General features: G+C 71.9%; 105 protein-coding genes and 5 pseudogenes (2 of these 110 only partly in view). 68 read left to right on the top strand and 42 right to left on the bottom strand.

The window, feature by feature from the left end; translation table 11 throughout:
• The 3 genes and pseudogenes from DC008_RS02135 to DC008_RS02125 form a co-directional block, all read right to left on the bottom strand.
• Window positions 1-95, bottom strand: partial view of a DUF1877 family protein gene (locus DC008_RS02135; protein ID WP_244221322.1) — the 5' end (the start) only. It extends 385 nt beyond the left edge of the window; the window shows 95 of its 480 coding nt (coding positions 1-95); its start codon is at window positions 93-95; its stop codon lies off the left edge, out of view.
• Between the two features lie 71 nt (window positions 96-166).
• Window positions 167-1,054, bottom strand: a complete 888-nt coding sequence (locus DC008_RS02130; protein ID WP_108710526.1) for a DMT family transporter — start codon at window positions 1,052-1,054, stop codon at window positions 167-169.
• Between the two features lie 96 nt (window positions 1,055-1,150).
• Window positions 1,151-1,699, bottom strand: a pseudogene (locus DC008_RS02125) (STAS domain-containing protein); the annotation flags it as partial.
• A 76-nt stretch (window positions 1,700-1,775) separates the two neighbouring features.
• Here DC008_RS02125 and DC008_RS02120 point away from each other — a divergent pair.
• Window positions 1,776-2,000 carry a hypothetical protein gene (locus tag DC008_RS02120; protein WP_108705431.1) on the top strand — a complete coding sequence of 75 codons (225 nt, stop codon included), beginning with the start codon at window positions 1,776-1,778 and terminating at the stop codon, window positions 1,998-2,000.
• 305 nt (window positions 2,001-2,305) lie between these two features.
• Here DC008_RS02120 and DC008_RS02115 read toward each other — a convergent pair whose 3' ends face one another.
• Both DC008_RS02115 and DC008_RS02110 read right to left on the bottom strand, forming a co-directional pair.
• Window positions 2,306-3,724 carry a cellulose binding domain-containing protein gene (locus tag DC008_RS02115; RefSeq protein ID WP_108705430.1) on the bottom strand — a complete coding sequence of 473 codons (1,419 nt, stop codon included), beginning with the start codon at window positions 3,722-3,724 and terminating at the stop codon, window positions 2,306-2,308.
• A 78-nt stretch (window positions 3,725-3,802) separates the two neighbouring features.
• Entirely contained in the window at window positions 3,803-5,335 is a 1,533-nt protein-coding gene (locus DC008_RS02110; protein ID WP_108705429.1) for a beta-N-acetylhexosaminidase, read from the bottom strand.
• 247 nt (window positions 5,336-5,582) lie between these two features.
• Here DC008_RS02110 and DC008_RS02105 point away from each other — a divergent pair, with 247 nt between their 5' ends.
• The 3 genes from DC008_RS02105 (at window position 5,583) to DC008_RS02095 (ending at window position 7,807) form a co-directional block, all read left to right on the top strand.
• Window positions 5,583-6,425, top strand: a complete 843-nt coding sequence (locus DC008_RS02105; RefSeq protein ID WP_108705428.1) for a GntR family transcriptional regulator — start codon at window positions 5,583-5,585, stop codon at window positions 6,423-6,425.
• A gap of 92 nt (window positions 6,426-6,517) precedes the next feature.
• Window positions 6,518-6,970, top strand: coding sequence for an SRPBCC family protein (locus DC008_RS02100; RefSeq protein WP_108705427.1), 453 nt, complete (start codon window positions 6,518-6,520; stop codon window positions 6,968-6,970).
• Between the two features lie 129 nt (window positions 6,971-7,099).
• Window positions 7,100-7,807, top strand: a complete 708-nt coding sequence (locus DC008_RS02095) for an FAD binding domain-containing protein (RefSeq protein ID WP_108710525.1) — start codon at window positions 7,100-7,102, stop codon at window positions 7,805-7,807.
• Window positions 7,808-7,887: 80 nt separating this feature from the next.
• Here the strand turns inward: DC008_RS02095 and DC008_RS02090 are convergent, their stop codons facing one another.
• Complete coding sequence (locus DC008_RS02090) at window positions 7,888-9,042, bottom strand: bifunctional class I SAM-dependent methyltransferase/NUDIX hydrolase (protein ID WP_108705426.1); 1,155 nt, start codon at window positions 9,040-9,042, stop codon at window positions 7,888-7,890.
• A gap of 116 nt (window positions 9,043-9,158) precedes the next feature.
• Between DC008_RS02090 and DC008_RS02085 the strand changes: the two genes are divergently transcribed.
• The 11 genes from DC008_RS02085 to DC008_RS02035 all read left to right on the top strand — a co-directional run bounded on the left by DC008_RS02085 (window position 9,159) and on the right by DC008_RS02035 (window position 21,232).
• The gene (locus DC008_RS02085; RefSeq protein ID WP_108705425.1) at window positions 9,159-9,962 is read left to right on the top strand and encodes an alpha/beta fold hydrolase; all 804 of its coding nucleotides are present in this window, start codon (window positions 9,159-9,161) and stop codon (window positions 9,960-9,962) included.
• A complete protein-coding gene (locus tag DC008_RS02080) occupies window positions 9,959-11,257 on the top strand; it encodes a PP2C family protein-serine/threonine phosphatase (protein WP_425276530.1) in 1,299 nt (432 codons plus the stop codon). The genes DC008_RS02085 and DC008_RS02080 overlap by 4 nt, the downstream gene beginning before the upstream one ends.
• Window positions 11,258-11,270: 13 nt before the next feature.
• Complete coding sequence (locus DC008_RS02075; RefSeq protein WP_108705423.1) at window positions 11,271-11,639, top strand: STAS domain-containing protein; 369 nt, start codon at window positions 11,271-11,273, stop codon at window positions 11,637-11,639.
• Between the two features lie 72 nt (window positions 11,640-11,711).
• Window positions 11,712-12,275 carry an MSMEG_1061 family FMN-dependent PPOX-type flavoprotein gene (locus DC008_RS02070; protein ID WP_108705422.1) on the top strand — a complete coding sequence of 188 codons (564 nt, stop codon included), beginning with the start codon at window positions 11,712-11,714 and terminating at the stop codon, window positions 12,273-12,275.
• 423 nt (window positions 12,276-12,698) lie between these two features.
• Window positions 12,699-14,822, top strand: a complete 2,124-nt coding sequence (locus DC008_RS02065) for a hypothetical protein (RefSeq protein ID WP_108705421.1) — start codon at window positions 12,699-12,701, stop codon at window positions 14,820-14,822.
• Between the two features lie 78 nt (window positions 14,823-14,900).
• Complete coding sequence (gene pelF, locus DC008_RS02060) at window positions 14,901-16,412, top strand: GT4 family glycosyltransferase PelF (RefSeq protein WP_108705420.1); 1,512 nt, start codon at window positions 14,901-14,903, stop codon at window positions 16,410-16,412.
• Entirely contained in the window at window positions 16,409-17,824 is a 1,416-nt protein-coding gene (locus DC008_RS02055) for a hypothetical protein (RefSeq protein WP_108705419.1), read from the top strand. Before pelF ends, DC008_RS02055 begins: the two co-directional genes overlap by 4 nt.
• Before the next feature lie 88 nt (window positions 17,825-17,912).
• Window positions 17,913-18,914, top strand: coding sequence for a GDP-mannose 4,6-dehydratase (locus DC008_RS02050; protein ID WP_108705418.1), 1,002 nt, complete (start codon window positions 17,913-17,915; stop codon window positions 18,912-18,914).
• A 30-nt stretch (window positions 18,915-18,944) separates the two neighbouring features.
• Window positions 18,945-19,658: a nucleotidyltransferase family protein gene (locus DC008_RS02045; protein ID WP_108705417.1), complete on the top strand. Its 714-nt coding sequence runs from the start codon at window positions 18,945-18,947 to the stop codon at window positions 19,656-19,658.
• 6 nt (window positions 19,659-19,664) lie between these two features.
• Window positions 19,665-20,579: an NAD-dependent epimerase/dehydratase family protein gene (locus DC008_RS02040; protein WP_108705416.1), complete on the top strand. Its 915-nt coding sequence runs from the start codon at window positions 19,665-19,667 to the stop codon at window positions 20,577-20,579.
• Window positions 20,576-21,232 carry a spherulation-specific family 4 protein gene (locus DC008_RS02035; protein ID WP_108705415.1) on the top strand — a complete coding sequence of 219 codons (657 nt, stop codon included), beginning with the start codon at window positions 20,576-20,578 and terminating at the stop codon, window positions 21,230-21,232. Before DC008_RS02040 ends, DC008_RS02035 begins: the two co-directional genes overlap by 4 nt.
• Window positions 21,233-21,248: 16 nt before the next feature.
• Here DC008_RS02035 and DC008_RS02030 read toward each other — a convergent pair whose 3' ends face one another.
• A complete protein-coding gene (locus DC008_RS02030) occupies window positions 21,249-21,989 on the bottom strand; it encodes a 3-oxoacyl-ACP reductase family protein (RefSeq protein WP_208645798.1) in 741 nt (246 codons plus the stop codon).
• A 58-nt stretch (window positions 21,990-22,047) separates the two neighbouring features.
• Entirely contained in the window at window positions 22,048-22,425 is a 378-nt protein-coding gene (locus DC008_RS02025; RefSeq protein ID WP_108705413.1) for a MerR family transcriptional regulator, read from the bottom strand.
• Window positions 22,426-22,495: 70 nt separating this feature from the next.
• On the opposite strand from DC008_RS02025, the gene DC008_RS02020 reads away from it, so the two are divergent.
• On the top strand, window positions 22,496-23,728 hold the full coding sequence (locus tag DC008_RS02020; RefSeq protein ID WP_108705412.1) for an MFS transporter: 1,233 nt from the start codon (window positions 22,496-22,498) through the stop codon (window positions 23,726-23,728).
• Between the two features lie 96 nt (window positions 23,729-23,824).
• Here DC008_RS02020 and DC008_RS02015 read toward each other — a convergent pair whose 3' ends face one another.
• Window positions 23,825-26,845 (bottom strand): 3-keto-alpha-glucoside-1,2-lyase-like domain-containing protein, encoded by a 3,021-nt coding sequence (locus tag DC008_RS02015; RefSeq protein WP_108705411.1) that lies wholly within the window; start codon window positions 26,843-26,845, stop codon window positions 23,825-23,827.
• A 305-nt stretch (window positions 26,846-27,150) separates the two neighbouring features.
• Between DC008_RS02015 and DC008_RS02010 the strand changes: the two genes are divergently transcribed.
• Window positions 27,151-29,217, top strand: coding sequence for a SpoIIE family protein phosphatase (locus DC008_RS02010; protein ID WP_244221321.1), 2,067 nt, complete (start codon window positions 27,151-27,153; stop codon window positions 29,215-29,217).
• 117 nt (window positions 29,218-29,334) lie between these two features.
• Here the strand turns inward: DC008_RS02010 and DC008_RS02005 are convergent, their stop codons facing one another.
• Window positions 29,335-29,511 (bottom strand): hypothetical protein, encoded by a 177-nt coding sequence (locus DC008_RS02005; protein WP_107096665.1) that lies wholly within the window; start codon window positions 29,509-29,511, stop codon window positions 29,335-29,337.
• Window positions 29,512-29,731: 220 nt separating this feature from the next.
• Between DC008_RS02005 and DC008_RS02000 the strand changes: the two genes are divergently transcribed.
• The 3 genes from DC008_RS02000 (at window position 29,732) to DC008_RS01990 (ending at window position 33,891) form a co-directional block, all read left to right on the top strand.
• Window positions 29,732-30,907: a spore photoproduct lyase family protein gene (locus DC008_RS02000; protein WP_108705410.1), complete on the top strand. Its 1,176-nt coding sequence runs from the start codon at window positions 29,732-29,734 to the stop codon at window positions 30,905-30,907.
• A gap of 122 nt (window positions 30,908-31,029) precedes the next feature.
• Window positions 31,030-31,548, top strand: coding sequence for an SRPBCC family protein (locus DC008_RS01995; RefSeq protein WP_108705409.1), 519 nt, complete (start codon window positions 31,030-31,032; stop codon window positions 31,546-31,548).
• A gap of 36 nt (window positions 31,549-31,584) precedes the next feature.
• The gene (locus DC008_RS01990) at window positions 31,585-33,891 is read left to right on the top strand and encodes an FdhF/YdeP family oxidoreductase (protein ID WP_108705408.1); all 2,307 of its coding nucleotides are present in this window, start codon (window positions 31,585-31,587) and stop codon (window positions 33,889-33,891) included.
• Window positions 33,892-33,945: 54 nt separating this feature from the next.
• Here the strand turns inward: DC008_RS01990 and DC008_RS01985 are convergent, their stop codons facing one another.
• Both DC008_RS01985 and DC008_RS01980 read right to left on the bottom strand, forming a co-directional pair.
• Complete coding sequence (locus DC008_RS01985; protein WP_108705407.1) at window positions 33,946-35,358, bottom strand: sugar porter family MFS transporter; 1,413 nt, start codon at window positions 35,356-35,358, stop codon at window positions 33,946-33,948.
• A complete protein-coding gene (locus tag DC008_RS01980; protein ID WP_108705406.1) occupies window positions 35,351-36,202 on the bottom strand; it encodes a phytanoyl-CoA dioxygenase family protein in 852 nt (283 codons plus the stop codon). Before DC008_RS01980 ends, DC008_RS01985 begins: the two co-directional genes overlap by 8 nt.
• 117 nt (window positions 36,203-36,319) lie before the next feature.
• Here DC008_RS01980 and DC008_RS01975 point away from each other — a divergent pair, with 117 nt between their 5' ends.
• The 14 genes from DC008_RS01975 (at window position 36,320) to DC008_RS01915 (ending at window position 52,896) form a co-directional block, all read left to right on the top strand.
• Window positions 36,320-37,339 (top strand): LacI family DNA-binding transcriptional regulator, encoded by a 1,020-nt coding sequence (locus tag DC008_RS01975; RefSeq protein WP_108710523.1) that lies wholly within the window; start codon window positions 36,320-36,322, stop codon window positions 37,337-37,339.
• Window positions 37,340-37,441: 102 nt separating this feature from the next.
• A complete protein-coding gene (locus DC008_RS01970; protein WP_108705405.1) occupies window positions 37,442-38,116 on the top strand; it encodes a hemerythrin domain-containing protein in 675 nt (224 codons plus the stop codon).
• Window positions 38,117-38,410: 294 nt separating this feature from the next.
• On the top strand, window positions 38,411-38,698 hold the full coding sequence (locus DC008_RS01965) for a hypothetical protein (RefSeq protein ID WP_108705404.1): 288 nt from the start codon (window positions 38,411-38,413) through the stop codon (window positions 38,696-38,698).
• A gap of 189 nt (window positions 38,699-38,887) precedes the next feature.
• The gene (locus DC008_RS01960; RefSeq protein WP_108705403.1) at window positions 38,888-42,163 is read left to right on the top strand and encodes a family 78 glycoside hydrolase catalytic domain; all 3,276 of its coding nucleotides are present in this window, start codon (window positions 38,888-38,890) and stop codon (window positions 42,161-42,163) included.
• 133 nt (window positions 42,164-42,296) lie between these two features.
• On the top strand, window positions 42,297-42,653 hold the full coding sequence (locus DC008_RS01955) for a PRC-barrel domain-containing protein (RefSeq protein WP_108705402.1): 357 nt from the start codon (window positions 42,297-42,299) through the stop codon (window positions 42,651-42,653).
• Between the two features lie 24 nt (window positions 42,654-42,677).
• Window positions 42,678-42,845, top strand: a complete 168-nt coding sequence (locus DC008_RS35345) for a hypothetical protein (protein ID WP_164492248.1) — start codon at window positions 42,678-42,680, stop codon at window positions 42,843-42,845.
• A gap of 244 nt (window positions 42,846-43,089) precedes the next feature.
• Complete coding sequence (locus tag DC008_RS01950) at window positions 43,090-44,121, top strand: LacI family DNA-binding transcriptional regulator (protein ID WP_055619844.1); 1,032 nt, start codon at window positions 43,090-43,092, stop codon at window positions 44,119-44,121.
• Between the two features lie 278 nt (window positions 44,122-44,399).
• Window positions 44,400-45,494: an ABC transporter substrate-binding protein gene (locus tag DC008_RS01945; protein WP_108705401.1), complete on the top strand. Its 1,095-nt coding sequence runs from the start codon at window positions 44,400-44,402 to the stop codon at window positions 45,492-45,494.
• Between the two features lie 80 nt (window positions 45,495-45,574).
• Complete coding sequence (locus DC008_RS01940; protein WP_108705400.1) at window positions 45,575-47,134, top strand: sugar ABC transporter ATP-binding protein; 1,560 nt, start codon at window positions 45,575-45,577, stop codon at window positions 47,132-47,134.
• Window positions 47,127-48,089 (top strand): ABC transporter permease, encoded by a 963-nt coding sequence (locus DC008_RS01935; RefSeq protein WP_108705399.1) that lies wholly within the window; start codon window positions 47,127-47,129, stop codon window positions 48,087-48,089. The genes DC008_RS01940 and DC008_RS01935 overlap by 8 nt, the downstream gene beginning before the upstream one ends.
• Window positions 48,086-49,120 (top strand): ABC transporter permease, encoded by a 1,035-nt coding sequence (locus tag DC008_RS01930; RefSeq protein ID WP_208645797.1) that lies wholly within the window; start codon window positions 48,086-48,088, stop codon window positions 49,118-49,120. The genes DC008_RS01935 and DC008_RS01930 overlap by 4 nt, the downstream gene beginning before the upstream one ends.
• A gap of 399 nt (window positions 49,121-49,519) precedes the next feature.
• The gene (locus DC008_RS01925) at window positions 49,520-51,880 is read left to right on the top strand and encodes an AbfB domain-containing protein (protein ID WP_108705398.1); all 2,361 of its coding nucleotides are present in this window, start codon (window positions 49,520-49,522) and stop codon (window positions 51,878-51,880) included.
• 90 nt (window positions 51,881-51,970) lie between these two features.
• Window positions 51,971-52,333 (top strand): DUF1304 domain-containing protein, encoded by a 363-nt coding sequence (locus DC008_RS01920; RefSeq protein WP_108705397.1) that lies wholly within the window; start codon window positions 51,971-51,973, stop codon window positions 52,331-52,333.
• Window positions 52,330-52,896, top strand: a complete 567-nt coding sequence (locus DC008_RS01915) for a TetR/AcrR family transcriptional regulator (RefSeq protein WP_108705396.1) — start codon at window positions 52,330-52,332, stop codon at window positions 52,894-52,896. Before DC008_RS01920 ends, DC008_RS01915 begins: the two co-directional genes overlap by 4 nt.
• Before the next feature lie 60 nt (window positions 52,897-52,956).
• Here DC008_RS01915 and DC008_RS01910 read toward each other — a convergent pair whose 3' ends face one another.
• The 3 genes from DC008_RS01910 to DC008_RS01900 all read right to left on the bottom strand — a co-directional run bounded on the left by DC008_RS01910 (window position 52,957) and on the right by DC008_RS01900 (window position 58,806).
• Window positions 52,957-56,226, bottom strand: a complete 3,270-nt coding sequence (locus tag DC008_RS01910; RefSeq protein ID WP_108705395.1) for a LamG-like jellyroll fold domain-containing protein — start codon at window positions 56,224-56,226, stop codon at window positions 52,957-52,959.
• 274 nt (window positions 56,227-56,500) lie between these two features.
• Window positions 56,501-57,166: a hypothetical protein gene (locus DC008_RS01905; protein ID WP_235071557.1), complete on the bottom strand. Its 666-nt coding sequence runs from the start codon at window positions 57,164-57,166 to the stop codon at window positions 56,501-56,503.
• On the bottom strand, window positions 57,163-58,806 hold the full coding sequence (locus DC008_RS01900) for a serine/threonine-protein kinase (protein ID WP_108705394.1): 1,644 nt from the start codon (window positions 58,804-58,806) through the stop codon (window positions 57,163-57,165). Before DC008_RS01900 ends, DC008_RS01905 begins: the two co-directional genes overlap by 4 nt.
• A 268-nt stretch (window positions 58,807-59,074) precedes the next feature.
• On the opposite strand from DC008_RS01900, the gene DC008_RS01895 reads away from it, so the two are divergent.
• On the top strand, window positions 59,075-59,521 hold the full coding sequence (locus DC008_RS01895; protein ID WP_108705393.1) for a hypothetical protein: 447 nt from the start codon (window positions 59,075-59,077) through the stop codon (window positions 59,519-59,521).
• Between the two features lie 157 nt (window positions 59,522-59,678).
• Window positions 59,679-60,572 carry a YihY/virulence factor BrkB family protein gene (locus DC008_RS01890; RefSeq protein ID WP_108705392.1) on the top strand — a complete coding sequence of 298 codons (894 nt, stop codon included), beginning with the start codon at window positions 59,679-59,681 and terminating at the stop codon, window positions 60,570-60,572.
• A gap of 16 nt (window positions 60,573-60,588) precedes the next feature.
• On the opposite strand, the gene DC008_RS01885 is transcribed toward DC008_RS01890, so the two are convergent.
• On the bottom strand, window positions 60,589-61,311 hold the full coding sequence (locus tag DC008_RS01885) for a hypothetical protein (protein WP_108710521.1): 723 nt from the start codon (window positions 61,309-61,311) through the stop codon (window positions 60,589-60,591).
• A 126-nt stretch (window positions 61,312-61,437) separates the two neighbouring features.
• On the opposite strand from DC008_RS01885, the gene DC008_RS01880 reads away from it, so the two are divergent.
• Window positions 61,438-62,244 carry a hypothetical protein gene (locus tag DC008_RS01880; RefSeq protein ID WP_108705391.1) on the top strand — a complete coding sequence of 269 codons (807 nt, stop codon included), beginning with the start codon at window positions 61,438-61,440 and terminating at the stop codon, window positions 62,242-62,244.
• 12 nt (window positions 62,245-62,256) lie between these two features.
• On the opposite strand, the gene DC008_RS01875 is transcribed toward DC008_RS01880, so the two are convergent.
• From DC008_RS01875 to DC008_RS35335, 4 genes are all read right to left on the bottom strand, one after another.
• Window positions 62,257-63,297: a PucR family transcriptional regulator gene (locus DC008_RS01875; protein WP_108710520.1), complete on the bottom strand. Its 1,041-nt coding sequence runs from the start codon at window positions 63,295-63,297 to the stop codon at window positions 62,257-62,259.
• A gap of 234 nt (window positions 63,298-63,531) precedes the next feature.
• Window positions 63,532-63,945 (bottom strand): PP2C family protein-serine/threonine phosphatase, encoded by a 414-nt coding sequence (locus tag DC008_RS35845; protein WP_235071652.1) that lies wholly within the window; start codon window positions 63,943-63,945, stop codon window positions 63,532-63,534.
• Between the two features lie 23 nt (window positions 63,946-63,968).
• Entirely contained in the window at window positions 63,969-64,304 is a 336-nt protein-coding gene (locus tag DC008_RS35840; RefSeq protein WP_244221525.1) for a hypothetical protein, read from the bottom strand.
• Window positions 64,305-64,412: 108 nt separating this feature from the next.
• Entirely contained in the window at window positions 64,413-64,739 is a 327-nt protein-coding gene (locus tag DC008_RS35335) for a hypothetical protein (RefSeq protein ID WP_164492246.1), read from the bottom strand.
• A gap of 338 nt (window positions 64,740-65,077) precedes the next feature.
• On the opposite strand from DC008_RS35335, the gene DC008_RS01865 reads away from it, so the two are divergent.
• The 4 genes from DC008_RS01865 to DC008_RS01850 all read left to right on the top strand — a co-directional run bounded on the left by DC008_RS01865 (window position 65,078) and on the right by DC008_RS01850 (window position 66,249).
• Entirely contained in the window at window positions 65,078-65,326 is a 249-nt protein-coding gene (locus tag DC008_RS01865; RefSeq protein WP_055619859.1) for a DUF5133 domain-containing protein, read from the top strand.
• 268 nt (window positions 65,327-65,594) lie between these two features.
• Window positions 65,595-65,759 (top strand): 50S ribosomal protein L33, encoded by a 165-nt coding sequence (gene rpmG / locus DC008_RS01860; RefSeq protein ID WP_055619860.1) that lies wholly within the window; start codon window positions 65,595-65,597, stop codon window positions 65,757-65,759.
• A 47-nt stretch (window positions 65,760-65,806) separates the two neighbouring features.
• Window positions 65,807-66,064 (top strand): type B 50S ribosomal protein L31, encoded by a 258-nt coding sequence (locus tag DC008_RS01855; protein WP_055619861.1) that lies wholly within the window; start codon window positions 65,807-65,809, stop codon window positions 66,062-66,064.
• A gap of 62 nt (window positions 66,065-66,126) precedes the next feature.
• The gene (locus tag DC008_RS01850; protein WP_108705390.1) at window positions 66,127-66,249 is read left to right on the top strand and encodes a ribosomal protein bL36; all 123 of its coding nucleotides are present in this window, start codon (window positions 66,127-66,129) and stop codon (window positions 66,247-66,249) included.
• A gap of 96 nt (window positions 66,250-66,345) precedes the next feature.
• Here the strand turns inward: DC008_RS01850 and proP are convergent, their stop codons facing one another.
• Window positions 66,346-67,854 carry a glycine betaine/L-proline transporter ProP gene (gene proP / locus DC008_RS01845; RefSeq protein ID WP_108705389.1) on the bottom strand — a complete coding sequence of 503 codons (1,509 nt, stop codon included), beginning with the start codon at window positions 67,852-67,854 and terminating at the stop codon, window positions 66,346-66,348.
• 219 nt (window positions 67,855-68,073) lie between these two features.
• Window positions 68,074-68,742, bottom strand: coding sequence for a type III effector protein (locus DC008_RS01840; RefSeq protein ID WP_108705388.1), 669 nt, complete (start codon window positions 68,740-68,742; stop codon window positions 68,074-68,076).
• A gap of 159 nt (window positions 68,743-68,901) precedes the next feature.
• Between DC008_RS01840 and DC008_RS01835 the strand changes: the two genes are divergently transcribed.
• The 8 genes and pseudogenes from DC008_RS01835 to DC008_RS01800 all read left to right on the top strand — a co-directional run bounded on the left by DC008_RS01835 (window position 68,902) and on the right by DC008_RS01800 (window position 75,568).
• A complete protein-coding gene (locus tag DC008_RS01835) occupies window positions 68,902-69,333 on the top strand; it encodes an Hsp20/alpha crystallin family protein (RefSeq protein ID WP_108705387.1) in 432 nt (143 codons plus the stop codon).
• 421 nt (window positions 69,334-69,754) lie between these two features.
• On the top strand, window positions 69,755-70,207 hold the full coding sequence (locus DC008_RS01830; protein ID WP_244221320.1) for a DUF2267 domain-containing protein: 453 nt from the start codon (window positions 69,755-69,757) through the stop codon (window positions 70,205-70,207).
• Between the two features lie 214 nt (window positions 70,208-70,421).
• Entirely contained in the window at window positions 70,422-71,093 is a 672-nt protein-coding gene (gene lexA, locus DC008_RS01825) for a transcriptional repressor LexA (protein ID WP_108705386.1), read from the top strand.
• A gap of 325 nt (window positions 71,094-71,418) precedes the next feature.
• A complete protein-coding gene (locus tag DC008_RS01820; RefSeq protein ID WP_108705385.1) occupies window positions 71,419-72,753 on the top strand; it encodes a PP2C family protein-serine/threonine phosphatase in 1,335 nt (444 codons plus the stop codon).
• A 32-nt stretch (window positions 72,754-72,785) separates the two neighbouring features.
• A pseudogene (locus DC008_RS36315) lies at window positions 72,786-73,153 on the top strand (VOC family protein).
• A gap of 113 nt (window positions 73,154-73,266) precedes the next feature.
• Entirely contained in the window at window positions 73,267-74,124 is an 858-nt protein-coding gene (locus DC008_RS01810; RefSeq protein ID WP_108705384.1) for an NAD-dependent epimerase/dehydratase family protein, read from the top strand.
• Window positions 74,125-74,215: 91 nt separating this feature from the next.
• Window positions 74,216-75,133: a LysR family transcriptional regulator gene (locus tag DC008_RS01805; RefSeq protein ID WP_108705383.1), complete on the top strand. Its 918-nt coding sequence runs from the start codon at window positions 74,216-74,218 to the stop codon at window positions 75,131-75,133.
• 219 nt (window positions 75,134-75,352) lie between these two features.
• Window positions 75,353-75,568: a hypothetical protein gene (locus DC008_RS01800; RefSeq protein WP_108705382.1), complete on the top strand. Its 216-nt coding sequence runs from the start codon at window positions 75,353-75,355 to the stop codon at window positions 75,566-75,568.
• 194 nt (window positions 75,569-75,762) lie between these two features.
• On the opposite strand, the gene DC008_RS01795 is transcribed toward DC008_RS01800, so the two are convergent.
• The gene (locus DC008_RS01795) at window positions 75,763-77,070 is read right to left on the bottom strand and encodes a lipase family protein (protein WP_244221477.1); all 1,308 of its coding nucleotides are present in this window, start codon (window positions 77,068-77,070) and stop codon (window positions 75,763-75,765) included.
• A gap of 336 nt (window positions 77,071-77,406) precedes the next feature.
• On the opposite strand from DC008_RS01795, the gene DC008_RS01790 reads away from it, so the two are divergent.
• The 3 genes from DC008_RS01790 (at window position 77,407) to DC008_RS01780 (ending at window position 80,290) form a co-directional block, all read left to right on the top strand.
• Window positions 77,407-78,021: a TetR/AcrR family transcriptional regulator gene (locus DC008_RS01790; protein WP_108705380.1), complete on the top strand. Its 615-nt coding sequence runs from the start codon at window positions 77,407-77,409 to the stop codon at window positions 78,019-78,021.
• A gap of 242 nt (window positions 78,022-78,263) precedes the next feature.
• Window positions 78,264-79,538 carry a ferredoxin reductase family protein gene (locus DC008_RS01785; protein ID WP_374207342.1) on the top strand — a complete coding sequence of 425 codons (1,275 nt, stop codon included), beginning with the start codon at window positions 78,264-78,266 and terminating at the stop codon, window positions 79,536-79,538.
• Window positions 79,539-79,738: 200 nt separating this feature from the next.
• Window positions 79,739-80,290, top strand: coding sequence for a DUF1062 domain-containing protein (locus tag DC008_RS01780; RefSeq protein ID WP_108705378.1), 552 nt, complete (start codon window positions 79,739-79,741; stop codon window positions 80,288-80,290).
• 90 nt (window positions 80,291-80,380) lie between these two features.
• On the opposite strand, the gene DC008_RS01775 is transcribed toward DC008_RS01780, so the two are convergent.
• The 6 genes from DC008_RS01775 to DC008_RS35170 form a co-directional block, all read right to left on the bottom strand.
• Window positions 80,381-80,896, bottom strand: coding sequence for a hypothetical protein (locus tag DC008_RS01775; protein ID WP_108705377.1), 516 nt, complete (start codon window positions 80,894-80,896; stop codon window positions 80,381-80,383).
• Between the two features lie 164 nt (window positions 80,897-81,060).
• Complete coding sequence (locus tag DC008_RS01770; RefSeq protein ID WP_123953984.1) at window positions 81,061-81,735, bottom strand: DUF2785 domain-containing protein; 675 nt, start codon at window positions 81,733-81,735, stop codon at window positions 81,061-81,063.
• 89 nt (window positions 81,736-81,824) lie between these two features.
• Window positions 81,825-82,664: a transposase family protein gene (locus DC008_RS01765; RefSeq protein WP_108705375.1), complete on the bottom strand. Its 840-nt coding sequence runs from the start codon at window positions 82,662-82,664 to the stop codon at window positions 81,825-81,827.
• A 134-nt stretch (window positions 82,665-82,798) separates the two neighbouring features.
• A complete protein-coding gene (locus DC008_RS01760) occupies window positions 82,799-85,882 on the bottom strand; it encodes a tetratricopeptide repeat protein (RefSeq protein ID WP_108705374.1) in 3,084 nt (1,027 codons plus the stop codon).
• A gap of 122 nt (window positions 85,883-86,004) precedes the next feature.
• Entirely contained in the window at window positions 86,005-86,481 is a 477-nt protein-coding gene (locus tag DC008_RS01755) for a hypothetical protein (RefSeq protein WP_108705373.1), read from the bottom strand.
• Between the two features lie 440 nt (window positions 86,482-86,921).
• Complete coding sequence (locus DC008_RS35170) at window positions 86,922-87,164, bottom strand: hypothetical protein (protein WP_123953983.1); 243 nt, start codon at window positions 87,162-87,164, stop codon at window positions 86,922-86,924.
• 16 nt (window positions 87,165-87,180) lie between these two features.
• On the opposite strand from DC008_RS35170, the gene DC008_RS01745 reads away from it, so the two are divergent.
• The 4 genes from DC008_RS01745 (at window position 87,181) to DC008_RS01730 (ending at window position 90,240) form a co-directional block, all read left to right on the top strand.
• Window positions 87,181-87,903, top strand: coding sequence for a 2-phosphosulfolactate phosphatase (locus tag DC008_RS01745; protein ID WP_108705371.1), 723 nt, complete (start codon window positions 87,181-87,183; stop codon window positions 87,901-87,903).
• A gap of 99 nt (window positions 87,904-88,002) precedes the next feature.
• Window positions 88,003-88,518: a winged helix-turn-helix transcriptional regulator gene (locus tag DC008_RS01740; protein ID WP_208645796.1), complete on the top strand. Its 516-nt coding sequence runs from the start codon at window positions 88,003-88,005 to the stop codon at window positions 88,516-88,518.
• 8 nt (window positions 88,519-88,526) lie between these two features.
• Window positions 88,527-89,372: an MBL fold metallo-hydrolase gene (locus DC008_RS01735; RefSeq protein WP_108705369.1), complete on the top strand. Its 846-nt coding sequence runs from the start codon at window positions 88,527-88,529 to the stop codon at window positions 89,370-89,372.
• Between the two features lie 76 nt (window positions 89,373-89,448).
• Window positions 89,449-90,240, top strand: a complete 792-nt coding sequence (locus tag DC008_RS01730) for a hypothetical protein (protein ID WP_208645795.1) — start codon at window positions 89,449-89,451, stop codon at window positions 90,238-90,240.
• A gap of 241 nt (window positions 90,241-90,481) precedes the next feature.
• Here the strand turns inward: DC008_RS01730 and DC008_RS01725 are convergent, their stop codons facing one another.
• Window positions 90,482-91,069, bottom strand: coding sequence for a lamin tail domain-containing protein (locus DC008_RS01725; protein WP_235071541.1), 588 nt, complete (start codon window positions 91,067-91,069; stop codon window positions 90,482-90,484).
• 422 nt (window positions 91,070-91,491) lie between these two features.
• Between DC008_RS01725 and DC008_RS01720 the strand changes: the two genes are divergently transcribed.
• Window positions 91,492-91,788, top strand: a complete 297-nt coding sequence (locus tag DC008_RS01720; RefSeq protein WP_108705367.1) for a hypothetical protein — start codon at window positions 91,492-91,494, stop codon at window positions 91,786-91,788.
• 24 nt (window positions 91,789-91,812) lie between these two features.
• Here DC008_RS01720 and arsM read toward each other — a convergent pair whose 3' ends face one another.
• A complete protein-coding gene (gene arsM / locus DC008_RS01715) occupies window positions 91,813-92,721 on the bottom strand; it encodes an arsenite methyltransferase (protein ID WP_108705366.1) in 909 nt (302 codons plus the stop codon).
• A 186-nt stretch (window positions 92,722-92,907) separates the two neighbouring features.
• On the opposite strand from arsM, the pseudogene DC008_RS01710 reads away from it, so the two are divergent.
• The 3 genes and pseudogenes from DC008_RS01710 to DC008_RS01700 form a co-directional block, all read left to right on the top strand.
• Window positions 92,908-93,207, top strand: a pseudogene (locus DC008_RS01710) (ArsR/SmtB family transcription factor); the annotation flags it as partial.
• Between the two features lie 91 nt (window positions 93,208-93,298).
• Window positions 93,299-93,664: an iron chaperone gene (locus DC008_RS01705; protein ID WP_108705365.1), complete on the top strand. Its 366-nt coding sequence runs from the start codon at window positions 93,299-93,301 to the stop codon at window positions 93,662-93,664.
• Window positions 93,665-93,757: 93 nt separating this feature from the next.
• The gene (locus DC008_RS01700) at window positions 93,758-94,480 is read left to right on the top strand and encodes a class I SAM-dependent methyltransferase (protein ID WP_108710516.1); all 723 of its coding nucleotides are present in this window, start codon (window positions 93,758-93,760) and stop codon (window positions 94,478-94,480) included.
• A 108-nt stretch (window positions 94,481-94,588) separates the two neighbouring features.
• Here the strand turns inward: DC008_RS01700 and DC008_RS01695 are convergent.
• Together DC008_RS01695 and DC008_RS01690 are read right to left on the bottom strand one after the other, a co-directional pair.
• Window positions 94,589-95,393: pseudogene (locus DC008_RS01695) on the bottom strand (IS5 family transposase); the annotation flags it as partial.
• 112 nt (window positions 95,394-95,505) lie between these two features.
• Complete coding sequence (locus DC008_RS01690; protein ID WP_108705364.1) at window positions 95,506-96,384, bottom strand: SDR family oxidoreductase; 879 nt, start codon at window positions 96,382-96,384, stop codon at window positions 95,506-95,508.
• 71 nt (window positions 96,385-96,455) lie between these two features.
• Between DC008_RS01690 and DC008_RS01685 the strand changes: the two genes are divergently transcribed.
• Window positions 96,456-97,034, top strand: coding sequence for a TetR/AcrR family transcriptional regulator (locus DC008_RS01685; RefSeq protein ID WP_108705363.1), 579 nt, complete (start codon window positions 96,456-96,458; stop codon window positions 97,032-97,034).
• A 165-nt stretch (window positions 97,035-97,199) separates the two neighbouring features.
• Here DC008_RS01685 and DC008_RS01680 read toward each other — a convergent pair whose 3' ends face one another.
• Entirely contained in the window at window positions 97,200-97,415 is a 216-nt protein-coding gene (locus DC008_RS01680; RefSeq protein ID WP_164492245.1) for a transposase, read from the bottom strand.
• Between the two features lie 133 nt (window positions 97,416-97,548).
• Between DC008_RS01680 and DC008_RS01675 the strand changes: the two genes are divergently transcribed.
• On the top strand, window positions 97,549-98,172 hold the full coding sequence (locus DC008_RS01675) for a hypothetical protein (RefSeq protein WP_108705361.1): 624 nt from the start codon (window positions 97,549-97,551) through the stop codon (window positions 98,170-98,172).
• A 143-nt stretch (window positions 98,173-98,315) separates the two neighbouring features.
• Here DC008_RS01675 and DC008_RS35830 read toward each other — a convergent pair whose 3' ends face one another.
• Both DC008_RS35830 and DC008_RS01660 read right to left on the bottom strand, forming a co-directional pair.
• A complete protein-coding gene (locus tag DC008_RS35830; protein WP_235071536.1) occupies window positions 98,316-100,604 on the bottom strand; it encodes an alpha/beta fold hydrolase in 2,289 nt (762 codons plus the stop codon).
• Window positions 100,605-100,802: 198 nt separating this feature from the next.
• A complete protein-coding gene (locus DC008_RS01660; protein WP_108705360.1) occupies window positions 100,803-101,393 on the bottom strand; it encodes a TetR/AcrR family transcriptional regulator in 591 nt (196 codons plus the stop codon).
• Between the two features lie 107 nt (window positions 101,394-101,500).
• Here DC008_RS01660 and DC008_RS01655 point away from each other — a divergent pair, with 107 nt between their 5' ends.
• On the top strand, window positions 101,501-102,367 hold the full coding sequence (locus tag DC008_RS01655; protein WP_108705359.1) for an MBL fold metallo-hydrolase: 867 nt from the start codon (window positions 101,501-101,503) through the stop codon (window positions 102,365-102,367).
• Window positions 102,368-102,464: 97 nt separating this feature from the next.
• Window positions 102,465-102,833 carry a VOC family protein gene (locus DC008_RS01650; RefSeq protein ID WP_108705358.1) on the top strand — a complete coding sequence of 123 codons (369 nt, stop codon included), beginning with the start codon at window positions 102,465-102,467 and terminating at the stop codon, window positions 102,831-102,833.
• A 33-nt stretch (window positions 102,834-102,866) separates the two neighbouring features.
• On the opposite strand, the gene DC008_RS01645 is transcribed toward DC008_RS01650, so the two are convergent.
• Window positions 102,867-103,580 carry an SDR family oxidoreductase gene (locus DC008_RS01645; protein WP_108705357.1) on the bottom strand — a complete coding sequence of 238 codons (714 nt, stop codon included), beginning with the start codon at window positions 103,578-103,580 and terminating at the stop codon, window positions 102,867-102,869.
• An 85-nt stretch (window positions 103,581-103,665) separates the two neighbouring features.
• Here DC008_RS01645 and DC008_RS01640 point away from each other — a divergent pair, with 85 nt between their 5' ends.
• The gene (locus DC008_RS01640) at window positions 103,666-104,475 is read left to right on the top strand and encodes a helix-turn-helix transcriptional regulator (protein ID WP_108705356.1); all 810 of its coding nucleotides are present in this window, start codon (window positions 103,666-103,668) and stop codon (window positions 104,473-104,475) included.
• Between the two features lie 26 nt (window positions 104,476-104,501).
• On the opposite strand, the gene DC008_RS01635 is transcribed toward DC008_RS01640, so the two are convergent.
• Window positions 104,502-104,840: a DUF6233 domain-containing protein gene (locus tag DC008_RS01635; protein WP_108705355.1), complete on the bottom strand. Its 339-nt coding sequence runs from the start codon at window positions 104,838-104,840 to the stop codon at window positions 104,502-104,504.
• 94 nt (window positions 104,841-104,934) lie between these two features.
• Here DC008_RS01635 and DC008_RS01630 point away from each other — a divergent pair, with 94 nt between their 5' ends.
• Window positions 104,935-105,942 (top strand): DNA polymerase Y family protein, encoded by a 1,008-nt coding sequence (locus DC008_RS01630; protein ID WP_108705354.1) that lies wholly within the window; start codon window positions 104,935-104,937, stop codon window positions 105,940-105,942.
• 54 nt (window positions 105,943-105,996) lie between these two features.
• Here DC008_RS01630 and DC008_RS01625 read toward each other — a convergent pair whose 3' ends face one another.
• The gene (locus DC008_RS01625; RefSeq protein ID WP_235071533.1) at window positions 105,997-106,353 is read right to left on the bottom strand and encodes a VOC family protein; all 357 of its coding nucleotides are present in this window, start codon (window positions 106,351-106,353) and stop codon (window positions 105,997-105,999) included.
• Window positions 106,354-106,727: 374 nt separating this feature from the next.
• On the bottom strand, window positions 106,728-110,015 hold the full coding sequence (locus DC008_RS01620; protein WP_108710513.1) for a GH92 family glycosyl hydrolase: 3,288 nt from the start codon (window positions 110,013-110,015) through the stop codon (window positions 106,728-106,730).
• Between the two features lie 213 nt (window positions 110,016-110,228).
• On the opposite strand from DC008_RS01620, the pseudogene DC008_RS35825 reads away from it, so the two are divergent.
• Window positions 110,229-110,381, top strand: a pseudogene (locus tag DC008_RS35825) (oxidoreductase); the annotation flags it as partial.
• A 34-nt stretch (window positions 110,382-110,415) separates the two neighbouring features.
• On the opposite strand, the gene DC008_RS01610 reads toward DC008_RS35825, so the two are convergent.
• Both DC008_RS01610 and DC008_RS01605 read right to left on the bottom strand, forming a co-directional pair.
• On the bottom strand, window positions 110,416-111,108 hold the full coding sequence (locus DC008_RS01610; RefSeq protein ID WP_108705353.1) for an SDR family NAD(P)-dependent oxidoreductase: 693 nt from the start codon (window positions 111,106-111,108) through the stop codon (window positions 110,416-110,418).
• Between the two features lie 129 nt (window positions 111,109-111,237).
• Window positions 111,238-111,912, bottom strand: coding sequence for a type 1 periplasmic-binding domain-containing protein (locus DC008_RS01605; protein ID WP_108705352.1), 675 nt, complete (start codon window positions 111,910-111,912; stop codon window positions 111,238-111,240).
• Between the two features lie 163 nt (window positions 111,913-112,075).
• On the opposite strand from DC008_RS01605, the gene DC008_RS01600 reads away from it, so the two are divergent.
• Window positions 112,076-112,766, top strand: partial view of a HupE/UreJ family protein gene (locus DC008_RS01600; protein WP_108705351.1) — the 5' portion only. It continues 515 nt past the right edge of the window; 691 of the gene's 1,206 nt are visible here — the first part of the coding sequence; the start codon lies at window positions 112,076-112,078; its stop codon lies beyond the right edge, outside the window.

The following is a 112,766-nucleotide window of genomic DNA, read 5'->3' as shown; positions in this document are numbered from 1 at the left end:
TCGTACAGCTCCCAGACGTACGGCTCGGCCCACTCCGGCTCCCGCCAGGCCCGGTCCAGCTCCTCGGCCGTCGTGCCGACGAACCCGACGCTCACACCCACAGCCGCTCCCCCCGATGTCAGGTCCGGCACCGCTTCGCGAGACGCGCAGACCCCACTGACACGACCTACGCGACCGGCGCCTTCTCGTCCGTCGCCACCAGCGACTCGTTGAGCGCCGTCCGGGACAGGGCGACGATCCCCACCGCGATGAGCGCGACCCCGAGCAGTTGCGGCAGCAGCCACCAGCCGGTGCGGACGGTCTCCTCGTACAGCGTGATACCGAGGGCGAGACTCACCGCGGCGTCCCCGAGGGTGAGGGCGGGCTGGGAGGCGACCAGGGGCCCGGCCTGCATCGCGTTCTCCAGCAGGAACAGCGCGCACACGCCGGTCAGCGCGAAGCCGTACGTCTGCCAGGCGGTCAGGAACCCGACGATCCCCTCCTCGTCGAGGATGTGCGTCGACGTCTTGAGCAGCGCCGCCGTGAGCGCGTAGCTGATCGCCGTGGCGGCCCCCAGACAGGCGGCCCGGGCGGGCCCGTGCGGGCGTCTGAGCGCCATCAGGGTGAGGACGGCGACCAGGCCCAGGCAGACGGCGAGTGCGGGGATCCAGCGGTCCAGGGCCACCCGGGTGCGGTCGCCGGAGGGCGCGGCGGCGGCGAGCGCGACCGCCAGGCCCACGACCACCACCGCCACCGACGCCCAGCCCGACGCCGGCAGCCGCCGGTGCAGCAGCACGGACGCCACGATCAGGGTGAGGGGGAGTTCCAGCACGAACAGGGGCTGGACGATCGTCAGCGGCCCCGTGACCAGCGCGATCGCCTGGCAGACGGCGGCCGTGATCACCGCGAGCATGCCGAGCAGCCAGACCGGCCGGCGCAGCAGATCGAGGATCAGCCCGGCCCGCAGCCCCTGCGAGCTGGGCACGGTGAGCGCCGCCATGCGCTGCAGCACCGTCGCCACGGCGTTGCTCAGGGCGGCGCAGACCGCGAAGACGACGGGGAGCACCGTGTCCAGCGTCGCCACCTCCCGACCGGCCCGCGCGGGCTGCTTCTCCGGCCATCCTCACCCGGTGCCCGGCACGGGCGCGATCGGAGGACGCCCGCGCGGCGGTCAGTGCCCGGCGACCAGCTCGCCGCTGAGGCGGTCGTGCAGATGCGCGCCGGGACCGTTCAGACCGGTGATCTCCACCGTCTTGCCGCGCCGCGCGTACTTCGTCGTGACGGCGTCCGGTGCGGCGACCGAGGAGGCGTCCCAGACCTGGGCCGCGGACAGGTCGACGATCACCTTCTCCGGGTCGCCGGCGTAGTCGAGCCGGCCGACGAGGTCGTTGGAGGAGGCGGAGAACAGCTCCCCGGTGACGCGGTGGACGACCGTGCCGCCGTCGGGGTCCACGACTGCGGTGACGTCGGCCAGACGGGCGACCCGGCGGGCGAAGACGACCATGGCGGAGACCGGGCCGACGACCACACCGAGGGCCAGGTCGTGGGTGGCCACGACGACCGCCACGGTGATGACCATGACGGCGATCTCGCCCGCCGGCATCCGCCGCAGCGTCTTCGGCGCGATGGAGTGCCAGTCGGACGTCGCGAACGACACCATCACCATCACGGCGACGAGCGCGGCCATCGGGATGTCGGAGACGAAGACACCCGTCAGGATCACGGCCGCCACCACGCGGCCCTGGAACCGGGGCCTCCCGCATGCGGGCACCGGGCCCTGGCCGCACCCTGGTCCCATGGTCAGCGCACAACCCATCGTCATCTACCCGGCCGCCCAGGACGGCGGCCGGCGCGTCCGCGTCGACGAGCAGTTCGTGGGGATGGCCTACGGCCTGCTGGACATCGTCGAGTTCCTGCGCCTCGCCGGCCTGGACGACGTCGACGACGACTGGGTACGGCGATCCGCGCTGATCGAGTGGCGGGGCGGCGGCCCGGAGGGGTGGCACCCCGTGCGCGACTGACCCGGGTGGCCCCGGCCCTCCGCACCGCCCCGGTGGGAAGCTCACCGCCGACAGCGGATCAAGTGTCGCAGCGCGAGTGAGAGTGGTCGGACGCCGGAGCGCAACCTCGAGTTCGGCAAGTACGGGGCTCAGGCGGCCCGCCGGGGCCCGAGCGGCGGCACCGGGTTTTCTCCGGCCACCGGCTCGGCAACCTCGCCCTGCCCGACCGGATGGTGATGGCCCACCGCAGGACCCTGCACCCGGTCCCGGCAGGCTGATCGCGTGACGGCAGGCCCCGCCGGAACGGGGCCTGCCCTGTGAGGCCGCTAGCCGGGCACCTTGTCCTCGAAGGTCGTGCCCGCCGCCCGGTAGGCGTCGACCTTGGCCCCGACCTGGGCCGGGGTCAGGACCTGGTCCTTGACGTGCAGGACGTAGTCGACCTGCTCGTCGTACGACCGGGGCGTGGTGCTGGTCTGCCCCGCGAGGTCGATCAGCCACTGGTTGAAGTTGATCGACATGGGCCGCTCGGGCAGATACGCGGCGTCATGGGTGCCGAACAGATGCCCGTCCACGTAGTACTTGATGGAGCTGTCGTCGATGGTCAGCACCAGGTCGTGCCAGCCGGCGAAGCTCTGCCGGGACTCGCTGTGCTGGTTGACGGCCTGCCACGGGTCGGGGTTGTACGTCTCCCAGGACGTCGTGTACAGGATGTTGGCGGGCTCGCCCCAGCCGCCGTTGGGCAGATACTCGAAGTCGTACTCGGCGTAGTCGTCGGCCATCGGCGCCTTGAGGTCGTTGATGGTGAAGAACGTCTGCACCAGGCGGTCCCCGTCCGGGCCGGACACGGGGGCGTCGGAGAACCTGACGCGCGCGGCGTAGGTGCCGTTGCGGAACTTCATGGCCTTGGTGAGGACTTCGGTCTGCCGGGTGCTCTCGGCGGTGCCGGCGGTGGAGGTCCGCAGGTTCATCACCGAGTTGCCGCCCGACGACGCGAAGGTGACGTTCTCCGGGGACCAGGTCGCGCCCGGCACGCCCGGGCCGCCCGCGTTGGAGCGGACGTTCCAGCCGTTCGCCGAGATCCTCGGGTCGCTCGACGTGCTGTAGTCGAAGTCGTCGAACAGGCTCTGTCCGCCCTCCGGCGGGTCGGTCGGCGGGTCCGTGGGGTCGTCGCCCCCGGGAGAGGTGCCCCACACGGTGCTGCCCGCCACCGAGGCGGTGACCTTGGCCCAGTCCGCGTACGACGTCTGCGCGGCGCCGAAGGAGTAGTCGTCGCTCTGCCGCATGGTCTGCCAGTCGGCGCGGTGGAAGCGCAGCTGCATGTCCCCGGTGTCGGCTCCGGGGGCGAGCGTGCCCGCCCCCGCGGTGAAGCCGATCTCCAGATAACGGTCGGCGGTGGGCGTCGGGTGGGCGGGCGTGCCGAACGTCCCGGTGATGTTGGCGCAGCCCTTCACCGCCCAGGAACAGGCGAAGCGGTACGCGGTACCGGCCGCGTCGGCCTTGAAGTAGTAGCGCACCTTGACGGAGCTGAGCGGCAGGCCGCCGCTGCCGGTGTTCCTGATCTTCAGCCAGGGCTCGGCCTGATCCGCGGTGGCGCCCGTGGCGCTGGTCCGGTACTGCACGGTCACGTCCGCGGCGGCGGCGCTCGCGGAGCCCGACAGGGCGGTGAGCCCTCCGGTGCCGAGGGCGGTGGCGACGGTCGCCGCGAGGGCGATCCGCAGTCTGCTGGGGGTGGTTCGGGACGTCATGCTGATTCCTTCCGGACGGGATGTGGGGTTCGTCGTGCTCGGGAAATCAGGGCCGTGCTGTGGGGGTGCGGACACGGCCTAGGGGTGGCGCGGCACCCCCAGCGCGTCGAGGCGCGGAAGGTGACCGTCGAGACGGGAGCGGAAGTCCCGCCAGGGCGTGGAACCGCTCCAGGCGCGGTCCGCCAGGGCGCACAGCCGGGGATATGTGAGGTACTCCAGGCGCGCGGGTGTCGTCGCGTACTCCGTCCACACCTGGGCCTGCGCCCCGAGGACATGGGCGGCCGCCGCCGGGGACGCCCCCTCGGGGACGGGGTCGTGGGCGTGCACGTCCGGGAGAGTGACGACGGCTCCGGGCTGGGCCGGCAACTCCTGCGCCCCGCGGCGCTGGGGGTGGTCCAGATAGGTGCGGCGGTGGTGGGCGTTGATGACGTCGAGACCGCGGTTCGCGGCGGCGAGGGCGTGCGCCGAGTCCCGCCAGGCCATCACCGTGAAGCCGTACGGGAGTTCGCCGCCGGTCTCGGCCCAGGCGACCGGCCGCCGTCCGCAGCGGAGGAGGTACGCGCCGACGCGGGCGAGGAACCAGCCGTGCAGCGCGGCGGGGCCGTCCAGGCCCTCCTCGCGCACCCGCGCCGCCGCCTCGGGGCTCTCCGTCCACTCCGTGACGGGCACCTCGTCGCCGCCGATGTGGAGGTACGGCGAGGGGAAGACGTCCATGACCTCGTCCAGCACGGTGCGGCAGAAGTCGAACACCTCGTCGTGGACGCCGAGGACGGTGTCGCAGACTCCCCATCCGGTCCAGACGTCCAGCGTCCGGCCGGGCCGGTTGCCCAGGTGCGGGTAGGCGGCCAGGGCGGCCCGGACGTGGCCCGGCATCTCGATCTCCGGCACCACCGTGACCCCGCGCGCCGCCGCGTACGCCACTAGCCCCTCGAGTTCGGCGCGGGTGTAGGCGCCGCCGTGCGGCACGTCGTCGTAGGCCGCGCCGTCCATGCCGACCGGGGAGCGGGACCGGTGGCCGCCGATCTCGGTGAGCTTGGGGTAGGCCGGCACCGGCATCCGCCAGCCCTGGTCGTCCGTCAGATGCAGATGGAAGACGTTGATCTTGTGCAGGGCGAGCAGATCGACGTAGCGGTGGAGGTAGGCCACCGGCTGGAAGTGCCGGGCCACGTCGAGCATCGCGCCCCGCCAGCGGTGGCACGGGACGTCGGTGATCTCCACACACGGCAGCGACCACCGCACCCCGGCCTGCGGCGACGCCGACAGCGCCTCGGCGGGAAGCAGTTGACGGAGCGTCTGCACACCGCGCAGCAGCCCGGTGGCCCGTGCCGCGCGCAGCAGCACCGAGCGGGGGCCCACCGTCAGCCCGTACCCCTCGTCGCCGAGCCCGGCGAGCGCGGGGTCCAGCGTCAGGACGACGGTCCCGTCCCCGGCGAGGGGGAGGGGCAGTCCGGTGGCAGGGGCGAGCAGGTCGCGCAGCAGGCGGGCGGCCGGTTCGGCCCCGGCGCCGACGCGTACGCCGGTGCCGGCGTCCAGGGTGAAGCGGCCGCCGCGGACATGGGCCCGGGTGGGGCGGGGCACCAGCGGCAGGGCCGGAGGCGTGGATGCGGGCACGGATGTCTCCCGTCTCGGTGGACCGGGGCCGAGCGACCTGACCAGTTGGGTCACTGGTCAGGTGACCTCTCGCTGGTCGAGAAGGTGGCATAGACCAATTGAAGCGTCAACCCCCTTTGCCCAGCCCTTTGTTGACAGGCCGAATCCTGTACGGCCGCACTGCGGGCGCCACTTGATGGCTACACTGCGTCTGACCAGTGGGTGGACTGGTCAGGTGCACGGAGCGAGTACGGGGCGGGGCGGCGGTATGAAGACGGGCGATCCGGGGGCGGTGCTCAAACGGGAGCGCGTACGCGACCACATCCTCGGGCTCATGGAGTCGCTGCGCCCCGGGGACGCCATCCCTTCCGAGCGGACGCTGTGCGCCGCGCTCCAGGTCTCCCGGCCGACGCTGCGCGCCGCCGTCGACGAACTCGTCGCCGCAAACCTGCTGGTGCGGGAACACGGGCGCGGCATGTTCGTGGCACCGGAGAAGATCACCCAGGAACTGGTCCCCGACCACCGCACCATGGCCGTGCCCCCCGCCTCCGGCGTCTGGACCAGCCGCCTGCTGGAGTTCACCACCCTCGCCGCCGGTGCCCGCGTCGGCCGCAGGCTGCGGCTGTCACCGGCCGCCGAGGTCGTCTACGTGGCCCGGCTCCGCCTGGTCGACGGCGCCCCCATGGCCATCGAGCACCTGCACATCCCCGCCCACCTCGTCCCCGCGCTCACCGAGCGCGAACTGGAGGCGGGCGACCTGTACGAGCATCTGCACGACCGGCACGGCGTCCGGGTGAGCGAGGCCGCGCAGACCATGGAGCCGACCGTCGTCAGCCAGGCCGAAGCCAAGATCCTCGGCGTCCCCCATCTGTCACCCGCGCTCCTCTTCGAACGCCTCACCTACGACGCGGACGGCCGGGCCGTCGAATACGTCCACTCCCTCTACCGGGGCGACCGCTACCGCATCGTCACCCGGCTCACGTTGGGCGTCCCGGCACACGACGAGCCCGCGGCCCCGACGGGCCCCATCCCCGGCATCCCGCCCGGTGTCTTCCCGCCGCGCGAGGCGGTCGTCGTCACCGCCCGGGGCGATGTGCACGACGAACGCTGAGGCCACCCCCACGACCGATGGGCGCCGATGACTTCTCGGGACGGCGGCCGTCTACCAAGGCGACATCGTCACCACCTACCGAGGAGACAGTGATGAGCGCCCAGCAGAACACCCCGGCCGACGGCTTCACCTACACCCTCACCCGCACCCTGGACGCGCCCGTCGGCGCGGTGTGGCGGGCGTGGACCGACGCCGGCCAGTACGCCCGGTGGGCCGGCGCCGAACCCGGCTCCGTCGAGATGGACGTCCGGCCCGGCGGGGCCTGGAAGGCCACGATGGTCACCCCGGACGGCACCTCGTTCCCCCTCACGGGCTCCTACCTCGACGTCGTCACCGACCGCCGGCTCGTCGTCGGCATGGACGTGCCCGGCCGGCCCGACCCCGCCGTCATGACGGTCGAGCTCGACGCGCGGGACGGCGGCCGCACCGAGATCGTCGTCCGCCAGACGAGCCCCACCGCCGAGGAGCGCGACATGTCCGAACAGGGCAGCACGATGCTCCTCGACAGCCTCACCGCCTTCCTGGCCTCCCCGGCGGCCGGCTGAGCGGGGACCCCGTGCGCGTGTGAGCCCTGTACGCGCCCCCCGGTCCGCGGATTGTCTTACCGGCGGGGCGGGTGGCCGGAACCAGCCCGCGGTCCCGATCCGGATCTCGAGAGAGGCAGGGTGGTCACGGTGCTGTTGCGTCTGCCCACATCTGTGGCCGAAGCGCGGGAGTGTCTGGCGGAGGGGGCGGTGCCGATCGGCGGGGCCACGCTGCTGTGGGCCACCTGGCAACGGGACGGCTTCCCCGAGACGGCCATGTCGCTGCGGGAGGTGCCCGAGGCCAACCTCCTCGAACGGGACGCCGTCGGCGCCGCCGTGGTCCTCGCGCGGATGGGCGACCGCGTCCCGGACGTCCTGCGGCTGGCCGCCGCCGGCGTGGGCACCGGGGCGGTCCGGCGCAGCGCTACCGTCGGCGGCAACGTCGTCGGCAGCACCCTGCGCTGTCTCCTCCCCGCGGCACTCGTCCTGGACGCCAGGGCGACGGTGCTGGAGAGCGACGGCGTCCGCGAGACGGACCTGTCCGAGCTGGTGGCCAAGCGCCCGCTGCTGCTCAGCCTCAACTGGCGCCCTCCGCTCGCCAGCACGTTCCGCAAGCTGGACGCCGCGCCGGGCGGGGAGCCGCCGCTGGTCGTCGCCTCGGCCGCGCACGCCGAGGACGACGGGCGGGTCGCGATACGGGTGGCCGTCCGCGACGGCTACGAGGTGGTCCACGCGGCCGCCACCGCGGCGGACGAGCCAGGGGAGACCCTGGACGAACTGCGGGCCACGGCCCTGGACGACGTCCCGGCCGCCGCCTGGGACGTGATCCGCGCCCAGGTCACCACCCTGGCGAGCTGACGACCGGCCGCCCCCTGACCCCGCCGAGCCGCCCGCCCACCACACCGGGCGCCTCGGCGGGTCCACCCTGTGTCGCCCGCTCAGGACGCGAACGGCGTGAAGTGGGCCGGGCGATGATCGATGGGCAGGCCGGGCCGCCAGGCGGTGAGGATCTGGGCGCTGCACTCGAAGAGGCCGGGCGGCAACGCGTCCAGCGGCCACCAGCGCCAGTCGCCGACGGACTCGTCGGGTTGGTCGGCGGGCGTCCCCCGCCACGCGGTGACGACGGCGCCCACGGTCATCCGTACGACGCCCCCGACCTCGTCGACGAGCGTGCCGAGCAGGCGTACGTCGGCCGGGTCGGCGAGCAGACCGGTCTCCTCGGCGAGTTCCCGTACGACCGTCTCCCGCAGTGACTCGCCCGGCTCCACGGTGCCGCCGGGCAGTTCCAGGGTGCCCCGCCGGTGCCGGCCCAGGAGCAGCCCGTCCGGCCCCAGGAGGACCGCCCCGACGCCGATCGCCGCGTGCGGCACGGGCGGGCGCCGCGTGCGGGGCCGGGAGGTGATCCGTACCGGACGGCGGACCTCGAAGAGGCGGTAGGAGGCGTGATTGCCCGCCTCGGGCGCGTCGAGGGCCGTGACGGACTCCACCAGCAGTCCATACGTCTCCAAGAGTTCCGTCCACACCTCGGTGGTCAGCACCCACATCCGCACGGTGGTCTCCCCGCCCCCGGCAAGGTGCAGGACCTCCGGCCGAGCGGCCACCTCGGTGCCCGGGCCGTGCCCGGCGGAGTTCGTGTGCAGGACGGTGAAGCAGACTCGGCCGCCCGGCCTGACCGACCGGGCCAGCTCGGGCAGCAGCCGGTGCGGATCGATGTACGGGACGGCGTGGACGGCGTACACGACGTCGTACGGGTCGGTCGTGCGCAGGTGCTCCACGGCGTCCGCGCACACCAGGGTCAGCCCGGGCAGGCCGTCGTAGCGGGACCGGGCGCGTTCGATCTGTGAGGGGGAGGAGTCCACGGCGTCCACGCGCGCGCCCCGGTCGCGCACGAGGTGGGCGGCGTGGCGGGCCGGTCCGCAGCCGAGGTCCAGCACGCGCAGGCCCCGCAGGTCGCCGAGGGGCTCGTCGCCGGGTCCGGACCCGCCTGGCCCCCAGTCGATCCGGTCGGCCTCCGGGAGGGGAGTGGCTCGCCGCAGGTGGTGGTGGCCGTACGCCGTCCACGCCTCGGTGTTCGTCTCTTCTTCGGGCGTCACCGTCTCATCTCTCCCCGCGCCGGCGCCGTCCACGCGTCCGGCCCCGGACCTGGAACGCGACCCCTGGCACGGACCCGTGTCATATGCCGACGCGTCGAGCTGCGACACTGGCCGGTATGGACGTAGTGCGCAGGAACAACGTCACCGTCACCGGCAACCCGCAGGGGCGCACGGTGGTGCTGGCCCACGGCTTCGGCTGCGACCAGAACATGTGGCGGCTGACCGTGCCCGCGCTCGCCGACGACTACCAGGTGGTCCTCTTCGACTACGTGGGCGCCGGACGCTCGGACGCGTCCGCGTTCTCCGAGGGCCGCTACTCGTTCCTGGACGGGTACGCCCAGGACGTCGTCGAGGTCTGCGAGGCGCTGGACCTGCAGGACGCGGTCTTCGTCGGGCACTCCGTGAGCGCGATGATCGGCGTCCTCGCCGCGGACCTCGCCCCGGAGCGCATCGGCGCCCTGGTCATGGTCGCGCCGTCGCCGCGCTACATCGACGAGGACGGCTACCGCGGTGGCTTCAGCGAGGACGACATCGACGAGCTGCTCGGCTCCCTGGAGTCGAACTATCTCGGCTGGTCGGCCGCGATGGCCCCGGTGATCATGGGCAACGTCGACCGTCCCGAGCTCGGCGACGAGCTGCGCAACAGCTTCTGCGCCACCGACCCCGACATGGCCCGGGTCTTCGCCCGCACCACCTTCCTGTCGGACTCGCGCGAGGACCTGAAGCGGGTACGGGTGCCCACCCTGGTGCTGGACTGCACCCAGGACGTGATCGCCCCCCGCGAGGTCGGCGCGTATGTGCACCGCTCGATCCCGGACTCCACGCTGGTGACCCTCGACGCCACCGGGCACTGCCCCCACCTGTCCGCCCCGGACGCCACCAACGAGGCCATCACCGCGTTCCTCGCCGGACTACGATGATGTCCTGGGCCGGGCAGCACTCCGACCCGCACGACGCCGGCGACGACAAGACGGCCCACGCCGCCTTCGCCGCCCTGCTGGAGGACAGCGCCGAGGACTTGTACGACAGCGCACCGTGCGGCTTCCTGTCGACGCTCATGGACGGGACGATCGCCAAGATCAACTCCACGTTGCTGAACTGGCTGGGCCGGTCCCGGCAGGACGTGGTGGGACGGCTGCGCTTCACCGACCTGCTGACCGTCGGCGGCAAGCTCTACCACGAGACGCACTTCGCGCCGCTGCTGCGTATGCAGGGCGACATCAGCGGCATCGCACTGGAGCTCAAGCAGGCCGACGGCGGCCGGATGCCCGTCCTGGTGTCCTCCGTCGTCAAGCACGGCACCACCGGTGAGCCCCTGCTGATCCGCACCACCGTCTTCGACGCCCGCGACCGGCGGGCCTACGAGGAGGAGCTGCTGCGCCGCCAGCGGGCCGCCGACGAGGCGCGCCGCCAGGCCGAGGCCGACCGGGCCCGGCTGCAGGACGCCATGACCGTGCTGCAGCAGTCCCTGCTCCCCGACATCCTGCCGGACGTACCCGGCGCGCAGACGGCCGCGCACTACCACACCGCCTCCCCGGACCGGCTGGGCGGCGACTTCTACGACGTCTTCCCGCTGGACACCAAGCGCGGCGAGCGCTTCGGGTTCTTCCTCGGCGACGTGTGCGGCAAGGGCCCCCAGGCGGCGGCGCTCACCTCGCTGACCCGCTACACCCTGCGGGCCGCCGCCCTGCACGACCCGGACCCGGTCTCCGCGCTGACCACCCTCAACAAGGTGCTGCACGAGCGCTACGCCGCGAGCGGCGACCCGCGCTACTGCACGGCCCTCTTCGGCACGATCGAGCCCGACCCCGCCTCCCGGCGTCTCACCGTCCACCTCGCCTCGGGCGGCCACCCGCCCGCCCTGGTGCTGCGCGCCGACGGCACCGCCACCTATCTGCCCACCCCCGGTGGGCTGCTGGTCGGCATCCTGCCCGCCGCACCCTTCACCGCGGCCGCGACCACCCTCGGCCCCGGCGACACCCTGCTGCTCTACACCGACGGGCTCACCGAGGCCCGTACCGGTGACGACCGCACCAGTCTCTACGGCGACGAGGCCCTGCTGGCCTTCGCCGCCACCCAGGCCGGCCGCCCCCCGCACGCCGTCATCGAAGCCCTCGGTGACCTGCTGGCCGGGTTCGGGGACGGTCTCGACGACGACACCGCACTCCTCGCGATCGGTGTCCCCTCCTCCGACGACCCGACGAGCGAAACCTGACGAGCGGCACACGATGAACACACTCACGATCAGCACCCGGGACGCCGTGACCGGGCCGGTCCTCGAGGTCTCAGGCGACCTGGACTACGTCAACGCCGGCGAGCTCCGCGAGCTGCTGCCCACGATCACGCTCCGGCCGGGCCAGCGCCTCGTCGTCGACCTGGGCGCCCTGGAGTTCTGCGACTCGAGCGGCATCACCGCCCTGATCGCCGCGCACCACCACGCCCAGTCCGCCGGAGGGCAGCTCGTGCTGGCCGCCGTACCGGCCAACACACTGCGCGTCCTGAGCATCGTCGGGCTGGACCAGATCCTCACCATCCACCCCGACGGCGAGGCCGCCACCCGCCTCCAGCCCGCCCCCGCCAACCGGCCACCCGTCTAGGTAAGGTCAACCTAACATCGGATAGCGTGGCGCCCGCCGTCATCCACGCGAACCGCACACCGGGAGCCGGGCTTGCCGTACACGTCCGAAAGCGCCGACAGCCGTCCGGACCCTCTCGGCGACGAGGGATGGGTGGAGCTCGGCTCGGGTGAGGAACTGCGCGAGCTGCTCGGGGAACCCTGGCCGGTGGTGATCGACAAGGTCCACGACCGGCTCACCGAGGAGGACCGGGACATCATCGCCCGGTCGCCCTTCTGCCTCCTCGCGACCGCCGACGCCGACGGGAACTGCGACGTGTCCCCGCGCGGCGAGGAACCCGGCTTCACCCATGTCCTCGGCCCGGGGAGGATCGCGCTGCCCGACCGGCCGGGCAACCGGCGCGCGGACAGCTTCCACAACATCCTCGCCAACCCGCACGCCGGGCTGCTCTATCTCGTCCCGGGCCGCGGGCAGGTGCTGCGCGTCAACGGGCGCGCCCGCGTCCTCACCGACGCCCCCTTCTTCGACGCCATGGCACGTGAGGGGCGGCGGCCCCGGCTGGCGCTCGTGCTCGACATCGACGAGGTCTACCTCCACTGCCCGCAGTCGCTGAACCGGTCGGGGCTGTGGAGGCCGACGTCATGGGCGCGTCCCTGATCGCGGAAGGCCGCGTTCCCCCTCCCGAGCGGTGTGACCGGTCATCAAAGATGACCGGAAACCGGCGCGTGTCCCCGCACCGGACCGGTCCATACCAGTGGCATTCGCACCGGCTCGCCCCACCCTGCCCATGATCCCGCCTCCGCTTCCCCGACCTGCGGCGAAGTGATCGCCGGGCCTCCGCCGGACAGCCACGGCGAACGGCCGAGCACACGGCCCGGACGGGCCGACGGTCCCCGGCGAACCTGCGTTTTTCCGTCAGCTTCCGCAGCAAGAGCACGAAAGCTCCACAGATACATCACTATTTGACGCGACGGATGCGTCGACGACCGGTCTCTGAGGGGGAAGCCGGCGTCGCGCGCGGGGGTGCGTCCGCTCTGCGGAGCCATGCTCACCCCTGCACGGGGAGGGGACAGCGACCGCATGAAGCGGACCTTGAGCACCACTGTGCTGACGACGGGCGCCCTGCTGGCGGCTCTCGGCATACCCGCCGCCCAGGCGGCGGAGCCGGCGCCCCGCATCGACCTGCGGGTCCTCGTCGTCAGCGACGGCGGACCGGCCACCGACGCCATCGCCGCCGAACTGCGGACCGCCGGAACGCCGTACACGGAGATCGACCTGACCCGGTCCGACCGCCCCGTGATCGACGCCGGCTACCTCGCGGACACCGTGGACGGCCGGGACCGCGCCAAGTTCCAGGCGGTCGTCCTGCCCAACGACAACCCGTTCCCGGCCGGCTCGGCGGAGATGGCCGCCCTCGTGGCGTACGAGCAGGAGTACGACGTCCCGCAGGTCGACGCCTACACCTACGCCCGCCCCGAGGCCGGACTCCAGTACCCCGTGAACGGCGGCTACTCCGGCAGCCTCGACGGCGCGCGGGCCGAGGTGACCGACGCCGGGCGGTCCGGGCCCTTCGGCTACCTCGACGGACCGGTGCCCTTCGAGGACAACGCCCCGGACGTCGGCGAGAGCTACGCCTTCCTGTCCGGCCCGGCCGAGGGCGCCGACTTCACGCCGTACGTGCAGGCCGACATCCCCGGCACCACCCGGAAGGGCTCCCTGGTGGGGGAGTACCGGCACGACGGGCGGCGAGAACTCGTCGTCACCTTCGTCTACAACCGCCACCAGCAGCAGTTCCGGCTGCTCGCCCGCGGCATCGTCGCCTGGATGACCGGAGGCGTCCACCTCGGCGCCTCGCGCAACTACTTCGCCGTCCACGTCGACGACGTCCTCGCGGGCGACGACCGCTGGAACCCCACCCTCAACTGCACCCCCGGCGACGTCGACTGCACCGACCCGAACGCCACCCCCGACCCGATCAGAATGACCCCCGACGACGTCGACCACGCCGTCACCTGGCAGCAGGAGCAGGGCTTCACCCTCGACCTCGCCTACAACGCCGCCGGCAGCGTCGACCACCGCGAGGACCACGACGGCGCCGACCCGCTCGCCGACCGGCTCGTGGCCCGGCGCGACGCCTTCCGCTGGATCAACCACACCTATACACACGCATTCCTCGGCTGCGAACAGGACACCTCCGTCGTGCCCTGGCGCTGCGCCACCGACGCCGACGGCAGCACCAAGTGGGTCGGCCGCGACGACATCGCCGACGAGATCGCCCACAACCGCGTCTGGGGGCAGGCCGCCGGACTCCCGCTGGACGACGACGAGTTGGTGACCGGCGAACACTCCGGGCTCCAGGTGCTGCCCCAGCAGCCCGAGGACAACCCCAACCTGGCGCTCGCCCTCGCCGACACCGGCGTCACCTGGCTCGCCTCCGACAACTCCCGCGAACCCGGCCAGCGCCGGGTCGGCCCCGCCACCACCGTCCCGCGCTACCCGATGAACGTCTTCTACAACGCGGGCCGCGCCGCCGAGCAGGTCGACGAGTACAACTGGATCTACACCAGCCGCGCCCAGGGCGGCAGCGGCATCTGCGAGGACAACCCGGCCACCACCACCTGCCTTCCGGCCCCGCTCGACCCGGCCACCGGCTACACCGAGCACATCGTGCCCCTGGAACGGCAGATCGCCCTCGGCCACGTCCTCGCCAACGACCCCAAGCCGCACTTCATCCACCAGTCCAACCTGGCCGAGGAGCGGATCGCCTACCCGGTCCTCGACGGCGTCCTCGACGGCTACGAGGAACTGTTCGCGGCCGACACCCCGCTGGTCAACCTGCGGATGAAGGCCATCGGCGCAGAACTGGCCCGCCGCGCCGCCTGGCGCACCGCCGTGGACGACGGACAGGTCACCGCCTACCGGATCGGCGACACCGTCACCGTCGACGTCCCCGCCGGCGTCGACGTCCCCGCCACCGTGCCCGACGGCACCACCCGCTCGGGCACCGCCTTCGGCCAGGCGTACGCGGGCCACCGCTCCGGCTGGACGGACCCGGCCACCGGGCCGCTCACCCTCACCCTGCCCACGTCCGCGGCACCCTCCACGACCGGCGGCACGGACGGCTCCACACCCGCCACCGACCCGGCCCCGGACGCCCGCGTGCCCGAGGGCGTGGCCGAGCACATCCCGCCCACGGGGAGCTGACCGACACCCGCAGCGAGGTCCCGGCCGCCCGCGCCGGGACCGGCACCCCTCACCACACCTCGGCCGTGGAGCACATCCATGCACGTTCACCACGCCGCGCGGCGGGCCGCCGCCGCGCGCGTCACCCTGCTCACCGAAGGCACCTACCCCCACAGCCACGGCGGCGTCAGCGTCTGGTGCGACCAGCTCGTCACCGGCATGCCCGACATCGAGTTCGACGTCATCGCCGTCACCGGCACCGGCCGGGAACCCCTCGTCTGGGACCTGCCCGGCCACGTCCGCGACGTCCTGTCCGTGCCCATGTGGGGCCCCACCCCCGACGGCCGGCCCCCACGCGGCCGCTCCCGCCGCCAACTCGCCACCGCCTACGAGAAGTTCCTGACCGCGCTCGTCGACCCCGGCGCCGAGGACGGCTTCGCACCCGCCCTGCACGCCCTCGCCCGGGCGGCCGCCGCCGGCGAACTCGGCCCGTTCCTGCGGGGCGACAGCGCCGTCCGCATCCTCACCACCGTATGGACGCGGCCCGGGCTGGCCGTACGGGAGGCGCGGCCGACCCTGCACGACGCGCTCACCGCGACCGCCCTGCTGGAACACGCGCTGCGCCCGCTCGCCGCGCCGCCCCCGCGCGACGGTGTCGCCCACGCCGTCAGCGGCGGCGTCGCCGTCCTGCCCGGACTCGCGGCCCGCGAACGGTACGGCGTCCCGCTGCTGCTCACCGAACACGGCGTCTACCTGCGCGAACGCTATCTGGGCTATCGCAGCGCCGCCTACCGCTGGCCCGTGAAGGCCGTCGTTCTCGGCTTCTTCCGGCTGCTCGCCCAGGAGAGCTACCGGCAGGCGGCCCTCATCACCCCCGGCAACCGCTACAACCGGCTCTGGGAGGAACAGGGCGGCGCCGACCCCACCGCCATCCGCACCGTCTACAACGGCGTCGACCCCGCCGCCTTCCCGCCCGCCGGTCCGGAGCCGGAGACGCCCACCCTCAGCTGGGCCGGGCGCGTCGACCCGATCAAGGACCTGGAGACCCTGATCCGCGCCTTCGCCCTCGTGCGGGAGCAACGCCCGGACGTCCGGCTCAGGTTGTTCGGCGGCACCCCGCGCGGCGGCGAGGCCTACCGGGAGCGCTGCGAGGCACTCGCCGCCGACCTCGGCCACGGCGACGCCGTCACCTTCGAGGGGCGCGTCGACGACATCAAGGACGCCTATGCCGCCGGCAGCGTGGTCATGCTGTCCAGCATCAGCGAAGGCTTCCCCTTCACCCTCATCGAGGCCATGTCGTGCGGCCGGGCCACCGTCTCCACCGACGTCGGCGGCGTCCGCGAGGCCGTCGGCGACACCGGACTCGTCGTACCGCCCCGCGACCCGGCCGCCATGGCCGCCGCCGCGCTCGAACTCCTCGGCGACCCCGCGCGCCGCCGCGCGATGGGGGAGGCGGCACGGCTACGGGTCATCGAGCAGTTCACCCTGCGGCAGACCATCGACACCTTCCGCGGCATCTACCACGAGCTGGCCACCGGGACGGCACCCGTGTCCACCAGGATCGTCCTGCCCACCCCGGCGGTCACCGGCACGGGGAGCCTCACCGGATGAGCGGTCCCCTGTCCCTCGAACCCGGCGGCGCCGAGCACGACACGCTCGCCCTGCGGCTCGCCACGCCCCGCCCGCCGCGCCGCCGCCCCCGCTGGGCGCTCGACGACGCCACGCTCGCCATCCGGCTGCCCGGCCAGGGCCCCGACGAGGAGGCGGTCAGCACCCTGGCCGCCGAACTCGCCGACGCCATAGGGCCGGCCGTCCACCCCTACGAGGTCGCCGCCCTGCTGGAGTCGGAGGGCCTGTCCGCGTCCGTCATCAAGGAGCGGTACGGACACCCCAACCTGTTCTCCCTGGCGACCGCCCTGTACGAGCGGGTGCCCCGGACGTTCCCCGAGCCGCCGCCCGCGCCCGACCCATGGCGCCCCGACACCGTCCGCTGCCTGCTGCGCGGCGTGCTGTTCGCCCTGCCCGCCCTCGCCCATCTGCTGACCGCCCCCCTCTGGCCGCTCACCCGGTACGCCCCCGTCCTGATCGTCGCGGGCATCGCCTCCTGGGCGTGGGGGCAGGCCCTCGGCCACCGAGCCCACCTGCGGCTCGTCACAGGCCGCCGGGAAGCGTCCGGCACTCTGCTGACCGGGTCGCTGCTGGGCGCCGCCGTGGCGACCGCCCTCGCGCTCGTCCCCGGACCGGACGGCGTGGCCCTCGCGGTCGCCGCCGGACAGTCGCTGTACCTCGCCGCCGCCGGCGTCCTGCTGGTGCTCGCCCGCGAGCGACTGCTGCTGGCCGCGCTCAGCCCGCTCGTCGCCGGCGCCGCCGCCCTGCCGTGGTGGGAACCGGGACCCCTGGTCCGGACCGGACTGCCCCTGCTGGCGCTGCTCGCCACCCTGGCCGCCGCCGGACACGTCCTGCGGCAGGGCCGCACCGGACCGCCCGCCCCGCACGCGCCGCGCACCCCCGTGCGCGTGTCCCTGCCGTACGGCCTGTTCGGGCTCGCCGCCGCCGTCCTCGTCGTCCTCACCGGCCGGCAACAGCCGTACGCAGTCATCGCGTTGACCCTCAGCATGGGGCCGGCCGAGTGGCTGCTGTACCGCTACCGCGGCTGGTCCGTGGCCGCGCTGCGCACCAGCGCCACACCCGGCGCCTTCCTGCTCCGCTCCGCCGGGGTCCTCACCGGCTGCATCGGCGCCTACCTGCTGCTGTTGCTGCCCGCCGCGCTCCTCACCGGCGCGGACCCGGCCACCCCCCTGCTGCTCGCGGCCACCCTGTGGACCGCCCTGCTACTGCAGGCGTTCGGCGTGGCCTGGCCGCCCGCCCTGATCTGCCTCGCCGCCGCCGGCACCGCGGGCGCGGTCACCGCCCTGGACCTGCCGCCCACGCCGGTCGTCCTGCCCGCCGTGTGCGCCGCGGCCGCGCTCTGTCTCGCGGTCTGCGCGCTGCGCCTGCTCGGCCGGCCCGCCCCGCACGCCTGACCCTCCGCACCACCCCATCGGACCACCGGAGCCCGCGTCCCGACCGCACCGGGCCCCCGTCCGACCACCACTACGAAGGGACCGAGAGTTGACCTCCGCACCGCTCGCCGCCGTCACCGGAGCCGAAGGCTTCATCGGCTCGCACCTCACCGAGGCGCTCGTCGCCTCCGGCCACCGCGTGCGCGCCATGGCCCAGTACAACTCGTTCTCCTCCTACGGCTGGCTGGAGACCCTGCCCGCCGACGTGCTGGACCAGGTCGAGATCGTCCTCGGCGACGTACGGGACCCCGGCTCGGTGCGCGGCCTGCTCGACGGCGCCGACTGCGCCTACCACCTCGCCGCGCTCATCGCGATCCCGTACTCCTACCAGGCCCCGCACAGCTACGTGGACACCAACGTCACCGGCACCCTCAACGTGCTGGAGGCCGCCCGCGCCCTCGGCACCCCGCGCCTGGTCCACACCTCCACCAGCGAGACGTACGGCACCGCGCAGACCGTACCGATCACCGAGGACCACCCCATCAACACCCAGTCCCCGTACGCCGCTTCGAAGGCCGGCGGCGACCGGCTCGCCGACAGCTACCACGCCAGCTTCGGCACCCCGGTGGTGACACTGCGCCCGTTCAACACGTTCGGCCCCCGCCAGTCCATGCGCGCCGTGATCCCCACCGTCATCGGGCAGGTGGCCGCCGGGGAACGCACCATCACCCTCGGCGATCTGCGCCCCACCCGCGACTTCACCTTCGTCGAGGACACCGCCCGGGCCTTCCTCGCCGTCGGCACCGCACCCGCCGAACAGGTCGTCGGCCGCACCTTCAACGCCGGGACCGGCGGGGAGATCTCCGTCGGCGACCTGGTCGCCCTGATCGGCAAGGTCATGGACGCCCCCCTCGACGTCCGCGAGGACCCCGCGCGGCTGCGGCCCGCCAACTCCGAGGTCATGCGGCTCGTCGCCGACGCGAGCCGGGTCACCGCGGCCACCGGATGGCAGCCGGAGAACACGCTCGAGGAGGGGCTGGCGCGCACCGCCCGGTGGTTCACCGACCCCGCCCACCTGGCCCGCTACAAGACCGGCATCTACAACATCTGACCCGCCCGCTCGTACCGCAGGAGGTATGCCATGCACGCAGTGATCCTCGCCGGTGGGAAGGGCGTCCGGTTGCGGCCGTACACCACGGCGCTGCCCAAGCCCCTCGTCCCCATCGGCGACCAGCACGCCATCCTGGAGATCGTGCTGCGCCAGCTGTCCACGGCCGGCTTCACCCGCTGCACCCTCGCCATCGGCCACCTCGGCGAGATCATCCGCGCCTACGTCGGCGACGGCTCCCAGTGGGGCATGAACGTCGACTACGCCCTCGAGGAGAGCCCGCTCGGCACCATGGGGCCGCTGCTCGCCCTGCGCGACCGCCTCCCCGAGCACTTCCTCGTCATGAACGGCGACGTCCTCACCGACCTCGACTACGCCGACGTCCTGCGCGCCCACGAGGCATCCGGCACCCCCCTGACGATCGCCACGTACGCCCGCAAGGTGCACATCGACTTCGGGGTGCTGACGACCGACGCCAGCCGGGTGGTCGCCTTCACGGAGAAGCCCAGCATCGACTACCGGGTGTCCATGGGCGTCTACGGTGTCTCCCGGGCCACCCTCGACGGCTACACCCCCGGACTGCCCCTCGGCTTCGACGAGCTCGTCACGGACCTGCTCGCCGCCGGACGCCCGCCGCACGCCTACGAGTTCGACGGCTACTGGCTCGACATCGGCCGTCCCGACGACTACGACCGCGCCAACGCGGAGTTCACCAGCCGCAAGTCGCTCCTGCTCAAGGGGGCCTGACCCACCATGCACCTCCTCGTACTCGGCGCCACCGGCTACCTGGGCGCCCATGTCGCCGAGCAGTTGCGCACACTGCCCGGCGCGCGGGTCCTCGTGGCCGGACGCTCCCTCGCCGCCGACGTCACCGTCGACCTCGCCGCCGCCCGCCCGCGGGACCTCGCGGCGGCGCTCGCCGAGATCGCGCCCGACGCCGTCGTCAACTGCGCGGGCGCGACCGGCGGCGACGCCGTCACCCTGGCCGAGGTGAACGCCCGCGGCCCCGCCGTGCTCTGCGCGGCGCTGCGGGAGGCGGCACCGGGGGCACGTCTGGTCCATCTGGGCTCGGCCGCCGAGTACGGCCCCACCGAACCAGGGGTGCGCGTCACGGAGTCGGCGGCCACCCGGCCCGCCGGCCCGTACGGCGCGACCAAGCTCGCCGGCACGGTGGCGGTCACCGCGTCGGGCCTGGACGCGGTCGTCCTGCGCGTCGGCAACCCGGTGGGCGCGGGAGCCCCGCCCACCGGGCTGCCCGGCCGGGTCGCGGCCCTCCTCGCCGACGCGGGCGACGACCCGGAGGCGGCCCTGCGGCTCGGGGACCTGTCCGCCCACCGCGACTTCGTGGACGTACGCGACGTGGCCCGGGCCGCCGTGCTCGCGGCCACCGCCCAGGGACCGCTGCCGCCGGTGCTGAACATCGGCGGCGGCGACGCCCGCCCCGTCCGCGACCTGGTACGGGCCCTCGCCGGCGCGGCCGGCTTCCGGGGCCGTATCGCCGAGGCCGGGACCGGCGGCTCCGCCCGCTCGGCGCAGGTGTCCTGGCAGTGCTCGGACATCACCGCCGCCCGCGACGCCCTCGGCTGGACCCCGGCCCACCGCCTCCCCGCCTCCGTCACGGCACTGTGGGAGGCCACCCACCGCACCGAGGAGGCACGGGCACGGTGAACCTGCTCATCCCGCTGTACGTCCACCCGGCCGAGGACCCCGGCGCCTGGCACCGGCTCATCACCGGTGCCTCCCGCACCTACGCCGTCGTGCTCAACCCGGCCAACGGCCCCGGCCGGGCCCCCGACCCGGCGTTCGCCAAGGCGGCCGAGGCGCTGCGCGCGGCGGGCGCCCGGCTCCTCGGCTACCTGGACACGGACTACGGCGCCCGCGAACCCGCCGAGATCACCGCCGACCTGCGCCGCCACCAGGAGTGGTACGGCGTCGACGGATGCTTCCTCGACCAGTCGCCGGCGGCACCCGAGGCCCTGCCCGAGTGCCGCCGGCTGGTCCGCGCGCTGCGCCGCCTCGGCGCCTCGACGGTCGTCCTCAACCCGGGGGTCCACCCGGCACCCGGTTTCGCCCGCCTCGCCGATCTGACGGTCACCTTCGAGGGCCCCTGGTCCCGCTACGTCGCCGACTTCACCCGCCCCTCCTGGACGGAACGATTCTCCGCCGACCGCCTGTGCCACCTCGTCTACGGCGTCCCCGAACCCCTGGTCCCCCTCGCCCGGCGCACCGCGGCGGAACGGGGCGCCGGGGTCTGCGGCCCGGTGACGGGCGATCTGCCCAACCCGTGGGCGGAGCTGACACCGGCGCTGGCGGACCACTGACCGGGGACCCGCGCCGTCAGACGGTGAACCCGCCGTCGACGGGCACGGTGGCACCGGTGACGTACGCGGCTTCCGGCCCGGCCAGGTGGGCGACGGTGGCCGCGATCTCGGCCGGCTCCGCATAACGGCCCACCGCCGTGAAACCGGCGATCGCCTCGGCGTCCGGACCGCCGGCGGGGTTGCTGTCCGTGTCGGTGGGGCCTGGGACCACCAGATTGACGGTGATGCCCCGCGGACCGAGTTCCCGGGCCAGCCCCTTCGTCATCCCCACCAGAGCCGTCTTGCTCATCGCATACAGCGCCAGCCCCGGGAAGACCGCGCGCTCGGCCACATTGCTGCCGATGCTGATGACGCGTCCGCCGGGCCCCATGTGCCGTACGGCCGCCCGGCTCGCCTCGAAGGGTGCCCGGACGTTCACCGCCAGGGTGCGCTCGACGTCGTCCGCGCCGAGGGCGTCGAGCGGGCCGACGAGGAAGACTCCGGCGTTGTTGACCAGGACGTCGAGCCTGCCGAACCTCGCCACCGCCTCGTCCACCGCCGCCGTGAGCGCCTCCGGCCGGGCGCTGTCGGCCCGGACGGCCAGCGCCCGGCGCCCCGCGGCCTCGATCCGCTTCACCACCCGCGCGGCGGCTCCCGCGTCGCTCTCATAGGTCAGGACGACATCGGCGCCCTCCTCCGCCAGCCGGAGCGCCACGGCCGCACCGATGCCCCGGCTGCCGCCCGTCACCAGGGCCACGTTTCCCTCAAGTCGGTTCATGCCGTCGAGCATGGCCGGACCCGGCGCGGAAGACTGGCGCTCGAGCGACAGGGACCTCTCAGGCCGCGTCCTCCCGGGCCCGGGCCCGGACCTCCTCCAGATAGGAGGCGATGGCGTCCCGGTTCTGGGTCAGGCAGGCGATGCGCCGGTCCATCCGGTCGAGTTCGCCCTCCAGGGTCGCGAGCATCTCCGGTGTGGCGTCCGAGAAGACGATGTGGCGCGGCTTGTCGAGACAGGGCAGGATCTGCTTGACGACGCGGGTCGGCAGCCCCGCGTCGAGGAGCCCGCGGATCTGCAGGACACGGTCGACGAACCGTTCGTCGTAGCGGCGGTAGCCGTTGGCGCAGCGCTCCGAGACGATGAGGGACTGCTCCTCGTAGTAGCGCAGCAGCCGACGGGAGACGCCGGTCCGCTCGGACAGCTCCCCGATACGCATGAACTCCCCCTCGCATGCAGCCGGTTCGGCTTGACCTTCACACCGATGTGAAGGTTCGAGCATACGTGCCATGTCCACCGAGAACATCCACAGTTCCGTAGGCCCGCGCGTACCGGCCGGCGACGAGAAGCTGCCGATGGCGGCCCTGCTGGCCCTGACCACCGCCGTGTTCATCACCAGCCTGACCGAGACGCTGCCCGCCGGTGTCCTCCCCGGGATGAGCGCCGGCCTCCATGTCGGCGAGTCCGCCGCCGGGCAGACCGTGACCGTCTACGCCCTCGGCACCGCGCTCACCGCCATCCCGCTGACAGCCGCCACCTCGACCTGGCGGCGCAAGCGCCTGCTGCTGACGGCGATGGCCGGGTTCGCCGTCGCCAACACCGTCACCGCCGTCTCGTCCCACTACCCGCTGACCCTGGTCGCCCGGTTCGCCGCCGGTGTGGCCGCGGGACTCGCCTGGGCCCTGCTGACCGGCTACGCCCGCCGGATGGCGCCCGCGCGGCTCCAGGGCAAGGCGGTCGCCGTGGCCATGGCCGGGATTCCCGTCGCGCTCTCCGTGGGCGTCCCTGCGGGTACGTTCGCCGGCCAGACGCTCGGCTGGCGGGCACCCTTCCTGATCATGACGGGGCTGAGCGTCGTCCTGCTCGCCTGGATCACGGCGCTCGTCCCGGACCAGCCGGGACAGCCCGCGCACGAACGGCCCCGCATGCTGCGGACGTTCTCCGTCCCCGGCGTGGCACCGGTCCTTCTCGTCACCCTCGTCTTCGTCCTCGCCCACACCGTGCTCTACGCCTACATCGCCACGTTCGTCGACCACGCCGGCGTGGGCGGTTCGACCGACCTGGTCCTGCTGACGTTCGGGATCGCGTCGCTGGTCAGCATCTGGTTCACCGGCGCCCACATCGACCGGCGACTGCGCGCCCTGACCCTCGCCAGCGTGCTCCTGGTCGGCGTGGGCGCCGCAATCCTCGGCGTCCTGGCCGACACCGAGGCCCTCGTGCACCTGGCGGCGCTGCTGTGGGGCCTCGGCTGGGGCGGCGTCCCCACGTTGCTGCAGACGGCGGCCGCCGACGCCGGGGGCACCGCCGCGGACGCCGCGCAGGCCATGCTCGTCACCCTGTGGAACGTCGCCATGGCCGCGGGCGGAGCCGTCGGCGGCGTCCTGCTCGGCACGCTGGGCACGGCGTCCCTGCCCTGGAGCGTGCTCGTACTGCTGCTCCCCACCCTGGCCGTCGTGGCAGGTGCCCGCACCCACGGCTTCCCTGCGACCGCCACGGCGGAAGCGCCCGTCAGCCTCGAGTGAACCCGTCGACGCCGGGGGCCGACCTCGGGGCGCCGTCCCCCGAGGCGCAAGGGCGCGCCCACCGCACGGTGGGCGCGCCCCTGTTCACCGCACCGCTCAGCTCAGCGGTTCGATCCAGATGTTGCGGTAGCGCACCTTGTTGCCGTGGTCCTGGAGGCGGATGGCGCCCGCCGAGGCGGCCTCCGGTCTGCCGCCTCCGGTGGGGCCGTCGATGACCACGTCGTCGTGGATCTTCTTGCCGTTCCAGACGACGGTGACGAGAGCGTCGGCGGTCTTGGTGCCGTCGGCGTCGTAGCGGGCCGCGCGGAAGGTGATGTCGTACGACTGCCAGGTCTCCGGCGCGGTGGACGCGTTGACGTCCGGCGCCTTCTTCAGATAGATCGCGCCCGCTTCGTTGGTGTCGAGTGTGGTGTCGCCGTACGAGTCGAGGATCTGGACCTCGTAGCGGTCCTGGAGGTAGACGCCGCTGTTGCCGCGGTCCTGGCCCGTCACGTCGTCGGGCAGGAGCGGCACCCGGAACTCCACGTGCAGCTTGAAGTCCTGGTAGGCGTCCTTCGTGCGCAGGTCGCCGCAGCACACCTCCATCGACTTCCCGTCGGCCAGGGGCCATTCGGTGACGCGTCCGTCGGTGTGCTGCCACTGGCTCTGCGACGCGGCGGTGCCGTCGAAGAGGGTGATGCGGGAGCCGTGCGGCCGGACCGTGATCAGGTCCAGGTTGACGTGCCCGTCGTCCCCGGTGTCGAAGCGGTACGCGACGGTGTTGTGCCCCTTCCGCAGGGTGATCCGCTCGGTCCGGGTCGACCAGGTCTCCCAGTCGCCCGTCGAGGGCAGCTCCGTCTGCCGCAGCTTCTTGCCGTTGGCGTACAGGGAGAGGGACTTGGTGCCCTGGAAGGGGTTGGGGCCGTTGGAGTAGCGGAGGTTGACGTCGTAGTCGCCGGCCTTCGGGACCGTCACGTCGAACGTGGTCGCCGCCTTGCCCTCGGTGCCGTACCGGTCGACGAAGCCGCTGCCCGAGTAGCCGCCGTGGTCCCGGTTCACGCCGGCCGTCCCGGTCAGTCGGGCCTCCTCCGCCTCGTACAGGGTGGCGGGCGGGGGCTGCTTGCCGGGCAGGGAGTTGAGCGTGTACCAGGCCTCGGTGCTCCACAGCTTCTCGCCGGACGCGGAGGCGAAGGGCCGCGGGGAGCGCACGTGCACCACGCGCCCGGGCTTCAGGCCGTCGAGGCGGAGCAGGACGGTCCGTCCGTCCTTGGCGAGGGTCGCCGAGCGGACGCCCAGCCGCTCCTCGGCCGTCTTCGGGCCGCCGTAGTCCGAGGTCGGCGTGTACCGCCACTGCTCGGCCTGGTAGCGGGAGGCCAGCTTGTCGACGGTGTCCTGGGACAGGGGCTGTGTGTACTCCAGGTCGAAGCCCCCGGGGACGGCCCGCATCTCCTTGATGTCGAAGGTGTTGCCGCCGTTGGGGGTGAGCTTCTGCAGGCCGAACTTCAGCTTGCCCTCCTGGCCCCAGTTGCCGTCGGCGCCGAGCCCGCCCGCGTAGACGGCGCCGTCCGGGCCCATCGTGATCCGGTTGACGCCGGCCTCGAGTCCCTGGGTGTAGCGGAAGACCGCGCCCTGGTACTGGCCCTTCACCTTCTCCAGGTAGGCGCGCTGGAGTCCGCCGTAGGTGACGTCCCCGATGAGCAGCTGCCCGGCGAACCGGCCCTTGCGCAGATACAGCGGGGTGCTGGGGGAGTTGGCGATCTCGTTCTGCGGCAGCCACAGCACCGGCTCGGTGACCGGCCGGTCGTCGAAGGGGCCGGACGGCTCGGTGTAGTGGTTGAAGAAGCGGTCCCGCTCGATGTGGACCAGCTTGGACGCGGGCAGCCAGCCGCCCTGGTTGTCGGTGGTGAAGAGGTCGCCGCCGGGGCCCCAGCCGATGCCGTTGGGAGTGCGCAGACCGCCCGCGATCGGCTGGACCTTCCCGGTCTTCTTGCTGATCCGGTACGTCGTCCCCCGGCCGGGCGCCGGCTGCGGAGTGGTCGTCGCGCCGCCGTAGTCGATGGCGACGGACAGGTTCACGTAGAAGTAGCCGTCGCGGTAGAGCAGTCCGAAGGCGAACTCGTGGAAGTTGCCGCCGTACGGCCAGGTCGCCACCGTGCGGTACTCGTCCGTGACGAAGTCCCGGTCCTTGTCGACGAGTCGGGTCAGCTCGTGCTTCTGCGACACGTACAGCGAGCCGTCGACGTACTTGATGCCCATCGGCTCGCGCAGGCCGCTCGCGATCTTCTTCACGGTGACCTTGTCGCGGCTGGTCTTCCCGGTGACGTTGTCCAGCAGGTAGACCTCGCCCGTGGTGGTCTGGGAGCCGCCCCAGGTGGTGAGGGCCAGCCGGCCGTCGGGCAGCCAGTCCATACCGGTGACCTGCGGTTCGAAGCCGTCGGGGCGCAGATCGGTGAGGGTGAGGTCGGGCCGTACGTCGGTGAGGGGGAGTCCGTCGCCGGGGGTGTCCGCTCCCGACTCGCACTCCTTGCGGCCGGGGGCGGTCACCCGGACCACGTCGGCGTCCGTGCTCAGCGCCTCGGTCGGCACGACGCTGAAGTCGCTCGCGGACGGCGGCTTCCACGCCAGCGTGAGGCGCTGGTCGCCGCCCCGCTCGAAGTAGTCGATGCGGAACGGGTGGGAACCGGCGGTGAGTTGGACCGATCCGTCCTTCGGCTCGGCGCCGTGCAGACCGTCGTGGTCGACGACCGTCCGGTCGCCGATGGTCAGCCGTGAACCGTCGTCGCTGGTGAGCCGGAAGGTGTACGAGCCGTCGTCGGGGATGACGAGGTAACCGGACACCACGGCCGAGAAGTTGTCCGCGAAACCGCCGAAGTCGCCGGTCGTGGACCAGTCCACGGTCGGCATCAGCTTGTCGTGGTTGGGGGTCTGACCGGGCTTCAGGGTGCACAGCCTGCTGAGCGGGACCTGGGTGTCGAAGACCCGCAGGGTCACACCCGGCTCCTGGGGCGGGATGTCGGCGGCGGTGGGGGTGGGGGCGGCGACGGCCGGGGGTGCCGCCAGGACGCCTCCGAAGAGGAAGGCGCCGAGAAGAAGGGGAGTGAGTGATCTTCGGGCACGGCGGAACAACCGTGGATGCATCGGTCCTCCAGAACGGGACCGGAGGCCGCCGGATCGCTCTCCGGTCGAGTTGCCCCCTGCGCGGGAGAGACGCAGAGGCGGTACTCGTGCGGTTGCGCCGATACCGTAGGGGACTTTCGCCGCGCACGTCCATACTTTGTCATCAGTGAGTTCAAAGTCCGGCGCGGGTGTGTCGTACCAAGGTGTGAAGCGGATCAGGAGCGGGCGTCGGCGTGCGCCCTCGCCGTCCCGGGCGCACCCTGTTGTACGGGGCGTACCCCCGAGCGCGCGCGGCGCGACCTGGACCTCGGAGGTGGTTGGGACCCTTGGCGGACAACGATCCGGACGGTCATGTCGACCAGGCGGCGGCCGCGATGCTGGAGGCACTGTTCACGCAGTCCCCGATCGGGCTCCACCTCGTCGACCCGGACCTGCGCGTGGTCCGCGCCAACACCGCCACCCCATGGATGCGCGCCGCCGGCCTGGAGGAGATCCGGGGGCGGCGGGTCAGGGACGTCTACCGTCTCGTCGACGCCGACGTGGAGGCGCTGCTGAAGGACGTCCTCGACACCGGCACCCCGCTGCTGCGCAATGTCGTGCGGGCCCTGGTGGACGATCCGCCCACGGAGCGGATGTTCGAGGTCAGCGCGCTGCGGCTGGAGGCCCCGGGAGGGGAGGTCCTCGGGATCGGCGCCATCGCCGTGGACGTCACCGAACGGGAGCGGGCCCAGGCCAGGACCCGGATGCTCGACCGGGTGCGTGAGCGCGTCGGACGCACCCTGGACCCGGCCGTCATCGGCGAGGAGCTGGCCGCGATCCTGGTCCCCGACTTCGCGGACGTGGTGACCGTCGAGGTCGTGGACGCCGTCATCCGCGGCGACGACCCGCCCCTGGCCCACGTGCCCGTCGGCACCCTCGTGATGCGCACGGCCTTCCGCAGCGCGGCCGACGGGAAGGCGCGGCAGGTCCACGCGGTGGGTGACGTCCGCCGTCTCGCCGGGCCGACGCCGTTCACGCAGGCCCTGGCCGATCTCAGCCCCCGCATGGTCCGGCTGCACCCCGGCACGCCCTGGCTCGCGGCGGACCCCGCGCTCGCGAAGGCGGTCCGGGCCGCGCACGGCCACTCGCTGCTCGTGGTGCCCCTGGTCCTGCGGGACGCCGCCCTCGGCCTGGTGAGCCTCTACCGCGCCGAGCGCTCGCCCGCCTTCGACGAGGAGGACCAGGCCCTGGCCATGGAGGTGGGCACGCACACCGCCCTGTGTCTCGAGAACGCCCGCCGCTACACCCGCGAGCACACGATCGCCGCCACCGTGCAACGGCAGCTGCTGCCCCGCCGTCCCGAGGCGCAGGCGTGGCTGGAGACCGCCTATCTCTCCTTGACCGGGGCCGACCCGGGCGCCTGGTACGACACCACCGCCCTGTCGAGCGCCCGGACCGCCCTGGTCGTGGGCAAGGTGTCGGGGCGTGGTCTGGAGGCCGCCGCGACCATGGGTCAGCTGCGCACCGCCATCCGTTCCCTGTCGGCGTTCGAGCTGGCCCCCGACGAACTGCTCGCCCGGCTGCACGACACCGCGGACCGGCTCGCCACCGAACGGGCGCGTCTGCCCCTGGGCGACCCGCTGCGCCAGGAGGAGCTGACCGCCGACTGCGTGTACGCGGTCCACGATCCGCTGACCGGCCGCTGCACGGCGGCGGCCGCCGGCCATCTGGCACCGCTGCTCGCCCGGCCGGAGGGCACGGTCGAGGTGCTCGGCACACCGGCCGGACCCCGGCTCGGCAGCGCGGAAGGCGCCCCCTTCGCGGCCGTCGAGGCCGACGTACCGCCCGGCAGCGTCCTGGTGTTCACCAGCGACCCGCTGCTCACCGCCTACCTCGCCGAGAACCCCGGACCGCTGGCCTCGGTGTCCCGGTACGGCGACCGCCCGCTGCAGGATCTGTGCGACGCCCTCGTCTACGCGCTCCCGGCGGGCATGGGCGTCCGCGGCGCCGCCGTGATCGTCGCGCGGACCCGGGTGTTCCCGCACGACCAGTGCGCCGTCTGGCCGCTCGCCCCCGATCCGACGGCCGTGTCCGCCGTCCGGCGCCGCACCCGCGAACAGCTCGCCGCGTGGGACGTGGACGAGGAGACCGCGTACAACACACAGCTCATCGCCAGCGAGCTGGTGACGAACGCCCTGCGCTACGGGCGCCCGCCCATCGAGCTGCGCCTCATCCACGGCCGCACCCTCACCTGCGAGGTGCGGGACGCCGACACGGCCGCCCCGCATCTGCGGCACGCCGGGACGGTCGACGAGGGCGGGCGCGGACTCTTCATCGTCGCCCAGCTCGCCCAGGCCTGGGGGACCAGGCTGACCGGTCCCGGCAAGACGATCTGGGCCGAGCAGACCCTGTGACCGCGCCCGCCGCACCCTCCGGCGAGTCAGACCCTGTGACCGCGCCCGCCGCACCCTCCGGCGAGTCAGACCCTGTGACCGCGCCCGCCGCGCCTCCGGATGGCCGACGAGCCGCGGTCAGCGCCTGCGGCCGCGCGCCGCCCAGCCGCTGCCTATCCCCGCCACGTGCAGGGCGAGCAGCATGAGGCCGATCAGCATGAAGTTGACCGACGTGAACACGTCGTTGGTGGCGATGTCCGCCGCGTTGATCAGGAACGCGATGAAGAACAGGACCGCCGCGATGATGCCCAGCACGAGGTGCCTCCTAGGGGAAGAAGTAGATGAGCCAGTGGGGGTGGCTTCACGCGTATGCCCCCGCCCGGCTCCCTCACGCACGGCATCCATCGGCCACACGGCGTGGCCGATGGATGCCCCGTACAGTTGGATCGGTGCGCGCACGAGCCCCGGGACGGGGGTCGCGCACCCGGGCGCCCCCCACTGACGCCCCTTCGCACCGACCGAACGGAAGCCACCCATGCACCACGCGTCCGGTGTCCCGGACGACGACTCCGGCACCCTGTTCGGGCTGGACGCGCTCGGCCCCGCCCCCGCACCCGCCGAGCGCCACTCCGCGTACCGGACCTCCGCCGGGGCCCGCCGGCTGCTGCCCGTCCGGCGGATCTACGCCGAGCCGGCCGCCGCTGCCTCCCCGCGCGGGCAGCAGATCATCGCCCGCCACCCGGACGCCGAGGTCATCCAGGTGGACTCCCACTGGCGCATCCCCGGGCTGCACGGCAACGAGGGCAACATCGACCGCTGGGTGCGCGTGAAGGGCGAGACGCTCGTCCTCGGTGAGAAGAAGACCCTCACCACCCGGCCCAACGGCCGGTCGGCCGACTGGATCGCCCCCGGCCCCTCCAACGGCTGCGCCATGGCCTGCGCCTACTGCTACGTGCCGCGCCGCAAGGGGTACGCCAACCCCGTCACCGTCTTCACCAACATCGACCGGATCATCGGCCACCTCGGCCGGCACGTGGCCCGCCTCGGCCCCAAGCCGGAGCCGAACCAGTGCGACCCGACGGCATGGGTGTACGACATCGGCGAGAACGGCGACTGCTCCGTGGACGCTCTGATCTGCGACAACACCGCCGACCTGGTGCACGCCTTCCGGCAGTGGCCCACCGCCAAGGCGTCGTTCGCCACCAAGTTCGTCAACCCCGACCTGCTGGACCTCGACCCCCGCGGCCGTACCCGGATCCGTTTCTCGGTGATGCCGCCGGACGACTCACGGCTCCTCGACGTGCGCACCTCGCCGGTCGCCGACCGGATCGCCGCCGCCGCGGACTTCCTCGACGCCGGGTACGAGGTGCACCTCAACCTCTCACCCGTCGTCGTACGGCCCGGCTGGGAGGACGCCTGGGCCGAGCTGCTGCGCCACCTGGACGACGCACTGCCCGCCCGGGTGAAGGAGCAGGCCGCCGCGGAGGTCATCATGCTGACCCACAACGAGGAGCTGCACGAGGTCAACCTCGGCTGGCACCCGCGCGCCGAGGACGTCCTGTGGCGGCCGGAGATCCAGCAGGCCAAGCGCTCGCAGAACGGCGCCCGCAACGTCCGCTACCGCAACGGGGTCAAGGGCGAGTCCGTGGCCGCGCTGCGCGCCCTCATCGACCGGCATACCCCCTGGCTACGGGTGCGCTACGCCTTCTAGTTAGAGCCGTGCACAGCGGGGTAGTCGGGTGGCTCGCACGGAACGGCTCATCGGCGCCCCCTCGGCCGATGGGCCGATCCCGTGTGGCAGGACACGGCGAGGCGCCTGACGATGGGTGGGCCATGCACAGTATCGAGCAGACGATCGAGATCGCGGTGCCCGTGCGCACCGCGTACAACCAGTGGACGCAGTTCCAGCACTTCCCGCGCTTCATGAGGACGGTCCGCGAGGTCGACCAGATCAAGCCCTCGCTCACCTCCTGGACGCTCGCCGCCGGTCCCCTGCACGGGACCTTCGAGGCAGAGATCGTGGAGCAGGAACCCGACTCCCACCTCGTCTGGCGCAGCCTCGACGAACGCCCCGGCCACCGGGGCAGGGTGTCGTTCGCGCCCACCCCGGACGGCGGTACGGCCCTCACCGTGCGGATGGAGATCGGGCTGAACGGCCCCGCCGGGCTGGTACCCGGCGTCTCCCGGGTCGCCGGCCGCGTCGTGGCCGCCGAGCTGCGGCGGTTCAAGGAGTACATCGAGGGGCTGGGGGAGGAGAGCGGGGCCTGGCGGGGCACCATCCGCGACGGCCGGCTGCGACGCGCCGAGGCCGAACGGAACGTCAGCGGAGTGCCCTGCTGGCCCCACGGCTGATCCCCCGACAACCGTACGACCGAGAGGCGACTCGCGATGAAGAAGGCGCCCGGCGACGAGCCGGACGAGGCCCTGACCGTCACCGAGCCCAAGAAGTGGGCCGCGGGAGTCCCGGCGGTGGCGCACGCCCTGGAGTACTCCCTGGAGGAGACGTCGGCCCGGCGCACCGGCACGACCCTGCTCACCATGAACCAGGTCGACGGCATCGACTGCCCGGGCTGCGCCTGGGCGGATCCGGCCCCGGGCCACCGGCATCGCAACGAGTACTGCGAGAACGGCGCCAAGCACATCAACGACGAGGCGACCACCCGGCGGATCGGCGCGGACTTCTTCCGTGAGCACTCCGTCACCGACCTCGCGGGCCGCTCGGACGCCTGGCTGAACCAGCAGGGCCGGCTGACCGAGCCGCTGGTCAAGCGGCCGGGCTCCGACCACTACGAGCCGATCAGCTGGAACGACGCCATCGGCCTGATGGCCGACGAGCTGACCGCGCTCGACACCCCCGACGAGGCCGTCTTCTACACCTCGGGCCGGGCGAGCAACGAGGCGGCGTTCGTCCTGCAGCTGTTCGCCCGCGCTCTCGGCACCAACAATCTGCCCGACTGCAGCAACCTCTGCCACGAGTCCAGCGGGTACGCCCTGCACGAGACCCTGGGCACCGGCAAGGGCACGGTCAGCCTGCACGACCTGCACCACGCCGACCTGATCTTCCTGGTGGGCCAGAACCCCGGTTCCAACCATCCGCGGCAGCTGTCCGCGCTGGAACAGGCCAAGCGCAACGGCGCCCGCATCATCGCCGTGAACCCGTTGCCCGAGGCGGGGCTGCTGCGGTTCAAGAACCCGCAGAAGCCGCGCGGTGTGATCGGCCCGGGCATCCAGATCGCCGACCGCTTCCTGCGGATCCGCAACGGCGGCGACCTCGCCCTCTTCCAGGCCCTCAACCGGCTGCTCCTCGAGGCCGAGGACGCCCGGCCCGGCGAGGTCCTCGACCGCGACTTCATCGAGGCCGACACCACCGGCTTCGAGGAGTTCGCCCGGCACGTCCGCACCGTCGAGTGGGACGACGTCCTCGCCGCCACCGGACTGACCCGCGACGAGATCGAGCAGGTCCGCGACGAGGTGCTGCGCAGCGAACGCGTCGTCGTCTGCTGGGCGATGGGCCTCACGCAGCACAAGCACGCCGTGCCCACGATCCGCGAGATCGTCAACTTCCTGCTGCTGCGCGGCAACGTCGGCCGGGCCGGCACCGGCGCCTGCCCGGTGCGCGGGCACAGCAATGTGCAGGGCGACCGCACCATGGGCATCTGGGAGCAGATGCCGGACTCGTTCCTCGACTCGCTCAAGGAGGAGTTCGGCTTCGACCCGCCGCGCGCCCACGGCTACGACTCCGTCAACGCGATCAGGGCGATGCGCGAGGGCAAGGTGAGGTTCTTCCTCGGCCTGGCCGGCAACTTCGTACGGGCCACCCCCGACAGCACGGTCACCGAGGAGGCCGTACGCCGCTGCCGGCTGACCGCGCACATCTCCACCAAGCTCAACCGGTCGCACACGGTGTGCGGTGAGACCGCGCTCATCCTGCCCGCCCTCGGCCGCACCGAGAAGGACGTGCAGTCGACCGGCGAGCAGTTCGTGACCGTCGAGAACTCGATGAGCGAGGTGCACACCTCACGGGGGCGGCTGCGGCCCGCGTCCTCGCTGCTGCTCAGCGACATCGCCATCCTGTGCCGGCTGGCCCGCCGCACCCTCGGCGACAAGCCCGACATCGTCTGGGAGCGGTTCGAGGCGGACTACGGCGTGATCCGCGACCACATCGCCCGGATCGTCCCCGGCTTCGAGGACTACAACCGGCGGGTGTCCCGCCCCGGCGGCATCCAGCTGATGAACCCCGTCAACGAGGGCGTCTACTCCACCGGCACCGGCCGGGCCCTGTTCACCCGCAACAGCGCCGAGGCGCCACGCGTGCCCGAGGGGCACCTGCTGCTGCAGACCCTGCGCTCGCACGACCAGTGGAACACCGTGCCCTACACGAACAACGACCGGTACCGGGGCATCCACGGCAGCCGCCGCGTCGTGCTCGTCAACCCGGACGACGTCCAGGCCCTGGGGCTCACCGACGGCCAGCGCGTCGACCTGGTGAGCGTCTGGACCGACGACGTCGAGCGGCGCGCCGAGGACTTCCGCGTCGTGCCCTACCCGACGGCCCGGGGCTGCGCCGCCGCGTACTACCCGGAGACCAACCTCCTGGTACCGCTGGACAGCGTCGCCGACCACAGCAACCAGCCCACGTTCAAGTCGATCGTGGTCCGGCTCGAGCCGGCGCGGGTGGGCGCCCCGCAGGCCTGACACACGACGGCCCCGGACGCGATCAGCGCATCCGGGGCCGTCGTGTCTCCTGATTCAGCTGCGGGCGCCGAGGTTGCGCCGGAAGGAGCCCGGGGCGCGCAGGGCCCGTTCGATCTCCTCCAGCGACCGGTTGCGGGTCTCGGGGACCTTGAGGGCCACGAAGATCACGCAGAGCACGTTCATGGCGGCGTACACGAAGAACGTGCCGGAGCGGCCGATCGTGTTGATCGCGGTGAGCGCGGTGACGGCGATCAGCAGGTCGAAGCCCCACACGGACACCGTGGCCAGGCTCGTCGCCGGGCCCCGTACCCCCAGCGGCAGGATCTCCGGGGCGATCACCCACACCACCGACTGCATACCGATGCCGTTGAACAGGATGTAGGCGAACAGCGAGAGGATCACCACCCACCGCTGCACGGGCGAGTCGCCCGCGAGGAACGCCAGGCCCAGCACGGCCATGGACAGCCCGGACAGCGGCAGGAACCACAGCATGGTCCGCCGCCGGCCCACCGCGTCCAGCACGACCGCGCCGACGATGCCCGCCACCACCAGCATGGCGCCGATCCCGATGCCGGTGAGCAGCGCGACCGAGGTGCCGAAGCCCGCGTCGGAGAGGATCGCCGGGGCGTAGTAGACGACCGCGTTGATGCCGGTGAGCTGGGAGAAGGCCGCGACGCCCACCGCGATCAGCAGGGCGGGGCGCACCCACGGGCGGCGTACGGCCCGCCAGCCGTCGCGGGACGGCGCCGACGACACCTCGCCGATCGCGGTGATCTCCGCATCGACGTCCGCGCCGGGCGACCGCAGCCCGCGCAGCACCCGGCGTGCCTCGTCGCGGCGCCCCTGCTCCACGAGCCAGCGCGGACTCTCGGGCAGCCGCACGATGCCCAGCGCCAGGACGGCCGCGGGCACGGTCGCCAGCCCGAACATCAGCCGCCAGCCGCCGGTGTCGGCCAGCAGCCAGCCGCAGAGGAACGAGATCAGCTGCCCGATCGCCACCATGAGCTGGAACAGCACCATCAGCCGGCCGCGGATGGCGGGCGGGGCCACCTCGGCGATGTAGACCGGCACCATGTTCGACGCCCCGCCGACGGCGAGACCGAGGACGAACCGCGCCGCGATCAGCGTGCCGGTGCCCGGGGCGACGGCGGCCGCCGCGGCCCCGGCCGCGAACACGACCGCCACCCACAGCACGACCCGGCGCCGCCCGTGCCGCGCGGCGAGCCGCCCGGAGCACAGGGCGCCGACCATGGCGCCGACCAGGATGACGCTGACGACGATCTCCTGGCCCCGGGAGGAGAGGCCGAGGTCGTCCCGCAGATGCAGCAGCGCGCCGGAGATGATGCCGGTGTCGTAGCCGAACAGCAGCCCGCCGAGCGCGGCGACGGCCGCCACCGCGTACACCTGACGCGGCGGACGGGCCGGCGCCGCCGGCTCGGTGAGCGTGGCGGTGGCCGCCTCAGGCATCGCCCATGACCAGACCCTCGATGGTGTGCTTCTGCGTGACGGGCGTCAGCTCGTCCACGACGGCGACGTCCAGGTTCCGGCGCACCCGCTCGGGCAGCGCCTCCCAGTAGCCGCGCGTGACGGCGGCGTCGTGCCGCTCGCCGTTGGTGGCCTCCGGTCCGTCGACGCCGAGGACCAGGACCGGACGCGACGTGCTGGACTGGTTGGCCGTGCCGCGGTGGATGGTCAGGGCGCTCCGGGCGGAGATGTCACCGCGCTGAGGGTACTTGCGCACGGCGCGCTCGGTGTAACGCGGGTAGTGCGAGCGGGGCGGGAACATGCCGTGCCCGAACTCGGGGCTGTCGTCCCACTGCGTGCCCGGGGCTATCTCGAAGGGCCCCATGTCCTCGGCGGTGTCGACCGTCGTGACGTTGAAGGCCAGCGAGGTCAGCCGGCGCTCGCGCCGCGTCTCCTCCGGCATCGGGAAGTCCCGGTGCCAGGGCTGGTTCACGGCGCCCTCCAGCGGGACGTCGAAGCCGAGCTCGACGATGCGGTAGTCGGGGCCGAGCACGGCGGCGCACACCGAGCGGACCCACGGGTGGTCGACCAGCTCGACGAAGCCCCGGATCTGCTCGGGGTGGATCTCGACGTAGTAGCGGTGGGGGCCGCGCCCCACGGCGCCGCCGGGCCGGGACCGCGCCTCCTCGAAGGCCGCGTCGACGTCCTCGCGCAGCCGGTCGGCCCACGCGACGGAGAAGGCGCCCTTGCGGGCGGTGATCCCGTCGCCGTAGAGCGCCTCGACGTCGGGGCGGACGTCGATGTCGAGAGCGGCCGGGTCGACGCCGGGGTACAGGTGCGCGGTCATTCGGTGCCTCCTTGCACTGCGATGGAACCCCCTCATCGTGCAACGTTGCATGCAACGTTGCAATACCCTCTCGGGAACCTTGTCGGATCGCCTCGGACGCGTGGGAGGATGGCCACCGTGAGTAGCCGCCTGAAAGATGTCGCCGCCCTCGCGGGCGTCTCGGTCCGGACCGTGTCGAACGTCGTCAGCGGATCGGGCAACGTCGCCGAGGCCACCCGGCAACGCGTCCAGCAAGCCCTCGACGAACTCGGCTACCGGCCCAACCTCGCCGCCCGCAACCTCCGCGCGGGCCGCACCGGACTCATAGGTCTCGTCGTCCCCGAGCTGTACTCGCCGTACTTCGGTGAGCTGGCCAGCCTCATCGTGGAGGCCGCGCAGCAGCGCTCCTGGACCGTGATCATCGACCAGACCTTCGGCGACGCCGAGGCCGAACGGCGCCTCCTCGACGGCACCCAGGGGCGGCTGGTGGACGGCCTGATCATCAGCCCCTGGGCCCTCGGTCCCGAGGAGGTCACCACCCACGCACGCAACGCGCCCGTGGTCCTCCTCGGCGAGCGCCCGCCCCGCGGACTCGCCGACCGGGTCGCCGTCGACAACGTCGCCGCCGCCGACGAGGCCACCACCCATCTCCTGGAGTCCGGCCGCCGCCGAATCGCCGCCATCGGCCTCCAGCCCCACCTGCGCAACGGCACCGCCGACCAACGCCTGGCCGGCTACCGCGACGCCCTGCGCCGCGCGGGCGCGGTCGTCGACGACGCGCTGGAACGCCCGGTCCGCGAACTCCACCGCAGGGACGGCGCACAGGCCATGGCCGCCCTCCTCGACGACCCCTCGGCCGCACCCGACGCCGTCTTCGGGTTCACCGACGAACTCGCGCTGGGCGCCCTCCACGTCGCCCACGAACGCGGCCTGCGCGTCCCCGAGGACCTGGCCGTCGTCGGCTTCGACGACATCGAGGACGGCCGGTACGCTCAGCCCACCCTCACCACCGTCGCCCCCGACAAGCGGCAGCTCGCCGAACGCGCCCTGCAGTGTCTCGCCGACCGCATCTACAGCCCCGACAACGGTGTCCCCCCACTCGACATCGTCGTACCGCACCGCCTGGACGTACGGGGGAGCAGCGCCCCGAAGGCGTGAGCGCCCGGCGGCCGCGTCCCCGTGTGTGCCGTGGAGGCGACGGGTACTCGCGGCGCATCCGCATCCGCCAGGCGCGGGGCACCGCCGCAACGAAGGGGAGCCGTGACGGCCAGGACCATCGCGCAGCAGTCCGAGGAGCAACTCGGCGGCGCCGACAGCGTATTGGCGCGGCAGCGCCGGGACCACCGGGAGATGACCCGGTTGATGGACCTCTACCGGCAGACCGCGCCCGGCGAGGAAGCGGAACGCGCGCTGAAGGACGTCGTCCAGCTCGTCTTCAGCCACGCTTTCGCCGAGGAGTCCGTGCTCTGGCCGGCCGTACGGCGCTCGGTCCCGGACGGCGAGGAGCTGACGTCCCGGGTCGAGGAGGAACACCAGCAGATCAACGACCTGGTCGCCGACATCGAGCGCCTCGCCCCCGGCAGCCCGGAACGCGAGGGCAGGATCGCGCGGGCGTTCGCGCTGATCGAGGAGGACATCAGGGACGAGGAGGACCTCCTCCTGCCACGACTCCAGGAAGCGGTCGACACCGCGGCACAGCGACGGCTCGGAGCCGCCTGGGAGGCCGTGCGCAGGACGGCGCCCACGCATCCGCACCCCGTCATCCCGCGCCGCCCGCCCGGCAACGCCGTCGCCGGCGTCCCGCTCAGCGTCTACGACCGCACCAGCGACGCCCTCGGGATCAGCCCTTCCGCACCGCCGTGGAAGGCGCTCGCCGTACCGGGCGCGCTGCTCGCGGCCGTGGTGCTCGCGTCGGCGTGGCGCAGGCGGCACTAGGCCGTGTCCGCAAAGTCCCGCCTGCCGTTCGACGCCCGGCACTCCCCCAAGCTCTTCGAGCAGGGGGGACCCCCACTCGCCGCACCGGCCGCCCACCCGCGTACAACCAGTACGCGGGAGCCCGTCCGGCGCTCCCCCCAGCTCTTCGAGCAGGGGGTACCCCCAGAGCACGCACCGGACGCCGCTCGGCCCGCCCTACGGGCGGACGACGCGACTTTACGGACACGACCTAGGCCGTGGCCGGTTTCTCACCGCCGATCGAGTCATGATCGGGCCGCGTGACATCATCCGTCCATGAGCAGCGATCTGGAAGTGAGCGCTCTGGCGATCAACGTCGTGATCCCCGAGGAGCTCCGCTGGACGGACACCCGGCGCGGTGAGACGTTCATGCTGACGACCCTCAATGTGCGGCTCCTTCCCGACGGGCACCTCGCCGTGAAGGCCTACGGCAGACCGGTCGCGGGTGGTCGCGGCGCCTACGTCTCGTTCTCCGTGTCCGACAAGCCGGAGTTGGCGGCCCTGGTCTCCCGAGCGGGCAGCCGAGCGGGGGAGTTGTGGGCCGCCCATCGCGGCCTCGGCTGATCCCCGCTTCCCCCGCGCACCGCTTGCCCCGTGCACACCTCTTGTCGCGGCACACAGGCCGCCCATAGGATCCGTAGGCAACGGATTGAATCGTTTCATTAAAGCGTCGAGCGGTCAACTCCTTGTAGAAACACTGGAGTTGACGCGATCCGCCGACCCGCACCGGACCACGCGACCAAAGGAGCGAGCATGCCGGGAAGTTGGGACCGCAGAACCTTCCTCCGCGCCACCGCGGGCACCGTAGGGGCGGGCGTGCCCCTCCTGTCCGCCGCGGGCACCGCGTCCGCGGCCCCAGCCCCAGCCCCGGAGGGTCGGGCGGTCGGCACCGGCCTGTGTGTCGTCCGTACGACCGTGGAGCGCAAGGAGAACGTCCTCGGGACCGACGTCCCGCGCCCCATGCTCGCCTGGGAGTCCGAGTCCGCCGGGCGCGGCGCACGCCAGACCGCCTACCGCGTCCAGGTCCGGACGGGCGGCAAGGACTGGGGGCGGCGCTCGCTCGTCTGGGACTCCGGCCAGGTGGCCTCCGCGAACAGCGTGGGCGTGCCCTACGGCGGCCCGGCCCTCGCGCCCCGCACCCGGTACGAGTGGCGGGTCAAGGTCTGGGACGGTGAGGGCAGGGCGTCCGCGTGGAGCGCCCCGCGCTGGTGGGAGACAACGATGTCCCCCGACGACTGGGGCGCCCACTGGATCGGCGTGGAGACACCTCGGCCGCCCGACCTCACCGGCGCCTCCTGGATCTGGGCCACCGGCGCCACCTCCCAGAACGCCCCCGTGGGATCCCGGTGGTTCCGAGGCCGCCTCGAACTGCCCGAGGGGACCGAGGTGGTGAGCGCCACCGTCGTGGCCACCGCCGACGACGACTTCTCCCTCCACCTCGACGGCCACCGCGTGTTGCACGTCCCCCAGCAGCAGGACGCCTGGCGGACCGGCCGGACCGTCGACGTCACCCGGGAAGCGGGGGAGGCGGTCCGCGCGGGCCGGGGGCTCGTGCTGGCCGCCGTGGCCACCAACCGCCCGGGCCCGAACGTCAATCCGGCCGGACTCGTCGTCCGGCTGATCGTGGAGACGGCCACGGGGCAGACGCGCGAACTGCGCACCGACGCCGACTGGCGTGCCGCCGAAAACGAGCAAGAGGGCTGGCAGAGCCCGGAGTTCGACGACTCCGGCTGGCCGGCCGCCGTGGTGCTCGCCCCCTTCGGCCAGGGCCCCTGGGGCGGCGACGTCGGCGTCACCACACCCGAGCTGCCCGCGCCCCTGCTGCGCCGGGAGTTCCAGGTGCGCGGCGCGGTACGCCGGGCGCGGCTGCGGATCAGCGGTCTGGCGTACCACGAGGCCGAGATCAACGGCCGTCGGGTGGGACGCCAGGTGCTCGACCCGGGCTTCACCGACTACGACGAGACCGTCCTGTACGCCGTCCACGACGTCACCGACCTCGTCCGCCGGGGCGCCAACGCGATCGGTGTGACCCTGGGCCGCGGGTTCTACGGCATGACCACACCCAACGTATGGAACTGGCACCGCACGCCCTGGCACGCGGAGCCCCGCCTCATCGCCCGGCTGGAGATCGACCACCCCGACGGCACGACCACGACCGTCGTCACCGACGACCGGTGGCGCATCACGGAAGGCCCCACGCTCTCCAACTCCCTGTACGCGGGGGAGACATACGACGCACGGCGGGAGCCAGGCGCCTGGACACGCCCCGGTTTCGACGACTCCGCCTGGCGCCCCGCCGAGGTGCGGGAGGCTCCGAAGGGACGGCTGAAGGCCCAGCCCCACGACGGCATCGAGGTCATCGAGTCGTTCCGGCCCGAGCGGATCACCCGGCTCGACTCCGGCGACCACCTCGTGGACATGGGCCGCACGATGGCCGGCTGGGCCCGGCTCACCGTGCGCGACCTCCCGGCCGGCACCCGCGTCACCCTCACCTACGGCGAGAAGCTGAAGGCCGACGGCACGGTGTTCGCCGAGAACCCGCTGGTCCCCGGGCGCTTCCAGCAGGACGAGTACGTCTGCGCCGGCCGGAGCGAGGAGAGCTGGGAGCCCAGGTTCTCGTACAAGGGCTTCCGGTACGTGCAGATCGGCGGCCTGCCCGACACTCCGCGCACGGACCAGATCCTGGGGCGGCTCGTGCACACCCCGCTGGACGAGGTCAGCTCCTTCGCCTGCTCCGAGCCCTTCTACGAGTGGCTGGACCGGGCCATGCGCCGGACGATCCTCAACAACATGCACGGCATCCCGACCGACACCCCCGTGTACGAGAAGAACGGCTGGACGGGCGACGCCCAGCTCGGCACGCCCGTGATGACGTACGCCTTCGCCATGCACCGCATGCTCGCGAAGTGGCTCGGCGACCTCGCCGACAGCCAGACCTCCGCCGGGCAGCTCCCCGTGATCGTGCCGAGCGGCGGCTGGGGATACGGCGACCTCGGCCCGTCCCCCGAGTGGACGACCGTGTACCCCTTCGTCGTCCGCGAGCTCTACCGGGTGTACGGCGACGAGCGGGCCGCGCGCGAGCACTGGACGGCCCTGACCCGCTATCTGGACTGGGAGCTGGCCCGGCTGCGCGACGGACTCGCCGTCACCGCACTGGGCGACTACCTGGCCCCGGGTTACGGCGGCAACCCGCCGGAGGACACCCGTCTCACCGCGACGGCGTACCTCCACCGGGCGCTGCGCGTCACCGCCGAGATGGCCGAGGTGCTGGACGACGACGGCGTGGCCACGCGCTACCGGGAGGCGGCGGGGCGTCTGAAGGACGCGCTGAACGCGGCCTTCCTGGGGCCGGACGGCCACTACCGGACGGCCAAGGACCCCGGCTACCGGCAGACCTCCAACGCGATCCCGCTCGCCTTCGGGCTCGTCCCGGAGGACGCCCGCGCCTCGGTGTTCGACAGCCTGGTGCGGGACGTCGAGGCACGCGGCGACCACCTCGACACGGGTGCGCTCGGCACCAGTGTGCTGCTGCGGGTGCTGTGCGAGGGCGGGCGGCCGGACGTCGCCCACGCCGTCGCCACCCAGCGCACCTACCCCAGCTGGGGGTACTGGCAGGAGAGCGGCGCTGACACCATGTGGGAGATGTGGCCGCAGGACTCCCGGTCCCGCGACCACTACTTCCAGGGCACCGTGGCGCAGTGGCTGTACGAGAACGTGGCCGGTCTGCGGCCGGGCGACGCCGGGTACGCCACCTTCTCCGTCCGGCCGGACGCCCGTACGGGAGTGGACTGGGCGCGTACGTCGATCCGTACCGTCCGGGGCACCGCGGGAGTCTCCTGGGAGCGGGCGGCGTCCGGTATCCGGATGGAGGTGGAGGTGCCGGTCGGCGCGGTCGCGGAGGTCCACGTCCCGGCGGTCGGCCCGGGCGAGGTGACGGCTCCGTCCGGGGCCCGGCATCTGCGGATGGACCGGGGGTTCGCGGTCTACCGGGTCACGCACGGCACCTGGGTTTTCCGGGCCCGCCGCTGAGCAGCGGGTGAGCGACGGCCGGGGCACCTCCGCCGGCGGGCGGTGGAGGTGCCCCGTCGTCGTCCCGGTGTCACCGTGAAGAGAGCCCCGGACGGGGTACGCGAACCGAAGGAACGACGAGCGGAGGGTCCCGATGTTCGAGGCCGGTGACATCCGGGAGTGGCGCGGCCACGACGTGGTCGACAGTGAGGCGCGCAAGATCGGCAAGCTGGAGTCGGTCTATGTGGACACGGCGACCGACGCCCCCCATTTCGCCACCGTCACGGTCGGCATGCCGACCCGGCACCGCCTGGTGTTCGTCCCCCTGGTGGGCGCGAAGGTCGGGCCGGGCTATCTGAAGGTCGCGTATCCGAAGAGCCTGGTGAAGGACGCGCCGTCCATCGACATGGACGGCGTGCTGCCCGCCGAGGACGAGAAGGCGGTCTTCGCCCACTACGACCTGAACTACCAGCCCGGGGTCGCCGGGGAACGGCGGCTGGCCCGCCGCTGACGGCACCACCCTCCGGAGGCCGCCATGGCACTGTTCCTCTTCCTGCTCCTCGTGGCCGTCGTGCTCGGCTTCATCGGGGTGCTCGCCAAGGGCCTGTTCTATCTGCTGCTCATCGGCGTGCTCGTGGCGCTCGTCGCCTTCCTCCACGTCGGTGGGCGCATCCGGCGGAGCGGGCGTCGCCCCACCCGGTGAACCCGCCGCGCGGGTGAACGCGGAGGCCCGCGGCAAGCGCTTGCACGCCCCGGTCCCGTCCCGCGCCCCCTGTGCGCCGGGGCCGGCTTCATAGCGCCGGCACCCCCGTACAACTCCTTGTCAGCGCGCGGACGTCGCCTGTATAACGTTGTAAATGTCAAGCAGGGACTCGGCGCCAGGCTCACGGTGACGACACCGTACCCGCACCGACACACCCGAGTCGGGCCGCTCTGAAAGGAATGCCGTGCGGGTCAGCCTCAAGGACGTCGCCGCCCACGCCGGAGTGTCCATCAAGACCGTCTCCAACGTGGTGAACAACTACCAGCACGTCACCCCCGCGATGCGCGAACGCGTGCAGCGGTCCATCGACGCGCTGGGCTATCGGCCCAATCTGGCCGCCCGTCATCTGCGCAAGGGGCGCACGGGCATCATCGCGCTCGCGCTGCCCGAACTCGGCAACCCCTACTTCGCGGAGCTGGCCGCCGCCGTCATCGACGCGGCCGCCACCCACGACTACATCGTGCTGCTCGACCACACAGGCGGGCACCGCGAACAGGAGTTGCTGGTCAGTCAGGGCTTCCGGGCCCGGGTCATCGACGGCCTCATCCTCAGCCCCATCGAGCTGGAGAGCGAGGACCTGCGCGACCGCGACGAGAACGTCCCGCTGGTGCTCCTCGGGGAGCGCGACTACGACCTGCCGTACGACCACATCGCCATCGACAACGTGGCCGCAGCCCGCGCCGCCGTCCGGCATCTGCTCGACCTCGGGCGCCGGGAGATCGCCTTCATCGGCGCCCGGCAGGGCCGCAGCGAACCGGCCCAGCTCCGGGTCCGGGGGTGGCGGGAGGAGCTCAGCGCCGCCGGACTGCCGGCCGACGACGGGCTGGTGGCCGCCACCGAGGGCTGGGGGCACGCGGACGGCGCGGCGGCGATGACCCGGATCCTCGACGCCGGGCGGCGTCCCGACGCGATCTTCGCCTACAACGACCCGATGGCGATCGGCGCGATGCGCGTCCTGCACGAACGCGGGCTGCGCGTCCCCGAGGACATCGCGGTCGTCGGCTTCGACGACGTCGTCGAGGGGCGGTTCGGCGCGGTGACGCTCACCTCCGTGTCACCGGACAAGGAGGCCATCGGCCGGCTCGCCGTCGAGTCCGTTCTCGCCCGGCTGGGGGGCGAGGCCCCCGAACCCCGGCGGGTCTGGGCGGACTACCGCCTGGCCGCCCGGGAGAGCACGCTCGGCCGCGCGGCCCGGGAGGACGGCGCCGAGGGCTGACGGGCGGGCGTGCCCGTGTTCCCCTTCCCGGCCGACGCGTCGTGGCGGTGCCTGCCGTTCCACGTGCGCGTCGGCCCTTCGGCGTGCCTCGACACGCCCCGCGCTTTCTCCACGGCGGGTGAACGGCTCTGTGCACAGGGGGTTTACAGCGTCCTTCCAACGATGTAAAAACCTCTTGCGGCGGGCTGGACAACGTTGCCCGCCGGGGGAGAGGCACCGTTTCTTCACCTGCGGCGACTCCCCAGTTCCCTTTCAGCGTCGCCCGGATCGGGGTCACCATGCAGCGCACCACTCACCGTCCTCGCCTCTTCGCCCGCCCCGGGGTCGTGGCCCTGGCCGCCGCGGTGGTCTTGACCGCCGGCGCCTGCGCGAAGTCGGAGGACGACGCGTCGAAGGACACGAAGTCCCCGGCCGCCGCGGGCGCCGAACAGAAGGTCGTCACGCCGAAGCCGGGCAGCAAGTCCTGCACCATCGACGCCTACGGCGCGAAGAAGATCGACCTGAAGAACGCGACCGTCGGCTTCTCCCAGTCGGAGAAGGAGGCCAACCCGTTCCGCATCGCCGAGACCCGGTCCATCAAGGACGAGGCGAAGAAGCGGGGCGTCAAGCTGCTGACGGCCAACGCCCAGTCGCAGTTCTCCAAGCAGATCAGCGACGTCCAGGACCTCCTCGCCAAGGGCGCGGACCTGCTCGTCATCGCCCCGCTGAACTCCGACGGCTGGGACCCGGTGCTCCAGGCCGCCGCCGCCAAGAAGGTCCCGATCGTCACGATCGACCGCAAGATCAACGCCACCGCCTGCAAGGACTACGTCTCCTTCATCGCCTCCGACTTCGTCGAGCAGGGCAAGCGCGCCGCCGACCAGATGATCGAGGCGACCGGCGGCAAGGGCGAGGTCGCCATCCTCCTCGGCTCCGCCGGGAACAACGTCACCACCGAGCGCACCAAGGGCTTCAAGGACCAGATCGCCGCCAAGGCCCCCGGTCTGAAGGTCGTGTTCGAGCAGACCGGTGACTTCGCCCGCGAGAAGGGCCAGCAGGTCACCGAGCAGCTCATCCAGTCCAAGCCCGGCATCAAGGGCATCTACGCCGAGAACGACGAGATGGGCCTCGGCGCGGTCGCCGCGCTCAAGGGCGCCGGCAAGAAGGCCGGCGACGTCAAGATCGTGACCGTCGACGGCACCCGCAACGCCGTCCAGGGCATCGTCGACGGCTGGATCAGCGGCGTCATCGAGTCCAACCCGCGCTTCGGCCCGCTGGCCTTCCAGACCCTGGACACCTTCACCCAGGGCAAGGACGTCCCGCAGGACATCATCATCCAGGACAGCGCCTACACCGCGGACAACGCCAAGACGGACATCGCCAAGGCGTACTGATCCACCCCGGGGGCACGGGCGACCGTGCCCCCCGCCTCCCCTTCACCACGTTCCGCACCCTTCACTTCCTGGAGGCACAGGTGGCACCCCCCGCCGAAGTCCTCGCCGTCCGCGGACTGAGCAAGACCTTCCCCGGCGTCCGGGCCCTGGACGACGTGGACCTCACCCTGCACGCAGGCGAGGTCCACGCCCTGATCGGCGAGAACGGCGCCGGCAAATCGACCCTCATCAAGCTCCTCACCGGCGTGTACCGCCCGGACGCCGGCGAGATCACCTTCCAGGGCGAGAAGGTGTCCTTCGCGACGCCGCTGGAGGCGCAGAAGGCGGGCATCTCGACCATCTACCAAGAGGTCAACCTCATCCCGCTGCTCAGCGTCGCCCGCAACCTCTTCCTGGGCCGCGAACCCCGCAACCGCTTCGGCGTCCTGGACGTCGCCCGGATGAACCGGGAGGCCGAGGAGATCCTGCTCGGCCACGGCGTCCACGTCGACGTCCGCCGGCCGCTGCGCACCCTCGGCGTCGGCGCCCAGCAGATGGTGGCCCTGGCCCGCGCCGTGGCCACCGACGCCCGTATCGTCATCATGGACGAGCCGACCTCCTCGCTCGAACCCCGCGAGGTGGAGACCCTGTTCACGGTCATCCGCCGGCTGCGCGACGCGGGCATCGCCGTCGTCTACGTCAGCCACCGCCTCGACGAGCTGTACGCCGTGTGCAGCACCGTCACCGTGCTCCGCGACGGCAGGCGCGTCCACCACGGCGAACTGGCCGACCTCGACCGGCTCTCCCTGGTCTCCACCATGCTGGGCCGCGACCTCGGCGAGGTCCGCGAGGAGGGCCTCACCAAGTTCACCGGCGAGCACCACGCCGCCGACAGCGAACCGGTGCTGGAAGCCGCCGGACTGACGGTCCCGCACAAGCTGCACGACGTGTCCCTGAGCATCCGGCCCGGCGAGGTCGTCGGACTCGGCGGACTGCTCGGCTCCGGCCGCACCGAGACCGCCAAGGCCATCTCCGGCGCCCTGCCGGTCCGTTCGGGCCGCGTCACGGTCGCCGGGACACCGCTGCGCGGCGGCTCCGCGCCGGCCGCCATCCGGGCGGGCATCAGCCTGCTGCCCGAGGACCGCAAGAGCGAGGGCATCGTCCCCGGCCTGTCGGTCCGGGAGAACATCGCGCTCGCCGTCCTGCCCCGGCTGTCCCGCTTCGGCCTCGTGTCCGAGGCCAAGGTCGACAGCGTCGTCGACACCTTCATGAAGCGGCTGCGCATCAAGGCGTCCTCCCCGCACCAGAAGGTCGGCGAACTGTCCGGCGGCAACCAGCAGAAGGTGCTGCTCGCCCGCTGGCTCGCCATGAACCCCAAGGTGCTGCTGCTCGACGAACCCACCCGGGGCATCGACGTCGGCGCCAAGGCCGAGGTGCAGAAACTTGTGGACGAACTGGCCGCCGACGGCCTGGGCGTCCTGCTCATCTCCTCCGATCTGGAGGAACTGATCGAAGGGTCCGACCGCGTGGTCGTACTGAAGGACGGCGCCGTCGTCGGCGAACTCACCGGCGACGACGTCACCGAGGACAAGCTCATGCGCACCATCGCCGGGGACACCCGGCCGGAGCCGGTGGCGAAGGAGGTGGCGAGCGATGGCTGAGGCCACCCTGCCCACCGCCCCCCTGGACCGCGCCCGGGTGCTCCAGTGGCTGCAGACCTACGGCGTCTACGCCGGCGTCGCCGCCCTGCTCGTGGTGAACATCGTCATCACCCCGCACTTCCTGTCCGCGGAGAACTTCCGCACCCAGGCCGTCCAGGTCGCCCCCGTCATCATCGTCGCCCTCGGCATGGCCCTGGTCATCGGCACGGAGGGCGTCGACCTGTCCGTCGGCGCCGTGATGGCGCTGGCCGCGTCCGTCACCGCCCTCTACCTCGGCTACGGGCTCCTGCCCGCACTGCTCGTGGTCGCGCTGTTCGCCGCCGCGGTCGGACTGGCCAACGGCGCGCTCGTCGCCCTCGTCGGCGTCCAGCCGATCGTCGCCACCCTGGCCCTCATGGTCGGCGGCCGCGGCCTCGCCCTCGTCCTGCTGCCCCAGCTGAAGGACCTGCGCAACCCGTCGCTGGCCTCCCTGGGTTCGGGCGACATCGCCGGCATCCCGTACCTCATCCTGATCGCCGCCGTCCTGGCGCTGCTGGTCGCCTTCGTGGTGCGGCGCACCACCTTCGGCCGCCAGCTCCTCGCCATCGGCGACAGCCGGCCCGCCGCCCAGCTCGCCGGTCTGCCGGTGCGCCGCGTGCTCATCCTCGTGTACATCGCGTCGGCGCTGCTGGCCGCCGTGGCCGGAGTGCTGGCCACCGCCCGCCTCCAGGCCAGCGACCCGACCTCGCTCGGCAACCTCATGGAGCTGTCGGCGATCACGGCCGTCGTCGTCGGCGGCACCCCGCTCACCGGCGGCCGCGTCAACATCGGCGGCACCGTGGCGGGAGCCGTCCTCATCCAGCTGCTCACCGCCACCCTCATCAAGCACGATCTGCCGCCCTCCTGGACCCAGATCGCCCAGGCCATAGTGATCGTCGCCGCGGTGTACGCGGCACGGGGACGGGGGAAGCGATGACCGTCACGAAAGCGGACGTACCCGTGACCACCGCGAGCAACGAACCGGCGGGGGAGACCGAGCCGGTCGGCTCCGCCCGCTCCGAACGGCTGAGCGCCCTCGTCCAGCAGCACGGCGCCCTCGCCGTCCTGGTGATCGTGTCCCTGGTGGCGTCGTTCTCCTTCGACTCCTTCGCCACCGGCGACAACGTCAGCAACATGGCGACCAGTTCGGCCTTCCTGGCGATCGTCGCGCTCGGCATGACCTTCGTCATCATCACCGGCGGCATCGACCTGTCCGTGGGCTCGCTGTTCGCCCTCGGCGGTGTCCTCGCCGCCTGGGGGTCGCGGCACGGCACCCTGGTGGCGCTGCTGCTGCCGCTGCTGGTGTGCGGGCTGATCGGGGTCGTCAACGGGCTCCTGGTCGCGAAGTCCAGACTCGCCCCGTTCATCGTCACCCTCGCCGCCATGCTCGGCGCGCGCGGCCTGCTGCTGGCCATCACCGACGAGGGCGCGGACACCTTCCTCATCGGCAAGGGCTCCGTCCTCGCCGAACTCGGGCAGGGCACCACCCTCGGCCTCGGCAATCCGGTCTGGATCACCCTGGCCCTGTTCGCCGCCGGTGCCGTCGTGCTGCGCCGCACCCGCTTCGGACAGCACGTGTACGCGGTCGGCGGCAACGAGGACGCGGCCGCCCTGATGGGCGCCCCGGTGGCCCGGACGAAGATCCTCGTCTACACGCTGTCCGGGCTGCTCGCCGGTCTGGCGGGCGCGCTCAACGCCGCCTGGCTCGCGTCCGGCGTCACCATCCTCGGCAACGGCATGGAACTGGAGGCCATCTCCGCCGTGGTCATCGGCGGCACGCTCCTGACCGGCGGCCTCGGCTACGTCAGCGGCTCCCTGGTCGGCGTCCTGCTGCTGAAGGTCATCCAGAACGTCATCAACCAGATCGGCTCCCTGGACTCCTCCTACCAGCAGGTGGTCAGCGGCGCCTTCCTGGCCGTCGTCGTCATCGCCCAGACCTGGCTGGGCCGCCGGCGACAACTCATGTGACGGATCCGGGCCTCCGCAGGGCTCGGGTTCCGGGGGCCGGACTCCCCTCCGGCCCTCAGGGGGGGTCTGACAATTCGCGCCGTCCGCCCTGGAGAGGCAGGCGGGGTTTGTCAGACGCCCCTAGGTCGTGTCCGCAAAGTCCCGCCTGCCGCCCGGCGCCCGGCACGCTCCCCCAAGCTCTTCGAGCAGGGGGGACCCCCACTCGCCGCACCGGCCGGCCACCCGCGTACAACCAGTACGCGGGAGTCCGCCCGGCACTCCCCCGAGCTCTTCGAGCAGGGGGTACCCCCAGAGCACGCACCGGACACCGCTCGGCCCGCCCTACGGGCGAACGACGGGACTTTGCGGACACGACCCAGCACGTGCACGTCTCCGCACCCCACGAAGCAAGGAGGCACGATGCGTCGAGTACCCGCAGGCCGGCAGAGGTTCGCCTGGCTGAGACGACGGGCGCGGTGGGCGACCACCGCGCTCGCCGTGTTCGCGCTGGCCGCCGGCACGGCCCTGACGGCCAACGGATCCGCGACCGCCGCACCCCGGGCGTGGACCCCCAAACCGTCCCCCATGACCACCCCGTGGACCGACCAGGTCCCCGTCGACACCCCGCTGCCGGAGTACCCCCGCCCGCAGCTGACCCGTCCCGACTGGGCCAACCTCAACGGCATCTGGGACTTCGCCGTCACCTCGGCGAACGCCGGCCAGCCCGCCACGTTCCCCGAGCAGATCCGGGTGCCGTTCGTCGCAGAGTCCGCGCTGTCCGGCATCCAGCGCAAGATCACCCAGAACGACAAGCTCTGGTACAAGCGCACGTTCACCGTCCCGTCGGACTGGAGCGGCCGTCGCGTCCAGCTCAACTTCGGCGCCAGCGACTGGCGTACGACCGTCTGGGTCAACGGCCGGCAGGCCGGCGCCGTCCACAGCGGCGGCTACGACGCCTTCTCCTACGACGTCACCGACCTGCTCACCACCGGCACCAACACCCTGGTGGTCTCCGTCTGGGACCCCACCGAGACCGGCACCCAGGCCGTGGGCAAGCAGCGCATCCGTGACGTCGCCCCGCACCCCGGCGGCGGCATCCTCTACACCGCGGCGTCCGGCATCTGGCAGACGGTGTGGCTCGAACCGACTGCCGCCGCCCATGTCACCCGCCTCGACCTGGTGCCGGACCCGGCGAACAGCCGCCTGAAGGTCACCGTGCGCGGCGCCGGGATCAGCGGCCACCAGGCCCGCGTCACCGTCTCCACCGGCGGTACCACCGTCGGCACGGCCACCGGTCCGGCCGGCACCGAGTTCACCGTGCCCGTCCCGAACCCGCACCTGTGGACGCCGGAGGACCCCTTCCTCTACGACGTGAGGGCCGACCTGCTGTCCGGCGGCACCACCGTCGACTCCGTCGGCAGCTACACCGGCATGCGCACCATCGCCCTCGCGAGTGTCGGTGGCCACCAACGCCCTGTGCTCAACGGGAAGTTCGTCTTCCAGACCGGCACGCTCGACCAGGGCTACTGGCCCGACGGCATCTACACCGCGCCCACCGACGCCGCCCTGCGTCATGACCTGCAGAAGCACAAGGACCTCGGCTTCAACATGGTCCGCAAGCACATCAAGGTCGAACCGCAGCGCTGGTTCTACTGGGCCGACCGGCTGGGGCTGCTGGTCTGGCAGGACATGCCGAACATGGAACGCACCCCCGACGCCGCCGCCCGCGCCCAGTGGGAGGCCGAGTACGACCGGATCATCGACCAGCACCGCAGCTCCCCTTCGCTCGTCCTGTGGGTCAACCAGAACGAGGGCTGGGGCCAGTACGACCAGGCGCGCCTCGCCGACAAGGTCAAGGCGTACGACCCCACCCGCCTCGTCGACAACATGAGCGGCGTCAACTGCTGCGGCGCCGTCGACGGCGGCAACGGGGACGTAGTCGACCACCATGTCTATGTCGGCCCCGGCACCACCGTGCCCAGCGCCACCCGCGCCGCCGTCCTCGGCGAGTTCGGCGGCCTGGGCTTCAAGGTCGCCGGCCACGAGTGGTACCCGGGCGGCGGCTTCAGCTACGAGGACCAGCCCGACCTCGCCCATCTGAACAACCGGTTCGTGGGGCTGATCGACGCGATCCGCGAGGTCCGTATGCCCCGCGGCCTGTCCGCCTCGGTCTACACCGAGATCACGGACGTCGAGAACGAGGTCAACGGCCTGCTCACCTACGACCGTCAGGTGGTCAAGGTCGACGAGGCCCGGGTGCGCGCCGCCAACCGCGCCCTGATCGACGCCTCGCGCGGGACGACGGCCCCGCTCACCCTGCCCGTGGACCAGTACCGGTCCCTGCGGGTGACCACCCCCGGCTACACCGACCGCTTCATGCGCCACAAGGACGGGGCGGTCTTCACCGAGGTGGTGAACGCCGGCAGCGACTCCCTGCTGAAGAACGACGCCACCTGGCGGATCGTCCCCGGACTGGCGAACGGCACCTGCTACAGCTTCGAGTCGCGCAACTACCCCGGCCAGTACCTGCGGCACCGGGAGTACCGCGTCTACAAGGAGGCCGGCAGCGGCGACCTGTACCGGGCCGACGCGACCTTCTGCCCGGTCCGGGGCGCCGACGGCGGCGTACGGCTGTCCGCCTACAACTTCCCCGAGCAGTATCTGCGCCACTACGACGCCGAACTGTGGCTGGCCACTCCGGGAAGCACCCACACCTGGGACAACGCGGCCCTCTTCACCCAGGACACGACCTGGGCCGTGGAGGCGCCCTGGGCGCCATGACGACCGCGTGACCGCCACTCCGGTTCCTGGACAGGTGTCCATGTATGCTGGACACCTGTCCAGGAACATTCCGAAGGGGTGGGGTCACCGATGGAGACGACGGCGAGCGTCCTGACCGCGCTGGTGGCGGCGCTGCACGCGTACATCCTCGTGCTGGAGATGTTCCTCTGGCAGAAGCCGCCCGGCCGCGGTCTGTCCGGCTTCGACGCCGAACTCGCCCGCCTCACCGCCCCGTTGGCCGCGAACCAGGGCCTCTACAACGGGTTCCTCGCCGCCGGCCTGATCTGGGGCCTGATCGCCGACGACCCGGCCGGCTTCCAGGCCCGGGTCTTCTTCCTCGTCTGCGTCGTCGTCGCCGGTGTGTACGGAGGCGTCACCGCCAACCGCCGCATCCTGCTCGCCCAGGCCCTGCCCGGCGCGCTCGCCCTGGCCGCGGTGCTCCTCGCCCGATGACCGGCCCCGAAAGGGACGCCCGCGCCGTCCGCACCCGCGCCAAGCTCCGCCGCGCCCTGCTGGACGCCTGCGCCGAACAGTCGCCGGCCGAGGTGAGCGTGGCCGCCCTCGTGCGCCGGGCCGGAGTCGGCCGGGCCACCTTCTACGTCCACTACACCGACCTCGAGGCACTGGCGGTCGACGCCTGCGCCGACGTGGTGCGCGACGCGGTGGACGCCCTGCACGCCTGGCGCGGCACCCCCGACCCCGCGAAGCCGCCGCCCGCGCTCCTGGACTTCTTCACCGGCATCGGCGGGCACGCCGGGCTCTACCGGGCGCTGCTCAGCCCCGGCGGCGGCGGACCGCTGGGCCGTCGGCTCCACCAGGATCTGCGCGCCCGCAGCCGCGCCGAACGCGCCCTCGTCGGCGCGCCCGAGCCGGACCTCGTCGCCTCCGCGGTCGCCTCGGCCTTCACCGGGGTGCTCGCCGACTGGGTGCACGGCCTGGTCCCGGGTGGCCCGGACGAGATCGCCCACCGTGTCTGGCGGTTGCTCATCTCCCTGCACCGCACCCCGCTGCCCTGAGACGGCGGACGGCCCCGGCGGGAGCCACCTCCCACCGGGGCCGTCCAAGGAGCCGAACCGCTACGGCTTCTCGTCCGTGTAGAGCGCGCTCACCTCCTCGGCGGTGAGCGCCTTGTCGAACGCGTGGACCTCGTCGACGGCACCGTTCCAGAAGTCGGTGTCGTTGCCGCCCCACTGGGCCCGGCCGACCGCGAGGGAACCGGTGCTGGGGTAGGCCGCGCCGCCGGCGGCGGACGCCGCCCGCTTGCCGTCCACGTACAGCGTGATCGTGTTGTCCGAGCCGTCGCGGACGCCGACCAGGTGGTACCAGCGGCCCGTCTCCGGGGTCGTCACCAGCCGGGCGCGGGCCTCACCCGGGGTGCTGAAGGCGAACGCCCCCTGCCCGTACTGGAGGTAGAACGGGCTGGCCTGGCGCCGGGTATCCTGGCTGACCGCGGTGGCGTAGTTGCCCGGCAGCTCGTCCAGCCGTACCCACGCGGACACCGTGTAGCTGCCCGTGGTGTCGAGCACCGGCCCGGCCGTCTCGGCGTACTGCCCCTTGCCGTCGAACTTCAGCGCGCTGCCGTTGACGCCCGGAGTCCAGCTGGTGCCGTCGCTGAGCGTGAGGGGCTTCTTGTTCGGGCCGTCGTCCTTCGCCGTGGTCCCGGAGCCCTCGTCCAGGGACCAGGAGCCGCCGCCCTTCAACGGGAGCCGGTCGCCCGCCGAGGCGCCGGCGGCGATGACCTTCCGGTTGATCTCACGGACCGGCGCCGGATCGACCTTGATCTCCCGACGGTCGTACGTGTAGAGGCCGTTGAGCTCGTTCTCCAGGTCCGTGATCTGCGTGTACACCGAGCCGGACAGCTCGGCCGCGGCCTGGTCCAGGTAGAACTTCTCCGTGTTCTCCACGTACTTGCGGGTCAGCGCCTCCTTGCTGTCGACGCCGCTGTAGATCACGGTCGGGGCGCCCGGCCACATGTGCCCGGGGGAGCGCAGGGTGAAGCCGCCGTGCTCACCGTCCATCGCCGCCCGCTCGGCGTCAGGGAAGGGCGGGTCCTCGTTGTTGTAGTCGTGGTGGTCGATGATGTCGCCCTTGCCCGAGTCGCCCTTGGAGTTGCAGCAGTTCACACCGCTGTGGGCGTTGACGACACGGGACGGGTCGGCCTCCTTGACCGCCTCGGTGATCTTGCCGGTCTCGGTGCGGTCCCACTCGCCCCAGCCCTCGTTGAAGACGATCCAGCCGATCACGGACGGCGCGTTGTGGTGCTCGCGCATGATCTCGCGGCCCTGGTCGACGAAGGCGGTGTGCCCGGTCTCGTTGGTGAGGTTGCCGGAGACGAAGTCCTGCCAGACCAGCAGACCCAGCCGGTCCGCGTGGTAGAACCAGCGCGCCGGCTCCACCTTGATGTGCTTGCGCACCGCGTTGAAGCCGAGCTCCTTGTGCGCCTTGAGGTCGAAGGCGAGCGCCTCGTCGCTGGGGGCCGTGTAGAGGCCGTCGGGCCAGAAGCCCTGGTCGAGGGTGGCGAGGGAGAAGACCGGCTTGCCGTTGAGCACCAGCTTCTGGAAGCCGCCGACCTTCGCGACGCCGATCTCACGCATACCGAAGTAGCTGCCGACCTTGTCCGTCGACCGGCCGTCGGTGAGCTTGACGTCGAGGTCGTACAGATACGGGTCGTCCGGGCTCCACAGGTGCTGGTTCGCCACCGGCAGCCGCAGCTGCTTGTTCGCCGGGCCGCTGACCTTGCCGACGACCTTGCCGCGCTTGTCCCGCGCCACGGCCTCGACCCGGGCGCCCGCCGACGCCTTGGCCGACTCCACCGTCACCGCGAGGGTGCCGGAGTCGATGTCCGGGGTCGAGACAACGTTATCGATCGACGCCTTCGCGACCGGTTCCATCCACACCGTCTGCCAGATGCCCGACGACTGGGTGTAGAAGATGCCGCCCGGGTTCGTGGACTGCTTGCCCATCGGCTGGTCGGCGCCACCGGTGTCGGTGACCGCGACCACGACCTCCTGCGGCCCGGTGCCCTTCAGCGCGTCGGTGATGTCGGCGCTGAACGCGTCGTACCCGCCGGTGTGTTCGGCGACCTTCGTGCCGTTGACGTAGACCCGCGCCTGGTAGTCGACCGCGCCGAAGTTCAGCTTCAGCCGGTTGTCCCGGCCGCCGACCTTCCAGTCCTTGGGGACGGTGATCGTACGGCGGTAGAACATGTGGTCCTCGTGCCGCTCCAGCCCGGAGAGCTGGGACTCCACCGGGTACGGCACGACGATCTTCTCGCGCAGGTCCTTGCCGAACACGGGCTGCTCACCGGCCTTGGCGCCGCTGAACTGCCAGGTGCCGTTGAGGTTCTTCCACTTGGTACGCACCTGCTGCGGGCGCGGGTACTCCGGCAGCGGGTTCTTCTTGTCGACCTTGTCGCCCCACTTGGTGGTGAGACGGTGGGTTGAGGCGTTCTCGGCGTACCGGATGACCTTCGGCACGGTCTCGCCGCCGGACGTGAGACCGCCCTCGCCGTCGTAACCGACCCTCACCTGCTGGGCCTTCTGGATGGGCTCGGCGAGCGTCACGATCAGGGAGTTGCGGTCGCCGGGGGCCACGGCCACCGACTTCAGGGGCATGGCCGTGGTGTCGGCCTCGACCTTCAGATGCTCCTTGACCGCGCTCAGATCACCGACCCTGCCCTCGAAGCGGGCGCGCAGCTTCCGGCCGTCCGCCCCGACGGTCAGCTCCACCGGGTAGACCTCGAAGCCCTCCGGCGGGGTGAACGCCGACATGGGCACGAGCTGCTTCGCGATGCCGGGGCCGGACCAGCGCAGGAACATGTTGGCGCCGCCGAAGTCCTGGAACATCTCCAGCCGGAAGTCGTGCTTCTCCCCGGCTTCGAGATGGATCTTGGCGCTGGTCTGCTCCTTGTCCCAGTCGGGCTCCCAGTGGTCGATGACCGGCTCGCCGTCGATGAAGAGCCGGAAGCCGTTGTCGCCGATGGCGTAGAAGGTGTAGTCGCCGGTGGCCGGTGCCTCGATCTGACCGGTCCAGCGGGCGGTGGTGTGCTCCGTCCTGCCGTTCAGCTCCTGGAACGTGCTGGTCAGACCGGAGAAGTTGATCTGCGGCTCGAGCAGTGTGCCGCCGAGCTGTGCGAAGTCCCGGGCGCCCGGGGCCGACATGGCGAAGTACTCGCCCTTCAGGCCGTGCACCACGACGTCGGACGCCGGCGCGGAGGGGGCCTGGGCGCTGCCGGCCGGCTCCGCCGCCGACGCGGTGGCGGCCAGGCCGCTCGGGGGGACGACGAGGGCGGCCGCGGCCAGCAGCGCCCACACGGCGGCTCGTGGGCGGTTGTGTTGTCTTGTCATCGAACCTTTCCTCGCACAGAGGCCGCGGACCGGTGCCGGTCGGCACGTGCACGGGTGGGTCGCAGGACCTGCACGGACGCGGTCGGGGCGGCTCTTTCAACGTTGGAAAATCTTGCGACAGCGGAATGACAACACGCCTTTCGGATGGCTGTCCAGACCTCGCGCAGCACTCTGTCGCTCCGTCACCACGGCACGCCCGCCGCCGACATGGAGCGCACCCGACGCACCGCACCCCACGCCATCAGCGGCTTTGCGCCCGCCGGCGTGGGGGAGTTCAGCCGCAGTCGTAGGTGAACCGCGCGTCCGCCGTCAGATGGGCGGGGGAGAGGATCTCCACCTCGGCCCGGGCCGTGCGGCGGCCCTCGCCCTCGAAGGTCCAGCGCAGCGTGAGGCGTGCCTGCCGCTGATCCCGGGCGACCACCTCGCGCAACACCCCGGACTCCGTACCGTCATTGCGGGTCCAGCGGTACGTGAGGGTTCCCGGGCGGCCGTTCGTCCCGACCACGGCGACCACGTTCGCGGTGCCGTCACAGGGGAGCACCGCGGGCCGCACGGCCACCGCGACCGACCGCACCTGGACGGACGGCCCCAGGCGCTGCCAGGCCAGGAAGGCGAGGACGCACAGCAGCACCAGTACGGGCAGGGTGTGCCGGCGCAGTCCCCGGCGGGGCGGCGCCGGGGCCGGCGGGAGGGCGGGGAGTGTGCGGTGCGTGCGGTGGGCGACGGCGGCGGTGACACCGGGGCCGAAGCGCAGCACGGTGCCCTCGACGCGGTCGGGCGGCGGGGCGACCAGCGTCTCCTCGCCGTCCTCTTCGGGCCGTTGGATCCAGTGGCTGCCGAGCACGGTGGCGCTGTAACCGGTGCCGTAGCCGGTGTCGGCGGGGGCCGGTGGCGTCGGGCGTGCGCCGAGGTCGGCCGTCATGTCGTCGGGTGCGCTCATCGCAGATCACACTGCCTGCTCAGGAGTTGCTGGGAGGCCGTTCCACCGGCGGCCGGGGGATCGGTCGTCGCCTGCACGGTCCAGTAACAGCCCCGGTTCTGGAAGGTGTGGGCCACCGGGATCGTGTACTGCGTGGCGCCGCTGCGGGTGAAGGTCTGGGCGGCGCCGTCGGCGGCCCCGGGCACTCCGGGGAGATTGCCCGTGGACCAGGAGACGGTGACGGAGACCGGGCCGGTGCCGTCCGTGGTGACGACGACGGTCCCGGTGGCCGTCATGGGCCCGGTCTGTGTGAACCCCGAGAGGGCCACGTTCTTCACGGCCGGCGCGGTGGGCTCCGTGGGTGGAGTGCCGGTCGGGGGTGCCGTGGTCCCGCCCGTGCCGGCGGGCGCCGTCGTGCCCTCGCCGGCCGGGGAGGCGGAGGCCGTGGCACTGGTGCCGTCGGTGGGCGTCGCCGTCGTGGGCGAGGCGTCCGCCGACGCGGAGGGGCCGGGGGAGCCGGACGGCGAGGCGGAGGTGCTCGGCGTGGCGGACTCCGGCGCCGACACGCCGGGTTCCGAGCTGCTCGTGGCGACCGCCTGGGCCGTGTCGCGCGCCGCCTCGTCCGGGGCGAACGGCACCCCGTACGTGAGCAGGACGCCGAGGAGGACGACGGCGGCCGACGCCAGCATCCCGGCCCGGCCCGGCAGCCACGCCCGTACGAGGCCCGGGTCGGGCGCGGGGCCGAGCACCGTGTGCGCGCTGTCGGTCGTGGTGCGGGCACCGTCCCGGGCCGAGGGCAGCAGCAGCGGCAGCAGGGCCACCAGCGCCGCGAGCCGGTCCCGGCCGCGTTCCTCCCAGTCCGGCCCGTACCCGGCACCGGCCGCGGCCTCCAGCTCCCGGACGAACTCCGCGGCCCGCGCCGGGCGTTGCTCCGGGTCCTTGGCCAGACCGCGCCGCACCAGGTCGCGTACGGGCTCGGGCGCCTCCTCGGCCGGTACGGGGGCCTCGACGTGCCGCAGCGCCAGCTCGGCGATGTTGTCGCCCGCGAACGGCTTGTGGCCGGTGAGGCACTCGAAGAAGGTGGCCGTCGCCGCGTACACGTCGGCGGCGGGGGAGGCGGGCGCGCCGGTCCACTGCTCCGGCGCCATGTACGACGGGGTGCCCGCCACCCCGCCGTCCGTCCCGGCGTCCACGGCGATGCCGAAGTCGACCAGCTTGGACGTGCCGTCCGGCAGGACCAGGACGTTCTCGGGCTTGTAGTCGCGGTGGACGACCCCCACCTGGTGGGAGTCGGCCAGCCCGAGCAGCGAGCCCTTGAGGACGACCAGGGCGGCCTCGGGCGTGAGCGGGCCCTGCCGGGTCAGCAGGTTCCGCAGCGAGACGCCGTCCACCAGCTCCATCACGATGGCGGCGCCCCGCGGACTCTCCACGTACTCGTACAGCCCGGTGACATACGGGCTCTCCAGCCCGCCCAGCAGCCGTGCCTCGGCGCGGAAGTCGTGCACGAAGCCCGGCCGGGTGCGCAGGGACTCGCTGAGGTACTTCACCGCGACCGGCACACCGGTCTCCTCGTGGACGGCCAGCACGACCCGTCCGCTCGCCCCCGAACCGAGCTCCAGCGACCCGGTGTATCCGGGTACTTCCCATGTCCGTGTACTCATGTCCGTCCCCCCAGGCCGCCTGGCGGCGCCGGCCGGCCGTGTCGCCGTCGCACCGGAGCCCCGGCCGTCCGGCGGCGGCCGTGTCCTGGGCTCAGAGACACATTTTCGGCCGTCGCGGTTGCGTGGCCAGAGCGAACGGCAAGGCGTGCCCCGACCGTGACGAAGCCGTCGCGGACCGACGACACACGGTCTCGGTGGACGATGGGGCGGGCAGCTCCGCGGATGGTCAAGGTCGAACGGGTTTGCTGCCGCGGAAGGGGGCAACGCGATGTCCATGAGCCCATCCAACAACGACACCAACCAGGATTCCGCAACCGCCAAGAAGACGGCCGCGAAGGCCCGTCGGAGCGCCTCGCGGGCGACCGCACCGGCCTCCCAGGCGACGGAGAAGGCCGCAGGCAAGGCCTCGGAGAAGGCCGGTGACGCGGCGTCAGCCGTCACGGGCACGGCCGAGCGGGCAGCCAAGGCCACCTCCGCCGTCGCCCAGTCGGCGGCCCGGAACGTCGAGGCCGGACGCAAGGCCGTGGTCTCCGCGTCCGGGCAGGCCGTGACCCTCGCGACGACGGCGTGGACGGCCCTCGCCCACCGCAAGGCCCTCGCCGCCGGCGTCGGCACGGGGTTGGCGGTGCTCAGCGCGTCCACGTACGCGGCCGGACGACGCGCGGGACGGCGCACGCTCGGCCCGATCACCCGGCTCACCGGTGGCCGGATCTGATCGCTGAGCCACGCCGGTCCGGCACACGGGCCGGCCCGCCGACACGGCAGGGCGGTGGCGACTTCGCACGTACAGCGAGGCGCCGCCGCCCTGCCGTGTCGAGACGGCCCATCGCCGCTGTACCGTTCGCCTCCCGCGCCCCCACCCCCCGAAGGCCATGTCCGCCGAACCGCAGCCCGCACCCCTGCCCCCGCCCCCGGTGAACCGCGTCCCCCGAGCCTGGGCGCCCGCCCTGCGCCGCACCCCGGCGTCCATGTGGCGCGACGACATCTCCGACTACGCGGCCGCCCTCACCTACTACGCCATCCTGGCCCTGCTCCCGGCGCTCATGGTCACCGTCGTCGCGTTCAGCCTCATCGGCCCCGACACCGCCGAGGACTTCATCGGGCACGTCACCGACTACGCCCCCGGCCAGGCGGGCGGCCAGTTGCACGACGCGCTGGCCCGCACCCTGCGCAGCGGCTCCGCCGCCTGGACCCTGCTGGTCGCGGGCGCCGTCAGCGCGCTGTGGTCCGCGAGCAGTTACCTCGCCGTCTTCCGGCGCGCCCTGCACCGGATGCACGGCGTCGACGACCACCGTTCACCCTGGCGCACGGCCCCCCGCATCCTGCTCACCGCCCTCGCCCTGCTGGGGCTGCTCCTGCTCAGCTCGCTGGTGCTGATGCTGTCCGGCCCGGTGGCCGAGGCCGCCGGCCGGGCCCTCGGCCTCGACGTCATGGCGGCGTGGGCGTGGACCCTGCTGCGCTGGCCGCTGCTGCTGTGCCTGGTGGTCCTGCTGGTGGTGACCGTGTTCCGCACCGGTCCCGTCCAGGCCCGAGCCCGGCACCTCAGCCTGCCCGGTGGCGCCCTCGCCGCCACCCTCTGGCTGGCGGTGTCCGCCCTCTTCGCCCTCTACACCTCGGCGTTGAGCACCTACAGCAGGCTGTACGGCTCACTCGCGGGCGTCGTGGTCTCCCTGATCTGGCTGTGGCTGTCCAACCTGGCCCTGCTCGCGGGGGCCCAGTTCACGGCGGAACTGGGCAGGGTGGAGAACCGGGACGAGCCGGCCTGACCGAGCCCGCGCCCCGTCACTCCGCCGGCCTCGGGTCGATCCACAGGGCCTCCGACAGGGCACACACCTCGCCCTCGGCCGTCGCCAGCGCCACGCCCATCGTGTGCTTGCGGCCGCTCTCCGACAGCAGCCAGGCGTACGACACATGGGGCTCGCCCGCGACGACCGGCCGCAGGATCGTCCCCGTCAGCGCGGCCGTGACCGCGCCCGGCTGCTGGGTGCCGAGGAAGCGGCCCGCCCAGTGGCCCGGGCAGTCCAGGGCACCCCAGACCAGCTCGTCGGGCAGCAGGCCGTCGGGGCCGGCGAACGTGGCGGACGGCGTCCAGGCCGTGGCCACCAGATCCCGGCCCGGCACGGGGGAGCAGTACACGCGCAGGCCCCGGTCGGCGGTGCGCAGCCCGCAGCCGAAGCAGTCGACCACACCGGACGGCGGGTCGGCCCGGAACCGGTCGGACGCCGCCGACGCCTCCTCCCATGAGGGCGCCTCGGGCGCGTCGAGCGTCAACCGGGCCGGACGCGCCGTCGCCAGCGGCCGCTCGGGCTCGCCCAACTCCGCGCCGCCGTCCCCGTGCCCGGCCAGCCTCACCGGCTCCTCGACCGGCACCGGGCCCCGGAAGTCGACCCGGACCGTCCCCGCCCCGGACTCCCGCGCGAGCACTCCGGCGACGTACCCGCCGAAGGCCACCCCGGGGTAGCCCGAGTACAGCTCCGGCACCACGACCGCGTCACTCGTCGTCATGATCCCCACTTCACCACACGCGTCCGACCGTCACCATTCCTTGATCGTCAAATCGCCGCGGAACTGCGAAGATCCCCCAACACAGAGGTCCACCTCGCGCGGGTGGCAGGCAGGGGGGAAGCCCGCATGACGACGATCGACGCGTACCAGGAGCGCTGCGAGCAGTTGTTCACGGCGGGGGGCAACGCGGCCGTGCGGCGTGCCGCCCAGGAGGGCCTGGACGAACTCGGCCCCCACCCCGACCTGTACTGCTGGCTGGCGCTGGGGCACGCCGCCGAGGACGAGGACGACCACGACGACCGCGCGGAGGAGGCCTTCCGGGCCGGGCTCGCGCTCGACGGCGACCACCTCGGGCTCCTGGCCGGGTACGCCGAACTGTGCCTGCGCGCCGACGCCTTCGACCACCCGGGCCGCGCCGCCCGCGCCCGTGTCCTGGCCCGCCGCCTCGACGAGCTGGCGCCGGACTCGGCGGAGGCCGCCCAGGTCGCCGCCGCCGAACGCTGGGAGCGCCGCACTTACTTGGACGAGGTCAGGATGGCGGCGGCGACCGCCGCGGTCGGCCACGCCACCGAGATCCAGGCCCGCACCCTGGAAGCGGACCTGCGGCAGGGCACCGCGGCGCCGGCGGAGGACAGCGTGGACCGCGACGCCATCGTGCGCGCCGCGACCCTGGAGGCGCTGTCCGGTCCCTGGAACGCCCCCGTACGGTTCCTCGGCCGGCACCGCACGGCCGCCTGGACGATCTGCGGCATCCTCTGCGTCCTGACGAACACCGTGCTGCGACAGACCGGAGTCGTCGACTCCTTCAGCCTGTGGGGCGCTCTGTGGGCCGTCCCCCTCCTGATCGTCGACCGCCGTTTCACCGCCGTCCGCAAGGAGGCGGAGGCCCGGCACATCGCCGCCCTCGAGGCCTCGTTCGCCGACCGGCCCTGATCCGGCGCCGGGTCAGATGTCCCGTTCGGGCCAGCCCAGAAGGCGCGCCCCGATCACGGCCGTCTGCAGGGTGTACCGGTGCATGGGGTCGGCCGGGTTGGCGCCGGTCAGCTGGTGGATGCGTTCCAGCCGGTAGGTGAGGGCACGCACGCTCAGCGACAGCCGGCGGGCAGCCTCGGCGGCGGTGCAGCCGGAGTCGAAGTACACCTGGAGGGTGCGTAGCAGCGGCTCGGCGCCGCCGCGGGCGTCGCGCAGCGGCCCCAGCGCGCCGAGCACCAGGTCGGCCATGGCCTGCCGGTCACGGGCAAGGACCGGGTAGACGAGCAGGTCGGCGGCGTGCACCACGGGGTCGTCCAGGCCCAGGCGCGCGGCGAGCTGGAGGCTGTTGAGCGCCTCCTCGTAGGAGTGCACCACGCCGCCCGCGCCGGTCCTGGGCCGGCCGATGGCCACCCGGCTGCCGTCGGTGGCGGCGTGCGCCTGCTTGGCGAAGTGCAGCAGGACGTCACGGTCGTCGCCGGGGGCGATGCACACCAACTGCCCGTTCTTGGTGGCGAGGAGGATGTGCCGGTCACCGAAGCGCGCGATGAGCGCGTTCTCCACGTGCCGGGTCACCGGGTCGGTGTCGTCGTACGCCTCCGGCCCCTCGGCCACGGCCACGGCGTGCGCCCGGGACAGCACCAGGCCGAACCGCTCCGCCCGTTCGGCGAGCCGCCCCAGGTCGCTGCGGCCGTACAGCAGGTCGTCGATGAACTCCCGGCGCGCGGCCTCCTCCTGTCGTACGGCCAGCCGCTGGGCGCGCTCGTAGCCCTCGGCGAAGGCGTCGACCGCCTGCTCGACGGCCGCGAGGACACCGTCCGGGTGGCGTGGGGAGGCGGGCCAGTCCTCCTGGGTCGCCCTGAGGTGGGCCCGCACCAGGGTGCGCAGGGTGTGCCCGTGCTCGGCCGCCTGTTCGCCGAGGGCGCGCCGGGCCTCGATCTCGTCCCGGGTCAGCCGGCGGCCGGTACCGGAGACATCGGTGAGAATCTCCGCGAACCCCGTCAGGTACGGCCTCATGGTCTCCCGCTCGCTCACGCGCCCCCACCCCTCGCCCCCGGTGTGCCACCGCCGGCACGGTGACGGCCGTCGGCATGCAGACCCTAGTGAATTCTGCCGGGAACCGGCAATGCGGAAGGGGTCGGTCCCGCAGCTTCATGGCCCGTGGGGAGCACCACGGATGGTTGCGGCACCAAGGTTCTGCCGGGTTGCGGCAGGACCCCGGCACCGCAACCGATGCTGTGACAGGCCGGGTCAGTGTGGGTGCCGGCGGACCAGCATGATGGTGGCGCCGTCGTGCAGCCGGTGGTGTTCGTGCAGGTTGCGGACGAGCCGGCGCAGGGTCTCCGGGGGGTTGTTGCCGGACGCCATGGTCCGGATCACGCCGTCCGCGAGCCGCTGGTCGCCGAACAGCGAGCCGTCGCTCGTGCGGGCCTCGGTGACGCCGTCGCTGTGGAGCAGGACCCGGTCACCGGGCTGGAGCCGTACGTGGTGCTCGTCCGGTGCCGCCGCCGGGCCGAGTCCCGGGCCGAGAGGGAGATGCGCGGGGAACTCCATGGCCTGCGGCACGACATGGCCGTCGCGGATGAGCAGCGGCGGCGGGTGCCCGCAGTTGATCCAGGTGAACCGGGCCGTGGCAATGTCCAGTCGGGCGATGGCGGCGGTCAGCAGATGGTCGGGGATCCACTCGCTCAGCGTCGTGTCGATGGTGGTGGCGATGTCCAGCGTGCCCCGGCGCGACGGGTGGCACGGGACGCGCCCAGGGCGACCGCGCCGGTGCCGCCGGAGGCCAGGTCGTGCCCCATGGCGTCCAGCAGGGCGAGGTGCAGAACGCCGTCGCCGAGGCTGTGGTCGATGGCGTCGCCGCCGGCGTCGTAGGCCGGTTCGAGGAGCGCGGTGGAGGTGACGTCGTCCGTGCCGATGGTGCGCGGCGGCACGAAGGCCCACAGCAGCTCCGCCTGGGGCGCCATGGTGCGTGAGCGGGTACGGTGCACCAGCAGTTCGTCGTGCGACGACTTGGCCAGCACAAGCAGCGTCGCCAGCCCCGCCGCCAGGGCCGCGCAGGACTCCAGCCGCGCGTCCTCGGAGCAGGGCGCGGTGGCGCGCAGGACACCCCCCCCGGTCCACCCCGTCGATCATCGGCACCCAGGCGTGCAGTCGTCGCGGGAGCGCTGGGTCCGCTGCGTCCGGTAGGCGAGCCCGGCCGTCGAGCCCTCGATCTCTATGGGCTTGCTGGGCTTGCTGGGCTCGGTGGGCTCGATGGGCTCGTTGGAGGAAGGCGCCTTGGGGTCCGGGTGTGCCAGCGGGGTCAGCCGGGCCTGTGGGAGGTCGGCCAGGTACACCTGGGTGCCCGACAGGCCCAGCTTCCGCCCGGCCTCGTCGATGAGCGCCGGGATGTCCGCGGCGGTGACCCGGTTCGCGCTCGCCAGAAGGGCGGACAGGACGGCGGCCTCGTTCGTCACAGCCCCTCCGTCTCCGTCCGGTCCGCGTCCCGTGCGGCGTCCGCGCCGCCGGGTGCGCCGGGCCGCCCACGCGCGTCCGTGCCATCTCATGGTCCTCACCGGGGGCCGTCCATGAAGCCCGGGGTGCGACGGGTTCCGGCGGTCGGTCCGGGCGTCCTCGCCTTGCTCCGAACGGGGGACTTCGATGGTGTTACAGGTGTAAATCGTTCCCTGTGGGGCACTTGGGGTTCAGCTCGGTGCGATCGGCGCCGGGCTCCGGTGTGTGGTGCCGGCATCCAGCCTGTTCGTCGCGGTGACCCCGACGGGTGCGGGCTGCGTGCCCACAGAGGGGACTTGCCATGATCCTGCCGTCCGAGAAGGACCTGCGTGCCGCACTGGCGCGCTTCGCCGAAGTGCGCTTCGCGCACGACGTGCACCCCACAGCTCACAGCGCCGGCGCCCTCGAGGACGCCACGTACACGCTCTGCGTCATGGTCGGAACCCGCACGGTCGCCGAGGCGCTGGCGGCGGCGGACGTGCTCCTCCAGCGGTACGGCGCCGACCGGAAGGCCGCGGCGATCCAGGAGGACAAGACCCTGGCCGCCTGACGGGCGGGCCTCCGCACCGCATGACCACGGGCACGGCGCCGCGCGCGCCGTGCCCGCTGGTCGTTCAGGGTTCCGTAGCCGGCCGGGAATGACCGGGGACCGCCCGGCGTTCCACCGCACGGCCGAGGGGCCGAGCGCCACCGCCCCCTCGGGGGCCGGGAATGAAACCCCGGACCCGATGGTTGAACCGCATGTCTGACATGTTCGAGTCAATCGGTTCGGTGATCGGTCGCGATCGGCCCATGTGCAGACGGAAAGGAAGCACCCCATGGCACGCAGCACCGCACGTCCCGTCGTGAAGCTGAGGTCGACGGCCGGCACCGGCGTCACGTACGTGACCCGCAAGAACCGACTCAACGACCCCGACCGGCTGGTCCTGCGCAAGTACGACCCGGTCGCCGGCGCGCACGTCCCGTTCCGCGAGGAGCGCTGACCCCGCGTCCCACCACACCATGACAGGCCCCGGCGAAAGGACATCCCATGAGGCCCGGCATCCATCCCGACTCCCGTCCCGTCGTCTTCCGTGACCGCGCGTCGGGGCAGTCCTTCCTCATCCGTTCCACCCTCGACTCCGCACGGACGATCGAGTGGGAGGACGGCCACACCTACCCGCTGGTGGACGTCGAGATCTCGTCGGCCAGCCACCCGTTCCACACCGGCACCTCGCGCGTCCTGGACACGGCCGGACGCGTCGAGCGGTTCGAGCGGCGCTACGGCCGTACCGCCGCCGCCCGCTGACGACCCGAGGATGACCCGCTGACGAGGGACACACCGGTCCGTCGACCCGAGAGGAGACCGCGATGAAGGTGCGCAAGTCACTGCGCTCGCTGAAGGCCAGGCCCGGCGCCCAGGGGGTGCGCCGACGCGGCGTGACGTTCGTGATCAACAAGAAGGAGCCGCGCTTCAAGGCCCGCCAGGGCTGACCCAGGCGCCTCCCGGCACACGACATCGGCCCGGCATCCGCGCGCACGCGGATGCCGGGCCGTGTCGCTGATGGGCGGGGTCCTCGCACCCGCCCGTCAGAACTTGGGTGCCGGCGCCTGGCTCTCGACCATCTCGGCGGCCTCACGGGCCGTCGCGACCGACGGAGGGGAGCCCGCGAGCGGCTGGCGCGCCGTCTCCTTCGTGAACGCCACGGCGATCACACCGACCAGCGCCGCGCCCATCGCGTAGTAGGCGGGCATCAGATCGCTGCCCGTCGCGGAGATCAGCGCCGTGATGACCAGCGGGGTGGTGCCGCCGAACAGGGACGCGGAGAGGTTGTAGCCGACGGACAGGGAGCCGTAGCGGACCTGCGTCGGGAACAGCGCGGGCAGCGTCGCCGACATGGTGCCCAGCAGGCACACGAGCGACAGGCCCAGCATCAGCATGCCCGCCGCCACGGCGACCAGGCTGCCCTGCCGGACCAGCAGGAACGACGGCAGGGACAGCACCAGGAAGCCGAGCATCCCCGCCATCAGCAGCGGCTTTCGGCCCACCCGGTCGCTGAGCCTGCCCACCTGGTTGATGACCAGCATCAGGACCACCATGGTCGCGATCAGGACGAGCAGACCGTGCGTCTCGGAGTAGCCCATCTCGTCCGACAGATACGTCGGCATGTACGACAGCAGCATGTAGTCGGTGATGTTGTAGGCACCGACCAGGCAGATGCAGAGGATCAGCGTCGGCCAGTACTCGCGGAAGATCTTCCTCAGGTCGCCGGTGGCCGTCGTCTCCACCGAGGAGGCGGCCTCGGATGCGCGGTGCATCGACTCGTCCTCGAGCTTCTGGAACGCGGGCGTCTCGTCCAGCTTCAGCCGCAGATAGAGCCCGACAAGCCCGATTGGCCCGGCCACCAGGAACGGCACCCGCCAGCCCCAGGACTCCATCCCGGAGGTGCCCAGCGCCGACGTCAGGATCGTGACCAGCCCGGCGGCGCCCACGTACCCGGCGAGCGTCCCCATCTCCAGGAAGCTGCCGAAGAAACCACGCCGCTTGTCCGGCGCGTACTCGGCGATGAACGTGGACGCGCCGCCGTACTCACCGCCGGTGGAGAAGCCCTGCACCAGCCGGAAGAAGATCAGCAGGACCGGCGCCCAGAAGCCGATCGTGGCGTACGACGGGATCAGGCCGATGGCGAAGGTGCCGATCGCCATCAGGATCATCGTGAAGGCCAGGACCTTCTTGCGCCCGATCTTGTCGCCCATCGGCCCGAAGACCATGCCGCCGATCGGACGGACCAGGAACGACACCGCGAAGGTCGCGAACGACGACAGCAGCTGCACGGTGTCGTTGCCGGACGGGAAGAAGACATGGCCGAGCGTGACCGCGAGATAGCTGTAGATCCCGAAGTCGAACCACTCCATGGCGTTGCCGAGGGATGCGGCCTTGACCGCCCGTTTCACCGCCGCCTCGTCCGTGACCGTGATGTCCGTACGCCGAAGCGGTGGGTTCCGGCGCCGCTTCACCGCCCTGAAGAGCGTGCGGTGACGCCGGACGGCCCCCGGATCGGTATCGGCCTCGACCAGGTCCGAGTCGCTGACCGCCATGAGGGGTCCTTTCTGCCGAGCGCTGATGTGCAGACCATCGCCTGCTCACCCCCGCCGCTCGCAAACGCCGCGACCGTCCGATGTCGTCGCCGTCACGTGGGCACCCGGCCGGGTGCCCCGTCGGCCCCGCCCCCTCTCCCGCCTCCGCATCCGCCCCGCCGGTCACCCGAACGGAAGCGGACGGACGCGGACGGAAGCGTGAGCCGACGCGGCGCGCGGTCAGGTCCGCGCGCCGCGGTCCGCGTCGCTGTCGTGGCGGAGCCGGTCCGCGTGGCTGGTGAGGTCGTCGATCCGGGTGGCGAGCCGGGGGTGGTGGTCGCGCAGATGCGGCTCGGTGTCCGTGAGGGGCGCCAGCAGCAGCGCGGCGTCGTCGTCGGCCAGGGCGTTGGCGAGCCGCCGCAGCGGGGCGAGAGCGGCCTCCGGCAGATCGGGTAGGGCGGCGATCTGACCGGCGAGGCTGCGCAGCTCACCGGCGTTGCTGCGGGCCCAAGCGGTCACCTTGCGGTCGGCGGCGCGCCGGTCGCGCGTGGCCTTGACGCGCTCCTCCCGGGTGCTGCCCTCGCCGCCAGGACGTCCGCGCAGATAGCGCCGCTCGGCGGCCTGGCGGCTGGCGACCCCCAGCGGACTGGCGAGATCCGCCCAGCTGGCGCCGGCCTCGCGGGCCGCCTCGATCAGGCCCGGTTCCCACTGGGCCAGCTGGTGGCGCACGTCCCGCAGCAGCACCAGGACGGCCAGCGCCTGCTCCGGGGCGGGCGGGGCGTCGTCCGCGTCGCCCGCCGGGGCGGTCCGCGCCGCGCTCACCGCCTCCGTCATGGCGCGCAGTGCCGTCTCCGCCGCCAGGAAGGACGCCGGGGCGCCATCGGCGGACCGCTCGTCGGGCGTCGACACGGCCTTCCTCCTTCGATCGGGTCCTTCGATCGGGTCCTTCGTCGGTCGTCATCGTTCTGATGACATCGCACTTGTCATCGTTTCGATGACATGGTACGACAGAGTCAGGTGAAGCGCATTGGCAGCAGTACTGCCCGACGCACAGGAGGTGTTTTGCCGATGTTGATGCGCACCGACCCCTTCCGTGAGCTGGACCGGATCGCCGAGCAGTTCCTCGGGACGTCCGGGACCTGGTCGCGCCCGGCGGCGATGCCGATGGACGCCCACCGTGAAGGCGATGTCTATGTGATCGAGCTGGACATCCCCGGTGTGAGCCCGGACGCGATCGACATCGACGTCGAGAAGAACATGCTGACGGTCCAGGCCGAGCGCCGGCCGAGCACCTCGGACCACGTCCGGATGGAGCTGTCCGAGCGGCCGCTGGGCGTCTTCTCGCGCCGTGTGATGCTGGCCGACACGCTCGACACCGAGAACATCGAGGCCGAGTACGACGCCGGGGTGCTGACCCTGCGCATCCCGATCGCGGAGCGCGCCAAGCCGCGCAAGATCGTCGTCGGCGAGTCGTCGCGGCGCCAGGAGCTGTCCGCCTGATCCCGGCCTGCCGACACCGCGCGGCCCCGCGGTCCCGGCACGGACGACGCGGGGCCGCGGCGTGGCAGGCCGCACCTCGGCGCACACCTGTGCTCGGGAGCGGCGGGCCGGTCCGCCGGCCCCCTCCACGGCCCGGACGCGCCTGCGCCCACCCACGCGGACGTCTCCCGTCCGGCGCCCGGAGCGCCTGAAGTGCCCGGTGTGCTCGGACCGCCCGAACTGCGCGCCCGGCACCGTCCGTACGACTCCGTACCCTCCGTACGACTACGACTCTGCGTCCCAGCCCCGCCCCGCGACGTCCACGCGGGGATCTCCACCCACGAGCGGAGCCCGCCCGCACCCGGCGCCGGCCGCGCGGACGACGTGACCCCGGCCCCGCGGGCCCGAAGGCTCCCCCCACACGAAAGGCACGCCACCTGTCATGACCGCGCAGCTCCACGACCGCCGTGACGCCGCGATGACCTACGACGCCCTGCTGGAGAAGGTGCGCTACGAAGGCGCCTACCCCACGCGGGAACGGGCTCAGGAGGTGACGCTCCAGGTCCTCGCCGCGCTCGGCCGCCAGCTCACCGGCGACGAACGCGTCGAGCTGGCCGCCCGGCTGCCGCTGCCGGCCGCCCTGGAGTTCACCGGACAGGTGCCCGCCACCCGGCAGTCGACCGGCTGGGGCTTCGTGAAGGACCTGGCGCGCCGGACCGGCACCAGCCCCGCGGTCGCCCGCTGGAACACCGGCACCGTCTTCAACGTCATCGGCCACCTGGCCGGCCCCGATCTGGTCGACCGGATCCTCGACCGGCTTCCCGAGGGCTACGCCCTGCTGTTCGGACGCCCCGAGCTCCGGCCGCGCCGGCGCCCCGAACCGCAGGCCGCCTGACCCGCGCCGGGCGGATGTCCGAACGGTCCGAACGGGAGGAGGGCCCCGACGTGGCAGCCCGACAGACGGCACACGGCCCGTGGGGGACCCGACAGACGGCGCACGGCCCGTGGGGGAAGGGCCTTCGGACCCCCCGAAATCGTCAAGGTGTTCCATTTATGGAGGGCGGCAGGATAGGGTCATTCCGAACGATCTTGTACGGAGGTGTGTCGGGATGGACGACACTGCGCCCGCCCGCCGGGGCCGCCCCCCGGGTCCCCGCACCCCCGCGGGGGAGTTGACGAACCGCCAGGCGGCCATCGTCCGCTTCATCACCGAGACGGTCGAGCGGCAGGGCTACCCACCGTCCATGCGGGAGATCGGCCAGGCCGTCTCCCTCGCCAGCACCTCCTCCGTCGCCCACCAGCTGATGGCGCTCGAACGCAAGGGCGTCCTCTATCGCGACCCGCACCGGCCGCGCGCCTACCAGGTACGGCCCTCCTGGGCCCCCGACCTCGGCACCACCGGCACCGCCCCGGTCGAGGTGCCCCTGGTGGGCCGTATCGCAGCCGGTGCGCCCCTGCTCGCCGCGGAGATGATCGAGGACGTCTACACCCTGCCCCGCCAAGTGGTGGGCGACGGCGACCTGTTCGCCCTCACGGTGTCCGGCGACAGCATGATCGAGGCCGCGATCTGCGACGGCGACATAGTGACCGTCAAGCGGCAGGACAGCGCCGACCAGGGCGACATCGTCGTCGCCCTCCTCGACGACGAGGCCACCGTCAAGGTGCTGCGGCGACAGGACGGGCGGGTGTGGCTCATGCCGCGCAACCCCGCGTACGACCCGATCCCGGGCGACGACGCCCGCATCCTCGGCAAGGTGGTGGGCGTCCTGCGCCTGCTCTGACACCTGTGCGGGTCCTGCTGATGTCGCTCCGGGGCCTGCTCGGGCACCCCCGCCGACCTGCGGAAACAGCGGCCGACCTCCTATTCGTGGTATAAATGAAGTTCGGCCTTCTTGGCCACCGGTCGGTTGTTGGGGAAACAGCAGCCTCGCCAGGCACGTGCCCCAGTCCACCATCTACCCGACCGCAGCATCTCGTCCGATGCCCGGTGCTCCGCACCCCGGACGACCCCGCGAGCCCTGCGCCGCTGTCCCCGACGACGAGCGCGCCCCAGGGTCCAGGTCGCATCATCCTGTGCCACGCTGCACGGTGGGGAGAGGAGCGACCATGAACGACACCGGCGGAGAAGTCCTAACCGGCTCCGCACCCGCGCCGCCCCCGCCCACCCGCTCGCTGTCCGAACTGGAGCGGCTGGCCCTTCTGGCCGACACCACGGCCCAGCTCATCTCCAACCACGACGTCGACGTGTCCCTGCGCCGGGTGGTCCAACTGGTCCTGCCGCGGCTCGCCGACTGGGCCGTCATCGACCTGATCACCGACAAGGGCGACGTGGCCCGGCACCTGGTCGTCCAGGCCGGACCGAACGGCCTCTCCCTGCGTGAGGACCTGCAGGGCCCCATGCCCCCCGTCTCCGCGGCCTCACCCATGCCGCTCTCCCGGGCCCTGCGCGGCGTGGCCTCCAACCTCGCCGGACCCGAGACCTACCAGGGCGTGCCCGACACCGGCATCGCCGTCGAGCAGCGCCGGCTGTTCCGGGTGGCCGGCATCAAGACCGCCGCCATAGCGCCCATCCGCGGCCCGCACGAGGTCCTGGGCGCCATCACCCTCGGCCGCTCCGACCGGCCCCAGGGCTTCACCACCGCCGACCTCTCCCTGCTCCGGGACATAGGGCGGCGCATCGGACTCGCCCTGGAGAACGCCCGCCACTTCCAGCGCCAGCGCCAGGTCGCCGAGACCATGCAGCGCTATCTGCTGCCCCAACTGCCGCGTCTGCCGGGCGTGGAGATGACCGCGCGCTATCTCTCGGCCCCCGACGCCTCCTATGTCGGCGGCGACTGGTACGACGCCTTCCCGCTGCCCTTCGGGGACACGGCCCTGGTCATCGGCGACGTCGTCGGCCACGACCTGGATGCGGCCGCCGGCATGGCCCAACTGCGCAACATGCTCCGCGCGTTCACCTGGTCCCAGGACCGGCCCACCCACCACACGATCCAGCACCTCAACGAGGCCATGACCCGGATCACCGACGTCCGGATGACGACGATGATCCTCGCCCGGCTGGCCCTCGACGCCGCCGGCACCTGGACGCTGCGCTGGAGCAGCGCCGGCCACCCGCCACCCCTCCTCGTCGGCCGCGACGGCCTGACCCGCTTCCTCACCGAGGCCAACGGCATGCTCCTCGGCATGCCGGCCCCGTCACCGCGGCCGAGAACCGAGGCCCGGCTGACCCTCCCCGCACAGTCCACCCTCGTGCTCTACACCGACGGCCTCGTCGAGTCCCGCCGACAGCCGCTGGACGACGGCTTGGAATCCCTGCGCAGGCACGCCGCCTCACTGGTCCACCGCGACGTGGACGACTTCGCCGACCAGCTGCTGCAACGCGTCCGGCCCCACGACAACGACGACGACGTCGCCCTGCTCGTCCTGCGTCTGCCGTCCTGACCGACGGCCGCCCGTCCTGGCAGGTTGGCGTAATGGAACGAGTACTCGGCATCGGCGGCCACTTCCTGCGCGCCGATGACCCGGCCGCCCTGACCGCCTGGTCCCGCGACCGCCTGGGCCTGGACGCCGACGACAACGGCCTCTGGCAGCAGGAACCGGCCCGACGGTGTTCGCCACGTTCGACTCCAGGACCGACTCCTTCGGCTCCCGCTCCCAGGGCACCATGCTCGACTTCCGCGTCCGCGACCTCGACGCCATGCTGGACCACCTGCGCGCCAGAGGCGCCGCCGTGGCCGAGGAGACCCAGGACATGGACGGCGTCGGCCGCTTCGGCCGGGTCACCGACCCCGAGGGCAACCGCATCGAACTCTGGCAGCCGGCCCAGCCCCCGAACGCCTGATACCCGGCGGGTATCACAGACGCCGAAACAGGTCTTGGACGCGGCTCCGCCTCCGGACGGAGGCTGGTCGTCGTAGCCACCCGGCACGGCGTACCACGACTGGAGCCAGAACCATGAAGACCTTCGTCACCGGCGGATCCGGATACATCGGCAAGGCCACGATCAGCGCGCTCGTCCGCCACGGGCACACCGTGGAGGCGCTGGCCCGCACCGACCGCTCCGCCGACACCGTCCACGCCCTCGGCGCCACCCCCGTCCGCGGCGGACTGGGCGACCTCGACGTGCTGAACCGCGCCGCAGCCCGGGCCGAGGCCGTCATCCACCTCGCCCAGGCCACGACCGGCGCCGAGGACCTCGCCGCCGCCACCGCCCTGCAGGACGGCATCGGTGGTGGTGCGTACCTCCACACCGGCGGCACCTGGGTGTACGGCGACACCGACGGCGTCGCCGACGAGACCGCCGCCTGGAACCCGCCGTCCATCGTCGCCTGGCGCAAGCCCGTCGAGGAGGCCGTCCTCGCCCGCGCCCGGCAGGGCGGCCGCCCCGTCGTCATCAGGCCCGGACTCCTGTACGGCGGCGAGAACCGCCTGATCGACCTGTTCTACGGCACCCCCGGCAAGGAGACCGGAGCCGTCCCCTGCATCGGCGACGGCGGCAACCACTGGCCGCTCGTCCACATCGACGACGTCGCCGAGCTGTACGTCGCCGCGCTGCGGGCCGAACCGGGCGCCGAGTACCTGGGGGTCGGCGGCATCGACCCCACCGCGAAGGACTGCGCCCTGGCCGTCGCACACGCCGTCGGCCTCGACGGCAAGACCGTCTCGCTCACCCTGGACGAGGCCCGCGCCCAGATGGGCCCCATCGCGGACGCCTTCGCCCTGGACCAGCAGTTCACCCCCGCGCGGGCCGAGACGGAGCTCGGCTGGGTCCCGGCCCACACCGACCCGCTGTCCGTCCTCGCCGGACGGTGACCCGGGTGCCGGGGAGGCGGCGCCCAGGATCCGGTACGACCGGGCGAAACGGTAGATTCGTGACCGACCGTCCGAAGGGAGGGTGAGCCGCGTGGATCTCGACCTGCGCAAGCTGCGGTACTTCGTGGCCGTGGCCGAGGAACTGCACTACGGGCGGGCCGCCGAGCGGCTGCACATCGCCCAGCCCGTGCTGTCCCGGCAGATCCGCAGCCTGGAGGACGACCTGGGCGCCGAGGTCTTCGACCGGAGCCGGCGCGGCACGCGGCTCACCCCCGCGGGCCGCCAGCTCCTGGAGGACGCCGTCCCCCTGCTCGCCTCCGCCGAGGCCCTGCTCCGGCGTGTCACCACGGCGGCCCGCGACACCCCGTCCCTCACCGTCGGCTTCATGCCCGGCATCACCGTCACCCCCGCCACGACGGCCTTCGCCGAACGGCACCCCGGGGTGAACGTCCGCCTGCTGCGCACCAGTTGGGCCAGCCAGGTGGAGGTGCTGCGCGACGGCCGCGCGGACATCGGCCTGGTCCGGCTGCCCGTCGACCGGCAGGGCCTCGAAGTACGGCCGCTGTTCCAGGAGCCCCGCGTCGTCATGCTGCCGCAGGGCCACCCCCTGGCCGGCCGCGCCTCGGTCCCCGTCGCCGACCTGGCCGCCGAACACCTGCTCCAGGACCCCGACGCCGTACCCGAGTGGCGGGACGTGGCGCTGGAGCTGCGCGACGGTCCCCGCCCGGAGGTGTCGGTCATCCACCAGGTCGAGGAGAAGCTGGAGTTGGTGGCGTCCGGCGCGGGTATCTGCGTCCTGCCGCTGTCCACCGCCGGCTTCTACACCCGGCCCGACGTCGTCCCCGTACCGGTGCGGGACATCGGGCCCAGTGAGGTGGCGCTCGCCTGGCCGGCCACCCGCCGCTCCCGCCTCGTCCACGACTTCGCCGAAGCCGTGGCGGGGACGATGGGTGCGACGGAGGAGGTGGGTGCGCCCGGCGATCGTGACCGACCCGGTGCGTCCCGGTGAGCGCGGGCGGGCGGGCCTCACGACCGGCCTGAGGCCGGCTCCCGCTCCCGGTCGTCCTGGTCGCGGTCCCCGGACACCGGGTCCGGTGCCGCCGCACGCGGCGCCTTGACCATCGAGCAAGGGTGATTTCGCGCCCGTCGATCTCCGGCCAGGGCGACGACGGACGGGTGGTCCGTCATGCTGGGTAGGTCGGCACCTCCCAGGCGACAAGGAGCGGACATGTCCACGGACACGGTCGGACGATTCCTCGCGGCCTTGGACCCGGAGCACCGCCAAGCGGTCGGCGACAGGTCACGCCAGGAACAGGAGCGCCTCGCGGCGGCATGGGAGAGGGAGCTGGAGTTCGACGACGAGCTCGACACCCTGGACGAGCTCTCCCCACCCGCGGCGGAGGCGGAGGCGGCCCAGCGCGTGCTGCAGCGCGAGGGGCGGTAGGCGGACCTGAGCACCTGCGGGTCGCCGTCCGGCTCCACCGGATCGGTGTCCGGCAAGTGGGATCACCTTCGAGATCACGAGCGCCGCCGGCACCCCGAGGTCGGCGGCGTTCGCGACGTACGCCTCGTAGGCATGGCGCCGAGCCGCACGCGAAGTGGGGTGGCGTGCGGCTCGGCTGCTGGAGGTCGTGCCGGTCAGGGCTGGAGGGGCAGAGACCGGCAGTTGGAGGTGGCCGGGGTGCCGGAGAGGCGGTCCTTCAGCCAGTCGATGGCGTCGCCCTGGTCGAGGAGCAGGGGGGCCAGGTGGTTGGTGAGCAGTCCGTCGCCGAGGTTGGGCAGCCGTATCGGCTTGTAGGTGACGTCGGCGCCCTTCGCGCACCAGTCGGCGGCGAGTCGGCGTGCCTGGGCGTGCGGGACGATGTCGTCCTTCACGCCGGTCGCGAGGCGCACGGGGGCGGTGGGGGTGTGGCGGCCGATGCGCTGGTCGTCCAGGACCCGCTGGAGCAGGGGCTCGGCCTTCACGATGTCGTTGAGGGACTTGCCGCTGGTGGTCCACGAGGTGCTCTTGCGGAAGCCGTAGCCGAGGATGGCGTCCCCGACGCAGGCCGTGGACAGGTCGGTCAGCGCCTTCCGGCCGGCGGCGTTGAGGTGGGCGTCGGCGATGGCCCGCAGTTCGGGCGCGTTCTGCAGGAAGCCGTTGATCGACCAGCCGAGGGCACCGGCCAGTGCGCTGCCGTCGATGCCCTTGGTGACCTCGACGAGGTCGGCGGGCGGCGCTCCCGCGTAGGCGCCGGCCAGGACGACGTCGGGGGCGTAGCTGGGCTGGAGTTCGGCGGCGGAGGCGCTGGCGCCGCCTCCCTGGCTGTAGCCGTACAGACCGACGGGGGAGTCCTCGGTGACGGAGGACTGGGGGAGGGCGCGGGCCGCGCGGACGGCGTCGAGCAGGGCGTGGCCGCCCTCGACGCGGCTGACGTAGGTGTGCAACCGGTCGGTGGCGCCGAGTCCGACGTAGTCGGTGACGACGACGGCGACACCGGTGGCGAGCAGCCGGTGGACCGCGATGTCCTCGTAACCCACCGACAGGGTCTGCCCGTTGAAGGTGATCGGCTTCTCCAGGCCGAGGGACGCGGCGCACTGGTCGCCCTGGCCCATCGTGCCGGGTGCCAGGGCGACCACGGGACGCGGGCCGCCGCCCTTCCAGCGGGCCGAGGGCTCGATGTAGGCGCCGGTGACCGCGACGGGCCGGCCGTTGGCGTCGGTCGACTTGTACATCAGGCGGGTCGCGGTGCCGGGGAGCCGGCGGCCGCCGAGTCCGGGCAGGCTGAGGGCCAGGCGCAGCGGCTCGCTGCGGACGATCGCCCCGTCGGCGGCGGGCAGGGTGGCGGGTGGCTGGTAGAAGGCCGGGATGGTCACGCCCCGCGAGACGACGGGGCCCGATTCCGTGGCCGCGGCGGGCACGGCCTGGGCGGCGAGGCAGGCGGCGACGGCCAGCGCGCACAGCATGCTTCGGGCTCCGGGCGTGTGACGTGCGGGGGTGTGTGCGGCCGGGGGCTCGAGGGCGTGGGCGGGTCCGGCGTGCGTCATGCGGCTCACTCCTTGCTTCGTCGAAAGGCGCGGGGCCTCGGCCTCGTAAGGCGCGTGGGGAGTACGACGAGGGAACCGGCTCGCGGATTCAAGGGACTTACTCGCGAGTCAGCTACTGGAGAGTAGGAGCGCCTGTCACTCAGTGACAAGACGTCTGCATGTGTCAGTCGCCGGGGCGCCACTATGCTGCGGTGATCGGTGACGCAGCGAGATGGGGCGGCGACAGTGGGCGAGGCATCCGGAACCGTGACCGCGATGAGCGATCCGGGGGTCGCGCCACCGCTGGCCGAACGGCGCAGGACCGCCCTCCGGCTGGAGACGGCCCGGGCCGCCGTGCGGCTGTTCGCCAGCCAGGGGGTGACCGGCACGACCGGCGAACAGATAGCCCAGTGCGTGGGCATATCGGCCCGCACCCTGTGGCGTCACTTCCCCACCAAGGAGAGCTGCGTACGCCCGCTGCTGACCGCAGGCCTCGACGCCGCCACGGACCAGCTACGCCACTGGCCGCCCCAGGTGCCGCTGCTGGACTACCTCACCGACTCCTGCCGGCGGGGGACCCTTCCCTCCGTCGACCCGGCCGTCCTGGACCTCATCCGCATGACCGTCGACGAACCGGCGCTGCGGGCCGTCTGGTTGCAGGCCCACGACGACGCCCTGCCCGTCATCGCCGGGCTCCTCGCCGCCCGGGCCGGCACGAGCGCCGACCGGCTCCAGGTGAAGGTGCACGCCAGCATGGTCAACGGGGCCCTCCGGATCGCGGCGGAGGACTTCGCCGCGAAATGCGCCAACGGCGGTGAGGCCACGGCCGACGCGCTCGCCGCCTGCCTGCACGCGGCCCTCCGCACGGTCACCGACGGGCTCCCGTACTAGAGCGCGGCAACCCGTGTGTGAAAAGGCCGGAAGATCCCACGGCTCCGGCCTGAACGGAACCGGCCCCCCGGCCGTATTCTTACCCGATCGGAGGAGGGTCCGGCGTGACCCCCCGGTCTTCATCGGTGTGGGCACAGGTCGCGCGGACGGCGGCCACGGGGGAACGGGGAACGACCATGACGGCGGCGACCAACGAGATCCGGACAGGCATCCTTCCACCGGTGGCCGTGGCCCGCCGGGTGATGTGGGCGTTCGTCCTCGTCAACGTCGTGATCGTCGAGTCGCTGTTCATCGCCTCCGGCTCCGGAAAGAACGACGTGCTCACCGTCGCCAAGTTCTTCGGACTGCACGCCGCCCTGCTGATGTTCTGCCAACTGCTCCTCGTGGCCCGCCTCCCCTGGCTGGACCGCCGGATCGGCATGGACCGCCTCACCGTCTGGCACCGCTGGGTCGGCTTCACCCTGCTGTGGACCGTCCTCACCCACGCCACCCTCGTCGTCCTCGGCTTCGCCACCCTCGACGACACCTCCATGGCCAAGACGTTCGTCGCGCTCAGCGGCGTCCCGGCCTCCCTGCTCGGCATGCTCGCCGCGGCCGTCATCCTCGTGATCGCCGTCGTCTCCACCCGGCCCCTGCGTCGCCGCCTGCCGTACGAGGTCTGGCACGGACTGCACCTCACGCTGTACGTCGCCCTCGGCCTGGCGTTCGTGCACCAGCTGCAGGAGACGACGACCTTCACCTCCTCCGCGTTCGCCACCGCCTACTGGTGGATCATGTGGCTGTTCGCCTTCGGCGCGCTGCTGACCGGACGCCTCGTCCTGCCGCTGTGGCGCAACGCCTACCACCGCTTCACCGTGTCGGCCGTCGTCCCCGAGTCCGACAACGTCGTGTCCGTCTACGTCACCGGCCGCCACCTCGACAGACTCCCCGCCCGCGCCGGTCAGTTCTGCATCTGGCGGTTCCCGGGACACCACAACTGGTGGCTCGCCAACCCCTTCTCCCTCTCCGCCGCCCCCGACGGACGCGGACTGCGCCTCACCGCCAAGGCGGTCGGCACCACCAGCGCCGGACTGCGCAACATCCCCGTCGGCAGCCGCGCCTTCGTCGAGGGCCCCTACGGCGCCTTCACCTCGCTGCACCGCACCCGGCCCGGCGCCCTGCTGATCGCCGGCGGCGTGGGCATCACACCGGTGCGGTCCATGCTGGAGGAGTCGACGACCGGTGATGTCGTCGTGCTGTACAGGGTGCGCAGCGAGGCCGACGCCGTCCTCCTGCCCGAGGTGCGCCAGTTGGTGGAGCAGCGCGGTGGACGACTGCACCTCCTCACAGGCCGCACCGGCGAGTCCGCGGCCCCGCCGTTCGGCGCGCAGAGCCTGCACCACCTGGTGCCGGACGTCCTCGAGCGCGACGTGTACGTCTGCGGACCGCCGGCCATGACGACCGCCGTCCTGGCCGGCCTGCGGGAGCTGCGGGTCCCCGCCCACCAGGTGCACGCCGAGAAGTTCGGTCTGGCCTGACCGGAAGCCCGCCCGGCAGACGAAAAACGGGTGGAACACGCGGCACCGGATCACTAGCGTGCTTCCCGCCCCAGCCGTCTGAGCGAGGACGTGCCGTTGTACACCGTGTGAGACCTCCCGAGTGCTGATCTGTCGCGCGTCGCGCCTGTGCGCCGCGCCCCTTTCTGCTGCGGACTTCTCACTGAAACCGGTGTACTTCTGTGCTCCAGACCTGGGTGGTCGCACCCACCTGCCTTCCGCATGTCCTCCGCCGTTGCCCCTGCGGATCCCCGCGCTCCCGGCCGAGCGGCGCGTTCCGTGTCAACGCGCACCACAAGCTCCTCGACGCCTGGCTCCTCGTGCTCTGCGACTCCTGCGGCCGCACCGCGAAACTCACCGTCCTGGAGCGGGCCGACGTGCGCTCCATACCGGCGGCCCTGCTGGACCGCCTGCACGCCAACGACGTCGGCCTGATCGCCGAGTTGCTCCAGGACCCGGTCGTACGGCGCCGCAACCGCGTCGCCCTCGACTGGGAGGGCGCCTGGCGCCTCGACACGGGTGATCCGGCGCCTTCCGACGCCGACGCCGACGTACTCGATGTGACGGTCCGCTTCGCGGCCCGTATCCCCGTCCGTCCGGAACGGCTGATCGCCGAGGGCTGCGCCCTCGGCAGAGCCGAGGTCGGACGGCTCATCGAGGAGGGGAGCCTCGTCTCCGCCGTCCGCCTGACGGGGACGGTCTCGGACGACTTCACGTTCACGCTGAAGCGCTGAGGGGTGAGTGCCGCGCGCTGAGCGTCGGGGCGGGCCGAGCGCTGCGAGGCGCCGGCCCGCCCTGGAGGTCAGGTCAGAGGGGCGGCGGGCTCAGCAGCCGCCGCAGTTGTAGTAGGTGACGTCCCAGTGGTTGCCCTCGTCGGCGTAGACGTTGCCTGAGGCGGAACGCCACTGCGGGGCTCCGTCACCGCGCACACCGATGTAGGTGAAGGTGTTCTTGACGTAGTTGGTCACGCACGTGGTCTTGCCGAAGTCCAGCTTGTAGCCGTTCCAGTGCGAGTACGTCCCGGAGGCGTGACCGGTCTCGGTGCCGCCGGTGATGTTGAGCGCGCAGCCGGTCGCGCCCTTGAGGGTCTGGGCGCCCTGGGCGGTGGCGATGTTGAGCTGCTCGAACGACGTACACGTGGGGGTGTTGCGGTCGGAACAGCCGCCGGACGAGGACCAGGTGATGCCGACCTGCCGGAACATCGAGGTGGCGGTGGAATGACTGATCTTGGTGACGGCCGACGCCTCGCCCGCGGTGCCGAGTACGGCGGCACCGGGTGCGACGACGAGGGCGAGGGCGGTGAGCGCCGATCGGAGCTTCGGCGTGGGGGCGACCTTCATGTGTCTGAGCCTTCCTGCTGGGGCCGTGATTCCTGTGGGGCGGGGCGGCGGTGCAGGTGGTGCGGTGACGATGGTGCCCGTGTCTACGCGCGTTGGCCAGAGGACAAAAGGGGCCGGTGGGAGAGGCGTGGCGCCGACTGGGCTCAGGCAGCCCATGCTCCAGGTCAGGCGAGCCAGTAGTAGGGCAGGCGCAGCAGTTCGGCGACACGGGTGGCGACCGCCTCGGAATGGGGCGGGAGGCCCTCGTCGGCGATGCCGCGCGTCAGATGCAGATGGAGTGACTGGAGGGTGGCGAAGGTGTTGAAGGCCCACACCGGGACGGGCCCCGGCCCACCCCCCTCCAGCGCCTCGGCCACCACGTCCAGCCAGCCGGTCGCCTCCAGGGACGTCAGTTCGGGCCCCTGAAGCACGCGCACGAGCGCCCGCGCCAGCCGCGCATCCTCCAACTGTACGTACCGGTAGTCGGTCTGAGTTACCGTCACCCTCCGCCCACACAGTTCGAGCAGGTCGCTCCGGCGGTGGGGGAGGACCCTCGCGAACGCCGCGACGGCGTCGGCTCCATGCGCGACGGCGTGCAACCAGCCCAGGGAGTCGTCCCAGCCACGGGTGTCCCGCTCCTCCGGATACCAGGCGGAGAAGGCGGCGTACCAGCGCTCGGCGGCGTCCTGCGACACGAGCCCGGGAACAGCCGCCGCACGCGTCAGTACGGCACACAGGATCAACGGCGCGAAGGTCCGCGCCTGGACCTCCCGATGACTGAACCGCCCCGCGGCGGAGTCACCCAGCCCCTCCAGAACGCCGTCGAGACGCCCCTCTCGGATCCAATGAGCAGTGTGCATCGTGAAGTTGCAGGTCACGGGTCTGATGTGCGCGGGGTTCTCGATGCTCGTGCTGGTCGCGGGCGGATGACTTCGGTGAAGATCGTCGGTCAGCGGGCGACTTCGCGGTTCGTCAGGACCAGCAGGGCCCTCACCAGGGCGGTCGCCCACTTCGGGTCGGTGCGGACCTTGCCGAGGACCCGCCAGTTCTTCAAGTGGGCGAAGCCGTGTTCGACCGGCGCCCGGACGGCAGCCAGCGCCTTGTTGGACAGCTTCTGCCCTCGGGTCAGGGGCCGGTTGCGGGCGGCCTTGTAGTCCGTGATCACCGCCGGGTCGGCGCCCGGGCCGCTGTCGTCGAGGCCGACGAAGCCCAGGTCGGCGATGGCGCCGAGCCCGGCCGCCCGCAGTTTCGCGGTGAGCTGGTCGTGACGGCAGGCGGTGATCTCCGAGGATCGTCCGGGGCGGGCCGCCGAGGCCCACAGCAGGCGGCCCCGGTCGTCGGTGAGGGCGATCACCAGCAGGCCATGACACTTATGCTTGCCGGAGTAGTTCTTCCGGTTCTGTGTCCCGGTGCGCCGCCGGCTGCGGATCAGGGTGCCGTCCAGCAGAACCACCCCGCCAGCCTTTCGGGCGATCTTCTTCAACACGCGGTCCAGGCGCGGGGCGCGGGCGGCGAGCAGGCCGACGACCTCCCGCACCCACCGGGTGACGGTGGTGCGGTGCACTCCGTTCCCGTCGGCCAGATCGCCGGGCCGCTGGTCACAGCGCAGCACCGCCAGCACGATGTCGGCGATCTTCCCCGCGGGCAGGGCCCGCCACCGCGAACCGATCTTCTTCAAGTGGCCGCGTATCAAGGTGGCGAGGTAGTTCAGGGTGGCGCTCGACAGCGGCAGGCGGGCGGTGTAGACAAGGCCGTCAGGGCCCTCGACTGGGCTGGTGTTGTTCTTCACAAAACACGTCAACTGCCGTCGGGGGCCCGCCGGTTACGCCCCGACACCCCGTCCCGGTGTGACTACCGGCGTGCGGTGAACCGTCCGTCAGGGCGTTTGTGCAGCCAGCCACGACCGGCGACCGTGCCAGAGTCCTATTGCCACGGCTGGGCTACCGAACCGTCAGCCTCCAGCCCGAACTTCCTTATGTGCTCGGATCCTTCCGTGTCCCCCGTCTGTGCGCGAAGTTCCACCAGCCACGTCAGGGCGAGGGGGTTTCCGGCGTCGGCGGACTGCAGATACAGCCGTTCGGCGCCGTCCGCGTCACCGGCTTGGATACGGAGCCTCGCCAGTCGCGTCAGGGCCTGATGCTGGCCGGCTTCGGCGGCCCGCAGCGCGAATCCTTCCGCGCGCTTGGCGTGCCCGGCCTGCTCTCGTCCGTGCGTGAGCCATCTCAGTGCCCGGTTGTCTCCGGCCTGGGCGGCCTGCAGTGCGAGTCGTTCCGCACCCTCCGCGTCCCCGGCCTGCTCCCGGAGCGCCACCAGTTCCTTGGCCAAGGGCCGGGAGGCTCCGGATCTGGCGATGTCCAGGGCGATGCGATCCGCCTTGTCCGTCTGCCCCGATCGCTCGCATCGGTGTGCCAGCCAGGCCAGGGCCTCGCGGCCTCCGGCGTCGACGGCTCGCAGGTACAGCCGTTCCGCTTGTCGGGGGTCGCCGTGCCGCTCGTGTCGCTCCGCCAATTCCGTCAGGGCATTGGGGTTACCGTTCTCGGCGGCTCGCAGAGCGAATTCTTCCGCCCCGGAGAGGTCCCCGGCCTGCGCGCGTCGCCGCGCCAGGGTGGTCAAGGCATTGGGGTCTCCGGCCTCGACGGCCAGGAGGTTCAGGCGTTCCGCACCGTGAGCGTCCCCGGCCTCCTCGCAGAACTCCGTCAGCTCCGAGAGTTCTCGTAGGACTTGGTGGTCTCCGGCGTCGACGACGGGCAGACACAACCGAAACAGCCGTACCGCTTCATCCACGTCTCCCGCTTTCCCGCGATGTTCCGCCAGATGCAGCAGGGCCATGGGGTTTCGTTTCTCAGCGGCTTGCACGGCGAATGCCTCCGCGACAGCGGGGTCCCCGGTCCTCTCGTGCAACTTCGCCAAGTGCACCAGGGACCAGGTCTCTCCAGCGTCGGCGGCCCGCAGATAGAGCAGCTGCGCGCCTCGGACGTCTCCATCCTCCTCGTATCGCTCCGCCAACTCCCGCAGGGACCGGGCTTCACCGGCATCAATGGCCCGCTGGTACAAGTGTTCCGCGCCTTGGACATCCCCGGCTTGCAGATAGCGCCGCACCAAGTGCACGAAGGCCATGTAATCTCCGGCGTCAATGGCCCGCAGATACACCCGTGCCGCGCTGCGGGTGTCCCCGGCCTGTTCACACCGCTCCGCCAACGGCGTCAGGACCGGCACGTAATGCATGGCCTTCGCCGCCCGCAGGGTGAGCGTTGCCGCCTCGTCGAAGTCACCGGCCTGCTCACGTAGCTGTGCCAAGCCGGTCAGAGCCTGGTAGTTCTCGTCTTCGGCAGCCCGCAGATACAGCCGCTCTGCCCCCTGGGTGTCCCCCGCCTTCAGACGGCGCTCGGCCACGTTCGCCAGATCCGTCCGAGCACCGCGAACTCCGGCTTCCACGGCCCGTAGCGCGAAGGCTTCCGCGGCGTTGAGGTCGCCGGCTTGCGTGCGCAAGTCCGCCAGTGTCGTCAGAACCTTGGTGTCCCCGGCCTCGGCGGCCCACAGACACAGACGCTCCTTGCCCTCGCTGTCACCGGCCTTCCCCCGCAGCCACGCCAGCTTCATCAAAGCCTCGGTGTTGCCGGTGTCGGCGGCGCGCCGGGCCAGGCGTTCCGCGGCCTGCGTCTCCCCTGCTTTCTCGCGCAGCAGGGCGAGTTGGGCGAGCGCCTGGGCGTCTCCGCTGTCGCCGGCACGCACGGCGAATGCTTCGGCCGCGTCAAGATCCCCGGCCTCGATGCGAAGCCACGCCAGTTGGGTCAGGGCCCTGGTGTCCCCGGCGTCGGCCACCCGTGAGTACAGACTGGCCGCAATGCGAAAGCGACTTCGCAGACGGGCCGAGTCCCCGAGCGCGCCAAGGTCCGCTGCGCTGCCTGCGTGGTCGCGGACGGCTCTCCAGAAGAACTCCGGCGGGGTAGTGCGACGACGGGCGGTGCGGGCGTGGTGGTCGAGGTAGTCGCTGAGGCGATAGACGCCTGGAAGGGCGCCCATACCTTCCGGGTTGGCCACGGGCTCCAGGGCCGCGGTGATGCCCCTGACCTTCTCCCGCGAGTACGCGAGTGCGTGGGTGAACCAGGTGTCGGGCGCGGCGGCGCGCTGCTCGGCGGTCAGATAGGCGGGGGCGGCGGCTTCGAGGAGTGCGGCCGGCAGGGGCGAGGTGTGACCGAGGCGCCTGGCGTCCATGGCCGCCGTGATGACGGCGTGGCCGTAGAGCCCGTGGGGTTCGGTGGGCTGCTGATAATGGTCGACCAGTTGCGGACCGGCCGCGAGGGTCTGAGTGATCCTCCCGTCGGTGCTCGTGGCGAGCGCTGCCGCCAGCGAGGGGTCGCGGCTCAGACGCGGGTCCTTGAGCGTCTCGGTGGTGAAGGAGACGGGGACATCGACGAGCAGGGCGTGGTCGAGCAGGGCCCTGGCAATGGGGTGGGCGTCCGTTCCGTCCCGGCCAGGACGAGGGGTGGTGGTGAGGCTGCGGTGGTACTCGGGCCACAGCGTCCCCAGGACCACGAGGGGGCCTGGCTCCTCCAGGATGCCGCGCAGCGCGGCGGCGATCTCCTCTCCCTCCTCCGGGTCGGCCAGGTAGTTCTGGGTTTCGTTGAGCCAAAGAACGGTGCGCCTACCGAGGGCTCCCGTGTTGAGCAGGGCGAGGAGTCCCTTTGCGGTCTTGGGGAAGACCAACTGCCAGCCCAGCAAGCATGCGCGGACGGCCTCGAAAGCCGTGCGGGTCTTGCCTGCGCAGGACGCCCCGCGCACGATCACGAGCATCGCTTGCTCGCTGCCAGAGGCCTTGTCCAGGTGATGACGGAGCCGCCGGTCGTGATCGCGTGCGAGGTACTCCGGGAGCGTGAACACCCCTTCGTTGTCACGGTCGTCGGTGCCATGGATGGCGGGGTGGACACCGAGCTGCTCGGCCTTCCACTCCTCGACCGGCCGGGGACGATCGAGCCGCGGGACGCTGCGCGTGCGGGAGAGGTGCACGTGTACGCGATCGGCTCTGCCGATGGCGACGCTGCCGCCCTCGGCGTGGGTGACCGCGCCTCCCGGGTGCGGCGTGGCGACGGGTGCTCCCGTGGTGGTGGGCTGCTGTTGCCCCGGTCCGCTCAGCCCTGCGACGGATCCGGGACCTGAGGGTGGCCGATGTGCGCTCCTCCGTGGATGACACCCGCTGCAACGGAGCCCCCTTCAGCACGGATGCCGACGTCACCGCCGACAGCCAGCCCTCCCGGACCAGCCGATACACCGCCTGGGGAACCCTGTTGGCGCAGCAGCGCGCGCAATTCCTCGGCGGCCTCGGCGCGTTCGGTGTCATCCATGCCTTCCAGCAAGGCTTCGATACGCGCCTGCCATGCCGCTTCCTGTCGGATCCGTACACGTTCCGTCGTGCTCGGCTCGGCCGTCTCCAGTTCGTACGCCGTCCGGTCCAGGCGCTCCAGTTCGGCGTTCTCGCGTTGAGGGTTGCCCCGGCCGAACCATTGGGCCACCCGCTCGCGAAGCCCCGTCCACGCGTCCGTGCCGGCGGCTTGCACCACTGACGTGCCGCCTGCCGCAGCTATCGCGATCATTGTCTCGGACAGCATCCTTTGTCCTTCCCTGCTCAAGAACACAGATCCGCTCTGGGGCACATCTAGCACTGGTACCGATGCCGCGTCACTGGATCAGACACATACGGGTTCTCCCTGGTTCCGTGATGCGGGTGACGCGGGGCAGGGCTTTGTGGAGTCGGAGTCAGACATCGGCTTCGGTCCACTCTCCCAGGTGCCGCCCGCAGGCGCCCCCGCTGCAGCCGATCCTCTCCACGGTTCGGGGCGGGGCAGCCGGCGGGACTTGCGGGGAGATGCCGGATCCTGCTGACGGATCGTAGGCGGGGGCTGGTCGTGGGCGCAGGCGAACCCGGCAACCCGGCGGAGCCGGACCTGACCGATGATCTACGCCGTGGTCATCGGCCGCCGACCGGCAGGAGTACCCAACTCGACATTCACACCAGACCCGTGACCTGCGACTTCACGATGCACACCGCTCAATGGGCGGCCGCGGTATAGGCCCCGTCATCACGGACCCCGGGATCGCGCGATACCAGCGCCACCGCCAGCTCGTCGATGAGCTGGCGGGCGGGGATGTGATCGGGATACGGGAACCCGCCGGCCGCGAGCTCGGCCAGGCGGTGAGGGCAGCAGTCATGGCCGTCAGGCTTGCACACGGCCGATGACTGCCGTTCACCCGCTCCCGCGACCGTAAATGGCAGGCCACGCACCGTGCTCATCCATGACCATGAAGGAATGGACACCCGTTTCCTCGGCATTTCCGAACTGACCGAAGTCCCCTCCGTGGCGGTCGTGGTGGACGTCATGCGCGCCTTCACGGTGGCCGCCTGGGCGTTCGCACGGGGAGCGGAGAGGATCGTCCTCGCCGAGTCGCTGGACGAGGCCCGGGCACTCAAGGAACGCCATCCGGACTGGGTGGCGATCAAGGACGGCCCACCGGCGCCGGGGTTCGACACGGTCAACTCACCCGGCATGCTGCGGTCGATGGACCTGAGCGGGAGAACGGTCGTACAGAAGACCACGGCCGGCACGGTCGGCGCCCTCGCAGTGAAGGACGCGTCCCTGGTGCTCTGTGCCTCCTTCGTGGTGGCGGAGGCCACGGCCCGGGTCCTGAGCACACGCGCCGCTCACGACGCGGTCACGTTCGTGGTCACCGGGGAGGACGGCAAGGCCGAGGAGGACCTCGCGTGTGCCCAGTACATCGCCCTGCGTGCCACGGAGGGCACGAACGCCGGAGCGGCCGAGCAGGCGGCCCCGTATCTCCGTCGCGCCGTCGAGTCCCGCGCGGCCGAGGAGCTGGCGACGGGCGTCCGCGCGGGCGTCCACCCGGACGACGGCCCCCTCTGCCTGGAACTGGACCGCTTCCCGTTCGCCATGATCGCGCGCTGGGACGGGGTCGGGGAGCGGATGACCTTGCGGCCGTACGAGGTCCCGGTCCAGGTGATGACACGCCTCTGACCTGCGGCGGGAGCCGGGGGTGCGCGAGATGTGACCCTGAATACAAAAATTGATGCCAGATGCTGTGTTCATTTTCCAGAGTCTGCGTATTCTGGAGTCATGGATGCCATGTCACTCCCCGCGAACCGGCACTGCTCGATCGCCCGCACGCTCGCCGTCCTGGGGCAGAAGTGGAATCTTCTGCTGCTGCGCGAGGCCTTCCTCGGGCGCACCCGGTTCGCGGAGTTCCAGCGCATCGGCATCCCGAACGCCACCCTCGGCCAGCGTCTGAACGATCTCGTGGACGCCGGCCTCATGGAGCGCGTGACGTATCAGGAAGAGGGAGAGCGCAGCCGTGAGGAGTACGTCCTCACGGAGGCCGGCCGCGATGTGCTGCCGGTGCTCGCCGCCCTCAGCGCCTGGGGCGACCGCCACCGGCCGCAGGAGACGGGCCAAGGGGTCGTCTACGCCGCCGCCGACGAACGCCCGGTGCATCTCGAATTCCGTGACGAGCGGGGCGAGTTGGTCGACCAGGGCGCCGTCACGATCATCCGGGGCCCGGCGTACCACGCCGCCCTCGCCGCCGCTGCCGGCCGGTCCGCCGGCCGAGCCCGCGGCGCCGGCCACACCAGTTAGGAACAGCCATGACCAGCAGCACCCCCCTCGCCTACGACGTCTTCGTCGCCGACCCGATCGCGCAGAACGTCACCGATCTCGTCCCCAACGGGGACCGGAGGATGTTCTCGCCCCTGTCCATCACCCTCGTCCACGGGGAGCGGGACGCCGTCCTCGTCGACCCGCCACTGACCTCGGAGCAGGCCGAGGCGGTCGGGGACTGGGTCGAATCCACCGGCAAGAACCTGACGCACATCTTCGCGACCCATGGTCACGGTGATCACTGGTTCACCGCCGGGATCCTGGCGGAACGCTTCGGCGCCGAGGTCGTGGCCTCGGAGGGCACGATCAAGGAGATGCGGCGCAACGTCTCCATCCGTCCGCAGTTCTGGGACCGGCTGTTCCCCGGGCAGATCCCCGACGCGCCCGTCACCGCCGTCACCGTGCCGGACAACCGGTTCTCCCTCGAGGGCCACGAACTGGTCATCGTCGAGGTCGGTCACAGTGACACCGACGAGACCAGCGTCCTGCACGTCCCCGATCTCGACCTCGTCGTGGCGGGCGACGTCGTCTACAACGGCGTGCACCAGTACCTGGCCGAGTCCAAGAACGGCGGCCGCGACGCCTGGCGCAAGGCCATCGACACGGTCGAAGGGCTCCGGCCGCGCCGGATCGTCACCGGTCACAAGAACAAGGCCCTCGACGACGACGCCACCCGCGCCCTCGCCGAGACCCGCCTCTACCTCGACACCGTCGACGAACTCCTCGACCGCAACGACGACGCGCTGAGCTTCTTCAACGCCATGCTGGAACGCTTCCCCGACCGCCTGAACCCCGGCGCGCTGTGGGGCGGAGCCGTCGCGCTGTACGCGTAGCGGGAAAGCCCCACCCTCTCGAGGGGACGGCCCTGTTGGCCGTATAGCCTCACCCCTCCGACACAGGGGAGGGATCATGCGAGGCAGAACGGCCGGACGGGCCGCAGGGCTCGGTGTCATGGCGGGTGCGGCGGCGTTGACGCTGTTGTGCGCGACCGCGGCGCAGGCCGAGGGCCGCGGGGACGTACGGGTCACCAAGACCGTCGTGAACAACGGCAACAACGTCATCATCGGTACGACGGCACGGGTCACGTACCCGATCGCCATCACGATCCGGGACAACTCGGGGGCGAAGGGCCTGACCCGCGTCAGCGTCTTCAGCAAGTCCAAGGGCTGGGGTTTCAGCGACTGGACGGGCACCCGGTGCGAGAAGAAGAGCTCCACCACGTCGGTGTGCACGGCCACCATGACGGTCGCCCCGGGGTGGCTCCCGGACAGCGTGCCCGGCGACATCAACACCATCGCCGGGCTCTGGCAGGTCAACGCCACCGTCAAGGCCAACGACGGTGACTACTGGATCTCCGACGACATCGCCGAGTTCAAGATGAAGCGGGCGTCCAGGCTCACCACCGACGCCACGCCCGAGCCGGTGGCCAAGGGCGCCTCCCTCACGGTCAAGGGCAAGCTGTCCCGTGCGAACTGGGAGGACCTCAAGTACCACGGTTTCACCGGGCAGACCGTGAAGCTGCAGTACCGGAAGGCCGGCGCCGAGCACTACAGCACCGTGAAGACGGTGAAGACGGACGGCTCCGGCAACCTGAGCACCAAGGTCACCGTGACCGCGGCGGGCAGCTGGCGCTACTTCTTCCCCGGTACGACCACCACGGCGCGGGTCGTCTCGAAGGGTGACGCCGTCACCCTGAAGTAACAGCCCGATCGTCGGCGTCTCCCGCAGCTCGGCGGGGGCGCCGAGGAGAAGGCCGCCGCCCCTCGCCCGCGCGGATCGACGGCGGTCATCGCGAGCTCTCACCGCGAACTCGTCCCGGCGGCTGTAGCTTCGCGGGCGACGCATACAGAGGAGTGCACCCGGCCGTGGGAGGCCGGGTGCACTCAGGTGTGTCGCGTCGCAGCGTGGATGGGGGACTTCAGCTCACGTACCGCGGCGGTGTTCAGCGGTTGTAGTGGTGCCGGCCGTGGTCGTACTGGCCGCGGTCGTACTGGCCGTGGTGGCGCTTGTCGCCGTGCCGGTTCTTGTCACCGTGGCGGTGCTTGCCTCCGTCCCGGTGGTGGCCCCACGACTCGGTGTCGATGCGCCGGCCGTGGTCGTTGCGGAGGGTCGCGGTGTCGGAGCGGTTGTCCCAGACGTAGTAGCGGCGGTCCTGGAACAGGTCGGTGCGGGTGTCACGGCCGATGCCCGTGTGGATGCGGACGGTGGCGCGGCCCGCGAGGCGGTAGTGGTCGAAGGTGTAGGTCTGGCCGTCCCGGTTCTTCAGCGTCCAGCCGTCGAGGTTGACGCTGCGACGGGTGGTGTTGGTGATCTCCACCCACTCGCGGTTCAGGGAACGGTTGGAGTAGTTGTCACGGCCGGGCGAGTCGTACTGGACCGCCGTGATCTCCACCTGCCCCCGCTGGTGGCGGGAGTGGTCGGCGGCGGAGGCCGGCAGCGTGATCGCCGAGACGAGAGCGCCGGTGGCGACCGATGCCGCCGCGAGCCGGCGGACGGTGATGTAGGCGGGGGTGCGGGTGGGGGTGGACAAAGGGTTCTCCCTGGTGGTGCGGACACCGCCCCTCAGGGCGCCAGGGTGGCTGCCCGGGGGAGCGGTGCGGTGTGCGATGGCGACCGGTTGGCCGCGAACGCAATTTGTCCACGCCGTGGGGGAGGCGTGGTGAAGACATGAGCGTTGTTACCGTTTGTGGATATTTCTATGACCCTCGACTGCAATGCTCATCTATGAGGGCTTGTGTGACGCAAACGCGTTCTTGGCGGGAAATTCCCTGGATGATCAGGTGCCGTGCATTCCGGTACGCATGGTGCGGTCGCCGCGCATGGTGATCTTCACCCGAAAGTGAGTAACAAATTCGCCCGGAGTCGGTGGCGGAGTCGGCGCGTCCGTGGTTCTCGCCGGCTCGGCAGTCGCGGGGACCGGGCGTTGTCGGTGGCGGCTGCGAGGCTGGTGCCATGAACGGCGATGAGCAACTGCTGAGGGGCCGGGTCTACGGCCATGACCACGACGACCCCCATCCGTGCCCACTGCCGCACCGGACGTACGCGGCGCTCATAGGCGGGCCGTTGGACGGGCTGCTGCTGGACATCACCGGGTGGCGCGCCGACGAGATGGAGGGGGGTGTCGCCCTGCCCACGGAACTGGGCCGGTTCCCGGGCGGGCGAGCCCTCTACGACGTACGCGCCGGGGAGATCCGAGGGGCGGGTCCGGGGGTGGCGTGCCGTCTCTACCACTCCGGTGACATGCCGTGAGGCGCTGACGACCCCTGCGCGTGGTCAGCTCGTGCAGCCGCACCCGGCGGCCGACTTCGCCTCGTCGACGCCGACGGCCGGGTCGACCGCCTCCTCGGCCGGGGTGCAGCAGGCGCTGACTCCGCAGCAGGAGCCGTCCGCCGTGCGCGCGGCCGGCGCGTCCGGACCGGTGGCCGTCGTGGCGGCCTTCGTGGCTCGGACGATGGCGGAGCGCATGCCGTCGGCGACGGCGTGCGTCGGAGTGATCTCGACGTCGGTGAAACCGGCGGCCTCCAGGCCCGCCCGGTACTCCGCGAAGGACAGGGCCCCGGCGATGCACCCGACGTGGTCGCCGCGCTCGGCACGCTGGGCGGAGGTGAGGGCGTCGTCGGCGACGACGTCGGAGATCCCGACACGGCCGCCCGGCCTGAGCACCCGGAACATCTCGGTGAAGACGGCGGGCTTGTCGACGGACAGGTTGATCACGCAGTTGGAGATCACCACGTCGATGGTGTTCGCCGGCAACGGGATCGCCTCGATGGTGCCCTTGAGGAACTCGACGTTGCCGGCGCCGGCCTTCTCCGCGTTCGCCAGCGCCAGGGCCAGCATCTCCTCGGTCATGTCCAGCCCGTACGCCTTGCCGGTCGGGCCGACCCGCCGGGCGGAGAGCAGGACGTCGATGCCGCCGCCGGAACCGAGGTCCAGGACACGGTCGCCCTCGCGGAGCTCGGCTACGGCGGTGGGGTTGCCGCAGCCGAGGGAGGCGGCGACGGCCTCGGCGGGGAGGCCGGCGCGCTCGTCGGCGTCGTAGAGGCCGGAACCGAAGCTCTCGTCGACCTCGACCGAGGTCGGTCCGGACCCGCAACAGGCGGCGGCTCCCTCGGCCACGGTGGTGGCGGCCGCCGCGTACCGCCGGCGGACGGTTTCGCGCAGATCGCTGGACTGCTCGTTCATGACTCGCTCCTAGGCGATGTGGTGATGTATCGGGGCATGGGCGCTGCACTGCCGCCGACTGACCGGCCTGTATCGATGTTCGTTGATTCAAGCTTGCGCGCTGCTTTGAGAAACGTCAATATAGGAGGTGCGGCGAAACGAGAGCTTGAGGTGATCGGTCAGGATTCCGTGGCCTGCTGCGCCCCTATGTCCACCGCGTGCAGGCCGCCGACCTGGCGAAGATCTTCAAAGCCCTGGGCGATCCGGTCCGGCTGCGTCTGGTGTCGATGATCGCCTCGCGGGGCGAGGGCGGCGAGGTGTGTGTCTGCGAGCTGACACCGGCCTTCGACCTGTCCCCAGCCGACGATCTCCCACCACCTCAAGCTCCTGCGCCGGGCCGGCCTCCTCGACTGCGAACGGCGTGGGACCTGGGTGTACTACTGGGTGCTGCCCGGCGTCCTGGACCGGCTCGCCGCGTTCCTGACCGCCCCGCGAGAGGCGAGCGCCGTCCGCGCCGGTGGTGTCGCTCAGAGCTCCGAACAAAAGTGGAGTCCGCGAGCCGGGCTCCACTCTTGTTCGCAGCTCTTAGGCTCACACCATGGTGCAGAGCGGTGCGGCGGACGTCGACGGGTATCTGGCCGAGCTGCCCGAGGAGCGCAGGGCCGGCCTGACCAGGCTGCGGCAGCTGTGCCGGGCCGAGCTCACGGGCTACGACGAGGTGATGGCGTACGGCATGCCCACCTATCAGCGGGAGGGCTCTCCCGAGATCGCCTTCGCGAGCCAGAAGCAGTACGTGTCCTTCTACCTCATGCGCGGCGACGTCCGGGAAGCCTTCGCGGACCGGCTGAGCGAGCAGGACATGGGCAAAGGCTGCCTGCGGTTCCGCAAACCGGCCGACATCGACTTCGACCTGGTGCGGGACCTGCTGAGGGCGGTGGCAACTTCCCCGGGCGAGAGCTGCTGAACCGCGCGACACATCGCTTTCCCTCGAACGGAGGAACGGGCGGGGTGGGGGAACCGCGGCCCGGCGCCGACCCGTTGCACGGGCATGACGGACATGGGGATGACGAAGCGGGCGGGATACCAAGGGACCGGACCGGGCGCGATCACGCCGGACGGCTGCGCGGTCGAGCTGTACGCGCGACTGCCGGTCGGGACCGAGCCGGACATCGTCGCCGCGGCCGTGCCGCCGGGGGCGAGCATCCTGGAGCTGGGTTCCGGAGTGGGACGCGTGACCCACGCGCTCCTGGAACGGGGGTTCACGGTGACGGCCGTGGACGAGTCCCAGGAGATGCTGGACCGCGTTCGCGGTGCGCGCACGATATGCAGCCCGATCGAGGAGTTGGACCTCGGCGAGTCCTTCGACGTGGTGATGCTGGGTTCGTTCCTCGTGCACGCCGCCGACGTCGAAGTACGGCAGGCGCTGCTCCGCACGTGCGTCCGCCACCTGGCCCCGGGCGGCTGCGTACTGATCCAACGCGAGGGCGAGGGCTGGCACATGAATCTGCCCCGCGAGCGCATCGACCCGAGCGGCTTCACGGTACGAGTCGTCTCGGCGGAGCCGATAGGTGACGGGGCGAACTCGGTCCACGTGGAGTACGAGTTCCCGGACACCACCTGGACCCAGACGTTCCTGTCCCGCCCCCTGACGAAGATCCAGTTCGACGACGCTCTGGCGGAGGCGGGCCTGACGGTGGACAGGTACCTGACGGACGACGGGACATGGGTGCGCTCAAGGCTCGCGGGAGGCGAAGGATCTCCGTTGCCTCACAGCAGCTGAGAGGCGCGTCGGCGACTGCGCGGCCGAGTCATCATGCGAGACGGGAGGTGGTTGGCGTAAGGGCGCCCGCCCTCCGCCTGCGACTAAGGACTCGTAGCAAAAAGAGGTCTTCAGGCGACGCCGACAGATGATGCTGCAGCCGAGGCTGAGGAAGGCTTCGTGGAGGTCGTCGCGGACCTCCCAGCGGATGCGCAGGCGTCGGAACCAGTGCAGGAGCGCAAAGGCGGCTTCGACGACCCAGCGGTGCACGCCCAGGTCGGAGCCGGTGCCCGGTCCCACGGCAGGCGATGACCGGGCGGATGCCCACCTCACGCACGGCGCGGCGGTAGACGTCGTAGTCGTAGCCGCGGTCGGCGTACAGCACGCCGGGGCCGCCGGCGGGGTCGCCCGCGCTTGCCCTGGACCGGGGACACGGCGTGGACCAGGGGCATCAGCTGGGTGACGTCGTGGCGGTTGCCGCCGGTCAGAATGGCGGCGAGCGGGATGCCGTGCGCCTCCACGATTACGTGGTGCTTGCTGCCCGTCCTGCCCCGGTCCACCGGGGACGGCCCCGTCTTGGCTCCGCCTTCATCGCCCGCAGATGCGAGCCGTCCACCGCGGCCCGGGAGAAGTCCAGCAGATCGGCCGCACGTAACTCGGCCAGGAGCAGCTCGTGCAGCGCCTGCCACACTCCGGCCTCCTGCCAGTCCCGCAGCCTGCGCCAGCACGTACTGCCCGATCCGTAGCCCAGCTCCTGCGGCAGGAACTCCCATGGGATTCCTGTGTACAGCACGAACAGGATCCCGCTGAGCACTCGCCGGTCATCCAGCCGCCTGCGCCGCGGATGCCGCTGCCGGCGTTCGACCACCGGCAACAGCGGAGCGATCCGCTCCCACAGCCCGTCCTCGACCTCCCACGGCCTGCGCTGCCCCACACCCCACCCCGATCCACCAGATGCAAGCACAACACCGACTGACAGGCTGTCATTCCAAGGCGCAGTCGGGAGTGTCTGATTCCTCATACACCCTCCCTGCTGGCGCAATTGATCAGGCGCTGTGCGGTTTGGGGTAATGGGGGCGAAGGTTGGCGGCAAGGATACGGTCGAGCATCTTGTCGGAGAGGATCCGTGACAGGCGGGTGAGTACGGCCGCGTCGCGCCCGATGGTGTACCGGGTGCGCGGGCGCCGGGCGGTCGCGGCCTTGGCGATGACCAGGGCAGCGGCCTCGGCGGACAGTCCGGAGTCGGTGAACGATGTCGCCTGGTTGATGATCGCCTGCAGCAGCTCGCCGTAGCGGCTGCGCTGGGTCGGCGACAACGTGGCAATGGTGTCGTTCGCCCGCTCGATGCCGTGGCCGGTCATCTCAGTCTTTACCCCGCCGGGCTCGACGACCACGACCTGCACGCCGTGAGGTGCGAGCTCCCGCCGCAGGGAGTCGCTCATCGCTTCCATGGCGAACTTCGCAGCGGCGTAGGCGCCGTAGGTCGGCATCGCGATCCGGCCTCCGATGGAGCTGATGTTCACCACCCGGCCGCCGCTGGCGTGCAGTGCGGGCAGGACGGCTTTGGTCACCGCGATGTGCCCGAAGAAGTTCACGTCGAATTGCTGTTGCCACTCCTCCATCGACAGCACCTCGACCGGCGCGTTGATGGCGATGCCGGCGTTGTTGATCACTGCGCGAAGCGGTCGCCCTGCCGGGTCGTCGGCGATACGTTTGGAAACTGAGGCGATCTGTTCGGGATTGGTGATGTCCAGGAACACCGGCTCCAGTCCCGCGCTCCGCAGCGTGTCGGCGTCGGATGGGCGCCGGACGCCTGCCAGAACATGAAAGCCGCGGCGGGCAAGCTCGCGGGCGGTCGCGGCACCCATGCCGGTCGACGCGCCAGTAATCAGGACCATCCCGGAGTGCTCATGTGACGTTGTCATATGAATGACGATAGCGGCTCATGTGACATTGTCAAACGAGTCGTGTGACAGCGTCACGTAACATTGGGGGCATGGTCAGCCGATTGGAAAGTGCCGCAGCCACCCGGCGAGCGCTGGTCGAAGCTGCCGCCGATCTGCTGGACGAGGGCGGGCCCGGCGCGGTGACCCTGCGCGCCGTGGGGACCAGGGCAGACGTGTCTCGCGGTGCGCCGTACGGACATTTTCCGGACAAGGAGCACCTGCTCGCCGCGGTCGCAGCCAGGAGCTGGGGTCAGGTTGGCGAAGGTCTCGATGCACTCATTGCGGCGGAACATCTGCCGCCGACCGAGCGCCTGGCACGCGCACTGGCCCTCCTGATGGACGTCGGTCGGCGGCACCCACACGCCTATGCGTTGATGTTTGACGCGCCATCGACTGCATCCAGCGAAGCGATCGCTGCCGTGTCACGCACGCACGACCAGTTCCTTTCGATCGTCGCGGGCGCCCTGGCGGATCCAGAGCGCGCCCGGCCGGTCGGTGCGATGTTGCTGACCAGCGTGCACGGCATCATCAGCTTCGAGAACGGCGGTCTCCTGGAAACCCAGAAGTGGCATGTTACCGGCGATCAGCTTGTCGAAATGGTCATACGAACCGCAATCGCGCCTCAATGAGCGGTGTGCAAGCTGAAGTTGCTGGTCACAGGTCTGGTGTGAATGGCGAGTTGGGTACTCGTGCGGGTCAGCGGCCGATGACCATGGCGTGGATCATCGGGCAGATCCCGCTCCAGCGGGATGCCCGGTTCGGCTGTGCCCACGACCGGCCCCGCCTACGATCCGTCAGCAGGTCGGCACGGCGTGAGAACGACCGGGTTCCCGTGGCAGGAACCTCCATGGGATTCCTGTGTACAGCACGAACAGGATCCCGCTGAGCACTCGCCGGTCATCCAGCCGCCTGCGCCGCGGATGCCGCTGCCGGCGTTCGACCACCGGCAACAGCGGAGCGATCCGCTCCCACAGCCCGTCCTCGACCTCCCACGGCCTGCGCTGCCCCACACCCCACCCCGATCCACCAGATGCAAGCACAACACCGACTGACAGGCTGTCATTCCAAGGCGCAGTCGGTCATTTTGCTAGGAGCACTAACTGACGTGCACCGCTCACGCCAGGGCCATTACGGTGCACGACCATGGGCACGGACATCTACGGCGGGGTCGAGTTTCGTCATCCTCACGCAGGCACGGAGTACTACGAGGGCGAGCCATGGGTGACCGCGATGGACTTGTGGCCGCTGTACGACGAGACCGACTACACGTCCTTCGGCCTGCTCTTCGGAGTGCGCAACTACGCGGGCTTCGCGCCTGTCGCGCCCGGTCGTGGTCTCCCTGTCGATGTGTCGAGCACCATGCATTCGAGCCTGGCCTCCTGGGTTGCGCGGGGCGACATGGACGGCGCGAGCTGGGTCAGCTGGAGAGAACTCGCCTCCATCGATCCCGCGACCCGGCCCGGCCATTTCGTCGGCCGCGTGACCTGGCAAGAGACGTCACGTTCGTGGATGCAGCATCGTCAACTCGTCTCCGATGAGTGGCCGTCGGAGGTCCTCGCCGTGGTCGGCACGCCACCCGTGGAGACGGGCGGCGGCTCACAACGTGTCGAGTGGACCAACGGCGATGTGGTCTGCGCCTACGAACCGCTGACCGCGGGCACCGTGCTGGGTCCGGACAGCGACTGGCCACACGTCTTCGCCGTGATGAAGGCGTTGGCCGGACGCTTCGGCGACGACGGCGTCCGCCTGGTCGTGGCCTTCGACTGACGGGTCCGGCCGGCACGGGGCGATGTCCGTCCCGTGTGGTGTGCAGATCGGGACGGCTGGTGAGGAACGCACCCGCTGCGGACCGGAAGGCGGCGGGGTCTGCTGCAAGGGACCAGGTCGTCGTGCGCCTCGTGCCGGTGCCGTCAGGCGGGGAGGACGTTGTGCTGGAAGCGGAAGAGGTTGGCGGGGTCGTAGTGACGCTTCACCTCGGACAGTCTCCGGTAGCGCTCCGGCCCGAATGCCGCCCGCACACCCTCCTCGTCCCTGGCCTCGTCCGCTGAGAGGAAGTTCACCATGCTCCTGTCCGCGGCCCATGGCGCCAGTCCGTCCACGACCTCCGCCAGGTGCTCCCGCAGTTCGTCCGTCCGCTCAGCTCCTCCGACCGCGAATCCGACGACCACGAACGGGATCCCTCGTACGGACACCGCGTTGGCGACGCGCGGCTCCCGGTCCAGGGCACCGCCGAGCGAGCGGATCTCGAAATGCGCCAGCCTGCTGTCCGATCCGGGGCCGATGAGATCTACCAAGACCTCCGCCGCCTTCCGGGGGAACTCCCGCAGGGCCACGCTCCGTTCGACGTACGGCATCGGGTCCACCGGATCACTGTGGATCTCCCCGAGCGAGGTGATGGGCTTCTCGCCGACCGCGTCCAGCAGGACGGGAGCCGAGGCGCGCAGCGGGGCGATGAGTCTCTCAGCGTCCTCCTGCGAACCCAGGTAGCCGATCCGCACGTGCACGACGAAAGCTCCCCGCAGGGGCGGCGGCAACGCCGGCAGGTCCGGGAGCCGCTGGACGGCCAGCGACGACGTCATCTCCTCCGGCGCCTTGGGCACCCACGACCGCCAGGTCTCCAGCACCGGCGCCAGATCCTCGCCGGAGAAGTAGAGGCCGCCGCCGTAGAAGCGGGTCACCCGGAACACATCGAACTCGATCTCCGTCACCACGCCGAAGTTGCCCTTGCCGCCGAGCAGGGCCCAGAACAGGTCCGGTTCGTTGTCCGGCGTCACCGTGCGCAGTTCCCCGTCCGCTGTCACCACGTTCATACGGCGCACATGGTCGGCCGCGTATCCGTGGGACCGGCCGAGCAGTGGGCTGTGCCCACCGCCCAGGGTGTAGCCGACGACCCCGACCTCGGGAGCGGAACCCGCGATCGGGGTGAGACCCGCACGCGCGGTGTGCGGCAGCACCTCGCTCCAACGCAGCCCGGCCTCGGCCCGGACGGCGCGCGCCTCGGGGTCGACCGACATGCGCTTCATCCGCTCCGTCGTGATGAGCAGGGCGCCTGCCGCCGCCCCGGCGAACTGGTGCCCCGCGGACTTCACCGCGATCGGCATGCCCTGTCCGGCGGCGAACCGCACCGCCTTGCGGACGTCGGCCTCGCAGGCCGCGGCCACCACAATGGCGGGCTGGTACGCATGGTTCAGATTGAAGGTGGCGCATTCGGCCGCATAGCCGTCCATGCCGGGGAGCAGCACGGGGCCGACGACGTCCCGCAGGTCCTCAGGGACAGCGCCCACAGTGCGGAGCTCCTCGCCCGTCTGCGTCGACGCCACGAACGTGCGTACCGCGCTCGCGAACGCCTCGGGTTCCTCCACGTGGCCCAGATGCCCGCTGTCCTCCAGGACGACCAGTCGGGACCCGGGTATCAGGGCGTGCAGTTCCCGTGCCCACCGTGGGCCGCAGATGATGTCGTGCCGGCCGACCACGACCAGGGTCGGCACCGTCAACTCCGGGAGGTGCGCCCGGTCGTCGACGAGGTCGGGTTCTCCGTTCTCGTCCAGGGAGGACACATACGTGCATGTGAGCGTCTCGCGGAAGTGGCGGAACTCGTCCTCGCGGTCCCAGTAGCGTGCGAAGTAGAGCGGCACGAGGCCGCGAAGGGCCGCTGTGATCGTCTCGTCGTCCGTGCAGGCGCCGACATTCTGGAGGGCGGCGAGCGCCGCGGGAAGTTCGGCCTGTCCCTGGTGGCGCTGGACGAACTCGCCCACCCGGGCCGCGGCTTCGGCGCCGTGCTCGGGGCCCGTCACCGGAGCGCTGTCGTACAGGACCAGACCGTGGAGCCGGTCCGGGTGGTGCAGGGCGAAGTGCTGTGAGACGAAGCCGCCGTGCGAGTGGCCGAGCAGGAAGACCTGGGGGAGGGCCAGCCGGTCGAGCAGGCCCAGCAGGCTTCGGGTGTAGCGCTCGCGGGTGTAGCCGTGCGGGTGTGACGCGAGATGCTGCGAGCCGCCGGTGCCCAGCGGTTCCACGTACACCATGGTGAGCGACGCCTCGAGGTCCGGGGCCCGCAGGGAGTCCCAGGCGACACCCGGTCCGCCGGGCACGGCCAGGCAGATCGGGCCCGAGCCGTGGACGTGGTAGCGCTGGGTCAGGCCGTCCACGACCACTTCGTGAGGGCCGGGTGCCAGCAGGCCGGCCGTCGTCTCTGTACGCACAGAAATCTCCAGGGGCTAGGGGTTCGCCCTGGCGCGCCCACTATGTACGGCGGGCGCCGGTGGGGCGGCCGGCTCATTGTGTGTCGCTGAGCGAGGGCACGTCCACGTGATAGATGTCACTGGTAATCTATTCTGGGTGTGCGAGTGCATGTATGGGTGTGGCGGGCCGGCAGGGCGGCGGGGCTCAGGGCTCCTGGGTCAGTCGCTTTCCGTCAGTGCCGCGCGGGCGGCGTCGAGGATCTCGTCGGAGATGGGTGTGCCCTTGGTGGCCCGGGCGAGGGTGAGGGCGCCGACCAGGGTGGACAGCCGGGTGAGGCCGTTCTGATCCTCGGTCGCGAGCGCCTCGGCGAAGTCGCGCGCGCCCTGCGCGTACACGCGATGCGCCTCCGAGTCGCCGGTGGCGCGCGCCCGATCGGGGGCGAACCCGGCGAGCGGGCAGCCGTCCGCCGCGTTGTCCCGGTGCTCGGCGGAGAGGTAGACGTCTATCAACTCCTCCTGGGTGAGGCCTTCTTGAGTGGCGGTGTCTCCGGAGTCGGAGTCGGGGGCAGAGTCGGAGCCGGACGCGGGCAAGTACTGCCGCGTGAACTCCTCGAAGGCGTGGGCCGTCGCCTCGTCGACGAGGGCCTCTTTGGAGGCGAACTGCTTGTAGAAGCCGCCGTGGGTGAGGCCGACGGCCTTCATCAGGTCGGCGACGCTGACCTGCGTGCCCTGTTCGCGGAACAGCCGGGAGGCGGTCTCCACGACCCGCTGTCGGTTCTCCTGTGCCTGAGCCTTCGAGGCGCGGCCCATCGGGTACCTCCCGGTAGATGTCGGTTGCCATCCATCGTATCCACCGATTAGATGTTGTATAGAATCTAATATCGCCTGTGCTGGATGGACCGATTCGGAGAGACCCCATGACGACGGAACCCGTGAGGAAACTGACGTACGACACACTGCTGGCGCGCCGTGAGGGGGTGGTCCGTGACCTTCCGGAGAGCGGCGACGAGGGCTCTGATCTGCGCTGGGTGATGAACTCGGCGACTTTGATCCAGGGTGAACGCGATGCCGTGCTCGTCGACACGTTCACGACGATCGAGCAGAACGAGCAGCTGATCGAGTGGATCAGGGGCCATGAACGGAACCTCACGCACATCTACGTCACGCACGGCCACGGCGACCATCTGTTCGGCATCGGGCAGCTGGCCGCGGCGTTCCCCGGAGTGCGGGCCGTCGCGACGGCCGGGACCGTCGCCGGCGCGCGTCTCCAGACCGCGGACGACTACATCGAGGGGTTCTGGGGCCGGCTCTTCCCCGGGCGGATCCCGGACGCGGTCGTCCCGGACGAGCTGGAGGGCGACCGCATCCTCCTGGAAGGGCACGAGCTGAGGGTGATCGAGACCGGTCACACCGACACGGCCGGCAGCACCGTGCTGTGGGCTCCCGACGCCGGGCTCGTCGTCGCCGGCGATGTCGTCTACAACAACACCCACATGTACCTCGCCGAGACCGACGCCGCCTCGCGCGCCGAGTGGGCGGCCGCGCTGCGCAGGGTCCAGGGCCTCGGTGCGGACCACGTCGTCGCCGGTCACAAGCACCCCGACCACGACGACGACCCGGTCGTCGTCCAGCAGTCGATCGACTACCTCGCCGACATCGAGAAGACCCTGGCGAGCACGGCCGACGCGGTCGAGTTCTACCGCACGATGCTGGCCCGCCACCCGCATCGCGCCAACCCCGGCTCGCTCTGGGGCGCGGCGAAGACGCTCAAGCCGTCGAAGTGACACCCGGGCCCCGCCGCCCGGGCCCCCTCAAATTAGGCTGATCCCGAGCTCCCGTACGGGAGTTCACCGGCACTTCTCGGGCGGCCTCGGAGGTTTCATGCCCCTGCAGTTGGCTGCGATCACGCTCGACTGCCCCGACCCACTGGCGCTGGCCGCCTTCTACCAGCGGGCCACCGGGCTGGAGTTGCACCCGAGATCCGACGCCGACTTCGCGGGTCTCGAAGGGGAGCACGGGCTCGTCATCGGCTTCCAGCGGGTGGACGACTATCAGGCGCCGAGCTGGCCGGGCCAGGATCAGCCGCAGCAACTGCACCTGTGCTTCCGCATCGGTGACGAGGACCTGGGCGAAGTCGAGGCGCGGCTGCGGGAGTTCGGGGCGGGCCGGCCCGATCATCAGTCGCACGGGGACAGGGCCCGGGTCCTCACCGATCCTGTCGGGCACCCCTTCTGTATCAGCGTCGGCTGATCGGGCGGGGCGGGGGCAGCCGGCGGAGAACACTCACCAGGGCACAGGTGTCCCGTCCCAGGAGAAGAAGCCGCCCGTCGGGCCGTCGGCCGGGAGCAGGGCCAGGTGCACGGCGCCCCGGGCGGCCTCGGCCGGGTCGCCGCCCGTCGCTGCCCTGGGGTTGAGATCGGTGGCCCGCAGGCCGGGGGCGAGCGCGTTGACCTTGAAGCCGTCCTCGGCCAGCGTCTGCGCGTAGAAGACGGTGAGGGCGTTCAGCGCCGCCTTCGAGGAGCGGTACGCGGCACCGGCCCCGTTGCCCGGCGTGAACTGCGGGTTGGGGTGCGTGCTCCACGTCAGGGACCCCGTCCCGCTGGAGACGTTGACGATCCGGGGGCGCGGGGAGCGGCGCAGGGCGGGCAGGAAGGCGTTGGTCACCGTCACCACGCCGTAGACGTTGGTCTCGTAGGTGCGCCGGAACTCCTCGGCGCCGGTGTCGGTGGGCGGGGCGAGCGACGGTGAGATGCCGGCGTTGTTGACGAGGACGTCCAGGCGGTCGATCCGGGACGCGGCACCTTCGACGGTGCCCGGGTCCGTCACGTCCAGGACGACAGGTCGGGCGGCGGCACCGATCTCCTCGACGGCCCGCCGTCCGCGTTCCGGGTCGCGGGAGCCGACGTACACGGTGAAGCCCTCGGCCGCGAGGAGCCGGGCGATGTGCTTGCCGATGCCCTTGTTGGCACCGGTGACCAGAGCTGTGCGATCGTTCATGACACCACGCTGCCCTGGCGGTGGGTGCCCAGCCAGGGACAGGTTGTACCAGGCACGCCGTACCGGGCACCGCACAGGAGGTGGCATGGCGCGGCAGGAACTCGCCCGCTTCCTGCGGGACCGCCGGGCCGGACTGCTCCCGCACGAGGTGGGGCTCACGGCGACGGGCGGCGTCCGCCGTACGCCGGGTCTGCGGCGCGAGGAGATGGCCGAGCTCGCCCATATGTCCGTCGACTACTACACACGGCTGGAGCAGGCCCGGGGGCCACGGCCCTCGCCCCGGATCCTCGACGGGCTGGCCCGTGCGCTGCGTCTCACCCCGGCCGAGCGCAGCCATCTGTTCCGGCTGGCCGGGGCAGACGTACCGCCCGCCCGTACCGCCGTACGACGGGTGCGGCCGCACGTGGCCCGGATGCTGGACCGGCTGCCGCTCACCGCGGCCGTCGTCACCGACGCGGCGTACGGTGTCGTGGCCTGGAACCCGCTGGCCCGGGCGCTGCTCGGCGGCGACTTCGAACGCCGGCCGGCCAATCTGGCCCGGCGCCGCTTCCTGGGGGAGGGCGCGGCGTACACGGACTCCGGTGCCGAGGAGTTCGGGCACATCGTCGTGGCGCGGCTGCGCCGGGCCGCCGACCGCTACCCGGACGACCCGGAGCTGACGGCCCTGCTCGCCGAACTGCACGCCGGGAGCGAGGAGTTCCGGCGGATCTGGCGGACGCGTCCCGTGCACGCGCCCGGCCATCGCACGAAGACGTTCGAACACCCCGAGGCCGGTCCGCTCCGGCTGAACTGCGACGTGCTGCTCGTGCCCGAGGACGACCAGGAGGTCGTTCTCATCACCGGCGATCCCGGGTCGCCCACCACGCGCGCCCTGCGCGAACTGGCGGGGCAGTGATCTGAGCGCGGCCGGCGGGGTGGCTCTCACTCGATGATGTGCAGCCGGGCCGCCGGGCGGCAGTGGCTGCAACCCTCCAGGCCGGTCGCGAGCAGCCGGCGCGCCTCGTCCCGGCTCACCGCCCGGCGCCGCTCGCCCGCCATATGGCAGTCGCCGGCATGGACCTGGACGGGGGAGCGGTCGGCACCGATGCCGAGCTCGACGATCCACTCCGGGGGCCGGGGGCGGCGCCGCCGGCCGTTCTCCTCCTCGGCCTGGCGCCGCTGCAGCGCCGCGATCTTGGCGTCGATGCGCTGGACCCACAGGGCGTGCCAGACGCGCAGCGTGCGCAGTCGGTCCAGGTCGGGCGGCAGGTCATCGAACACATTTTTGATTCTAAGCTCAAGATCCACCCGGCGCGCCCTCGCGTGTTCGATTATTTGTTCGATACCGTGAAGGGGTGAGTGCGGGAGGTGGGACATGACGACGGACGGACCGGCGCGCAGGATCTCGACGGTGATGCACGTACGGTGCCCGGACCGGCTGGGGGAGGAGACATACCGGCGGGTACTGGAGGAACTGTCCGAGCTGTCACCCGTCGTACAGGCCCTGCCGCCCTCCGCGGCCCTGGTCGAGCTGAAGGGCGCCCTGCGCTACCACGGCCCGGACACCCGGCGCCTCGGCGAGGTCCTGCGGGTACGCACCCTCTCCCGGCTGGGCGTGGACGTGCGGGTCGGCATCGGACCGTCGATCACCGTCGCGGCCACCGCCTCCGCGCAGGTCCCCGCACCCGGCGGAGTCCTGGCCGTCGGCCCCGACGAGGTCACCGACTGGCTCGGCCCACTGCCGGTCGACGCCCTGCACGGCATCGGCCCCCGGCAGGCGGAGGCGCTGCGCGCGTACGGCATCCACAATGTCGGCCTGCTCGCCTCCGTGCCGCCTGCCACGGTGCAGCGCCTGCTGGGCGGCCGGGCGGGCCGTACGGCGACCGACAGGGCGCGCGGCGTCGACCCGCGCCCCGTCGTCCCCCGCGCCCTGCCCCCGACGGCGTCCGTCCGGCACACCTTCTCCCGGCACACCCTGGACGGCGCCACCGTCCGCGCCGCCCTCCTCGACCTGGTCGTCCAGCTCGGTCTGCTGCTGCGCCGCAGGGACCAGGCCGCCCGCGCGCTCACCCTGAAACTGTCGTTCGCCGGAGGCGGCGGCTGGGAGCGGACCCGCCGCCTCCCGGAGGCGTCCGCGCACGACGACGATCTGCGGGCGATGGCCTACCAGCTGATGGACGCCGCCGGCCTTCAGCGCGGCCGGCTCACCGGACTCACCCTCAAGGGTACGGATCTCGTCGGCGCCGACCAGGTCGCCCAGCAGATCAGCCTGGACGAGGCGCGCGAGGCACGGCTGGTCGCCGAGGACGCCGTCGACCGCGTCCGTGACAAGTTCGGCCCGGGCGTCATAGGCCCGGCCGCGGTCTTCCGCCGCGCTTCCTGACCCGAAGCGAGCGAGGCCCCTCGGTCACGAGGCGGGCAGGTCGGCCCGAATGCTTCAGCGGTGGCTCAGCACATTGATCACCCGGCCGTTCGGGTCGCGGACGAAGAAGCGCCGTACGCCCCACTCCTCGTCCTGCAGCGGGTGGACGATCTCCGCGCCGCTCTCGCGCATCGCGGCGTAGGCCGCGTCCACGTCGTCGACCTCGATGCTCGCGTCGGGCGTGACCGGGGCCGTCTTGTCGCTCGTCATGACGCTGATCTGGGCCGCCGGAGTGGACGGGGAGGCCAGCGTCATGATCCAGCCGTGGTTCATGACCTCCTCGAGGCCCAAGAGGCCGTAGAAGTCCCGGCTCTCCTCCAGGGCCTCCGACCGGATGATGGGCATGACACGGCGGACGGACGGCGAGGACATGGGCGCCTCCTGAGGGTCGGCGGCGAAAACTCCGGACCGTCCAGGGGTACTACAGACCGTCTCGCCGCCGCACACCTTTCCCGCTCGCCCGGGTGTGCCGTGTCCGCCGCCCGCCCTACGGGCGGACGACGCGACTTTACGGACAACACACCTAGGGGCTTTCGTTTGGATCATCCCGGCGTCGCGGGGGCCGGCACGCGCATCTGCGGCGTTGTCGTCGGTTGCCGGCTCCCCCACGCTCGGCTTCGCTCGCGCGGGAGGGGCCCCCATCGCGTCGCCGCCCTCCTCCGCCTTGCAGCCGCACGCACCAGCCCCCGCTCGGGCACGTCACCACGTCCCGTTGGCCGCAGCCGGGCTGATCCAAACGAAAGGCCCTAACCGAGCGTCAGCGCATAGATCTGCACCCGCGTATCGTTCGGCAGTCCCACGGAACGCACCGTCTTCGAGTCGTCCAGCTTCCCCGACGTCCCGAACAGGCGGACCGGCGGGCCGTCGACGCCTTGGCCGTGCTTGATGCGGTGGGCCATCTCCAGGACGACGGTGCTGCCCTGCGGGGTCGACCCGGCCCAGTCGCCGACGGTCACCGGTACCTCGGCGGTGCTTCCGTCGGTGTAGCGGACGGTCAGTGCCGTGGACACCGGGCCGTGGTGGGACGCGGCGACCAGGCGCAGGGTGCCGTAGGAGCCGGCCGGGAGCAGCATGGCCTGGCCGCGGTTCTCCACGAAGTTCGCGGCCGTCCCCGACGGGTCGGGCGCGTCGTAGGTGACGCCGTCCCAGACGACCGGACCCGCCTTCGGCAGCAGGGCGGCGTCGTAGCTCCAGCCCCCGCCGTCGAAGTCGCCCTCGTCGGGCGCGGCGACGGTCGCCGTACCGTCGTGGTTCGCCTCATCCGACAGGTCGACGGCGCAGACGTCCTCGACACCCGTGGCACACTTCGCGGCCGCGCGGACCTCGACGGTCGCCGTGCGCTCCACGGCCTTCACACCCTTCGCGGCCGCCGTGATCCGCACCGAGTACGTGCCCGGCGCGGTCCCGGCCGGCACGCCCACGTCCACCGTCGCCGTGCGCTGGACCGGCAGCCGGTGCGAGGCGAGGGAGAAGGCCGGGGACGTCTTCACGGTCCAGCCCTTCGGGGCCTTGGCGTCGACGTCCGCGCGCAGCGTGCCGGGCGACTGGCCCAGCACGTCGAGCTGAAGGCGGACGCTCTGGGCGCTGTCCGCCGTCGGGACGACGTCCGCGCTGGTGCGCAGCGAGGCGTCGAGGTGCCGGCGGGAGTCGGCCGCCGCACGGTTCACGGACGGCGGCTCGGCCCCCTTGCCGGTGCCCCACGCCGACGGCCTGTCGCCCATCTCGAAGGTGAGCCGCCCGCCCTCGGCGACCGCGTCCCAGTCCAGCCAGGTGGCGCGCAGGTCCTTCCCGTCGAACCGCGCCCGCTGCACATACCGCCGGGTGTCGCTCGCGCCGGGCGCCTTCACGGTCAGGGTGCCGCCCTGCCGCTTCCCGTAGGCGCCGATGCGGATCTCCGCCGACGGGAACTGCGGGGAGGACACGGCGAGGTAGTCGCCGCCGTTCGTCACCGGGTACAGGCCCAGCGAGGAGAAGACGTACCAGGCGGACATCGTGCCCAGGTCGTCGTTGCCGGTCATGCCGTCCGGACCGTCGGTGAAGAGGGTCATCGCGGCGCGCACCACGGTGGCCGTCTTCGCCGGCGCGCCCGCCCACAGATACATGTACGGGGCGTGCAGATCGGGCTCGTTGTTCGGGTTGTAGGTCGGCTTGCCGTAGTAGTCGTACGGCGCCGAGATCCAGTCCTCGCGGGCGGTCCTGGCCGGGTCCGCGAGCAGCTTGTCGTAGGCGAAGAAGGAGTCGAGCCGCTTCTCGGTGGCCTTCCTGCCGCCCATCAGGGACACCAGTCCGGCCGGGTCCTGGGGCACCAGCCACTGGTACTGGTGGGCGCCGCCCTCGTGGAACTGGTGGCCGGCCTCGACCGGGTCGTACGGGGTCAGCCAGGTGCCGTCCTTCGTGCGCGGCCGGAACTGCCCGATGTCCGAGTCCCACAGGTTGCGGTACCACTGGCCGCGCGCCGCGAACATCCGGGCGTCCGCGGTGTGTCCGAGGGCCTTGGCCATCAGGGCCAGTGACGCGTCGGCCGCCGCGTACTCCAGGGTCGCCGACGCGGGATGGACGCAGTCGTTGTCACCGCCCTTGTGCGCGCAGTCCTTGCCGAGCTCCAGCCCGCTGGGGACATAGCCGCGCTCCTGGTAGGCGGCCACGCCGGAGCGGCCGTTGTAGGGGGAATCGTCCGGCGGGGTGCTCGTGGCGTTCTTCCGCAGGAGTGCGTACGCCTCCTTCTCGTAGCCTTTCAGCAGGCCCTTGGACCAGGCCTCGACCAGGAACGGGGTGACCGGGTCGCCGGTCATGATGTTGGTCTCGCTGTTGGCCAGCGACCAGCGCGGCAGCCAGCCGCCGTCCCGCCCGATCGCCACGACCGACAGCGCCACGTCCCGGGCCACCTTCGGCTGCAGCACCTGCAGCAACTGGTTCTGCGGGCGGTGCGTGTCCCACAGCGACAGGTTCTGGTACGGCGTGAAGCCCGACGCCGTATGGGTCTTGCCGTCGAAGCCCGCGTACCGGCCGTCGACGTCACCGGCGAGGTTCGGGTGCAGCTGCGCGTGGTACAGCGCGCTGTAGAAGGCCCGTTGCCGCTCCTCGGGGCCGCCCGTGACCCGGACCGCCTCCAACTGCCGCTCCCACGTGGTGTGCAGGGCCTTCCGTGTGGCGTCGAAGTCGTACGAGTCGCCCGTCTCCGCCTTCAGGTTCTTACGGGCGCCCTCGAGGCCCGTGTACGACAGCCCCACCTTGACGACGACGTCCCGGTCGGTGGCCGCGTCGAAGGTCACCCAGGCACCGTTGCCGCCCTCACCGGCGGCGTCGCGCTCGCCGGGCGCCGGAGTACTGCCGCGCCAGGTGCCGTGCGACGCGAACGGCCGATCGAAGGTCGCCGTGAAGTAGACGGTGTGCCGGTCCTTGCCCGCGCAGAAGTTGCCCGCCTCGACCCGGCCCTCGACGGTGCGGTCACCGACGACGTGCACCTCCGAGTCGTACACCCGCTGGTTGGCCTTGCCCGTGTTGAACAGGACGTTGGCGCGGCCGGTCGACGGGAACGTGTACCGCTGCCAGCCCGTGCGCTCCGTGGCGGTCAGCTCGGCGTCGATGTCGTACGTCTTCAATCCGACGCGGTAGTAGCCGGGTTCGGCGTCCTCGTCGTCGTGCGAGTACGTCGAGCGGTAGGCGTCGGCGTCGACCCGGTCCACGGCCCCGGTCGTCGGCATCAGGGGCAGCTCGCCCATGACGGAGCAGCCGACGCCGGACAGATGCGTCTGGCTGAAGCCGTAGATCTTGTCCTGCTGGTAGTCGTAGCCGCCCTGGCCGCCGGTGTCCGGGCTGACCTGGACCATGCCGAACGGGGCGCTCGCGCCGGGGAAGGTGTTGCCGAAGTTCTGGGTGCCGATGAACGGGTTGACCAGCGAGGTGAGTTCGCCGGTGTCCGCGGCGCCCTGGGCGACGGCCGGCGCCGGGCTCAAGGCGGCGCCGGTGACGAGCAGCGCGGCGAGCACGGTCGACGCGCGCTCACGCAGTCGATGGTGCAGGGGTCTGTGCATGGAAGCGGTCTCCTGTTCCTCGGCCACGTCCTTCACGTCGAAGTCACCTTTCATTGCACGCGCTTGACAGGCGATCAGTGGCACCGGCTGGATCGGAGGGGACTAGATCACGTCTTTGACATCGTTGTCAATGGTTCTGACAGAGATGGTGTCGATCGGGATCGGGACGCGGGTCCCGCCCGTCAGGGGCCGACCGTGAGGCCGTCCAGGGCAGGCGCCGCCCCCGAGGGCGCGGCCGCCCTGGTCGAGCAGCGCGACGAGGGCGCCATGCCCCCGTCGGCCGTCGCGTCGGCCATCGGGTACGTCATCGAGCAGCCCGAGGGCGTCGACGTCGGCGAGATCGTCGTCCGGCCGACCGTGCGGGCCCGATCACGTCGGCCTGATCAGGCCGGCCGGGGGCTCACCAGGGGAGTTCGCCGGACCGGTCGACGAACCGTCCCGTCGGGCCGTCCGCGCCGATCGTCGCGAGGGCCACGATGGACTCGGCGCCCTCGGCCACCGAGTGCCCGACACCGCCGGTGAAGTCAGTGGCGGTCTGGCCGGGGTCGGCCGCGTTGACCCGGATGTCCTTGAGCTCCTTGGCGTACTGCGTGGTGAGCATGGTGACCGCGGCCTTCGACGCGCTGTAGAGCGGCAGGGCGTACCGCGACTCGACCCGGTCCGGGTCCTGCGTCAGGCCGAAGGAGCCCATGCCGCTGGACACGTTGACGATGACGGGGTTCGGCGAGGTGCGCAGCAACGGCAGGAACGCGTGGGTGACCCGGACGATCCCGACGACGTTGACCTCCAGCACCTCCCTCATGTCCGCCGCCGTGAACTCCTCGACGGGGCCCACCCGGCCGAGGACCCCGGCGTTGTTGATCAGGATGTCGATGCCGCCCTCGTGCGCGGCGACATCGGCGACGGCGGCGTCCACCGAGGCGTCGTCCGTGACGTCGATCCGGACGAACCGTGCGCCGACCGACGCGGCGGCGGCCCGGCCGCGCTCCGGGTCGCGGGCGCCGACGAGGACCGTGTGCCCGGCCTCGACGAGACGGCGGGCGGTCTCCAGACCGAGGGACTTGTTGGCTCCGGTGATGAACGTCGTGGGCATGCTGGTTCCTCCGCTTCGGGCCGGCACGGGGGTGCCGGGTCACGGAGTCGATCCTGCGGTTCCGGGAGCGCCGCCGGGAGCCACGGCTTTTCCTGGTACAGCGCGTACCACCCTCGCCGCCCGGAGGCTCTACGCCACTTCGTCCAGCCAGAGCACGATCCCGGTCAGGTCGCTGAGCACGGCCGCCACTCCCGCCCTGACGGCGGCGGCGCAGCGTGCGGCGGTGAACGAGCGGGCGTCGTACGCCGAGGACATGCCCAGCCCCTCGCCGCGGAAGGACGCCCCGGTCCAGTCGGCGGCCGTGACGTTCTCCGTCGGCTCGGCCAACTCCGCGCCCACGACGAGGAAATGCTGGGCGAGATGGCTGGGGCTGACCGCGGCCAGCGGGTCCACCAGGTCGTTGCCCGCCGTGACGACGAGGTCCGGGCCCATGTCCATGGCCCGCGTGAGAGCGGCGATATGGCGGCCGGGATCGTCCGCGGTCACCGTGCGCAGGTCGACGTCCTCCTCCCGCGCCCAGTCCCGTACGGCGGTCACGAGCGCGGTTGTCGGGCGGTCGTGCCCGGCGGTCACCAGGACCACCCGGTAGCCCGCCGGGGGGTGGACGTCGTCCCAGGAGCCCGGCCTCGGGGTCACGGTCGCCTCCGGGGTCGGGGAGGCCGAGGGGTCGACGAAGCCGGGGCCGAGGGCGCCGACGGGCGTGGGGGAGGCGTGCGGCTCCGACCAGGCGTCGGCGGAGCTGCAGCCGGTGACCAGTGCGGCGACCGCCGCCAGCGCGGCGGCGATCCGAAGCGGTGAACGCAAGACGATCGTCCCTCGGAGCAGTGACGGATGGTGCGGCGTTCATCCTGCGCCGTCCGACGCCCACGTGGACGCCGAAGAGGGCTTGTTGTCCGAGGCTTCGCCGGGGCGACCAGCGCTGTTCATCCACGGCACGCACGGTGCTCCGGAAACCTGAAGGAGCACCATGTCACAGCGGGTTCGCCGCATTCTCATCGCCCTGTGCGCGGCCGTCGTCGCGGTCGTCGGCACGGCCGGGCCGGGCCACGCGCACGGCTTCGCCTCCACCGTCCACGCCGACGTCACCGCGCACGACCCGGGCCGGCCGCACACCACCGTGGAGCTGGAGTACGACCTCCTCGTCGTGTCCGCGGCCGACGCCGCCCACGACGACGCCCTGTTCCGGCAGGGCACCGCCGCCTTCGAGACCGGTGACGCCCGCGGCCGGGCCGCCGTGCTCGACGCGCACGCCGACGCGGTGACCGGCTATGTCACCGACCGCTTCTCGCTCTCTTCCGGCGGCCGGCCCTGCACCCCGCGCCGGCACGGAGGGTTCACGATGAGCCGCCGCGATGGCGCCCCCTACGCCGTCCTCGGGCTCGACTGGACCTGCGCGGGCGGCGACGCCCCGCTGGACGTACGCAGCACGCTGTTCCCCGACGCGGAGCGGTATGTGAAGGGCACCAAGACCATCGTCACGTACGCGGTCGACGGACTCGTGGGCAGCGCCGCGCTCGACGCCGCGCACCCGTCCTTCCTGATCGACCAGACCTGGTACCAGCGGTTCTGGGAGTTCTTCCGGCTGGGCGCGGAGCATCTGCTGACCGGGATCGACCACATCCTGTTCCTGCTGGCGCTCATCGTCGGCTCGCGCACGC

The sequence above is a fragment of the Streptomyces nigra genome, assembly GCF_003074055.1.
Taxonomy (GTDB): Bacteria; Actinomycetota; Actinomycetes; order Streptomycetales; family Streptomycetaceae; genus Streptomyces; species Streptomyces nigra.
This window is presented reverse-complemented; position numbering and strand designations above follow the sequence as displayed.

What these genes read in the sequence shown, in the direction of transcription:
- DC008_RS02120 (WP_108705431.1), top strand. Translation starts at nt 1,776, where the DNA reads ATGGTCAGCGCACAACCCATCGTCATCTACCCGGCCGCCCAGGACGGC.
- DC008_RS02115 (WP_108705430.1), bottom strand. Translation starts at nt 3,724, where the DNA reads ATGACGTCCCGAACCACCCCCAGCAGACTGCGGATCGCCCTCGCGGCG.
- DC008_RS02105 (WP_108705428.1), top strand. Translation starts at nt 5,583, where the DNA reads ATGAAGACGGGCGATCCGGGGGCGGTGCTCAAACGGGAGCGCGTACGC.
- DC008_RS02100 (WP_108705427.1), top strand. Translation starts at nt 6,518, where the DNA reads ATGAGCGCCCAGCAGAACACCCCGGCCGACGGCTTCACCTACACCCTC.
- DC008_RS02085 (WP_108705425.1), top strand. Translation starts at nt 9,159, where the DNA reads ATGGACGTAGTGCGCAGGAACAACGTCACCGTCACCGGCAACCCGCAG.
- DC008_RS02080 (WP_425276530.1), top strand. Translation starts at nt 9,959, where the DNA reads ATGATGTCCTGGGCCGGGCAGCACTCCGACCCGCACGACGCCGGCGAC.
- DC008_RS02075 (WP_108705423.1), top strand. Translation starts at nt 11,271, where the DNA reads ATGAACACACTCACGATCAGCACCCGGGACGCCGTGACCGGGCCGGTC.
- DC008_RS02065 (WP_108705421.1), top strand. Translation starts at nt 12,699, where the DNA reads ATGAAGCGGACCTTGAGCACCACTGTGCTGACGACGGGCGCCCTGCTG.
- pelF (WP_108705420.1), top strand. Translation starts at nt 14,901, where the DNA reads ATGCACGTTCACCACGCCGCGCGGCGGGCCGCCGCCGCGCGCGTCACC.
- DC008_RS02055 (WP_108705419.1), top strand. Translation starts at nt 16,409, where the DNA reads ATGAGCGGTCCCCTGTCCCTCGAACCCGGCGGCGCCGAGCACGACACG.
- DC008_RS02045 (WP_108705417.1), top strand. Translation starts at nt 18,945, where the DNA reads ATGCACGCAGTGATCCTCGCCGGTGGGAAGGGCGTCCGGTTGCGGCCG.
- DC008_RS02040 (WP_108705416.1), top strand. Translation starts at nt 19,665, where the DNA reads ATGCACCTCCTCGTACTCGGCGCCACCGGCTACCTGGGCGCCCATGTC.
- DC008_RS02030 (WP_208645798.1), bottom strand. Translation starts at nt 21,989, where the DNA reads ATGAACCGACTTGAGGGAAACGTGGCCCTGGTGACGGGCGGCAGCCGG.
- DC008_RS02025 (WP_108705413.1), bottom strand. Translation starts at nt 22,425, where the DNA reads ATGCGTATCGGGGAGCTGTCCGAGCGGACCGGCGTCTCCCGTCGGCTG.
- DC008_RS02020 (WP_108705412.1), top strand. Translation starts at nt 22,496, where the DNA reads ATGTCCACCGAGAACATCCACAGTTCCGTAGGCCCGCGCGTACCGGCC.
- DC008_RS02015 (WP_108705411.1), bottom strand. Translation starts at nt 26,845, where the DNA reads ATGCATCCACGGTTGTTCCGCCGTGCCCGAAGATCACTCACTCCCCTT.
- DC008_RS02000 (WP_108705410.1), top strand. Translation starts at nt 29,732, where the DNA reads ATGCACCACGCGTCCGGTGTCCCGGACGACGACTCCGGCACCCTGTTC.
- DC008_RS01995 (WP_108705409.1), top strand. Translation starts at nt 31,030, where the DNA reads ATGCACAGTATCGAGCAGACGATCGAGATCGCGGTGCCCGTGCGCACC.
- DC008_RS01990 (WP_108705408.1), top strand. Translation starts at nt 31,585, where the DNA reads ATGAAGAAGGCGCCCGGCGACGAGCCGGACGAGGCCCTGACCGTCACC.
- DC008_RS01985 (WP_108705407.1), bottom strand. Translation starts at nt 35,358, where the DNA reads ATGCCTGAGGCGGCCACCGCCACGCTCACCGAGCCGGCGGCGCCGGCC.
- DC008_RS01980 (WP_108705406.1), bottom strand. Translation starts at nt 36,202, where the DNA reads ATGACCGCGCACCTGTACCCCGGCGTCGACCCGGCCGCTCTCGACATC.
- DC008_RS01965 (WP_108705404.1), top strand. Translation starts at nt 38,411, where the DNA reads ATGAGCAGCGATCTGGAAGTGAGCGCTCTGGCGATCAACGTCGTGATC.
- DC008_RS01960 (WP_108705403.1), top strand. Translation starts at nt 38,888, where the DNA reads ATGCCGGGAAGTTGGGACCGCAGAACCTTCCTCCGCGCCACCGCGGGC.
- DC008_RS01955 (WP_108705402.1), top strand. Translation starts at nt 42,297, where the DNA reads ATGTTCGAGGCCGGTGACATCCGGGAGTGGCGCGGCCACGACGTGGTC.
- DC008_RS35345 (WP_164492248.1), top strand. Translation starts at nt 42,678, where the DNA reads ATGGCACTGTTCCTCTTCCTGCTCCTCGTGGCCGTCGTGCTCGGCTTC.
- DC008_RS01945 (WP_108705401.1), top strand. Translation starts at nt 44,400, where the DNA reads ATGCAGCGCACCACTCACCGTCCTCGCCTCTTCGCCCGCCCCGGGGTC.
- DC008_RS01935 (WP_108705399.1), top strand. Translation starts at nt 47,127, where the DNA reads ATGGCTGAGGCCACCCTGCCCACCGCCCCCCTGGACCGCGCCCGGGTG.
- DC008_RS01930 (WP_208645797.1), top strand. Translation starts at nt 48,086, where the DNA reads ATGACCGTCACGAAAGCGGACGTACCCGTGACCACCGCGAGCAACGAA.
- DC008_RS01925 (WP_108705398.1), top strand. Translation starts at nt 49,520, where the DNA reads ATGCGTCGAGTACCCGCAGGCCGGCAGAGGTTCGCCTGGCTGAGACGA.
- DC008_RS01920 (WP_108705397.1), top strand. Translation starts at nt 51,971, where the DNA reads ATGGAGACGACGGCGAGCGTCCTGACCGCGCTGGTGGCGGCGCTGCAC.
- DC008_RS01915 (WP_108705396.1), top strand. Translation starts at nt 52,330, where the DNA reads ATGACCGGCCCCGAAAGGGACGCCCGCGCCGTCCGCACCCGCGCCAAG.
- DC008_RS01910 (WP_108705395.1), bottom strand. Translation starts at nt 56,226, where the DNA reads ATGACAAGACAACACAACCGCCCACGAGCCGCCGTGTGGGCGCTGCTG.
- DC008_RS01905 (WP_235071557.1), bottom strand. Translation starts at nt 57,166, where the DNA reads ATGAGCGCACCCGACGACATGACGGCCGACCTCGGCGCACGCCCGACG.
- DC008_RS01900 (WP_108705394.1), bottom strand. Translation starts at nt 58,806, where the DNA reads ATGAGTACACGGACATGGGAAGTACCCGGATACACCGGGTCGCTGGAG.
- DC008_RS01895 (WP_108705393.1), top strand. Translation starts at nt 59,075, where the DNA reads ATGTCCATGAGCCCATCCAACAACGACACCAACCAGGATTCCGCAACC.
- DC008_RS01890 (WP_108705392.1), top strand. Translation starts at nt 59,679, where the DNA reads ATGTCCGCCGAACCGCAGCCCGCACCCCTGCCCCCGCCCCCGGTGAAC.
- DC008_RS01885 (WP_108710521.1), bottom strand. Translation starts at nt 61,311, where the DNA reads ATGACGACGAGTGACGCGGTCGTGGTGCCGGAGCTGTACTCGGGCTAC.
- DC008_RS01880 (WP_108705391.1), top strand. Translation starts at nt 61,438, where the DNA reads ATGACGACGATCGACGCGTACCAGGAGCGCTGCGAGCAGTTGTTCACG.
- DC008_RS01875 (WP_108710520.1), bottom strand. Translation starts at nt 63,297, where the DNA reads ATGAGGCCGTACCTGACGGGGTTCGCGGAGATTCTCACCGATGTCTCC.
- DC008_RS01865 (WP_055619859.1), top strand. Translation starts at nt 65,078, where the DNA reads ATGATCCTGCCGTCCGAGAAGGACCTGCGTGCCGCACTGGCGCGCTTC.
- rpmG (WP_055619860.1), top strand. Translation starts at nt 65,595, where the DNA reads ATGGCACGCAGCACCGCACGTCCCGTCGTGAAGCTGAGGTCGACGGCC.
- DC008_RS01855 (WP_055619861.1), top strand. Translation starts at nt 65,807, where the DNA reads ATGAGGCCCGGCATCCATCCCGACTCCCGTCCCGTCGTCTTCCGTGAC.
- DC008_RS01850 (WP_108705390.1), top strand. Translation starts at nt 66,127, where the DNA reads ATGAAGGTGCGCAAGTCACTGCGCTCGCTGAAGGCCAGGCCCGGCGCC.
- proP (WP_108705389.1), bottom strand. Translation starts at nt 67,854, where the DNA reads ATGGCGGTCAGCGACTCGGACCTGGTCGAGGCCGATACCGATCCGGGG.
- DC008_RS01835 (WP_108705387.1), top strand. Translation starts at nt 68,902, where the DNA reads ATGTTGATGCGCACCGACCCCTTCCGTGAGCTGGACCGGATCGCCGAG.
- DC008_RS01830 (WP_244221320.1), top strand. Translation starts at nt 69,755, where the DNA reads ATGACCGCGCAGCTCCACGACCGCCGTGACGCCGCGATGACCTACGAC.
- lexA (WP_108705386.1), top strand. Translation starts at nt 70,422, where the DNA reads ATGGACGACACTGCGCCCGCCCGCCGGGGCCGCCCCCCGGGTCCCCGC.
- DC008_RS01820 (WP_108705385.1), top strand. Translation starts at nt 71,419, where the DNA reads ATGAACGACACCGGCGGAGAAGTCCTAACCGGCTCCGCACCCGCGCCG.
- DC008_RS01810 (WP_108705384.1), top strand. Translation starts at nt 73,267, where the DNA reads ATGAAGACCTTCGTCACCGGCGGATCCGGATACATCGGCAAGGCCACG.
- DC008_RS01800 (WP_108705382.1), top strand. Translation starts at nt 75,353, where the DNA reads ATGTCCACGGACACGGTCGGACGATTCCTCGCGGCCTTGGACCCGGAG.
- DC008_RS01795 (WP_244221477.1), bottom strand. Translation starts at nt 77,070, where the DNA reads ATGCTGTGCGCGCTGGCCGTCGCCGCCTGCCTCGCCGCCCAGGCCGTG.
- DC008_RS01790 (WP_108705380.1), top strand. Translation starts at nt 77,407, where the DNA reads ATGAGCGATCCGGGGGTCGCGCCACCGCTGGCCGAACGGCGCAGGACC.
- DC008_RS01785 (WP_374207342.1), top strand. Translation starts at nt 78,264, where the DNA reads ATGTGGGCGTTCGTCCTCGTCAACGTCGTGATCGTCGAGTCGCTGTTC.
- DC008_RS01775 (WP_108705377.1), bottom strand. Translation starts at nt 80,896, where the DNA reads ATGAAGGTCGCCCCCACGCCGAAGCTCCGATCGGCGCTCACCGCCCTC.
- DC008_RS01770 (WP_123953984.1), bottom strand. Translation starts at nt 81,735, where the DNA reads ATGCACACTGCTCATTGGATCCGAGAGGGGCGTCTCGACGGCGTTCTG.
- DC008_RS01755 (WP_108705373.1), bottom strand. Translation starts at nt 86,481, where the DNA reads ATGCTGTCCGAGACAATGATCGCGATAGCTGCGGCAGGCGGCACGTCA.
- DC008_RS35170 (WP_123953983.1), bottom strand. Translation starts at nt 87,164, where the DNA reads ATGAGCACGGTGCGTGGCCTGCCATTTACGGTCGCGGGAGCGGGTGAA.
- DC008_RS01745 (WP_108705371.1), top strand. Translation starts at nt 87,181, where the DNA reads ATGGACACCCGTTTCCTCGGCATTTCCGAACTGACCGAAGTCCCCTCC.
- DC008_RS01740 (WP_208645796.1), top strand. Translation starts at nt 88,003, where the DNA reads ATGGATGCCATGTCACTCCCCGCGAACCGGCACTGCTCGATCGCCCGC.
- DC008_RS01735 (WP_108705369.1), top strand. Translation starts at nt 88,527, where the DNA reads ATGACCAGCAGCACCCCCCTCGCCTACGACGTCTTCGTCGCCGACCCG.
- DC008_RS01730 (WP_208645795.1), top strand. Translation starts at nt 89,449, where the DNA reads ATGCGAGGCAGAACGGCCGGACGGGCCGCAGGGCTCGGTGTCATGGCG.
- DC008_RS01720 (WP_108705367.1), top strand. Translation starts at nt 91,492, where the DNA reads ATGAACGGCGATGAGCAACTGCTGAGGGGCCGGGTCTACGGCCATGAC.
- arsM (WP_108705366.1), bottom strand. Translation starts at nt 92,721, where the DNA reads ATGAACGAGCAGTCCAGCGATCTGCGCGAAACCGTCCGCCGGCGGTAC.
- DC008_RS01705 (WP_108705365.1), top strand. Translation starts at nt 93,299, where the DNA reads ATGGTGCAGAGCGGTGCGGCGGACGTCGACGGGTATCTGGCCGAGCTG.
- DC008_RS01700 (WP_108710516.1), top strand. Translation starts at nt 93,758, where the DNA reads ATGGGGATGACGAAGCGGGCGGGATACCAAGGGACCGGACCGGGCGCG.
- DC008_RS01690 (WP_108705364.1), bottom strand. Translation starts at nt 96,384, where the DNA reads ATGACAACGTCACATGAGCACTCCGGGATGGTCCTGATTACTGGCGCG.
- DC008_RS01685 (WP_108705363.1), top strand. Translation starts at nt 96,456, where the DNA reads ATGGTCAGCCGATTGGAAAGTGCCGCAGCCACCCGGCGAGCGCTGGTC.
- DC008_RS01675 (WP_108705361.1), top strand. Translation starts at nt 97,549, where the DNA reads ATGGGCACGGACATCTACGGCGGGGTCGAGTTTCGTCATCCTCACGCA.
- DC008_RS01660 (WP_108705360.1), bottom strand. Translation starts at nt 101,393, where the DNA reads ATGGGCCGCGCCTCGAAGGCTCAGGCACAGGAGAACCGACAGCGGGTC.
- DC008_RS01655 (WP_108705359.1), top strand. Translation starts at nt 101,501, where the DNA reads ATGACGACGGAACCCGTGAGGAAACTGACGTACGACACACTGCTGGCG.
- DC008_RS01650 (WP_108705358.1), top strand. Translation starts at nt 102,465, where the DNA reads ATGCCCCTGCAGTTGGCTGCGATCACGCTCGACTGCCCCGACCCACTG.
- DC008_RS01645 (WP_108705357.1), bottom strand. Translation starts at nt 103,580, where the DNA reads ATGAACGATCGCACAGCTCTGGTCACCGGTGCCAACAAGGGCATCGGC.
- DC008_RS01640 (WP_108705356.1), top strand. Translation starts at nt 103,666, where the DNA reads ATGGCGCGGCAGGAACTCGCCCGCTTCCTGCGGGACCGCCGGGCCGGA.
- DC008_RS01630 (WP_108705354.1), top strand. Translation starts at nt 104,935, where the DNA reads ATGACGACGGACGGACCGGCGCGCAGGATCTCGACGGTGATGCACGTA.
- DC008_RS01625 (WP_235071533.1), bottom strand. Translation starts at nt 106,353, where the DNA reads ATGTCCTCGCCGTCCGTCCGCCGTGTCATGCCCATCATCCGGTCGGAG.
- DC008_RS01620 (WP_108710513.1), bottom strand. Translation starts at nt 110,015, where the DNA reads ATGCACAGACCCCTGCACCATCGACTGCGTGAGCGCGCGTCGACCGTG.
- DC008_RS01610 (WP_108705353.1), bottom strand. Translation starts at nt 111,108, where the DNA reads ATGCCCACGACGTTCATCACCGGAGCCAACAAGTCCCTCGGTCTGGAG.